At 63.9% G+C, this 115,343-nt stretch carries 100 protein-coding genes and 2 pseudogenes (2 of these 102 running past the window's edge); 46 read left to right on the top strand and 56 right to left on the bottom strand.

Annotated elements, in window-relative coordinates; all coding sequences use genetic code 11:
• Positions 1-371: the 5' portion of an acyl-CoA dehydrogenase family protein gene (locus JQT59_RS09945; protein WP_213575986.1), read on the bottom strand. 805 nt of this gene lie to the left of the window's left edge; 371 of the gene's 1,176 nt are visible here — the first part of the coding sequence; the start codon lies at positions 369-371; the stop codon falls past the left edge of the window.
• Between the two features lie 63 nt (positions 372-434).
• On the opposite strand from JQT59_RS09945, the gene JQT59_RS09940 reads away from it, so the two are divergent.
• Together JQT59_RS09940 and JQT59_RS09935 are read left to right on the top strand one after the other, a co-directional pair.
• Positions 435-887 carry an FAS1-like dehydratase domain-containing protein gene (locus tag JQT59_RS09940; protein ID WP_213575985.1) on the top strand — a complete coding sequence of 151 codons (453 nt, stop codon included), beginning with the start codon at positions 435-437 and terminating at the stop codon, positions 885-887.
• On the top strand, positions 884-1,300 hold the full coding sequence (locus tag JQT59_RS09935; protein ID WP_213575984.1) for a MaoC family dehydratase: 417 nt from the start codon (positions 884-886) through the stop codon (positions 1,298-1,300). The genes JQT59_RS09940 and JQT59_RS09935 overlap by 4 nt, the downstream gene beginning before the upstream one ends.
• 64 nt (positions 1,301-1,364) lie before the next feature.
• On the opposite strand, the gene JQT59_RS09930 is transcribed toward JQT59_RS09935, so the two are convergent.
• Positions 1,365-3,044 carry an AMP-binding protein gene (locus JQT59_RS09930; protein WP_213575983.1) on the bottom strand — a complete coding sequence of 560 codons (1,680 nt, stop codon included), beginning with the start codon at positions 3,042-3,044 and terminating at the stop codon, positions 1,365-1,367.
• A gap of 106 nt (positions 3,045-3,150) precedes the next feature.
• Positions 3,151-3,930, bottom strand: coding sequence for an enoyl-CoA hydratase/isomerase family protein (locus tag JQT59_RS09925; RefSeq protein WP_213575982.1), 780 nt, complete (start codon positions 3,928-3,930; stop codon positions 3,151-3,153).
• A 244-nt stretch (positions 3,931-4,174) separates the two neighbouring features.
• Between JQT59_RS09925 and JQT59_RS09920 the strand changes: the two genes are divergently transcribed.
• On the top strand, positions 4,175-5,299 hold the full coding sequence (locus JQT59_RS09920) for a LuxR C-terminal-related transcriptional regulator (protein WP_213575981.1): 1,125 nt from the start codon (positions 4,175-4,177) through the stop codon (positions 5,297-5,299).
• Positions 5,292-6,272, top strand: a complete 981-nt coding sequence (locus JQT59_RS09915; protein WP_502939809.1) for a response regulator transcription factor — start codon at positions 5,292-5,294, stop codon at positions 6,270-6,272. The genes JQT59_RS09920 and JQT59_RS09915 overlap by 8 nt, the downstream gene beginning before the upstream one ends.
• Positions 6,273-6,280: 8 nt before the next feature.
• Here the strand turns inward: JQT59_RS09915 and JQT59_RS09910 are convergent, their stop codons facing one another.
• Positions 6,281-6,601, bottom strand: a complete 321-nt coding sequence (locus JQT59_RS09910; protein WP_213575980.1) for a 2Fe-2S iron-sulfur cluster-binding protein — start codon at positions 6,599-6,601, stop codon at positions 6,281-6,283.
• Between the two features lie 340 nt (positions 6,602-6,941).
• On the opposite strand from JQT59_RS09910, the gene JQT59_RS09905 reads away from it, so the two are divergent.
• Genes JQT59_RS09905 through JQT59_RS09890 form a run of 4 tightly spaced genes read left to right on the top strand, consistent with a single transcriptional unit; the run spans position 6,942 to position 12,130 of the window.
• The gene (locus JQT59_RS09905) at positions 6,942-8,264 is read left to right on the top strand and encodes a cytochrome P450 (protein ID WP_213575979.1); all 1,323 of its coding nucleotides are present in this window, start codon (positions 6,942-6,944) and stop codon (positions 8,262-8,264) included.
• A gap of 4 nt (positions 8,265-8,268) precedes the next feature.
• Positions 8,269-9,492 carry an NAD(P)/FAD-dependent oxidoreductase gene (locus JQT59_RS09900; RefSeq protein ID WP_213575978.1) on the top strand — a complete coding sequence of 408 codons (1,224 nt, stop codon included), beginning with the start codon at positions 8,269-8,271 and terminating at the stop codon, positions 9,490-9,492.
• Positions 9,493-9,548: 56 nt separating this feature from the next.
• Positions 9,549-10,655 carry an NAD(P)-dependent alcohol dehydrogenase gene (locus tag JQT59_RS09895; RefSeq protein WP_213577598.1) on the top strand — a complete coding sequence of 369 codons (1,107 nt, stop codon included), beginning with the start codon at positions 9,549-9,551 and terminating at the stop codon, positions 10,653-10,655.
• 38 nt (positions 10,656-10,693) lie between these two features.
• The gene (locus JQT59_RS09890; RefSeq protein ID WP_213575977.1) at positions 10,694-12,130 is read left to right on the top strand and encodes an aldehyde dehydrogenase; all 1,437 of its coding nucleotides are present in this window, start codon (positions 10,694-10,696) and stop codon (positions 12,128-12,130) included.
• 643 nt (positions 12,131-12,773) lie between these two features.
• Here JQT59_RS09890 and JQT59_RS09885 read toward each other — a convergent pair.
• Positions 12,774-13,616: a hypothetical protein gene (locus JQT59_RS09885; RefSeq protein ID WP_213575976.1), complete on the bottom strand. Its 843-nt coding sequence runs from the start codon at positions 13,614-13,616 to the stop codon at positions 12,774-12,776.
• A gap of 263 nt (positions 13,617-13,879) precedes the next feature.
• Here JQT59_RS09885 and JQT59_RS09880 point away from each other — a divergent pair, with 263 nt between their 5' ends.
• The gene (locus JQT59_RS09880; protein ID WP_213575975.1) at positions 13,880-14,686 is read left to right on the top strand and encodes a crotonase/enoyl-CoA hydratase family protein; all 807 of its coding nucleotides are present in this window, start codon (positions 13,880-13,882) and stop codon (positions 14,684-14,686) included.
• Positions 14,687-14,741: 55 nt separating this feature from the next.
• On the opposite strand, the gene JQT59_RS09875 is transcribed toward JQT59_RS09880, so the two are convergent.
• The 18 genes from JQT59_RS09875 to JQT59_RS09790 form a co-directional block, all read right to left on the bottom strand.
• Positions 14,742-15,398: a TetR/AcrR family transcriptional regulator gene (locus tag JQT59_RS09875; protein WP_249354322.1), complete on the bottom strand. Its 657-nt coding sequence runs from the start codon at positions 15,396-15,398 to the stop codon at positions 14,742-14,744.
• Between the two features lie 172 nt (positions 15,399-15,570).
• Positions 15,571-16,605, bottom strand: coding sequence for an ABC transporter ATP-binding protein (locus JQT59_RS09870; RefSeq protein WP_213575974.1), 1,035 nt, complete (start codon positions 16,603-16,605; stop codon positions 15,571-15,573).
• A 71-nt stretch (positions 16,606-16,676) separates the two neighbouring features.
• Positions 16,677-17,657 carry an RDD family protein gene (locus JQT59_RS09865; protein ID WP_213575973.1) on the bottom strand — a complete coding sequence of 327 codons (981 nt, stop codon included), beginning with the start codon at positions 17,655-17,657 and terminating at the stop codon, positions 16,677-16,679.
• A complete protein-coding gene (locus JQT59_RS09860) occupies positions 17,654-18,448 on the bottom strand; it encodes an Rv1363c family protein (protein WP_213575972.1) in 795 nt (264 codons plus the stop codon). The genes JQT59_RS09865 and JQT59_RS09860 overlap by 4 nt, the downstream gene beginning before the upstream one ends.
• A 33-nt stretch (positions 18,449-18,481) precedes the next feature.
• Complete coding sequence (locus tag JQT59_RS09855; RefSeq protein ID WP_213575971.1) at positions 18,482-19,231, bottom strand: Rv1363c family protein; 750 nt, start codon at positions 19,229-19,231, stop codon at positions 18,482-18,484.
• Positions 19,228-19,905: an Rv1363c family protein gene (locus JQT59_RS09850; protein ID WP_213575970.1), complete on the bottom strand. Its 678-nt coding sequence runs from the start codon at positions 19,903-19,905 to the stop codon at positions 19,228-19,230. The genes JQT59_RS09855 and JQT59_RS09850 overlap by 4 nt, the downstream gene beginning before the upstream one ends.
• Positions 19,905-21,326: an MCE family protein gene (locus JQT59_RS09845; protein WP_213575969.1), complete on the bottom strand. Its 1,422-nt coding sequence runs from the start codon at positions 21,324-21,326 to the stop codon at positions 19,905-19,907. Before JQT59_RS09845 ends, JQT59_RS09850 begins: the two co-directional genes overlap by 1 nt.
• Positions 21,323-22,468 (bottom strand): MCE family protein, encoded by a 1,146-nt coding sequence (locus JQT59_RS09840; protein ID WP_213575968.1) that lies wholly within the window; start codon positions 22,466-22,468, stop codon positions 21,323-21,325. The genes JQT59_RS09845 and JQT59_RS09840 overlap by 4 nt, the downstream gene beginning before the upstream one ends.
• The gene (locus JQT59_RS09835) at positions 22,468-23,745 is read right to left on the bottom strand and encodes an MCE family protein (RefSeq protein ID WP_249354320.1); all 1,278 of its coding nucleotides are present in this window, start codon (positions 23,743-23,745) and stop codon (positions 22,468-22,470) included. Before JQT59_RS09835 ends, JQT59_RS09840 begins: the two co-directional genes overlap by 1 nt.
• Before the next feature lie 2 nt (positions 23,746-23,747).
• Positions 23,748-24,986: an MCE family protein gene (locus JQT59_RS09830; RefSeq protein ID WP_213575966.1), complete on the bottom strand. Its 1,239-nt coding sequence runs from the start codon at positions 24,984-24,986 to the stop codon at positions 23,748-23,750.
• Complete coding sequence (locus JQT59_RS09825; protein ID WP_213575965.1) at positions 24,983-26,005, bottom strand: MCE family protein; 1,023 nt, start codon at positions 26,003-26,005, stop codon at positions 24,983-24,985. Before JQT59_RS09825 ends, JQT59_RS09830 begins: the two co-directional genes overlap by 4 nt.
• Positions 26,005-27,198, bottom strand: a complete 1,194-nt coding sequence (locus tag JQT59_RS09820) for an MCE family protein (RefSeq protein ID WP_213575964.1) — start codon at positions 27,196-27,198, stop codon at positions 26,005-26,007. The genes JQT59_RS09825 and JQT59_RS09820 overlap by 1 nt, the downstream gene beginning before the upstream one ends.
• A 15-nt stretch (positions 27,199-27,213) precedes the next feature.
• Complete coding sequence (locus tag JQT59_RS09815; protein WP_213575963.1) at positions 27,214-28,068, bottom strand: MlaE family ABC transporter permease; 855 nt, start codon at positions 28,066-28,068, stop codon at positions 27,214-27,216.
• Positions 28,065-28,781 (bottom strand): MlaE family ABC transporter permease, encoded by a 717-nt coding sequence (locus JQT59_RS09810; protein WP_230990442.1) that lies wholly within the window; start codon positions 28,779-28,781, stop codon positions 28,065-28,067. The genes JQT59_RS09815 and JQT59_RS09810 overlap by 4 nt, the downstream gene beginning before the upstream one ends.
• 574 nt (positions 28,782-29,355) lie before the next feature.
• Positions 29,356-30,594 carry an acyl-CoA dehydrogenase family protein gene (locus JQT59_RS09805; RefSeq protein ID WP_213575961.1) on the bottom strand — a complete coding sequence of 413 codons (1,239 nt, stop codon included), beginning with the start codon at positions 30,592-30,594 and terminating at the stop codon, positions 29,356-29,358.
• A gap of 46 nt (positions 30,595-30,640) precedes the next feature.
• On the bottom strand, positions 30,641-31,054 hold the full coding sequence (locus tag JQT59_RS09800) for an SCP2 sterol-binding domain-containing protein (protein ID WP_005563683.1): 414 nt from the start codon (positions 31,052-31,054) through the stop codon (positions 30,641-30,643).
• A 453-nt stretch (positions 31,055-31,507) separates the two neighbouring features.
• A complete protein-coding gene (locus JQT59_RS09795) occupies positions 31,508-32,095 on the bottom strand; it encodes a hypothetical protein (protein ID WP_213575960.1) in 588 nt (195 codons plus the stop codon).
• A gap of 48 nt (positions 32,096-32,143) precedes the next feature.
• Positions 32,144-32,704: a flavin reductase family protein gene (locus JQT59_RS09790; RefSeq protein ID WP_213575959.1), complete on the bottom strand. Its 561-nt coding sequence runs from the start codon at positions 32,702-32,704 to the stop codon at positions 32,144-32,146.
• A 227-nt stretch (positions 32,705-32,931) separates the two neighbouring features.
• On the opposite strand from JQT59_RS09790, the gene JQT59_RS09785 reads away from it, so the two are divergent.
• The 8 genes from JQT59_RS09785 to JQT59_RS09750 are packed head-to-tail and all read left to right on the top strand — an operon-like array spanning position 32,932 to position 43,373.
• The gene (locus JQT59_RS09785) at positions 32,932-34,530 is read left to right on the top strand and encodes an acyl-CoA carboxylase subunit beta (RefSeq protein ID WP_213575958.1); all 1,599 of its coding nucleotides are present in this window, start codon (positions 32,932-32,934) and stop codon (positions 34,528-34,530) included.
• Between the two features lie 8 nt (positions 34,531-34,538).
• Entirely contained in the window at positions 34,539-36,542 is a 2,004-nt protein-coding gene (locus tag JQT59_RS09780) for an ATP-binding protein (protein WP_213575957.1), read from the top strand.
• On the top strand, positions 36,543-37,322 hold the full coding sequence (locus JQT59_RS09775; RefSeq protein ID WP_213575956.1) for an enoyl-CoA hydratase/isomerase family protein: 780 nt from the start codon (positions 36,543-36,545) through the stop codon (positions 37,320-37,322).
• Positions 37,322-38,143 carry a TIGR03084 family metal-binding protein gene (locus JQT59_RS09770; protein WP_213575955.1) on the top strand — a complete coding sequence of 274 codons (822 nt, stop codon included), beginning with the start codon at positions 37,322-37,324 and terminating at the stop codon, positions 38,141-38,143. The genes JQT59_RS09775 and JQT59_RS09770 overlap by 1 nt, the downstream gene beginning before the upstream one ends.
• Positions 38,140-39,936: an acyclic terpene utilization AtuA family protein gene (locus JQT59_RS09765; RefSeq protein WP_213575954.1), complete on the top strand. Its 1,797-nt coding sequence runs from the start codon at positions 38,140-38,142 to the stop codon at positions 39,934-39,936. Before JQT59_RS09770 ends, JQT59_RS09765 begins: the two co-directional genes overlap by 4 nt.
• A gap of 41 nt (positions 39,937-39,977) precedes the next feature.
• Positions 39,978-41,132: an acyl-CoA dehydrogenase family protein gene (locus JQT59_RS09760; RefSeq protein ID WP_213575953.1), complete on the top strand. Its 1,155-nt coding sequence runs from the start codon at positions 39,978-39,980 to the stop codon at positions 41,130-41,132.
• 29 nt (positions 41,133-41,161) lie between these two features.
• Positions 41,162-42,745: an AMP-binding protein gene (locus JQT59_RS09755; protein ID WP_213575952.1), complete on the top strand. Its 1,584-nt coding sequence runs from the start codon at positions 41,162-41,164 to the stop codon at positions 42,743-42,745.
• Positions 42,746-42,770: 25 nt separating this feature from the next.
• On the top strand, positions 42,771-43,373 hold the full coding sequence (locus JQT59_RS09750; protein WP_213577594.1) for a TetR/AcrR family transcriptional regulator: 603 nt from the start codon (positions 42,771-42,773) through the stop codon (positions 43,371-43,373).
• Positions 43,374-43,709: 336 nt separating this feature from the next.
• Here JQT59_RS09750 and JQT59_RS09745 read toward each other — a convergent pair whose 3' ends face one another.
• From JQT59_RS09745 to JQT59_RS09715, 7 genes are all read right to left on the bottom strand, one after another.
• The gene (locus JQT59_RS09745; protein ID WP_213575951.1) at positions 43,710-45,209 is read right to left on the bottom strand and encodes an aldehyde dehydrogenase family protein; all 1,500 of its coding nucleotides are present in this window, start codon (positions 45,207-45,209) and stop codon (positions 43,710-43,712) included.
• Between the two features lie 63 nt (positions 45,210-45,272).
• The gene (locus JQT59_RS09740) at positions 45,273-46,847 is read right to left on the bottom strand and encodes an AMP-binding protein (protein WP_213575950.1); all 1,575 of its coding nucleotides are present in this window, start codon (positions 46,845-46,847) and stop codon (positions 45,273-45,275) included.
• 2 nt (positions 46,848-46,849) lie between these two features.
• Positions 46,850-47,353 carry a ketosteroid isomerase-related protein gene (locus tag JQT59_RS09735; RefSeq protein ID WP_213575949.1) on the bottom strand — a complete coding sequence of 168 codons (504 nt, stop codon included), beginning with the start codon at positions 47,351-47,353 and terminating at the stop codon, positions 46,850-46,852.
• Between the two features lie 33 nt (positions 47,354-47,386).
• Positions 47,387-47,839 carry a ketosteroid isomerase-related protein gene (locus JQT59_RS09730; RefSeq protein WP_213575948.1) on the bottom strand — a complete coding sequence of 151 codons (453 nt, stop codon included), beginning with the start codon at positions 47,837-47,839 and terminating at the stop codon, positions 47,387-47,389.
• A 340-nt stretch (positions 47,840-48,179) separates the two neighbouring features.
• Entirely contained in the window at positions 48,180-49,376 is a 1,197-nt protein-coding gene (locus tag JQT59_RS09725; RefSeq protein ID WP_213575947.1) for a helix-turn-helix transcriptional regulator, read from the bottom strand.
• Positions 49,373-50,473 (bottom strand): LuxR C-terminal-related transcriptional regulator, encoded by a 1,101-nt coding sequence (locus JQT59_RS09720; protein WP_213575946.1) that lies wholly within the window; start codon positions 50,471-50,473, stop codon positions 49,373-49,375. Before JQT59_RS09720 ends, JQT59_RS09725 begins: the two co-directional genes overlap by 4 nt.
• 263 nt (positions 50,474-50,736) lie before the next feature.
• Complete coding sequence (locus JQT59_RS09715) at positions 50,737-51,915, bottom strand: TetR/AcrR family transcriptional regulator (protein ID WP_213575945.1); 1,179 nt, start codon at positions 51,913-51,915, stop codon at positions 50,737-50,739.
• A gap of 167 nt (positions 51,916-52,082) precedes the next feature.
• On the opposite strand from JQT59_RS09715, the gene JQT59_RS09710 reads away from it, so the two are divergent.
• Positions 52,083-53,036 carry an NAD(P)H-dependent flavin oxidoreductase gene (locus JQT59_RS09710; RefSeq protein WP_213575944.1) on the top strand — a complete coding sequence of 318 codons (954 nt, stop codon included), beginning with the start codon at positions 52,083-52,085 and terminating at the stop codon, positions 53,034-53,036.
• Here the strand turns inward: JQT59_RS09710 and JQT59_RS09705 are convergent.
• The 3 genes from JQT59_RS09705 to JQT59_RS09695 form a co-directional block, all read right to left on the bottom strand.
• Positions 53,029-53,655, bottom strand: coding sequence for a TetR/AcrR family transcriptional regulator (locus JQT59_RS09705; protein ID WP_213575943.1), 627 nt, complete (start codon positions 53,653-53,655; stop codon positions 53,029-53,031). The genes JQT59_RS09710 and JQT59_RS09705 overlap by 8 nt on opposite strands.
• Before the next feature lie 76 nt (positions 53,656-53,731).
• Positions 53,732-55,882: a 3-hydroxyacyl-CoA dehydrogenase NAD-binding domain-containing protein gene (locus tag JQT59_RS09700; protein ID WP_213575942.1), complete on the bottom strand. Its 2,151-nt coding sequence runs from the start codon at positions 55,880-55,882 to the stop codon at positions 53,732-53,734.
• Positions 55,883-55,899: 17 nt separating this feature from the next.
• Entirely contained in the window at positions 55,900-57,111 is a 1,212-nt protein-coding gene (locus JQT59_RS09695; protein WP_213575941.1) for an acetyl-CoA C-acetyltransferase, read from the bottom strand.
• A gap of 178 nt (positions 57,112-57,289) precedes the next feature.
• Here JQT59_RS09695 and JQT59_RS09690 point away from each other — a divergent pair, with 178 nt between their 5' ends.
• The 4 genes from JQT59_RS09690 to JQT59_RS09675 all read left to right on the top strand — a co-directional run bounded on the left by JQT59_RS09690 (position 57,290) and on the right by JQT59_RS09675 (position 64,134).
• Positions 57,290-58,336 carry an LLM class F420-dependent oxidoreductase gene (locus tag JQT59_RS09690; RefSeq protein WP_213575940.1) on the top strand — a complete coding sequence of 349 codons (1,047 nt, stop codon included), beginning with the start codon at positions 57,290-57,292 and terminating at the stop codon, positions 58,334-58,336.
• 258 nt (positions 58,337-58,594) lie between these two features.
• Positions 58,595-59,938, top strand: a complete 1,344-nt coding sequence (locus JQT59_RS09685; RefSeq protein ID WP_213575939.1) for a C40 family peptidase — start codon at positions 58,595-58,597, stop codon at positions 59,936-59,938.
• A 196-nt stretch (positions 59,939-60,134) separates the two neighbouring features.
• Positions 60,135-60,356 carry a hypothetical protein gene (locus JQT59_RS38340; protein ID WP_397517679.1) on the top strand — a complete coding sequence of 74 codons (222 nt, stop codon included), beginning with the start codon at positions 60,135-60,137 and terminating at the stop codon, positions 60,354-60,356.
• A 403-nt stretch (positions 60,357-60,759) separates the two neighbouring features.
• Positions 60,760-64,134 (top strand): serine/threonine-protein kinase, encoded by a 3,375-nt coding sequence (locus JQT59_RS09675; protein ID WP_213575938.1) that lies wholly within the window; start codon positions 60,760-60,762, stop codon positions 64,132-64,134.
• Positions 64,135-64,250: 116 nt separating this feature from the next.
• On the opposite strand, the gene JQT59_RS09670 is transcribed toward JQT59_RS09675, so the two are convergent.
• From JQT59_RS09670 to JQT59_RS09660, 3 genes are all read right to left on the bottom strand, one after another.
• Positions 64,251-64,622, bottom strand: a complete 372-nt coding sequence (locus JQT59_RS09670; RefSeq protein WP_213575937.1) for a DMT family transporter — start codon at positions 64,620-64,622, stop codon at positions 64,251-64,253.
• A gap of 5 nt (positions 64,623-64,627) precedes the next feature.
• Complete coding sequence (locus JQT59_RS09665; protein ID WP_213575936.1) at positions 64,628-64,942, bottom strand: DMT family transporter; 315 nt, start codon at positions 64,940-64,942, stop codon at positions 64,628-64,630.
• 163 nt (positions 64,943-65,105) lie between these two features.
• The gene (locus tag JQT59_RS09660; protein ID WP_349307004.1) at positions 65,106-66,197 is read right to left on the bottom strand and encodes an alpha/beta hydrolase; all 1,092 of its coding nucleotides are present in this window, start codon (positions 66,195-66,197) and stop codon (positions 65,106-65,108) included.
• A gap of 343 nt (positions 66,198-66,540) precedes the next feature.
• On the opposite strand from JQT59_RS09660, the gene JQT59_RS09655 reads away from it, so the two are divergent.
• The 3 genes from JQT59_RS09655 (at position 66,541) to JQT59_RS09645 (ending at position 67,893) form a co-directional block, all read left to right on the top strand.
• Positions 66,541-66,783, top strand: coding sequence for a DUF3263 domain-containing protein (locus JQT59_RS09655; protein ID WP_213575934.1), 243 nt, complete (start codon positions 66,541-66,543; stop codon positions 66,781-66,783).
• A 253-nt stretch (positions 66,784-67,036) separates the two neighbouring features.
• The gene (locus JQT59_RS09650) at positions 67,037-67,213 is read left to right on the top strand and encodes a hypothetical protein (protein ID WP_213575933.1); all 177 of its coding nucleotides are present in this window, start codon (positions 67,037-67,039) and stop codon (positions 67,211-67,213) included.
• A gap of 209 nt (positions 67,214-67,422) precedes the next feature.
• Entirely contained in the window at positions 67,423-67,893 is a 471-nt protein-coding gene (locus JQT59_RS09645) for an AMP-binding enzyme (RefSeq protein ID WP_249354317.1), read from the top strand.
• 359 nt (positions 67,894-68,252) lie between these two features.
• Here JQT59_RS09645 and JQT59_RS09640 read toward each other — a convergent pair whose 3' ends face one another.
• From JQT59_RS09640 to JQT59_RS09625, 4 genes are all read right to left on the bottom strand, one after another.
• A complete protein-coding gene (locus tag JQT59_RS09640) occupies positions 68,253-69,098 on the bottom strand; it encodes a PaaX family transcriptional regulator (protein WP_213575932.1) in 846 nt (281 codons plus the stop codon).
• Positions 69,099-69,110: 12 nt separating this feature from the next.
• Entirely contained in the window at positions 69,111-70,937 is a 1,827-nt protein-coding gene (locus JQT59_RS09635) for an AMP-binding protein (RefSeq protein ID WP_249354316.1), read from the bottom strand.
• Between the two features lie 76 nt (positions 70,938-71,013).
• On the bottom strand, positions 71,014-71,826 hold the full coding sequence (locus tag JQT59_RS09630; protein WP_213575931.1) for an SDR family NAD(P)-dependent oxidoreductase: 813 nt from the start codon (positions 71,824-71,826) through the stop codon (positions 71,014-71,016).
• Entirely contained in the window at positions 71,823-73,205 is a 1,383-nt protein-coding gene (locus JQT59_RS09625) for an MFS transporter (RefSeq protein ID WP_213575930.1), read from the bottom strand. Before JQT59_RS09625 ends, JQT59_RS09630 begins: the two co-directional genes overlap by 4 nt.
• Before the next feature lie 413 nt (positions 73,206-73,618).
• Between JQT59_RS09625 and JQT59_RS09620 the strand changes: the two genes are divergently transcribed.
• Genes JQT59_RS09620 through JQT59_RS09600 form a run of 5 tightly spaced genes read left to right on the top strand, consistent with a single transcriptional unit; the run spans position 73,619 to position 80,971 of the window.
• Positions 73,619-74,782, top strand: a complete 1,164-nt coding sequence (locus tag JQT59_RS09620) for a 2-hydroxyacyl-CoA dehydratase family protein (protein ID WP_213575929.1) — start codon at positions 73,619-73,621, stop codon at positions 74,780-74,782.
• A gap of 31 nt (positions 74,783-74,813) precedes the next feature.
• A complete protein-coding gene (locus JQT59_RS09615; RefSeq protein WP_213575928.1) occupies positions 74,814-76,139 on the top strand; it encodes a 2-hydroxyacyl-CoA dehydratase subunit D in 1,326 nt (441 codons plus the stop codon).
• A gap of 20 nt (positions 76,140-76,159) precedes the next feature.
• Positions 76,160-77,086: an acyl-CoA dehydratase activase gene (locus JQT59_RS09610; RefSeq protein ID WP_213575927.1), complete on the top strand. Its 927-nt coding sequence runs from the start codon at positions 76,160-76,162 to the stop codon at positions 77,084-77,086.
• Positions 77,087-77,120: 34 nt separating this feature from the next.
• Positions 77,121-79,286, top strand: a complete 2,166-nt coding sequence (locus JQT59_RS09605) for a molybdopterin-containing oxidoreductase family protein (protein ID WP_213575926.1) — start codon at positions 77,121-77,123, stop codon at positions 79,284-79,286.
• Positions 79,274-80,971: an FAD-dependent oxidoreductase gene (locus JQT59_RS09600; RefSeq protein ID WP_213575925.1), complete on the top strand. Its 1,698-nt coding sequence runs from the start codon at positions 79,274-79,276 to the stop codon at positions 80,969-80,971. The genes JQT59_RS09605 and JQT59_RS09600 overlap by 13 nt, the downstream gene beginning before the upstream one ends.
• An 80-nt stretch (positions 80,972-81,051) precedes the next feature.
• Here the strand turns inward: JQT59_RS09600 and JQT59_RS09595 are convergent, their stop codons facing one another.
• On the bottom strand, positions 81,052-81,843 hold the full coding sequence (locus tag JQT59_RS09595) for an SDR family NAD(P)-dependent oxidoreductase (RefSeq protein ID WP_213575924.1): 792 nt from the start codon (positions 81,841-81,843) through the stop codon (positions 81,052-81,054).
• A gap of 354 nt (positions 81,844-82,197) precedes the next feature.
• On the opposite strand from JQT59_RS09595, the gene JQT59_RS09590 reads away from it, so the two are divergent.
• The 7 genes from JQT59_RS09590 to JQT59_RS09560 all read left to right on the top strand — a co-directional run bounded on the left by JQT59_RS09590 (position 82,198) and on the right by JQT59_RS09560 (position 89,911).
• Entirely contained in the window at positions 82,198-83,826 is a 1,629-nt protein-coding gene (locus JQT59_RS09590) for an AMP-binding protein (RefSeq protein WP_213575923.1), read from the top strand.
• 69 nt (positions 83,827-83,895) lie between these two features.
• A complete protein-coding gene (locus tag JQT59_RS09585; protein ID WP_213575922.1) occupies positions 83,896-84,948 on the top strand; it encodes an NAD(P)H-dependent flavin oxidoreductase in 1,053 nt (350 codons plus the stop codon).
• A gap of 41 nt (positions 84,949-84,989) precedes the next feature.
• Positions 84,990-85,841 carry a PaaX family transcriptional regulator gene (locus JQT59_RS09580; RefSeq protein ID WP_249354313.1) on the top strand — a complete coding sequence of 284 codons (852 nt, stop codon included), beginning with the start codon at positions 84,990-84,992 and terminating at the stop codon, positions 85,839-85,841.
• Between the two features lie 135 nt (positions 85,842-85,976).
• Positions 85,977-87,149, top strand: coding sequence for a 2-hydroxyacyl-CoA dehydratase subunit D (locus tag JQT59_RS09575; RefSeq protein ID WP_213575921.1), 1,173 nt, complete (start codon positions 85,977-85,979; stop codon positions 87,147-87,149).
• Between the two features lie 91 nt (positions 87,150-87,240).
• On the top strand, positions 87,241-88,515 hold the full coding sequence (locus JQT59_RS09570) for a 2-hydroxyacyl-CoA dehydratase subunit D (RefSeq protein WP_397517689.1): 1,275 nt from the start codon (positions 87,241-87,243) through the stop codon (positions 88,513-88,515).
• Positions 88,515-89,450, top strand: a complete 936-nt coding sequence (locus JQT59_RS09565) for an acyl-CoA dehydratase activase (RefSeq protein ID WP_213575920.1) — start codon at positions 88,515-88,517, stop codon at positions 89,448-89,450. The genes JQT59_RS09570 and JQT59_RS09565 overlap by 1 nt, the downstream gene beginning before the upstream one ends.
• Positions 89,447-89,911: an SDR family NAD(P)-dependent oxidoreductase gene (locus JQT59_RS09560; protein WP_213575919.1), complete on the top strand. Its 465-nt coding sequence runs from the start codon at positions 89,447-89,449 to the stop codon at positions 89,909-89,911. Before JQT59_RS09565 ends, JQT59_RS09560 begins: the two co-directional genes overlap by 4 nt.
• Here JQT59_RS09560 and JQT59_RS09555 read toward each other — a convergent pair.
• From JQT59_RS09555 to JQT59_RS09545, 3 genes and pseudogenes are all read right to left on the bottom strand, one after another.
• Positions 89,908-90,045, bottom strand: coding sequence for a hypothetical protein (locus JQT59_RS09555; RefSeq protein WP_213578386.1), 138 nt, complete (start codon positions 90,043-90,045; stop codon positions 89,908-89,910). The genes JQT59_RS09560 and JQT59_RS09555 overlap by 4 nt on opposite strands.
• A 94-nt stretch (positions 90,046-90,139) precedes the next feature.
• Positions 90,140-90,301, bottom strand: a pseudogene (locus tag JQT59_RS09550) (succinyl-CoA--3-ketoacid-CoA transferase); the annotation flags it as partial.
• Positions 90,301-91,315 (bottom strand): annotated as a pseudogene (locus JQT59_RS09545) (serine/threonine-protein kinase); the annotation flags it as partial. The pseudogenes JQT59_RS09550 and JQT59_RS09545, both read right to left, overlap by 1 nt.
• A 282-nt stretch (positions 91,316-91,597) precedes the next feature.
• Here JQT59_RS09545 and JQT59_RS09540 point away from each other — a divergent pair.
• Positions 91,598-92,566: an NmrA family NAD(P)-binding protein gene (locus tag JQT59_RS09540; RefSeq protein WP_349307032.1), complete on the top strand. Its 969-nt coding sequence runs from the start codon at positions 91,598-91,600 to the stop codon at positions 92,564-92,566.
• Between the two features lie 532 nt (positions 92,567-93,098).
• Here the strand turns inward: JQT59_RS09540 and JQT59_RS09535 are convergent.
• A complete protein-coding gene (locus JQT59_RS09535; RefSeq protein ID WP_213575917.1) occupies positions 93,099-94,670 on the bottom strand; it encodes an MFS transporter in 1,572 nt (523 codons plus the stop codon).
• A gap of 164 nt (positions 94,671-94,834) precedes the next feature.
• On the bottom strand, positions 94,835-96,016 hold the full coding sequence (locus JQT59_RS09530) for an acetyl-CoA C-acetyltransferase (protein ID WP_213575916.1): 1,182 nt from the start codon (positions 96,014-96,016) through the stop codon (positions 94,835-94,837).
• 271 nt (positions 96,017-96,287) lie between these two features.
• Between JQT59_RS09530 and JQT59_RS09525 the strand changes: the two genes are divergently transcribed.
• Positions 96,288-97,571, top strand: coding sequence for an amidohydrolase family protein (locus tag JQT59_RS09525; protein WP_213575915.1), 1,284 nt, complete (start codon positions 96,288-96,290; stop codon positions 97,569-97,571).
• A gap of 1,381 nt (positions 97,572-98,952) precedes the next feature.
• On the opposite strand, the gene folE is transcribed toward JQT59_RS09525, so the two are convergent.
• Positions 98,953-99,570 carry a GTP cyclohydrolase I FolE gene (folE, locus tag JQT59_RS09520; RefSeq protein WP_213575914.1) on the bottom strand — a complete coding sequence of 206 codons (618 nt, stop codon included), beginning with the start codon at positions 99,568-99,570 and terminating at the stop codon, positions 98,953-98,955.
• A gap of 191 nt (positions 99,571-99,761) precedes the next feature.
• A complete protein-coding gene (locus JQT59_RS09515) occupies positions 99,762-100,277 on the bottom strand; it encodes a DoxX family protein (protein WP_213575913.1) in 516 nt (171 codons plus the stop codon).
• 267 nt (positions 100,278-100,544) lie between these two features.
• On the opposite strand from JQT59_RS09515, the gene JQT59_RS09510 reads away from it, so the two are divergent.
• Entirely contained in the window at positions 100,545-101,858 is a 1,314-nt protein-coding gene (locus JQT59_RS09510; protein ID WP_213575912.1) for a phenylacetate--CoA ligase family protein, read from the top strand.
• Positions 101,855-102,559, top strand: coding sequence for a hypothetical protein (locus tag JQT59_RS09505; RefSeq protein ID WP_213575911.1), 705 nt, complete (start codon positions 101,855-101,857; stop codon positions 102,557-102,559). Before JQT59_RS09510 ends, JQT59_RS09505 begins: the two co-directional genes overlap by 4 nt.
• A gap of 102 nt (positions 102,560-102,661) precedes the next feature.
• Here JQT59_RS09505 and JQT59_RS09500 read toward each other — a convergent pair whose 3' ends face one another.
• Positions 102,662-103,333, bottom strand: a complete 672-nt coding sequence (locus JQT59_RS09500; RefSeq protein WP_213575910.1) for a TetR/AcrR family transcriptional regulator C-terminal domain-containing protein — start codon at positions 103,331-103,333, stop codon at positions 102,662-102,664.
• Positions 103,334-103,423: 90 nt separating this feature from the next.
• On the opposite strand from JQT59_RS09500, the gene JQT59_RS09495 reads away from it, so the two are divergent.
• Positions 103,424-103,900 (top strand): PaaI family thioesterase, encoded by a 477-nt coding sequence (locus JQT59_RS09495; RefSeq protein WP_213575909.1) that lies wholly within the window; start codon positions 103,424-103,426, stop codon positions 103,898-103,900.
• 167 nt (positions 103,901-104,067) lie between these two features.
• Here JQT59_RS09495 and JQT59_RS09490 read toward each other — a convergent pair whose 3' ends face one another.
• The 6 genes from JQT59_RS09490 to JQT59_RS09465 form a co-directional block, all read right to left on the bottom strand.
• Positions 104,068-104,835, bottom strand: coding sequence for an SDR family NAD(P)-dependent oxidoreductase (locus tag JQT59_RS09490; RefSeq protein ID WP_213575908.1), 768 nt, complete (start codon positions 104,833-104,835; stop codon positions 104,068-104,070).
• A 56-nt stretch (positions 104,836-104,891) separates the two neighbouring features.
• A complete protein-coding gene (locus JQT59_RS09485; protein ID WP_213575907.1) occupies positions 104,892-106,439 on the bottom strand; it encodes an AMP-binding protein in 1,548 nt (515 codons plus the stop codon).
• Between the two features lie 61 nt (positions 106,440-106,500).
• The gene (locus JQT59_RS09480; protein ID WP_213575906.1) at positions 106,501-107,313 is read right to left on the bottom strand and encodes a VOC family protein; all 813 of its coding nucleotides are present in this window, start codon (positions 107,311-107,313) and stop codon (positions 106,501-106,503) included.
• Entirely contained in the window at positions 107,310-107,732 is a 423-nt protein-coding gene (locus JQT59_RS09475; protein WP_213575905.1) for a Zn-ribbon domain-containing OB-fold protein, read from the bottom strand. Before JQT59_RS09475 ends, JQT59_RS09480 begins: the two co-directional genes overlap by 4 nt.
• Entirely contained in the window at positions 107,729-108,256 is a 528-nt protein-coding gene (locus JQT59_RS09470; protein ID WP_213575904.1) for a MaoC family dehydratase, read from the bottom strand. Before JQT59_RS09470 ends, JQT59_RS09475 begins: the two co-directional genes overlap by 4 nt.
• Positions 108,256-109,401 carry a thiolase family protein gene (locus JQT59_RS09465; protein WP_213575903.1) on the bottom strand — a complete coding sequence of 382 codons (1,146 nt, stop codon included), beginning with the start codon at positions 109,399-109,401 and terminating at the stop codon, positions 108,256-108,258. The genes JQT59_RS09470 and JQT59_RS09465 overlap by 1 nt, the downstream gene beginning before the upstream one ends.
• A 133-nt stretch (positions 109,402-109,534) precedes the next feature.
• Between JQT59_RS09465 and JQT59_RS09460 the strand changes: the two genes are divergently transcribed.
• The 3 genes from JQT59_RS09460 to JQT59_RS09450 are packed head-to-tail and all read left to right on the top strand — an operon-like array spanning position 109,535 to position 112,082.
• A complete protein-coding gene (locus tag JQT59_RS09460) occupies positions 109,535-110,683 on the top strand; it encodes an acyl-CoA dehydrogenase family protein (protein WP_213575902.1) in 1,149 nt (382 codons plus the stop codon).
• Between the two features lie 43 nt (positions 110,684-110,726).
• Complete coding sequence (locus tag JQT59_RS09455) at positions 110,727-111,761, top strand: acyl-CoA dehydrogenase family protein (RefSeq protein ID WP_213575901.1); 1,035 nt, start codon at positions 110,727-110,729, stop codon at positions 111,759-111,761.
• Positions 111,762-111,803: 42 nt separating this feature from the next.
• On the top strand, positions 111,804-112,082 hold the full coding sequence (locus tag JQT59_RS09450) for a hypothetical protein (RefSeq protein ID WP_213575900.1): 279 nt from the start codon (positions 111,804-111,806) through the stop codon (positions 112,080-112,082).
• A 169-nt stretch (positions 112,083-112,251) separates the two neighbouring features.
• Here the strand turns inward: JQT59_RS09450 and JQT59_RS09445 are convergent, their stop codons facing one another.
• Positions 112,252-113,388 (bottom strand): amidohydrolase family protein, encoded by a 1,137-nt coding sequence (locus JQT59_RS09445; protein ID WP_213575899.1) that lies wholly within the window; start codon positions 113,386-113,388, stop codon positions 112,252-112,254.
• 617 nt (positions 113,389-114,005) lie between these two features.
• Between JQT59_RS09445 and JQT59_RS09440 the strand changes: the two genes are divergently transcribed.
• On the top strand, positions 114,006-115,343 hold the 5' portion of the coding sequence (locus JQT59_RS09440) for an FAD-dependent oxidoreductase (RefSeq protein ID WP_213575898.1). 234 nt of this gene lie beyond the right edge of the window; the window shows 1,338 of its 1,572 coding nt (coding positions 1-1,338); the start codon lies at positions 114,006-114,008; the stop codon falls past the right edge of the window.

The raw sequence follows: 115,343 nt of genomic DNA, 5'->3' as shown, positions 1-115,343 counted from the left end.
CAGATTTCCTCGCCGGTCAGGATGGGCCGGAGGAACCGTTCCTTCTGGGCGGGCGTCCCGAAATCGATGATGGTCGGGCCGGCGAAGTCCTCGCCGATGGTGTTGAGTCGCTCCGGCGCTCCCACCCGGTCCATTTCTTCGGTGAAGATGGCCTTGCGGATCGGGTCGGCGGCCTGACCGCCATATTCCTGCGGCCACGACATCCCGCCGTAGCCGGCGTCGAAGAGCAGTCGCTGCCATTGCTGCCAGAACGGCACCTTGTCGACCAAATCAACCGGTTCCGGCCATGGCAGCGTCGGGACAGCCTTCTCGGCCCACCCCCGGACTTCTGCACGGAATGTGGCCTCGTCTGGGGAATCAGCGAGCTCCATTGCACCCTCCTCGAAAATTTCTGGCTCAATGATACTATAGGTCAGTCCAAAAAGGAGGACTCGATGACAGATTCACACCCCCCTGGCGTCGTCGACCGCGTCGAGTACGACGTCGAACGCGGCAAGATTCGCGAGTTCACGCGCGCGACGTTCGTCACCGATCCCGTCCACACGGATCCGACCGCGGCGCGCGACGCCGGATTCGGCGATGTGCCCGCCACCCTCACACACACCGTCGTCGCCGGACACCAGCGCGACCAGCGCGCCTTCGTCGACGCACTGGGTTTGGCGCTCGAGCGCGTGGTGGTCGGCTCGGTCACGTGGACGTATCTGCGACCTCTCACCGCGGGCGACCACGTGGTCGGCACCCGCCGCGTGGTCGACGATGTGCAGCGTGAAGGCAAGCGCGGCGGCACCATGCGCCTCGTGACCCTGGAGACCGAGTACGTCGACGCCAATGGCGAGCCCGTGGTGCGGCTCGAAGAGGTTTTGATCGAACGAGGAGAACAGCGATGAGAACACCGGCCAAGGTTCGTGTCGGCGACGCCCCCGACACCCGAGTGATCGGCCCGGTAAGTCAGACGGACATCGTCCGGTTTGCCGGCGCTGGAGGCGATTTCAATCCGCTGCATCACGATCCCGAGTTCGTAGCCACGTCGGGGTTTCCGGGTGTCATCGCGATGGGTCAGATGCAGGCGGGAATCCTGGCAGGCTGGGTGTCCGACACGTTCGGCGTCGAGCACGTGCGCTCCTTCGGCGTGCGGTTCGTCGCCCCGGTCTTCCTCGGCGACACTCTGACCGTGGGCGGCACGGTGGCGGCGATCGTCGAGACGGACGAGGAGTTCCTCGCGACCCTCGACCTCGTTGCGTCCGGGGACAAGGGCCCCGTCGTCACCGGGTCTGCGACCGTGGTGGTGGCGGCGACCTGACCCACCCTGTTCACACCGCCGAAAGGGGGCGAAGCCGATCGGCTTCGCCCCCTTTCCCGTTCGGTCAGACGACAGCCCGGGCTTCCCGGTCGGCCGCGATCTTCTCCGCGATCTGCGCGCGCAGCAGGTGCTTCTGGATCTTGCCCGTCGCCGTCGTCGGCAGCGCTTCGACGAGCTCCAGCCGCTCCGGAACCTTCTGGATGGCCACTCCCTGCTCGAGCAGGTAGGTCTTGATCTTCTCCAGAGTGATGTCGCCGTATCCCGGTGCGGGAATTAGGTAGAGGCATACGGCCTCGCCGAGCCGTTCGTCGGGCATCGCGACCGCCGCGACACCGCGCACCGCGGGATGTGCCGCCAGGAGATCTTCGACCTGACGGACGCTGATGTTCATTCCACCGCGGATCACGATGTCCTTGGTGCGGCCGGTGACCCGCACATAGCCGTCCTCGTCCATCCGGCCGAGGTCGCCGGAGCGGGAGTGGCCGTCCGGCGTGAAGAGCTTGGCTGTCTCCTCGTCGTTGTGTAGGTAGGCGAGCATGTGCATGGCACCCTTGTAGGCAATGTCACCCTCCTCCCCTCGCGGAACCTCCTTGCCGTCCTCGTCGACGATCTTCACCGACTGCATCGGCAGCGGACGGCCGTCCGAGGTGATCGACCGCTGGGGATCATCGTCGACGGTGCACATGGTGGTGGTGACGTTCTCGGAGCGGCCGTACAGGCTGAGCACCTGCAGATTCGGGAACTGGTCGGCGGCCTTGGTGACGAAGCTCCCGGGAATCGGGGAGCCGGCGGCGACCCACAGCCGCATGCTGCCGATGTCGTGGACTGCCGGGTCGTAGGCATCCATGAGCATTTGCAGGAACGTCGTGGCGCTCACCGCGACGGTGCATCCACGTTCCTTGATCTGCTCCATCCCACGAACCGGTTCCCACACCTCGATGAGATGCGACGCCGCGCCGTGAATGAGTGGAAGGATGATGCTCGTGACCAGTCCGGTGGTATGGGTGATCGGCGAGGGGCCGAACTGGACGTCGTCGGGCGTGTAGGCGAACCCCTTGGCCAGCAGACGCGACCCACAGGCCATCGTGTTGAACGTGTGGATGCAACCCTTGGGCCGGGACGTCGTGCCACTGCTGTAGACGATGACGAACGGCTCGTCGGGTCCGACACCGGGACCGAGTTCGGCAGTCGCCTCCTCCGGGCTCACATCCACCGACAGTGACTCGAAAGACACTGATCCGTCCGGCAACTCGCCGTTACCGCGGACGACGGCGACATCTTCGAGCGAGTCGACGGCATCCAGGAGTTCGGTGTACATGCCGGCGTAGTCGAACTTCTTGAAATGCTGCGGCGTGATCGCCAGCCGGACCCCGGCATTATTCAAGATGTACTCGACGTCGGCGCGGCGGTAGATCGGCATGATCGGCACGAGGATGGCGCCCAGTCGAGACAACGCCACGGCGATGACTGCGAACTCGATCCAGTTCGGAACCTGCACCGACACACGGTCACCGGCGGTGATGCCGTGGCGCCGGAGGCCCACTGCCAGGCACAGAGCCTTGTCGCGCAATTGCCGGAAGGTGATGCCTCCGCGGGTGTCGTCGGTGAGGAAGATGCGGTCGCCCCGCTCGGCGACCTGAGCCTCGAGCAGGTCGAAGAACGTGTCACGGTGCCACTGCCCGGTGGCATAGAACTCTCGGATCTGTTCGTCCGAGTAGCGATCGGTGACCGATGCGAACGCCATGGGAAGCCTTCCTCTGAGCGCAGATGTGGAGAGGGTGTAACACCCTGTGTTGGTCCTCACAATATAATGGTCGGACCGAAAAGGCAACGGATTGCCGCTTACGCTCTTATCGCATCGCCCATACAGGAGAGCGCTTTTCGCGAAATGCAGTCACGCCCTCGACGATGTCCTCGGTCGTGAACGCGAGCGCGAGCTGGGATTGCAGCGCCGTGAGGGCGTCGGGCAAAGACATGTCGCGGGTGTTGTTGATCGCGTCCTTGCCGAGACGCATGAGGAGCGGCGACTTGCCCGCAAGCCGACGCGCCCATTCCTGCACTGCGGCGTCGAAATCACCGTCCGGAATCACCCGGTTGACGAGCCCCAATTCGAGCGCTTCCGCGGCGGTGATCGACTCGCCACACATCATCAGCTCGTTCGCCTTGAGCCGCCCGACATTCCGGTAGATCAAGGCGGAGATCATGAACGGGAAGACGCCGACATTGATTTCCGGGCATCCGAACGTGACCGACTCCTTGGCGAGCACGAAGTCGCAGGCCAGAGCGAGCCCGAACGCACCCGCCAGGACGTCCCCACCGGCCGCGCAGATCACCGGCTTCCCGAGGCCGCCGATGAGTTGATAGAGCCTCGGGAAGCGGTCCAGTCCGGCGTATTTGACGATCGTGGGGGTGTCGCTCGCGAACGCCTTCAGGTCACCACCCGCCGAGAAGATCTTCTCGTGCGACGAGGCCAGGACGACGACCCGGACGTCGTCGTCCCCACGGGCGCGCTCGAGCGCGGCCAGCAGCTCGTCGAGCAGATCGTCGGACAGCGCGTTGCGCGTCTCGGGCCGGTCGAGAGTGAGGACGGCGACATGCTCGTCGAGGTCGTATCGGACAGGCTGCCTCATCGTGCGAATCCTTCCACTTTGGTCGTACCATTCGACCCTAGTACTCGGTCACTACTGAAAACAAGAACCGGTGCGATTTTCCTGAAGTGGGTGACGAATTTGGACTGACCATATACATTGGTGAGGAGGCTCGCGGCGGCGATGAAACGCCCAGGTGACACCGATCTATACTGTGCTGCGTGTCACAGGGAGTGCGGCAGCGTCGTCGCCGTCCGTGCGGCAGCCGCGGCGCAAGGAGTAGTGAGTGGTCATTTCGACGAGTCCGTTCGAGCTTGCCCAGCAAGCAGTTGCCGAGTTGCATGAGCTACTGGGGAGCGAACCGAACCTCGTCCGCTTGGCGGACGGCGAGCCGGATCTGACAGTGATCCGCGCGTTCGCGGCCCGGAAACTGCGGGAAGGCCCCGAGTCAGCCGAGCTAGCTGTGCGCCTCGCGGAACTCGTGACACGACTCGACACCGCGAGCCGTGACGACATCGCTCGCCGGCTACACGTCCATACCGAGCAGTTCGAGGCGTTGCAGCAGGTGGTCCGCGCCATCGATGCCCGCGCCGACCACATCGCCCGGACAGTGACGCAGGAATTGTGCACGAGCCTGGGATACGGCAAGGCGATGTTCTCCGTGGTTCGCGGTTCCACCTGGTCTCCCATTGCGCTAGCGGTCAACCCCAGCCTGACCGAAGACTTCCACGAACTCGTCACGGCGATCGACGGCCGGGAGATCTCGCTGCGCGAGGCGCCCCGCGAGGCCGAACTGGTCCGCCGCCGTCGGCCGTATGCCGTAGACGGCGTGGACACCTACCGGCACACGTACCGCCCTCTTATCGACCTGTCACGTCCGGCGGGATACATTGCGGTCCCCATCGTCGTCGACTCACGCACGGTGGCAATGATTCACGTGGACCGCCAGAGCGACAGCCTGACCGACACCGATGTCCATATCGTCGGAGCGCTGGCAGGTGTCTGCGCGTCGGTGAGGGAACGCGCCGACCTGCGGCAACAAATCTCTGCGCGCAACGAGCACGTCGACGCCGAGATCCAACGCCTCACTCGCGCACTGCGACATCTCGAGCAGGCACCCGTCACGATGCCGGAACTGGGTACCAGCGAACCCCCCGCAGGCGCGCCGAGTACGGATGTCAATGCGCAAGCACCCGCCATCCCTCGCGCGCACACGCTGACGGCCCGCGAGCGTGAGGTGTTGACGCTGATGGCGACGGGCGCGACAAACGGCACCATCTCTCGGCGGCTGTGCATTTCCGACGGCACCGTCAAGTCCCATGTCCAGCGGATCTTCAAGAAACTCGGCGTCTCGACGCGAGCCGAGGTGGCAGCGCTGTGTGCCCATGCCAAGACGGTGAACGGTGGCTGACGTTCCCCGCTCCGCATCGCAACCCGGCGAGAACACTGCGGACGACGAACTCGATCGTGCCATCTCGGACATCCTCACCGAAATGCGCACAGCGAGTTCGGAGCACGCCGTCGAACTCGGCCGGCGTCTCGTCGACCTATTCGACCGCAGAAACACGCTCGCTTCGACGCGGACCGCCGAGATCGATGCAATCGCGAGGAGTATCGATCGCGCCGTGCACGCACTCGACGATGCCGCCTCGAGTGCGGAACTCATGCGGCGAGCGTGTGAACGCGTCGCCGAACTCTGCACCGCGGACAAGGTGGTCCTCTCCCGCCTCGATGGCGACCGGATCGTCCCCGTCACCTCGTTCAGTGCCGCCCCCGAGACAGCACCGTCGTTCCCCGCCGAGTTCGGTCTCCTGGCAGGCTCACCCGAAGAGCACGCCCTCGAGACGAACGCGGTCACGGTCGGATCCCACGTTCGCGCCGAGCTTCGAGAGGCGCTGGGCGTCAACGGATTCACCGTCGTCCCCGTCGTCGTCGACGGGATCGCTGCTGCGCTGCTCCACGTCGGTACATCACTCGACGGCGCGAGGCGCCACGCCCTGGGAGTGTTCGCCGAGGTGCTGGGCGGGTGTTTCGAGCGGGTCGGGCTCGAATCCCGCCGCGACCGCCAGGACGCCCTTCTCCGAGAAGGTGTCCAGCGGTGGACCGGCGACACGGACTTCGACGCGGTGACCACAGGTTCTCCCGACCTCGCGTCGGCCGGGACCGAGCAGGACGACGCCGATCGGCGACTGCTCGACCCGCTGACCGAACGCGAGGCGGACGTCGTGCGGCTGATTCTCACCGGCGCGTCGAACTCCACCATCGCCGCCGAACTGTTCATCACGGTCGATACGGTCAAGTCGCATGTGAAACACATCCTCCGCAAACTCGGCGCCACCAACCGCGCCGAATTGATCGCGAAGTATCAGTCCACCACCCGGTGACTCCGACGTCAGGCGTCCGAGGACGGGACGGTCACCGTGACGGTATCCACATCCGGCCTCAGCACGAGCTGGCACGCGAGGCGAGAACACGGCTGTACGCCGTCGAGGAACTCGAGCAGGTCTTGTTCCTCCAATGTCGGCTCCTCGAACGACCCGCAGGAGTTTTCATCGAGGTACACGTGACAGGTGGCGCACGAGCAGCTACCGCCGCATTCGGCGACGATGCCGGGAAGGTTGTTACGCACCGACCCGTCCATCACGCTCTGGCCTGCTGGAACGTCGACGGACGAGGTCGAGCCGTCGGGCAGCTGGTATACGACGGTGGGCATGGCAATCTCCTTCGGGGTGATCTGTGAACGTCTGTGCGGTCTCTCTCGCCGAGTGGGTTGCCGTCCCGGGATTCGGCCGCGTTCTGTACCAATTGTGTCGCGGGTCACTGAACCGCACGTCACCACTTCGACGTATTACCCCCCTCCAGTGGGGTGAAGTTCCGCGGCACGAGACCGCCACCAACTGCGTGACTCAGCACACATACCCCATTAGGTAGACAACTTTCCATCAATGGTGTGATGCCCCTCACTCTCGTGACTGACAGGCTGATGTCACTCCAGTCGGCGAGGGCGCCGCGACACCCGGCGCCGGAACTCACTGCACCACGAAGGGGAATTGATGAGCACCACAGAACAGGTCACGGAACTGATTCCGGACGCCGTCGCCCGTCAAATCGTTCTTCCCGAAGGACACCGGGACAACGACGCTTTGTTCGAGGCCTACCGCTGGTTGCGGGAGAACAATCCCCTCGGCCGCGCCGAGGTGGAGGGCTACGACCCCATCTGGCTGGTGAGTAAGCACGCCGACATCATGGAGATCGAGCGCCAGCCCGACATCTTCACCAGCGCTGGGGGTGAAGACAAGGGGTCCGTCAATCCGATCCTGGCGAACCAGGCCGGTGACGCGTTCACCAAGAGCATCAACAACGGCAGCCTCCGCATCCTCGAGACCCTCACCTACCTCGATCCTCCGGAGCACACCGCGATCAAGGACATCGCGCTGGACTGGTTCCGGCCGACCAACCTCGCCAAGTGGGAAACGGTTATCCGCGACCTGGCCAAGGCCGCCGTCGGCAGGCTCCTGGAGACGGATGGGCGGATCGATTTCGTCAAGGACTTCGCACTCCACTACCCCCTGCACGTCATCATGAGCCTGTTCGGGGTACCCGAATCGGACGAGCCTCGGATGATGGCGCTTACGCAAGAATTCTTCGGCACCGCCGATCCCGACGCCGTCCGTGAGGATGTCGAACCGCTCACCCCGGACGCCGCCGCGAAGCAGTGGGTGGCCACAATTCAGGACTTCTACGCCTACTTCGAGCGACTGCTGGAGGACCGTCGAGCCAACCCGCGTGACGATCTCGCGACGATCATCTCGGTGGCGCGCAACGAGAGTGGCGAGTACTACCCCAACGAAGTGGCGTACGGCTACTTCATCGCGATCGCCACCGCGGGACACGACACCACGTCGAGCACCCTCGCCGGCGGCATGCTCGAACTCGGCCGCAACCCCGACCTGCTGGCGAAGGCGAAAGCGGACCTGGCGCTCGCTCCACACATCGTCAACGAGTCGCTGCGCTGGGCATCGCCGGTCAAGCATTTCATGCGTCAGGCGACTCAGGACTACACGCTCCGCGGTCGCGACATCAAGAAGGGCGACCGATTCATGCTTCTCTACCAGTCGGGCAACCGTGACGCGGACGTCATCCCGGATCCCGACCGCTTCGATCCGACCCGCCGGCCCAACAAGCACATCGCGTTCGGCTACGGCCCGCACATGTGCATCGGGCAGCACCTGGCGAAGCTGGAACTCAAGATCATGTTCGAGGAGTTGCTCCCCCACATCGAGTCGCTGGAGCTGGTGGACGACACCAAGATGATCCAGACCAACTTCGTCGGCGGACTCAAGAACATGCCCGTCCAGATCCAGTTCACCAGGTAGCCTGATGTCGCACCCAACACCGACCGTGGTGATCGTCGGGGCCGGGCATGCCGGCGGCACACTCGCCGGCATGCTGCGGCAGCAGAAGTTCGACGGCCGCATCGTCCTGTGCGGGGACGAAACCCACCCGCCCTATCACCGCCCACCACTGTCGAAAAAGTACGCCGACGACGGGTTCGTCCAGTGGCTCAAACCGGAAGCGTTCTACGCCGACAACGCGATCGAGACGCTGCTGGGAGACTCGGTGGTGGGTATCGACCGGGACGCCCGAACCGCGACGACGGCGTCCGGCACAGTACTCGAGTACACGACACTCGTCCTCGCGACAGGCGCCGCGCCGCGAACCTTGACGTTGCCGGGGAGCGATCTCGAAGGAGTACTCAGTCTGCGCACGCTCGCCGACGCCACGCTGCTGCGCGACGCCGTCCACACCGGATCGGCACTCGCCATCATCGGCGGTGGTTACGTAGGGCTCGAAGTCGCAGCGTCGGCCCGGGCGCGCGGATGCGACGTCACGGTGATCGAACGGGAAGACAGGGTGCTGGCGCGGGTCGCCAGTCCCGAACTATCCAGCGTGCTCACCCAATTCCATCGAGACCGTGGAACTCGCATCATCACTGGCGCCGAGGTCCGCGAGATCTCAGGCACGGACGGACGGGTCGAGGGGGTCGCGCTGGGGGACGGAACCGAAATCCCCTGCGACATGGTTCTGGTGGGTGTCGGTGCGATCCCGAACGACGCGCTGGCCAGGGAATCGGGTATCGAATGCCTCGCGGGTATCGTCGTGGACGGTTCGGCACGCACCAGCGACCCGCACGTTCTTGCGATCGGGGACGTGACCTACCGACTGCACGACACCCTCGGCAAGATGGTGCGACTCGAAAGCATCCCCAGCGCAGTCGAACAGGCGAAGCAGGCGGCGGCGGTAATCATGGGTGGGCCCATGCCGCCGCACGAGGTACCGTGGTTCTGGTCGGACCAGTTCGACCTGAAAATGAAGATGGCAGGGATGGTCGGTCCCGACACGAGAGCTGTGCTGCGTGGCAACCCCTCCGAGTCCTCCTTCGCCCTCTTCCATCTGAACACCGACGGCATTCCGGTCGCCGTCGAGACCGTCAATGCCGCAGCTGAATTCATGGCGGGCAAAAAATTCATCGGCAACCGCACCAAGATCGACCCCGCCGCGCTCGCAGATCCCGTTATTTCTTTGCGGGAAGCCGTTCTCTGAGCATTTCGATTTCGGCCGGTCTCACGTGCCGGCCTTCAAGACATGGAGTAATGACGATGGAAGCATTCGCAGCAGTCGCGAGAGAACCGCGCACCGAGTTCACCCTCGAGCCGATCACCATCGAAGGCCCTCGCGCCGGTGAGGTACTCGTGGAGATCGAGGCGGTCGGTATCTGTCACACCGACCTCGCCGCCCGCGACGGGGCCCTGCCGACCGCACTGCCCGCCGTCCTCGGACACGAAGGATGCGGCATCGTCAGGGAAGTCGGTGACGGTGTCACCAAAGTCGCCCCGGGTGATCGGGTCGCCATCACCTTCAACAGTTGCGGTACCTGTCCGTCCTGCACCACCGGGGCGCCCTCGTACTGCCACCAGTTCATGCACCTCGCCTACGACGGCGTCCGCGACGACGGCACCGGACCGATCACCACCACCGACGGCGAGTCCCTGACCGGCCTGTTCTTCGGCCAGTCCTCCTTCGCCACCCACAGCATCGCGTTCGAACGCAACGTCGTGAAGGTCCCGGGCGACGTCCCCGCCGAACTCCTCGCACCCCTGGGCTGCGGTATCCAAACCGGCGCAGGTGCGGTGATGCGCTCACTGAACTGCCGACCCGGATCGGCCGTGCTCGTCGCCGGCGCCGGTTCCGTCGGCCTCGCCGCCGTGATGGGCGCTGTCGTCCGCGGCTGCGCGACCATCATCGCCGTCGAACCGCACCAGTCGAGGCGTGATCTCGCCCTCGAACTCGGCGCCACCCACGTCATCGACCCCACCGCCGGGCCGGTCGCCGAGCAGGTCCGGGCCATCATCCCCGCCGGGGTGGACTATGCCATCGACACCTCCGGCATCCCCGCCGTGATCGAATCCCTCGTCGGCGCCATGACCTTCCACGGCAAGATCGGTCTCATCGGCGTGCCCGCCGACCCGGAGTCGTCGGTGCCGCTGAACATCATCAACTCCCTCGCCATGGGGCTGACCATCACCGGAATCATCGAGGGCGACAGCGTCCCCGACGACTTCATCCCCGAACTGGTGGAGCTGTACAAGGCGGGCAGATTTCCCCTCGACAAACTCGTCACCACTTTCCCCTTCGCGAAGATCAACGACGCGATCGACGCCCAGCACCGCGGCGAGGTCCTCAAACCCGTCCTCGTGCACCACTGACCACCCACTCCGAACCCTCACTGACGAAGGACACCCAGATGACCATCGACTACCCCGATCTCTACATCCGCGGCGAATGGGCACGGCCGTCCGGCGATGCGACCATCTCGGTCATCTCCCCGACCACCGAGCAGCAGATCGGCTCCGTGCCGGAGGGCACCGACACCGACATCGACGACGCCGTCGAGGCCGCCCGCACCGCTCTCACCGACTGGGGGTCCCGGACCGCGGCCCAGCGCGCCGAGGTCCTCGGCCGCTTCGCCGACGAACTCGAATCCCGCGCCGAAGACACCGCGACCCGGGTGAGCAGCCAGAACGGCATGCCCATCACCCTCGCCCGCCAGTTCGAGGGCGGCTTCCCACCGCTCCTGCTGCGCTACTACGGCGAGATGGCCGCAAAACAGGAAGACGAGATCCGGCCCGGCATGCTCGGCGGATCCACCCTCGTCACCCGCTCCCCGATCGGCGTCGTCGGCGCCATCGTCCCCTGGAACGTGCCCCAGGCCATCACCTTCCTCAAACTCGCCCCCGCCCTCGCCGCCGGATGCACCGTCGTCCTCAAACCCTCCCCCGAGACCGTCCTCGACGCGTTCCTGATGGCCGAGGCCGCCATCGCCGCCGGCCTACCTGCCGGCGTACTCAACATCGTGCCCGGCGGCCGAGAACTCGGCGCCTACCTCGTCGCCCACCCCGGCATCGACAAGGTGTCCTTCACCGGCTCCACCGCCGCCGGCCGCGCCATCGGCCGCACCTGCGGCGAACTACTCCGCCCCGTCACCCTCGAACTCGGCGGCAAATCCGCCGCCGTCATCCTGGACGACGCCGACCTCGCAGCCAACCTCGAATCGTTTTACGCGGCAACACTGCTCAACAACGGGCAGATCTGCTGGCTCGGCACCCGCGTCCTCGCACCGCGCTCTCGCTACACCGAGATCGTCGACACCATCACCGACCTCGCCAGAGTCATCTCGGTCGGCGACCCCCTCTCCGACACCACCCAGATGGGACCACTCGTCTCCGCCCGACAACGCCATCGCGTCGAAAGCTACATCGACAAGGGCCGCGCCGACGGCGGACGCGTCACCACCGGCGGCCGCCGACCCGACAAACTCGACCACGGCTGGTTCGTCGAACCCACCGTCTTCGCCGACGTCGACACGGGCCACACCATCGCCCAGGAAGAAATCTTCGGCCCCGTCCTGTCCGTCATCCCCTACACCGACGAGACCGAAGCCATCACCATCGCCAACCACTCCGACTACGGACTCGGCGGCTCCGTCTGGACCGCCGACCCCGAACGCGGCGCCCAATTCGCCCGCCACATCGCCACCGGAACCGTCGGCATCAACGGCTACACCAACGACCCCACCGCCCCCTTCGGTGGCATCAAAAACAGCGGCCTCGGCCGCGAACTCGGACCCGAAGGCCTCGCGAGCTACCAGCAGCTCAAGAGCATCTATCTCGACGTGCGATAACCCCCGGCCGGTGCGGTCGTGCGACGCCTCGCACGGCCGCACCGGCTTTTCCAGGCAGTGAGCACCGGAGACGCCGAGACCATAGAAGAGCTCGCCATGCTCGATTTCGCCGTGAAGTGGGCACGCTTTGGGGGCGGGGGCGAACACATCATGCCCGAGTTCAGCGTCTTCCCTGCCGTGTTCACGGCCAGACCTTCTTTCCCATTTGGGGGGCGCGGCGATTTGGAATCTCACACTTGCCATGGAACGCAGCTCCATCATGACGGTGCTCCCGCCCGCGGATACCACGGCAGCGACAAGACGGTCCGCCGGTTCCTGCAACCGCGGCGGGATGCAGTGGGTTCGGCCGACACCACCGGACGCGCGGAGTGTCCGGCAGGTTATTTCGGCATAATAGGCAGTTTCATAGTCCTGTCGCCGCTGGCGGTGGTCGCTTCGAACCATGTCCCTGGACTCGAGATACGAGGTCACCGAGTGCCGGATCGGCGGGGTCGTAGATTAAATGGGTGGAGGTGATCGGAGTGACCATCAGGACACGCAGTGACGAGGAGAAGGTTGCCATCGCCCAAGCCCTTCGGCAGGAAAAGCTTGGTCGATTACCACTGTCGCGGCCGCTCCTCCGGGCGCAATGTGGCTCTCCCGCTCAAGCTGCCGTGACCGCGTCTGCCTTCCGAGCCGGCGCGCCATCCGGCTCGGGCGTAGCAAACGGCCGAGGAAGAAACTTACTCGCGCCGTTCACCGCCAGAGTGCACAGCATCATGGTGAGCAGGGTTGCTGCCCAGACTATTCCGCTCGAGAATTCGGACTCGTCGAGATGTAGCGCGATGATGATCGGTGCGCCGAGGCCGAAGTTCGCACCGAACATTGTGACGGGGAAGACCGCTAAGAGGCCGATGAGGCCCCACGCGGTGGACACCCGCCGCCAGAGCTGCACCGCCAGTACAGTAAACAGCACAACCTGGGTTCCCTCGAGTACGCCGATGACCAACGGATAGTTCCAGATCCGCAATTCGTACGGGCCGTAATAGGTATAGACATTCGTACCGGTACCGATGATCTCGAAGACGCACGAGGTGATGATCTCGGCAACCCAGATGAGGAAAAGGTGCTTGCGTCGCAGGCTCCCCTCGTACATGCGGCGGCCCGCGTAGAGGCAGGCGCTCGCGTACAAGATGATGTAGCCGCTATGTGACCAGTTCGGCTGAACGACGCCGAACGCAGTGAAGTGGGAGTACATCGCTCCCGGCTCTCCGTTATGGACGTCGTAGAACCAGAGGTCAAACGCTACATCGTAGAGCGGTTCAGCGAAGGCCGCGATACCGGCCGCCAGACACGCCAGCAGATAAAAGGGAGTCCGCTGCCGGACGCACATTCGGAAGGCAATGGCCAGCATAATGGCGACTATGACCCAACTCAGCCAGGTGAAAATACTCTGCCAGAGCATGTCGAGTTCATGCTGCATGACCTCGGATGGCATGCGCCCCATAGCTACTCCTAGTCCAACATCTTTACACGATCGCCATTCCGCGCCTGGTATGCCAACGGTCCCTCGAGGGTAGGTGCACAACGCGATGTCACACATCTCCCCAGGGGGGTAGGGGAATCGCACTTTGGGAGTAGGCGTCGGCCGCAGGGGAAAGGACCAATGCCGGGGTGACCTCGCCGGGAGGAGCGAGTATCAAGGGTCGAGGGACGAATCGTCTCGCGAGCGGTTTTCAAGTCGAGCAGTCCAGAGTTAGAGTCAACCACATGAGTGATAAGCGAATTCGTATCCGTATGGGCGACAGCGGTGTAGCGATTGTCACGATGGTCCGTGCCGACAAGCACAATGCGTTGGACAAGGCTATGTTCGAGGGGTTGCTCGAGGCCGCAGATCGCCTCGCTACAGATCGCACGGTGAGAGCTGTTGTGCTTCATGGCGAGGGGCGCAGCTTTTGTTCGGGTTTGGATATTTCGAGTTTTCTTGCTGATTCAGCGGGGGGCATCGACGCCCTGTTCGTCCGGGAGGATGGCCGGCTTGCCAATTTCGCCCAGCGCGCGGCGTATGACTGGTCGAGAGTTCCTGTGCCGGTGATCGCAGCGATCACAGGAAATTGCTTCGGTGGCGGTTTGCAGATCGCGCTCGGTGCCGACATCCGAATCGCTGCGCCCGATGCCCGGTTGTCCCTCATGGAGGTCAAGTGGGGACTGGTGCCGGACATGGCTATCACTCAGTCCCTACCTGGTGTTATGCGCGTCGATGTGGCGAAGGAACTCACTTTCACCGGACGTATCGTTTCGGGTCTGGAGGCGAGTTCGTTAGGGTTGGTTACTCGCACGGCGGATGACCCGCTCACTGCAGCACTCGAATTGGCGGATGACATCGCCGAGAAGTCGCCGGATGCGATCCGGGCGGCAAAGCGCCTCTACGATGAGACCTGGCGTGGCGGCGACACAGCGGGTGCGCTGGCCCTGGAGTCCAGGCTTCAATTGGGACTTCTGGGTACACCAAACCAGGTCGCCGCTGTCGCTGCGGGCGTCTCCGGGCGCGCCGCCTCGTTCATCGACCCGGAATGAATCACGTTCTATTGAAGCGTACTCCGCGCTTCGGGTGTACTGGAGGATCCCCGAACTAGCCGTCCACCCGATAGCCCACCGCGTTCAGTGCAATGGCGCCGTATTTCTGCGCGACGGCGTGGTGTTCGGGCGGACACTCGACGTACCAGCCTGCAATGGCATCACACATGTCGAGCAATGCCCTAGTGATGAGCACGGGATCCGCGACAGTGAATACCCCGCGCCTGCGCCCCTCTCGTACGATCCCGAGGAGCAGACGTTCGATCCCCGTTCGCACACGCTCGAAGCGGTCGCGATTCGGTGCGCTGAGAAACCGAATATCCGGCTTCAATGCCACCATCCGGGGGTTGGTGAGAGTTCCGAGGAGTATCGATTCGACCACATAGGTCAGTCGGACCTCCGGCTTGCCCCCGCCATCGTCCCGCGCGGCGTACGCGCGGGCGAGGACATCTTTGGTCGCACACTCGAGCAGTGCGGTAAAGATGCCTTCCTTGTTCCCGTGATGGTAGTACAGCGTGGGCATCGTCACGCCTGCGCGTTGAGAAATCTCCCGCACCGTCGTTCCGCGAAACCCGTTTTCGTAGAAGGCGTCCAGGGCTCCGTGGAGAATGGGTGACAATGCTGGTTGCGCCGCATATCGCCAATCCGGTTCGTCGAGCACCGCTGTTGCCTCGTCGACTACTGCTGACGGTACTCGGCGCCGTGAAGCCATTGGTCCTGCCTGGGTCGGTCGTCTGTCGATGTGGGTTCGCAGTTTTACAATGGAGGGAGGTGGCCTCTAAGGAGTAGCCATGCAATCGCGGTGACGAGGTTCTGGATCGGGTCAACCAGGTCGATGATCATGTGATCTCTCTTCTTCGTGAGTTTATCGGGGTTGGTCGGAGCTAGTCGACCGCGTACATCTCGTCCGTGATGACGGCCGGAAATTCTTCTGTGATCGAGGTTGATTCGAAGCTTTCCTGGATCGCGAGCTGGGCGCTGAAGGGCAGAGTGTCCATGATCTCGCGCACCCTTTCTTGCCTGCGGGCGACGGCTTGGCGGAATGGCATGCCGGGGGTGGCCTTCATCTGCGGGACGATGCCCTCGACGTCGTCGACACCGCCGGCGTGGTGACCCGCGTCGACCATGGCCTGCTCCGCGGCCATCTGTGCGTCGTCCTTCTCCTCGGACATGCCGATCGGGCCGATCATGGTGCCGTTGAGGAACTGCTTGACCACCGGCTCCTCGCTCGTGAGCAGCACCTCGCGGGGTCCGAACATCACCAGTTGGCGGCGGAAGAGCATGCCGATGTTGTCCGGCACCGTGCGGGCGAGGTTGATGTTGTGCGAGACGATCAGGATCGTCGCATCGATCTCGGCGTTGATATCGATCAACGTCTGGGAGATGTAGGTGGTGCGGACCGGGTCCAGGCCGGAGTCGGGCTCGTCGACAAGGATGATCTGCGGGTCCAGCACAAGGGCCCGGGCCAGGCCGGCGCGCTTGCGCATGCCTCCGGAGATTTCGCCGGGCAGTTTTGTCTCGGCGCCGATCAGTCCGGTCAGCTCGAGCTTTTCCATCACGATCGCGCGGATCTCGGACTCGCTCTTCTTGGTGTGCTCGCGCAGCGGGAAGGCCACATTGTCGTAGAGGTTCATCGACCCGAACAGGGCGCCGTCCTGGAACAGCACGCCGAACAGCTTCCGGATCTCGTAGAGCTCCTTGGTCGAGCACTCCAGGATGTCGGTACCGTCGATCACGATCGATCCTTGCTCCGGGCGGAGCAGACCGATCAGCGACTTCAGGAACACCGACTTACCGGTTCCCGACGGGCCGAGCAACGCGCTGACCTCGCCGGGCGGAAGCGTCAGCGACACGTCCTGCCAAATCTTCTGCGATCCGAAGGACTTCGTCAGATTGGTGACCGCTACCTCGACACCCATTGTTTTTCCTCACTCTCACGGCCTAGGGATTGGTGCTACGCAGCGGTGGCCACTATCCGCTGCAGTGTTTGTCAGAACAACGGCTCGAATCGGCTGATCAACCAGGTCTCGTCGACGCGGGTGAGTCCGATCCGAATTGCATTCTGTGACTGCGTCGTTTCGGGACTGCTTGCCGTCGTGGTGCTCTGATTGATGTAGACGAGAACCGATGCTTGGTCTGCGGACACCGATTCGACCGCAGAGCCTGCTGCGGACGCCTGCATCGTTACCTGCTTGTCTCTTGCCGTTGGCGCGACCACATCCTTCGCCAGCTTTGTGTATGTTTCGAGGAAGTCGCCGGTCAGCACGCCCCGTGCGGCGTCCAGATCCTGATCGACGGTGTCGGGCTTGTACGACAACAGCGCTACAGCGCCGTCGGAAGCAACCCGCGTCACGGATCCGTGCGCTGCCACGACTTCCTGGTCACCGGCGCGTTGGACGAAGAATTGGACCAGGACGAGGACGAGGAGTGCACCGAGCGGGATCATCGCTGCGGCCGTCAAGCCGAGTCGGCGCCCACGGCCGGCTGGTCCCCCGGTATCGGACGTCCTGACCACTGATCTGGCGATGTTGTCGGCGAATGTGCGCCGCTGTCCCCGATGGAGTGGCCAGAACCGTCCGATCAGGAACAAGATCCCGTCGACGGGCAGGCACGCTACCCGGATCGTTGCACGGACGATGCCGATCGGAGCTCCCGTAGTGACGGATACGGTGCGGAGGCCCTCGAGGTACTTGCCGGCAGTTCGCCCGGTGCGTCCCTGGCAGATGACGCTGTTGGCGACGATGAAGAGCCCGGACACGGCCACGATGCCCCAACACAGGACGGCCCATACCTGCCCCGCCAGAATGTGGGACAGCACCCCAGCAGTTGCCGCCGCGGCGAGGGCCGGGCACATGTCGACTGCCAGTGCCCGGGCGCGGCGCACAAGAGATGCTCCCTGCTCCCCCGCGCTGCCGCGGTTGGGTTCCGCGTTCTCTTCTTTCACCTGGGTATCGATGTTCAGTGTCGTCATTGGACGAATCCCACTTTCGACAATTTGAGTTGCCCGTCGACCTCGACAACGTCCACGCGCAGTTGGTACTCCTGTGGCTCGATCGTCGCTGTTATACCGGGATCACTGCCCGACGGCTGGGCCTGATCTTCAGCCGCTCCAGTGGCAGGGTCGGCGGAACCGGACCCGGCGAGCGGTATGTTGCCGTCCGCCGAAGCGGCCACCAGGACAGTGGTGCTGCCGTCGTCATTTCGTCGCTCGATGCCGCTTTCGACGGCGTGGCCGACGGTGACGTTGCCCGCTGCTTTCATGGTGTCGAGGACGGTCTGTTTGCGAGCATCGAAGTCGTCGTGCCACTGGCCGGCCGCGTTGTCGAGGATGCGTCGCACGTAGGCGTCGGGATCATCTTTGCTCGTCGAAATTAGCTGCACCACTGCGCCTTCGGCAAAATGCATCAGGGCCTGGTCCGCCGAATCGTGTTGTTCGACCGCACGGTGATCCCACCATGCCTTGACCCCGGAGGCGGATCCGGCGAGGGAGGTCACAACGAGGAACGCGACTGCGGCGCGGTAGGTCGTTGTACCCCGGCGCCCTCGCAACGCACCACTCCGGCGTGCCGGACGCTGCGGCTGCTCGTGGGCAGCCGGGTCCGGGGAATCGTCCCGCAGACGTGGTTCTGCCGCTTTCGCGGCGCGCTCGGCGGCAGCAAGTGCGGCCTCCGCGGCCGCGCGGGCTTCGATTGCGCGAGCGCGCAGGGTCGTGGTGTCGTCGTCGACCCGCGATCGTGACGTGTTGGTGGATGTCTTCGTCATCCCAGCCTCCTTGGACGTTTCAGCACGGGTATCTCACAGGGGCTCGAGTTGGGAGATGAGCCACTGATCGCCGGATGCCTCGAGCCGTACTCGTACACTGCTGAAGAGGTACGTCGGATCCGGTTTCGCGGCGCTGGCCGTGGTGCCGCGGAGGAAGACGAGTACCACCGCAGAGTCGGATTCTGCTGAAACCACCGACGTTCCGCTCGCTTCCCAATGCGTCTCGACCTGCCCTTGCTTCGCCTGCGCGATTATGGTCTCGGCGGTGAGAGTTGAGTACGAGTCCAAGAATTCGCCGGTCAGTTGGCTTTTGGCTCGGGCGACGTCGTCCTCGACGGTGGCTGCCTTGTAGGTCAGCACCCCCGCGGTCAGTTCACCGGCCTTCTCGGCGACAGCGGCCCGTGTTTGTTCGGTGCGTTCGCCGGGGACGGTGAGGTGCAGGTGTGCCACGGCGGCGAAGACCACCGCCGAAGAGGCCAGGAGCGCCACCACAACCAGGGTGCGCGTGCGCCGCCCTCTGATGGTGGCTGAGAGGGTGAACGCCTTTTCACTGCGGTAGGTCAGAGCGCCGATGGCGAGGACACCGACTGTGCCCGAAAGGATGAACCAGAGGGGGAACTCGAGAACAGCCCCGGTGGCCACGAGGACACTGAGTGCGACCGCGGTGAGTCCGCATCTGAGGAAGACGGCCTGCCGGGCGGTGGCCGGCTTCGATGCGGCCGCGGCGGGCGGTTCCTGTGTCGGTTCCGCTGCGACATTTCTGTTCTCGAGTTCACAGGTCATGGCACGACCTCCACTTTTGACAATTTGTAGGATCCGTCGACATCGACGATGCCGACTCGTAGACGCCAGGTTCGTGGCTCGTCCTTGGCGCCGGCGGCGTTGCTTACCTTCGACACCGCCGATACCAGGACGGTCGTGCTGCCGTCGTCGCTTCTGCCCTCGATGCCGGCACCGAGAATTTCGCCGCTCGACTCGGTCTTCGACTCGGCGATGGCTGAGACGAACTGATCTTTTGTGCCTTCGAATTCGGTGAGCCACGATCCGGTCGCGTCGTTGATGATCCGATCCGCGCCGGCCGCGGGATCCTGCGAGCTCGGGGAGATCAGGTTGAGGACTGACTGCCGGGCAGCGCCGAGCATGGCCAGATCCTGATCGCGGGCGTCCTGGCTGTCCTGGTGCGCGCGTGCGAGGGCGCCCGCGGTCACCAACAGGCCCACCAGGACGACCGCGAACAGCGCCGCGGCGAGGGTGTTCCATCGGCGGGCGCCTGGTCTGGGGCGCCGCGGATCGTGGCGAACGGCTGGTATGTCGCCGGTGTCGCCATCTTCCTGTGCGGCTGCCGCGGCTTCCGCTGCCTCGGCCGCTTCGACGGCTGCCTCGGCGGCCTGCCGTGCGTCGAGTGCGGCGCGGACGGCAGCGACAGCCGACACGGTGTCGGATTTACGTCGGAGCATCAGTGGCCTCCTGTCAGAATCGCCTGTACGGGCGACGTTTCACTGTGGAGAGATCCCGTGCGGCTGAGATCTGTTTGCGTGTATGTTCTGCCGTCGCTGCCCTGATACTGGCCGGACCGTGGGTTGTAGCTTGCCGTCCCGATCTGAGGGGCGGCCGGCTCTTGTGTGTGGGACGCGGGGGTGACCGAGTTGCCGGTGGTCGGTGTCGGGTCCCCCACCCAGGGATTGGTTCCCGACGAGGTGTACGGCTCGTCGCTCTTGCAGATCTCCACGGTGGGGGCGCGTTTGCCGGGGTTGTCCATGCACGGCAGGTTCCGTGCGCCGCGCACGGCGACCGACGAGTCCTGCGGCACCGCGCAGAAGATCGGGTCGGATGTGCGCGTCGGAGCGTCGACGGCAGAGCCGTCGCGTCGTTCGGACGCCGGGAGAAACCCGGTCGTGCAGGGCGGCGGTGCGTTCAGATTCAGGTTGAAGTCGAGGAATGCGCCGTTGGACGTTCCCTGATCGGGGACGTTGATCGTCTTGAGGGCGCTGACGCTGGCGGGCAGCAGGACCAGCAGCTGTTCCAGTGATTGATTGTAAGTGACCGCAACCTGACCGAGACTGGTCAGGTTGGCCGCCAGGAGTGGGGCGGTGGGGCGTAGTTGCTGGAAGAGTGCACTGGCCTCACTGGCCGCGGCGGGACTGGTTTCCAGGATGTGCCGGACGTGCTGGTCATTCGCTTCGGCCTGTTGGACGGTGCCCGCCAGGTTCGCCACCCACTCGCGGATCGCGGGGCTGCTGACCTTTTGGGAGTCCAGAAATGGTGCCGCGTCGTTGATCAACGTGGTGGTGGCGTCGGCGTCGGTGTAGGCCTGGTCCAATACACGGTCGGATCCGTTGAGGATCCGTTGCAGCGAGGGGCCGGATCCCTCGAACGCCGTGTGAGTCTCGTCGATCAGTGCGCTCAGCTGTTGCTGCGGGATCGATGTGAGGCTGGCGTTGAGGGTGTCGATCATCGGTCCGATGTCTTGCGGCACACTCGCTTGGCTCGCCGGGACGACCGCCCCATCCTCGAGGAACGGTCCCTCGAGCGAGCTGGGAACGAAGTCGAGGTACTGTTCGCCGATCGCGGACCTGCTGTGCACCTGGGCCTCGGCTGAGACCGGAATGCGGACCGAGCTATCGAGATTCAGCGTTGCACGTGCCCCGCCGGCGGTGGGGGTGACATCGGTGACGGTACCGATGGTCGACCCGCGATAGGTGACGTTCGCGCTGCTGTACAGCCCACCACTCGTCGGAAGTTCGACAGCGACCGAGTAGCGCCCGACGCCCACCAGCGCGGGCAACCGCATGTACACGACGCTCATCGTGATCAAGGCAATCACGGTGAGGACGGCGAAGATGATCAGCTGAATCTTGACGAATTTCGACAGAATCATCGGGTACCCCTCATCGCAACGTTGTCGAGTCCGGCCGTCAGCGGGTTCTTCGTCGAGACCGCCGGAATTCGACCCTCCGTACGACCAAGGGCGGTTTCGGCGTTCGTGAGCGACCCCTCGAGGGGTGTGCCCTGCAGCAATCCTCGGTCGAGGCGACCCATGGTGAGATCGACGGTGGCGGAGAGGTTACCGGCGTCACCTTTGAAGAACTTCGGAATGTTTTCCAGCGGCCACGGATACGTGGGGAGCAGACCCAATGCCTGGGTGAGGTCGGAACCGGAGTTGCCGAGCTCACGCAATACCGGCTCGAGCTCACGAACGTTACCCTGTACGTCTTGCGAGCTTGCCGTGACAACCCGGTTCGCCGAGTCGGCGAAGTTTCCGACGGAGGTCACTGTGTCGGTGAGCTTCCTCTGCTGTTCGTCGAGGATGGCGAGTGCGGGCGGGATCCGTTCGAGCGCGCCGGCCAGTACGGCGTTCTGCTGGTCGACGGTCGAGGCAAGGCGATCGAGGCCTTCGGCGGCGGTGATGATGTCGTCGCGCTGTTCGTTCAGACTGCCGCTGAACGTATCCGCTTGATTGAGAAGGTCGCGGACTTCTCCCTCGTGCCCGGACAACCCGGCGTTGAGTTCACCACTGATTTCTTGGATCTGTGCGAGGCCTCCACCGTTCAGCACTGTCGACACCGACGCCAGTGTCTGTTCCGTGGTCGGATAGGTGCTGGCGTTGTCGATCGGGATCGTGTCGCCGTCGCGGAGTTCGCCGGCGGGTGGTTCCGTCAATGGTGGTGCCAGTTCGATGTGCAACGAACCGAGCAAACTGGTCTGCCCCACCTTCGCTGTCGCGTTGCCGGGGAGTCGGACGTCGGGCTCGAGTGAGACCGTGACGACGGCGTGCCATCCGGCGAGGTGCACATCGTCGACGTTGCCGACCGTGACATCGCCGACGCGTACCCGACTGTTCCGCTGAATCGATGTCACATTCGGCATCTCGATCTTGACGGTGTACGAGCCGTCTTCGGAACCTGCGGTTCCCGGCAGCGGCAGGGAATTGGCGCCTTGCCAATCGCACCCCGACACCGTGAGGGTGAATCCGCCGACGAGTGCCACGATGGCACCCCGGGCGAGTTTGTTCTTGGCCATTATCGCCCACCTCCAGCGGGTGCCGGGATTCCGAGTAGCCCTGCCAGCCCGGCAAGTGCGCCGACGGGCTCGACAGCTGCGGGAGCAGGGACCGTACCGCGCAGCCAATCTTCGCTGTAGTCGATCTGCTCGGGTCTGACCTGTTTGCCGGCCACCGGATTGATTCCGACCGGCGGGTAATTCATCTGCACGAGCTGCAATACCGGTGCCAGCTGTTGGACACACAGTTTCGCCGCCTCGGCCGCACCCAGCTGACTTGCCGCCTGGATCGCACCGCAGATGAACTGCACCGGGTTCTGGAGCTGGGTGACAGCCAGCGCGCCGGTGAACGACCCGTGCGCGGGTTCGTAGATGTTGTAGAAGTTCTGGATCGCCGTCGGGCCGACGTGCAGGAGTTGCTCGATGTCGGGCCGGATCTCGTTCAAAGACGTTGTCACGGCGGCGAGGTCGCTCACCGATTTGCTGAGCCCGTCGCGGTTGTCTTTCACGAACTGACCCAGCCGGCTGGTCATCGCATCGATGTTCTGCAATGCGGTCGCCAGTTCTTGATCGGAGTTGTCGAGCACCGATGACACCGAGGCGACGTTCTGATTCAGCTCGACGATTTGATCGTCGCTGGCGGCGAGTGCGGTCATGAAGGCCTGGAGGTTGCGAACGGTGGCGAAAAGATCGTCGCGGCCGTCCGACATCGTCGACATGGCATCGGAGAGTTTGGTCAGTGTCGAGTTGATGTCATCACCCTTGCCGGTCAACGACTCGGCTGCCGTGTCCACGAAATCGCCGAGAGAGCCGGCCTTGTTGGCCTCGGTCGGGCCGATCGATTCGGCGAGATGTTGCAGCTGTTCCCGAAGGTCGTCCCATTCCACTGGCACCGCGGTGCGTTCGATCGGAATCTGTCCGCCGTCACTCAGTTCGGGGCCGCCGGTGTACGCGGGTGTCAGTTGGATCGCACGTGAGGAGATCAGGCTCTGTGACAGTACCGCCGCCTTGGCCTGCTGAGGGACCTTGTAGTCGGCGTCGTAGTGGAACCCCACCCGCATCCGCTCGCCGTCCGGATCGATTGAATCGATCACTCCGACGTCGACGCCGAGGATCTTGACCTTGTCCCCGACGTACAGACCGTTGGTGTTCTCGAAGTACGCGACCGCGGACCTCGTGGTGACGCGGTCGTACGCGCGCCACGCGAGCCCGAGTGTTCCGGCCACGAGTACGGCGACGATGGTCAGGATTGCGATTCGCCATCGGGTCGATCCGCGTGCCATCAAAGACGCGAACATGGTCATCCTCCCAATCCGGGTAGCGGCGGAAGTCCAGGCAGCTGCGGGAGTGGCGGCAGGCCAGGCAGTGCGGGCGGTCCGGGCTGGGCCGGAGCGGCTGCAGGAGCGGCGGGGACGCCGGGTTGGACGGGGCAGGTGCTCGGATCGGGAAGCGGCGTCGTGTGTCCCGGCGGAGTCAGCCCAGGGGCCGCGTTGTGTCCACATGTCACCGGGAACTGGTTTTGCCCGTTGAGCGTGCCAGGGTTGACGCCTTGCTCCCGGAATGCCGCGTCGATGAAGGGCTGCAGGAACTGGCCGGGAAGTAGATTCATGACGTACGCCTTGAAGAACGGGCCGGAGGCCACCGATTCACCGAGCGAGGTGATGTATTGGCTTGCCGGCAGGATCGCCTTCTTCACATCATCCTTACGTTCATTCAACAGTGCTGTCACACCGTTGAGTTGATCGAGTACTGGCCGGAGTTGGGCTTCGTTGTCATCGACCAGCGACGCCACCTGCGCGGTGACGGCGGAGAGGTTTACCAGAAGCGTGTCGATTGCCTGTCGGCGCTGATCGAGCGCGGTGAAGAGGGTGTTGCTGTCGAGGAGCAGCTTGTTGATCTGCTGGCTGCGGCCGCCGAGGACCTTGGTCAGTGACTCCGCGTTGTGGAACAGGTCCTTGACCATCTGATCGCGGGTGCCCACAGTGTCCGAGAGTCGGGAGACCCCGTCGAGCGCGGCACCCAGGTTCGGTGCGGTCTGATCGAGGGTTTGGCTCAGTGTGTCCAGTGCGTTGGTGACCTGGTCGGTGTCCAGGTTGCTCACGGTGGTCGTCAGGTCGCCGAGCGCATCGGTCAGGAGATAGGGGGTGGAGGTGCGCTCGAGCGGGATCGGTTGATCGGGTGAGAGCACCTTGTCCCCCTTCGGCGTGACCTGCAGGAACTTTCGTCCCAGCACGGTCAGTGTCTTGATCGATACCTCTGAGTCCACGCCCAGAGGCGGTCCGTCCACACTGAATGCGATCCGGACCTTGTCGCCGTCGAGGTCGATGTCCTCGACATCCCCGACGTGGACGCCGGAGAGGAACACCTTGTCGCCGGTCTCGAGCCCGCCTGTGTCACCGACGTATGCGGTGTAGGTCAACGACGAGCTCAGTGTGGAGGCGATACGGTCGAAGTTGACCGAGATCAGCACCAGGGCCGCGACCACCAGGACGCCGATCAGACCGGTGCGTACCGTGTTGGATTGCTGTGTTCGGCTCACTGTGCTGTACACCTTCCTGCCCGCTGCCCGATGATCGGAATGAGGGCGGGATTGCCATCAGGGCCATTGACTTTCAATGTGACATCGCAGAGGTAGAACGTGAAGAAGTCGCCGTAGAGTCCGAGTCGGGCGAGGCGGCCGTACGCATCGGGGAGCGCGCTGAGCGCCCAGTTGACGTAGTCCTTGTCCGCATTGATGTTGCCGGCGACTCGTCCGATCTCGGTGACGTCGTTCCTGATAGCCGGGCGGGCGTTCACCAGGAGGTCGGCGACGGAGGCGGACGCGTCGTTGACGCGGACGAGGGCATCACCGATCGGGTCGGACTGCTCGGAGAGTCCACTGATGACTTGCTGCAGCTTGTCGATACCTTCGTCGAACTGCTTGTTGTGTTCGTCGACGGTGCCGAGTACGCGGTTGAGGTTGTCGATCACCGAGCCGATCAGCTGATCGCGGTCGGCCAATGCGGAGGTCAGTTCGCCGGATTGTTTCAGGAAGTCCGATACCGTTCCACCCTGTCCCTGCAGAACATTCACCAGTGAGGTGGAGAGCTTGTTGACCTGGTCGGGGTCCAGCGCCTTGAACAGTGGCCGGAAACCGTTGATCAGGGCATCGAGATCCAGCGCGGCCATCGTGCGATCCGCCGGGATGGTCGAGTCCTCGGGCTGTGCGGTGTTGGACCCCGGGCTGTCGAGCAGTTCGAGGTAGTGGGCTCCGATGAGGTTCTCGTACCGCACGGCGAGCTTGGTGGACTCGGTGAACGGCACGGCCTTCGTGAGCGAGAACTCGACCAGGGCGGTGGCCTCGTCGACGATCTCGACCGACTTCACCTTCCCGACCTCGACGCCGGCGACCCGCACGAACTCATCCGACTTCAAACCGGATGCGTCCGCGAAGGCTGCCTTGTACGTGCGTTCGCTGCCGAACCGCACTTGCGAGAAGACCACGACGACCGCGGCAGTGAAGAGGACCATGATCACCGCGAAGAGCGCCAAGCGCGCAATGGTTCCAGTGATTTTCATTAGCGTGCAGGCCCTCCCACGATGTTTCCGAACAGATAGTCGACGAAGAACGGGGAACCCAGACGGGGGCTGGTCGCATCGGCGATCGAGGCGCCGGTGTCGGTGACCAGTACGGGCGACGGATACATGTCTTTGGTGATCATTGGATAGCATCCCGGTTGCCCGCCCGGCCCGCCGGAGGCCTCGACCTTCGGTAGGTTCTTTGGATAACGATAGGGGTCGTCACCGGGAAGGAACCCGACATCGAGGTCGAGAGAGTAGCCGGTATTGTCACCGAACGAGTTCGACAGGACGTCGCGGGTGTCGACCGATTGATTTAATAGACAAGTGATTTCGGGGCTGTACTTGGACAGAAGGCCTGTTGTCGGCAGCAGTAGCCGCATCGAATCGACCAGCCCGCGCTCGAGGTCATTGGTCAGCGCCGCGCCGTCGTTGCCGAAGTTCACCGCCGCGGTCAACGTCGAATCGAGCTGTTCCTCTCTCTCGACGACCGAATCCGACGTCGTGGAAGCGAATTTCAGCAGCTCCATCAAGGTCGGCGCGACATCCGCATAGGTGTTGACGACGGTGGACGTGTCGCGGAGGTCGTTCTGAAGCTGCGGCAGGACTGGGTTGAGTCTGGCGAGTACGGAATCGGCCTTGACCATGGTGTCGCCGAACTGCTCGCCGCGGCCGCGCAGACCCTCGGCGACCGCGCCGAGTGCCGAGTTCAGCTTCGCCGGGTCGACATGGTGCATCACCGACGTCAAGTTCTCGAAGACGGTGTTGATCTCCGTCGTAACGTTGCCCGACCGGACTTCACTTCCCGCGGCGAGGTGCCCCAGCCCTGAGGCGCTGGTCAGCGCGACATACTTGGCGCCGAATGCCGTCGTCGCCCTGATCTCGGCGGTAGTATCGGCCGATAGCAGGTCGAAGCGTGCCGAATCGATATCGAGGCTCAGTCGCGAGGTGCCGGCCACCTGCTGGACCTCCTTGACCCTGCCGATCTCGACACCATTGAGTTGGACCTTGGCCCCGGGTTCCATTACCAGGCCGGACCTGTCGGCGACGACCGTTAGCGGCACGGTTTCCTCGAAGGCCCCGCGAAAGGTCTGCATACACAGCACCAAGGCCGTGATGACGCCGACCAGCATCGCGGCACCGGCGACCCGCAGCGGTGGCTGTTTGTAGTGTGATTTCGTGCGTGTTCCCATCAGCGCGTCCCCCGTCTAACCGGCCAGGTTGAAATTGCCGGATGTTCCGTAAATGGCAAGTGAGGCAAACAGAACCACCATCACCACCGCGATCAGTGATGTGCGTACGGCCCGTCCGACCGCCTCGCCTACGCCGGCGGGGCCACCGGCGGCGTTGTAGCCGTAGTAGCAGTGGATCAGCATGACCACGGTGGCCATCAGTAAGGCCTCCAGGAAGGACCAGAACAGGTCGCTCGTCCGCAAAAACGTGAAGAAGTAGTGGTTGTAGACGCCGGCGGACTGGCCGTAGATCCCGGTGGTCGTCACCTGCGCAGCGAGGAACGACATGATGACGGCCATGGAGTACAGCGGGATGATGGCGACGATGCCGGCGATGGCCCTGGTCGAGACCAGGTAGGACATCGACCGGATGCCGGTCACTTCGAGTGCGTCGATTTCCTCGCTGATCCGCATCGCACCCAGCTGGGCGGTGGCGCCTGCACCGATGGTCGCTGCCAGCGCGATACCGGCGACCACAGGTGCCATGATCCGGACGTTGCAGAACGCTGCGAAGAAACCGGTCAGTGCCTCGACGCCGATGTTGCCCAGCGAGTTGAATCCCTGAATAGCGGCGAGGGTTCCGCCGGCGAAGGTCATGAATCCCACGATCGCCACGGTGCCGCCGATCACCGCCAAGGCCCCGGATCCCATGCCGATTTCGGCGATCAGCCGGAGGGTTTCGCGCGAGTATGTCTTCAGGGCGTGCGGAGTGAACCGGATGGTTCGCCAGAAGAAGACTGCCTGTTCACCGAGGGATTCGAGGAAGCGCAGCGGCGCCGCCGCGACCTTCGATGCTCGTCGTTTTCCAGTCAGGCTGTCGGTCACGGTCATCGCCCCGTTCCGTACTTCACGCCGATGGCGGTGACAATCACATTCACCGCGAACAAGGCCATGAAGGCGTACACGACCGTCTCGTTGACGGCGTCGCCGACGCTCTTCGGGCCGCCCTTCACCGTGAGCCCACGGTGGCACGCCACGAGACCCGCGATGAGTCCGAACAAGCACGCTTTGACCTCGGAGATGATGACCTCCGGCAAACCGGTGACGAAGGTCAGCGACGACACGTATGCGCCCGGGGTGACGTTCTGGAAGACGACGGAGAAGAAGAAGCCTCCGACGATGCCGATCGTGATCACCAGCCCGTTCAGGAGCAGCGCCACCAGGGTGGAGCCGAGAACTCGGGGTACCACCAGACGCTGGATCGGGTCGATGCCCAGTACTTTCATGGCGTCGATCTCCTCGCGGATCGTCCGGGCTCCGAGATCGGCGCAGATCGCGGTGGCTCCGGCACCGGCCACGACCAGAACGGTCACGAGCGGGCCGATCTGGGTCACCGCGCCGAGTGCAGCACCGGCACCGGACAGGTCGGCAGCGCCGAACTCGACCAGGAGGATGTTGAGCGTGAAGACCACCAGAACGGTGAACGGCACCGCGACAAGCAGGGTAGGCAGCAACGCGACGCGAACGATGAACCAGGACTGCAGAACGAACTCTCGCCACTGAAACGGGGGCCGGAACAGCGCACGGAATGTCGCCGCGCACATCTCGAAGAATGCGCCCAGGGGCCGCAGTGCCGATTCGGCCCAGCTCCGAGCCTTCCCGGGCTTGCGGACAGGCGCGTCACGGCCCGGTGCACGCAGATCTACCGCGAGCGGTGGGGAACCGGTCACCGGTTTCCTCCTCGTCAAATGGAAAATGAAGTGTGTCGAGCGACTGATCGGGCTACTCGGGCCCATCCACAACCAGATATGTTGTGCGCCGTATCACATTTGAATGGTAGGGCTACGTTAGAACACAACACAAGTAAATCGCGATTCACTTCCTCCGTTTGGGGGAGCAATCTCATCCCAAAGTGACAGGAAACTGGGTCAGAGTTCCCCCCGAGGGGGGAGGAGGGAAGGAAAAAGTGATCCGCAATGTACTTACCCATGGGACCTCCCGTAGCGGCGTATGGAACGGCCGACCTGCCCAGCGGCAAGGAGACAACCGCCGGCGACGCGTCTACAGGCCCCATCCGCCCCGCTGTCGCCGCGCGCGGATGGGGTCCTCGACGCGTACGCGAAAGCCCTCCGGCGTCCTGCTCAGGACAGGAAACCGGAGGGCTTTCGTGGAAGCCGATCAGTCGTTGAGCTGCTCGGGCTGTAGAAGATACTCGCCGATGTACGTGCGAGATTGGTCGGAGTTGAGCGGCTGGAACATCGAAGCCGCCGAATCGCGGTACAGGCGCTCGAAGATCGCTCCCTTACGGAACGACGACCCACCGACCATGCTCATGGCATGCCTGGTCATGTGCATGACGTTCTCGGCGACGAAGGTCTTGGCCAGGCCGATGTACGGGAAGCGGAGCTCCAACGGCCATTCGTCGTCCTTGCCGTCGAGGAGTTCCTGGCAGGTCTGGTAAAGGACCCTGCGCGAGATCTCCACGCGCGAGGCCATGTCGCCGATACCGTCGATGATGTGGCCGACGCCGGAGACCTTGGTGTCCTCTGCGACGATGGCACCGAAGGTGGCGCCGAGGGTCTTCTTTGACAGGGTGGCGCGAGATTCCTCGAGAACGCGGTACTGCATACCCAGGTAGATGCTCGCGAACATCAGTGACGCCCACTCGAGGACGCCGAACGCTCCGGAGCGCCACTCACAGATGAACCCGTCTTCCGGAACGTAGTAGCCCTCGAAGTGGATGGTTTGCGTACCGGTGGCATGCATACCGAGAGCGTCCCAGGTCTTTTCGATGCGGATGCCGTCACCTTGGCCGTTCTCGTCGACGTTGAAGTCGCCGATGAAGAAGCTCTCCGCGTTGACGCGCTCCTGGAAGTCCTCCGGGAGATTTCCCTCGGCGTCGGTGATCGTCGCGTTGGTGGTGATGATGTCCGCGGCCTCGCAGAGTGTTCCCCAGGTCTTCTTGCCGTAGAGCTTCCATCCGCCGTTGGGCTGGGGTATGGCCTTCATGTCGGCGAGGCCGCTGAATCCGGCGCGCTGCTCGGAGAAGGGGCCGAAGATGATCTCGCCGTCGGCGACGCGTCCGAGCCAGTACTTGTTCTGCTCTTCACTCATCAGGTTGCCGGCGATGCCGACCATGATGTAGTGCATGTTGTAGGCCAACGTGATTGCGGAGTCGCCCTTGGACAACTCACTGATGACCTTCGATGCCTGCAGCAGGTTGCCGCCGGGTCCGCCGAACGCCTTCGGCACAGGAAGGGATCCGAGTCCGGATTCTTTGAACGCCTTGATGGACGGGTAAGCGAACGTGTTTTCCGCGTCGTACTTGGGGCCGATCTCGCGGAAGAACTTGGAAAGCTCTTCCGCCTTCTCGAAGTAGGGCTGGAATTCTTCATCGGTCATGTCCTGCTCTAGCATGTGCACTCCAATTGCTCTGTCGTTTATGAGTTGTTCAAGCGTGGTGTCAGTCGATCAAGAGGTCTTCTCGGCCGTTTTCCTTCAGAAGCTGCTTGTAGACGTCGAACAGGCCGCCGGTGAGTGGGAGAAGCTTTAGCGCCACCGAGCGTTTGCCGTCGAGTTTGACCTTCCGCTGTGCCATCGCGAGGGTGAAGTTGAGTTTGCCTTGCCAGAACTTGTTGCTGTTGTCCGACGACATCCGCAACTGCACCGTGGACGCCATTCCCTCGGTCGCATCGCCCGTGGTGACCTTCTGTCCCGGGAAGTCGATGATCATTACCGCGTCCGGATCTGTCTGGATCAGCTTGATCACCAGACCGGTCCCCGCGGTCGCGTCGATGAAGGTCTTCTCCTTCGTGGCTCTGTCGAAAATTCCACCGATATAGGTGTAGACCTCGTCGGCGTTGGCGAATGTACTCATGTCGACCCTTCGGTTCCGGTGCTGGATGAACCAAGTGTGGCAGCGGTCACTCGGCGTCCACACCCCTCTGAAGAGGGATTTCACCCCCACGTTGGGGAGATAAGTCGGCGGCGCAGTTGGAGATGCCCGCACGGCCCTGGGGGCGCGCGTGCGCGCCGGCCACGATCTCGCCTCGACAACGAGTTGCCGAGATGAGTTATTTCGCAACAGTTTCAAGCGGAACGACAGTGAGACCGTCGGCGGCTTCGATTAGCAGGCCGGGGTCGACGGGTTCGCCGGATCCGGCTCGGGGGTGGCTAGCGGCGCAAGTGTGGGGTCGCCGGCGCGCCTCACCCGCGTCCGGCGTCCACGGGCCGTCGGGTGGGGCGGATGGCAGGCGCCCGCCTCCCTGTGGAAATACGGAAAGGCCGCGTCGTCATCGACGCGGCCTACGTGAGCGAGTTCCAGCAGGATCTACCGGAGGGTTGTTCGTGCCAGGGCTGCCCCTCTAGGGGGCGGGTAGACGCCTCGCAGCGTCAACCACGGCAGTGACTCGTTCACAACGTGGTCCAGCACTGAGGGTTCCGACATTGGCAGAAGGGTGACGCCGTCGACGACACCGACGACGTACAGATCCGCGATCAGGCTGGCGAGTCCGATGGGTGTGCCGATGTATTCCAAAGATTCGCTCGGTCGTGGGCCCGGCAGCATGCTGTCGAGCGTCATCAGTTCCTTGCGCGCGGTCCGGGCCTCCGGCGCGATGAGCACCGCAATATCGACGAGCACCGCGATATCGTCGGGATGGCCGCCCTTGGCCTGGATCTCCGATCGCAGCGTCGCGCGTTCTCGATGAGCTTGGGCCATGTCTGCCGCCTGTATCCGCACAATCGTCGCGTGGTCGCGCGGAAGACCGCCGTCGTCGTCCGTTCGGCGCAGGTCAACCCAGCGAGACTCTGGACGTCCGGTCCGAGGGTCGATGCTGAGTGCGGGGTGGTGGCCGTAGCCGTTGAGTTCCGCGGCGACCCTCAGGGCCGGTCGTGACGTTGTGTTCAGGCTTGTCATGGCGCATTTTCTCCAGTTGGGGTGCGGGGAGGCAGTGGCCGTGGCGTTCTACGACCCGAACGGTACGGCCCGGTGGTAGCGGCCTTCGTGATAAAGCAGTGGGGCCGCGTCCGAGGTTCCATCGGCGTCATCGATGTGGATTTCCTCGACCGCCCCGATGACCAAGGTGTGATCGCCTGCCTCGATCAGCTGGTGCACGCCGGTCCGCAACCAGCAGTGCGTGTCGCGCAGCAGGGGCTCGCCGGTGGACAATGTCACCCAGGCCGATTCGTCAGCGAACCGCTGATCGGCACTCGCGGAAAAGCGTTGCGCGAGGGGGAGTTGATGGTCTCCGACGAGATGGACGATCAACGATTGTGCCTGGTGTAGGGCACTGATGCTCGACGAGGTGTGGGCGATATTGAATGACACCAGTGGTGGGTTCAGTGACAGAGACGAGAACGAGGTCGCGGTGAACCCGACCGGTCCGTTCGCCGAGTCGAGGGTGATGATCGTGACGCCGGCGGGATGGCGACGAAGTGCCGTCCGGTAGAGATCGGCATCGATAGTGGTGGACGCTCCCGCCCTGTGGGCGGAGTTGTCGAGGGACTGGGACAACGGATTCTCCATTCAAGCGGGAAAGGTTCTCTGCAGCCGACGGCGATCTTCCTCGGCATTTAGTGAAGCCTGGTGTACATGAGCTGAGATTGCCGCTGCGTTACCGCCTACGATAGCGCCGAGTCGGGGTGATCTCAAGATGTAAGTGTACGACGATTCACTTTTGGGTTACTCTGGTCACAGCTTCGATGCTCGCCCTCGTCGGTGAGAGTCCCCAGATCTGAAAGAAAGGCGTACGGATGCCCGTACTCGACTCGGTGATCGACACGTCATCGGATACCTATCAGGAGAACCGCAGAGTGCAGCTCGCTGCGGTCGCCGCGCTGAATGAGCAACTCGACCTCGTCATCGCGGGTGGTGGCCAGCGGTACACCCAACGCCACCACGATCGCGGACGCCTACTCGTCCGTGAACGGATCGAACTCCTCATCGACCGCGATGCTCCGTTCATGGAGCTGTCACCGTTGGCGGCGTGGGGAACTCAGTTCAACGTCGGGGCGGCAATCGTGACAGGCGTCGGCGTCGTTTCCGGAGTCGAAACCATGATCATCGCCCACGACCCCACGGTGCGGGGCGGAACGATGAACCCCTTCACATTGAAGAAGAATCTGCGTGCGTTGGAGATCGCTCGCGTGAACCGGCTCCCAGTGGTCTACCTGGTGGAGTCCGGCGGTGCGGACCTGCCGACGCAATCAGAACTCTTTGTGTTCGCCGGCAAGATCTTCCACGATCTGAGTGAACTGTCGTCGATGGGAATTCCGACCATCGCGCTGGTCTTCGGCAACGCCACCGCCGGTGGCGCATACGTTCCCGGCATGTGCGACTACGCGGTGTTGGTCGACAAACAGGCCAAGGTGTTCCTGGGTGGGCCCCCGCTGGTGAAGATGGCCACCGGAGAGGACGCCAATGACGAGGACCTCGGGGGTGCGGACATGCACTCGCGTGTGTCCGGTGTGGCCGACCAGTTCGCCGTCGACGAGAACGACTGCATCAGAATCGGCCGCGACATCGTCAGCCACCTCAATTGGCGCAAGCTCGGACCAGCCCCGTCCGCGGCAGCCGACGACCCGCTGTACGACCCCGAGGAGCTCCTCGGTATCGCCTCCGGGGACCCACGGGTCCCGTTCGATCCCCGGGATGTCATTGCGCGCGTCGCCGACGGCTCGAGGTTCTCCGAGTACAAGCCGCGCTACGGGTCGAGCCTGGTGACCGGTTGGGCATCGATCCACGGATTTCCGGTCGGAATCCTCGCCAACCACCGCGGTGTCCTCTTCAGCGAAGAGGCCAAGAAGGCCACCGAATTCATTCTGTTGGCGAACCAGACCGACACCCCGCTGATTTTCCTGCACAACACCACCGGCTACATGGTCGGCACCGAATACGAGCAGGGCGGCATCATCAAGGACGGTTCCAAGATGATCAATGCGGTCACCAACAGCAAGGTTCCGCACATCACGATCAACGTCGGCGGTTCCTTCGGTGCCGGAAACTACGGAATGTCCGGCCGGGCATACGATCCCCGCTTCATGTTCACCTGGGCCAATGCCAAGCTCGCGGTGATGGGAGCCCAGCAACTCGCCGGTGTGATGTCGATTGTCGGCAAGACCGCCGCAGAGGCTGCGGGTCGTGAATTCGACGTGGAGGCCGATGCCGCACGCACCGCCGCCATCGAGCAACAGATCGAAGCCGAGTCACATCCCTTCTTCATCTCCGGACGCCTCTACGACGATGGCGTCATCGATCCACGTGACACCCGCGCGATCCTCGCGATCGCATTGTCTGCCGCCCATTCCAACCACATTGCCGGCCAGCGTGGCTACGGCGTCTTCAGAATGTGAGTACCGCAGTGTCAACGATCACCAAGCTGCTGATCGCCAACCGAGGCGAAATCGCGTCGCGCATCATCCGGACGGCGCGCGAAATGGACATCTCGACGGTGGCGCTCTATTCCGACGCCGATCGCGACTCTCCGTACGTCCTCGAGGCCGACGAATCCATCCACCTTCCCGGCACCACCCCCACCGACACCTACCTTCGGGTCGATCTGGTTATCGCGGCCGCACACCGAACCGGCGCGAACGCCATCCACCCCGGCTATGGGTTCCTCTCGGAGAACGAGGACTTCGCACGACGATGCAAGGACGAGGGCATCATCTTTGTCGGTCCCTCGCCCGAGGCGATCGCGGCGATGGGATCGAAGATCGAGGCCAAGCGCATCATGGCGGATGCAGGGGTCCCGGTGCTGCCGGGGATGGTGATCGAGAGCGAATCCGACGAAGATCCGGAGCGGCTGCGGTCGGCAGCAGACGACATCGGGTTGCCGGTCCTGGTCAAGGCCGCGTTCGGCGGCGGTGGCCGCGGAATGCGGATCGTCAACGACCGCGACGAGATCGTCGAAGCGGTCCGCAGCGCCCGCCGCGAGGCCCAGTCGGCGTTCGGCAACGGCACCGTCTTCCTGGAGAAGTTCGTCCAGTCGCCGCGGCACATCGAGGTGCAGATCTTCGGTGACAGCTTCGGCAACGTGGTTCACCTGGGCGAACGAGAGTGCTCCATCCAGCGTCGGTACCAGAAGATTGTCGAGGAGTCGCCCTCGACGGCGGTCGACCGGGAGTTGCGGGAAGAACTCGGCGCCGCCGCGGTCTCGGCGGGTAAGGCGCTCAATTACGAGGGTGCCGGCACCGTCGAATTCGTGATGGCACCTGATGGCGCGTTCTACTTCCTCGAGGTCAACACCCGACTTCAGGTGGAGCACCCGGTCACCGAGCTCGTCACCGGAACGGACCTGGTGCGAGGACAGCTCCTCGTTGCCGCCGGCCAGAAGCTGCCCCCCGAGATCGAATCACCGGAGTTCAACGGACACGCTGTCGAGGTTCGTCTTTACGCCGAGGACGTGCCGGCCGGATTCGTGCCGGTATCCGGGAAGCTGACCACCTTCGAGATCGCCGACCTTCCCGGCATCCGCGTCGACGCGGGATTCGCATCGGGGTCCACTGTCAGTACCTTCTACGATCCGATGCTGGCGAAGGTGATCGGATTTGGCCGTACCCGGGAAGAGGCCTGTGACCGGGTGGCCCGGGCCCTGGACGAATCACTCATCCACGGCGTGACCACCAACCGCGATCTGCTGATCGGAATTCTCCGTGAACCCGAGTTCCGCAACGGGCAGACCGACACCGGCTACCTCGACCGGCACTCGGTCGCCGATCTGACCGCCGGCCGCGTCAACGACGACGCCACCACCGCGACCCACGCGCTCGTCGCCGCACTTGCCGTTCAGTCCGAGCGCCGAGCAACGACGGCGACGCTGCCGGGACTTCCCTCCGGGTTCCGCACCGTTCGCAGCGCACCGCAGGCAGTGCTGTTCCGCGACGGCGACAACGACATCGAGATCGCATACGAGTTTCTCCGCGACCGGGTCAACGCGGCCGTCGACGGCCGCGACATCGAAGGCATCGAGCTCATCGAGACCTCCCCCACCCTGGTCGATGCGGTCATCGAGGGTGTGCGCCGCCGCTATTCGATCGTCCGCGATGGTGCCGCGCATTTCGTCAACAGCGCCCTCGGCGCCACCGAACTGCACGAGGTGGAACGATTCCCCGACCCGAGCGATGTGCAGGAATCCGGTTCCCTACTCGCGCCGATGCCCGGCTCAGTCGTACGGATCGAGGTCTCCGAGGGAGACGAAATCACGGCCGGCGCCGCCGTCGTCGTGCTCGAGGCCATGAAGATGGAGCACACGGTCAAGGCCCCCATCGACGGAGTGGTGACGAAGATTCCCGTCACCGTCGGCCAGCAGGTCGACTCCGGCACCGTGCTTGCCGTGGTGCACGACGGGCAGGAGGGCCCATAGATGACTGACGACACCTCCACCGCGGCGGTCACCTACGAGGTGCGCAATTCCGTCGCATGGCTCACGATCAACCGGCCTGATGCCCGCAACAGTCTCAACCGCGCGGTGCGGGAGGGCCTGTTCGCCGGCGTCCGGCGCTTCAACGACGACGAGTCCGCGAAGGTCCTCGTCCTCACCGGCAGCGGCGACAAGGCGTTCTGCGCCGGCGGCGATCTCAAGGAAATGAGCCAGGACCAACTCACCGTCCCGCCCGTGGACTTCGTTCCCCAGTTCGGCCGCAACATCCAAGTCGACAAGCCGACCATCGCGGCCGTCAACGGTGCCGCCTTCGCCGGTGGCTTCCTGCTGGCACAAACCTGCGACCTCTGTATCGCCTCGAGTACGGCCACCTTCGCCATTTCCGAGGTGAAGATCGGCCGCGGCTCACCCTGGGCGGCTCCGCTGCCGCTGATGGTGCCGCAACGGATCGCGATGGAAATCGTCCTCACCGGCGCCCCATTGACAGCGCAGCGCGCCTACGAGATCGGCTTCGTCAACCAGGTCGTCGAGCCCGACGAATTGACCGAAGCCACACAGAGGTTCGCGGAGTTGATCGCCGCCAATGCCCCTCTGTCTGTGGGTGCCGGGAAGAAGACCGCCAAGCTGACCGCCGAGTATGCACTATCGGCAGCGTTCGAGATGGCAGAAGAGATCTGGGAACCGGTCTACCTCAGCGACGACGCGCAGGAAGGAATGCTCGCCTTCAGCGAGAAGCGGCGTCCCTCCTGGAAGGGGCACTGATGGCACTGGACTACGAGGCTCTTCTCGATGACCTCGACGTCGAAACTGTCCGGCTGGTCCTCATTCTCCGTGGTCTCACACCGGATCAATGGGAGGTCGATACTCCCGCCGACGGCTGGGCCGTGCGCGATCAGGTCTCGCATTTGGCGTTTTTCGACGATGCCGCGAGAACCGCGGTGGAGGATCCGGAACGGTTCCGCGAAGAATCCGCCGCCCTGATCGCCGGCGGAATGGATTTTCCGGACCGGATCGCTCGTGACCTACGGACGATGTCCCACCGGGACCTGGAAGAGTGGTTCGTCCGCTCGCGAAACGCGTTGCTCGAGACGCTGCGACGAACCGATCCGAAGGCACGGATGCCCTGGTACGGACCCGATATGAGTGCCGCCTCCTCGGCCACCGCACGGTTGATGGAGACGTGGGCACACGGCCGGGATATCTACGATGCCCTCGGCCTACGACACCAGGCCAGTCCTGGTCTGCGCAGCATCGCACACCTGGGAGTGAGTACCTTCGCCTTCGCCCACCAGCTCAATGGGCTGCCCGTGCCAGACCATCCTGTCCGAGTGGTACTGCAAGCCCCGCACCCCGAGGCCAGTGTGTGGACGTGGGGACCCGCTGACGCCGAGAACTCCGTCGTTGGTTCGGCCGAGGACTTCGTCCTCGTCGTCACGCAACGACGCAACGTGGCCGACACCCGCCTCGTCGTCACCGGCCCCGTCGCCCACACCTGGATGGGCATCGCCCAAGCCTTCGCCGGGGCCCCCGGCCCCGGCCGACCCAGCCTCGCCACCCCGTCAACCACTGGAGGAACCCGATGAGAAAGTCTGACGGCCCGCGTCGGCCGATCCGTATCGGCAACGCATCGGGATTCTACGGCGACCGGCTCTCGGCCTTCCGCGATATGGTCGACGGCAGCCCGGTCGATGTGATCACCGGCGACTACCTGGCCGAACTGACCATGCTCATCCTCTGGAAGGCCCGCAAGAAGGACCCCGCCACCGGCTACGCGAAAACATTCCTCACCCAGGCCCGTCAATCACTCGCCGATTGCGCCGCCAAGGGAATCAAGATCGTCGTGAATGCGGGCGGCCTCAATCCTGCCGGTCTCGCCGACGAGGTCCGCAAGCTCATCGCCGATCAGGGGCTCGACCTGTCCGTCGCGCATCTCGAGGGCGATGACATCCGGCCCCGACTCGAATCACTGCTGGCCGACGGGCACGAATTCCGGCACCTCGACAAGGGCACCACGCTGGCAGAGGCCGGCGTGAGCCCGGTGTCGGCGAACGCGTACCTCGGTGGCTGGGGTATCGCCGCAGCACTGAACAACGGTGCCGACGTGGTGATCTGTCCACGCGTCACCGACGCAGCACTCGTTGTCGGCACCAGCGCGTGGTGGCACGGCTGGGGGCGCACCGACTTCGACGCCCTTGCCGGGGCGGTGGCAGCCGGACACATCATCGAGTGCGGCCCGCAAGCAACGGGGGGCAACTATTCACAAATCCGGGAAGTGCACGATCGTCGCTACCCGGGCTCCCCGATCGCCGAAATTGCGCACGACGGGAGCTTTGTCATCACCAAGGACCCCGGAACGGGAGGCCTGGTGTCCGTGGGAACCGTCACGGCCCAGTTGTTGTACGAGATCGATGGCCCCCTCTACCTGAACCCGGACGTCGCCGCGCACTTCGAGACCATCGAGATCACCCAAGAAGGGACCGACCGGGTCCGGGTGGCGGGAACCACGGGAAGCCCCCCGCCGCCCGACCTGAAGGTCGCGATGAACTACATCGGCGGCTTCCGCAACACGATGACCCTGGTCCTCACCGGACTCGACATCGAAGAAAAGGCCGCCTGGGCGGTCGACGAGCTGTTCGAGATCCTCGGCGGAAAAGAAAAGTTCGACGACGTCGACATTCAACTGCTCCGCTACGACATTCCCGACCCGCCCACCGCCGCCCAATCGACAGCGCACCTGCGGGTCACCGTCAAAGACGCCGATCGCGCCAAGGTCGACCGCGCCTTCTCCAACTCGGTCACCGAGATTGCCGTCGCCGGCTATGCCGGTTTCCACACCACCACCCCGCCGTCTTCGGCATCGGAATTCGGGGTTTACTGGCCCTCGCTCATCCCGGCCGACGAAATCGAACATGTGGTCTTCCACGGCGACGGAACCAAGGAAATCATCGACCACTGCCCGCGAACCCAAACGCCGGCAACGACACCGACTTCCGTACCGCCGACTCCGCACGACGACGTGGCTGACACGGTACCGACCACTCGTCTCCCACTGGGGTCCGTCGTGGCCGCTCGCTCCGGCGACAAGGGCGGCAAGGCAAATGTCGGTGTGTGGACCGACACCCCGCAGCGGTGGAACTGGCTGCGCCGGCACCTGACCGTCGCCAAGTTCGTCGAGCTGGTTCCCGAGGCGGCGTCCCTGCCCGTACACCGCTACGAGCTCCCGAACCTTCGGGCACTGAACTTCGTCATCGTCGGGTTCCTGGGCGACGGCGTGGCGTCCTCGACCCGCACGGACGCACAGGCCAAGAGTCTCGGTGAGTACCTGCGCGCCCGGCACACTGACATCCCGATGGCATTGCTCCCCGAGACCAACTGACGCCACCGGCGGCGACCGCCGCCCCCACCGGAGGAACCACCATGGAGTTCACCGAGTCCGACGAGCACGTCGCGATCCGCGAGGCGGTCGCCGACATCACCACAAAGTTCGGTCCCGACTACTACACCCGCCACGCATTAGCGCATGAGCCGACCACAGAACTATGGAAGGCGCTCGGTCACAGCGGATTCATAGGCATCAACCTCCCGGAAGAGTACGGCGGAGGCGGCGCCGGCATGACGGAGCTGGCTTTGGTCTGCGAGGAAACCGCCGCCCACGGCTGTCCGCTGCTGCTCCTACTCGTCTCCAGCGCCATCTCCGGGGAACTGATCGCCAAGTACGGCAGCGACGACCAACGTCAGCGATGGCTGCCGGGCATGGCGTCGGGCGAGACCAAAGTGGTCTTCGCGATCACCGAACCCGACGCAGGTTCGAATACGCACCAACTGTCCACCCACGCCGTTCGCGACGGCGAGGACTACCTCCTGAACGGCACGAAGTACTACATCTCGGGTGTCGATGAGGCGGAGGCGCTCGTGGTCGTCGCCCGTACCGGGCACGACGAGGCGACCGGCCGGGCACAGCTGTCATTGTTTCTGATCCCCACCGACGCCCCGGGGCTGATCAAGCACGCCCTCCCGGTCGGGGTCGCGCTGCCCGAAAAGCAGTTCACCCTGCACTTCGACGACGTACGTGTTCCGGCCGACAGCCTGCTGGGAGTCGAACACGAGGGTTTTTCCCAAGTCTTCGACGGCCTGAACCCCGAGCGGATCACCGGCGCCGCGATCTGTGTCGGAGTCGGCCGGTTCACCCTGGGCCGCGCGGCCGAGTACGCCCGGACACGCACGGTCTGGGGCCAGCCGATCGGGATGTATCAGGGACTGTCTCACCCGTTGGCCAAGGCGCAGATCGAGGTGCAGCTGGCCGCCCTGGCCACTGCGAAGGCCGCGTGGTTGTACGAGCACGGAAAACCCGCAGCCGAGGCATCGAACGTGGCGAAGTACGCCGCCGCCGAGGCCGCGGTCGCGGCGGCGGATGCCGCCATCCAGACGCACGGCGGCAACGGACTGAGCAATGACTACGGGCTTCTCCCGCAGTGGGGGCTTGCCCGGCTTCTCCGGATCGCCCCGGTGAGCCGCGAGATGATCCTCAACTACGTAGCCCAACACAGCCTGCAACTGCCCCGGTCCTACTGACAGCGCCCTCCCACGAATTGAGGAACACGATGTCCACCAGCGAAATCGGTTGCAACCTGATCCACCGGATCAACGTCGGTGACAGCCTCACCCGGGCGGCCTGGCGCAGACCCGAGGCACTGGCGTTGGTCGACGGGGACCGCCGATTCACCTACGGCGAGTTCAACAGCTGGGTCAACCGCGTGGCCCATGGCCTGCACCATCACGGTCTTCGCAGCGGCGACGCGCTCGCCCTCGCGTCCAGTAATCGCGCGGAGTTCCTCGTCACCTACTACGCCTGCGCGAAACTGGGACTCGTGTGCGTGCCGATCAACCTCGGCTGGGGTACAAACGAAATCTCCTATGTTATCGGCCATTCCGCGGCGAGAGCGGTCATCGCCGAGAACGAAATCCTGCCGCGAGTCCACGAGGCTCTCGCCGATACCGTCGATGCCGTTGACATCTTCCTCATCGACGGTGACGGCACCACAGGGAATCCCACCGTGACCGCCTTCGCGGACCTGTCCAACGGCTCACCGGATTCCGAACCCGAGCATGTAATCGCCGACCGCGCCCCGCTGTCATACCTGTACACCAGTGGAACCACCTCGTTCCCGAAAGGTGTGGTGGGAAACCACGCTGCGATTTACCTCGAATCGATGACCATGGCGCTCGAGGCGCAGTTCCGTGAGGACGATCGGTTCGTTGCAATGATGCCGATGTTTCACACTGCGCAACTCAACACCCACTGCACCGCGGCGATCATGGTCGGGGCCACGATTTTCATCGAACGACGCTTCGACGCTCGCCGACTGTTGGCGCTCATCGAGTCCGAACGGATCACCCAGATCTTCGCCCTCCCGATGATGTACGGCGAAATGCTCGAACATCCGGACATCGGCTCCCGCGATCTGTCCTCGCTTCGCCGCGCGCTGTACGCCATGGCACCCATGCCGCGGCATCTCATCGAACGCTGCATCGACGTCTTCGCCTGCGATTTCTACCTGCTGTTCGGCCAAACGGAGATGAGTCCGACGACCACACTGTTCCGGCCCGAACACCAATTGACCCACACCGGTGCCGTCGGAACGCCGGTGATCGGGGTGCAAGCGGCGATCATGGGAACGGACGGCCGGCTCCTGCCCGCGGGAGACGAGGGGGAGATCGTCTACCGAAGCCCGCACACCATGACCGAATATCTGGACAACCCCGAGGCCACCACCGAGGCCTTCGCCCACGGATGGTTCCATTCCGGCGACATCGGACGGTTCGATGAGGACGGCATCCTCTGGTTCAGTGACCGATTCAAGGACGTCATCAAGACCGGCGGCGAGAACGTCTCGTCCCTCGAAGTCGAGCGCGCCATCTATCAGGCCGATCCCCACATCGCGGAAGCAACTGTCGTCGGGCTCCCCCACCACCGATGGAGCGAGGCGATCACCGCGGTCGTGGTGCCGGCCTCCGGCACCACGGTCGACCCCGCGACACTGATCAGCACGATCAAGAAATTGATCGATCCGTACAAGACCCCCAAGTCGATCATCGTGGTCGATGCACTCCCCCGAACCTCGACTGGCAAGATCCAGAAGAACGTGGTTCGGGACAGGTTTGCCGAGCACTATGAAAGAAGGTGATACGACGATGGTGAAGAGTAGTGGGATGATCGACGACAGAACCGAGCCGGTACGAACGCGGGACCCAGCGCGCCGCTACAGGATTTTGGCCGCCGCGGCCGACCTGGTGGCGCGCAATGGCTTCAATGCTGTGTCGATGGCCGACATCGGTGCCGCGTCCGGGATCACCGGTTCAGCGATCTATCGGCACTTCGACAGCAAGTCCGCCGTCCTCGTCGAACTCTTCGACAGCGCGATAGACCGCCTGCTCGCAGACGCGGAGCGCACCCTGGACAGTGGAATAGGACTCGAACAGGCACTGCGTGAGCTGGTCGAAGGACAGATCGAATTCGTCGTCGGAAAACGTGAGGTCGCGCAGGTCTACCACAACGAAATCCACAACCTCCCCGAAGCCGACCGACGGCGCCTGCGGCGAAAGCAGCGGCTTTACATCGAGGAGTGGGTACACCTGGTCGACGAACTGCGCTCGGATCTCGATGACGGAGAGGCCCGGGCGGTCGTGCACGCCGCGATCGGGGCGATTCAGTCCAGCTTGTTCCACAGCGTCGGTTTACCGATCGACCGCCTCCGGCAGATTCTTGCCGATTCGGCACTCGCGGTCCTCGGAGTCAGTTCGACGACGACCTAGCACCGCACGAGTCCTGCGGCGGGCATCGGGATGACCATGCAGGATTCCTCCGATCGAACCGCCGCCGCTGTCTCCGACTCGACATCGTCCACCGCCTGCGCTTCGGACAAGCGTGGCGCACCGATACGAAAAGAGCCCCCCGATAGCGGCGATCGAACCCGTCGCCACAAGCTCGTCTTGTAGCACCATGATGATCGGCCCGCCGGCCCCGATTCTCACCTTTCGAAGAAGGTGGACGGGAAGACGACGAAGTTGCCGGGCAGTCCGGCTATGAGGCAGAACAGGCATCGGCCCCTGCACGATCCCGAGGGATGAATCGTGCAGGGGCCGTGTCTATCAAGCCGGGTCGATCACGATCGCGAAGGCACGCGCCTCCGGACCCGGAGAGCGATTCAACGAGATAAACTTCGCCTCGGTGTACTCGTCGAGAGCATGGGGACCGCCTTCACGGCCCAGACCACTCTGCTTGAATCCACCGAACGGGTAGGCGGGATGAATGACGTGCCAGTCATTGATCCACACCATGCCGGCATCGAGTTCGCGGGCGATCTCGATCGCCTGTTCCTCGTCGCCCCATACCCCGGCGGACAGTCCGTAATCGGTGTCGTTGGCGATCTTGATCGCCTCCTCGACCGAGTCGTAGGTGAGCACGACCAGGACCGGTCCGAACACCTCTTCACGTGCGATCCTGGCGTCGTTGGTCACACCGACGAAGATGGTCGGTTCGATCCAGTAGCCCTTGTCGAACCCGGGACCGGTGGGAACGCCGCCGCCGATCACGGCCTTGGCGCCCTCGGTTTCGGCGATCGCGAAGTAGTCGAGGATCCGCTGATGCTGGACCTTGGAGATGATCGGCCCGACTCCGGTCGCGGGGTCGAGCGGATCACCGACCTTCAGCGTGCGGGCCCGCTCGACCAGCCGCGAGACGATCTCGTCGCGTTTGCTCGAGGGAATCAGCAGTCGGGTGCCGGCTTCACAGGCCTGGCCGTTGTTGGCCAGGGCCGCGAACAGCGAGCCGTCGATCGCGGTGTCGAGGTCGGCGCTGTCGAGAATGATGTTCGGTCCCTTGCCGCCAAGTTCGAGAGTCACTCGCTTCACGGTGTCGGCCGACTGACGCAGGATGCTTTTGCCGACCACGGTGGAACCGGTGAAGGCCACCTTGCGCACGTCGGGGTGTCCGCTCAGGTGCGCGCCGGTGGGTTCTCCGTCGCCGGTCACCACGTTGAGCACGCCGGGCGGCAGTCCCGCCGCCTCGAACTCCTTCGCCAGCTCGAGTGCCACCAGGGGCGCATGCTCGTCGGGTTTGAGGACGACCGTGTTGCCCGCTGCGAGGGCAGGGGCAATCTTCCACACGATGACCAGCAGCGGAATGTTCCACGGCACGATCGCCGCCACCACACCCAGCGGCTCGCGCCGGACGAGGCCTTCGGCCGGCACCGGACCGATCTCGGGGCCCGCCGTCTCGAACTCGTACGTGGCGGCCTGGTCGGCCAGGTACTGCATCTGTGCGATCGACAGCCCGATATGCAGGGCCCCGGTGATCCGGATGGTGGCGCCGTTCTCCCGTGTCTGGAGGGCGGCGAGCTCATCGATACGGCCGCCGAGCCTGCCTGCGACATCGTTGAGCAGGGCAGCTCGTTGCGCGGGCGGGGTACGCCGCCAGGTGCCCTCTTCGTGCGCCGCTTTGGCCGCGGCGACGGCCTGGTCGACCTGCGCCACACCGCCCTTGGCGACGGTGGCGACGAGTTCTTCGGTTGCAGGGCTGCGAATTTCGTAGTTCTCGCCGGTATCAACCCATTCGCCGTTGATATAGAGCGAGTAGTGCGGGACGCTCATCGGCGTGCTCCTCTTTCTCTGGTGTGACTAGCGACAGCAGTGCGGTGTCGAACGTTTCGATGGTCAGCTGATCTGGCGGGCCCGCCCTTCCCAGAACGGGGCACGGATCGACTTCTTGTCGATCTTTCCGGCCGGATTGACCGGAAGGGTGTCGACGAATGCCACCGTTTTGGGCGCGTGGACGCTGCCCATCTCCCTTTTGACGTGATCGATCAGTTCCTGCTCGGTTGCCGTGACACCGCTCTTGAGGACGATGACCGCATGTACCGCTTCGCCCCACTTCTCGTGTGGGACTCCGATCACTGCAGTCTGCGCAACTGCGGCATGGCCGGCCAGGGCATCCTCAACCTGTCTCGGAAATACGTTGAACCCGCCGGTGACCACCAGGTCCTTCTTACGGTCCACGATGTAGAGGAACCCGTCCTCGTCGAGACGACCGATGTCGCCGGTGTGCACCCAGCCGTCCCGCAGCGCCTCGGCGTTGCGGGAGACGTCGACGTAGCTGAGCATCTGTCCCAGCTGCCGAGACACGATCTCCCCGGGTTCGCCGAGCGGCAACACCTGATCTGTTTCGTCCTGGATAGTCACGTCGACGTGGAACAGAGGGCGACCGGCCGAGGCGAGCCGCTTGATCCACACCTCGCTGTCCACGCGGTGCTCGTTCTTGCGCAGACAGGAGACGTACCCGGGTTCGGTCCCGGCATAGGCCTGGATGAAGATCGGGCCGAACACGTCCAGCGCCTGACGCAGGCGGTCGGGGGCGATGGGAGATCCCGCGTAGATCATCGTCCGCAGCGACGTCAGGTCGTGCGCTTCGCGGCGCGGATGGTCGAGCAACAGGTAGATGATGGTGGGTACGACGGCGGTGGCGGTCACCTTCTCCTGCTCGATGGTGCTCAGCAGTGTGTCCACGTCCAACCCGGGCAGCATCACGTTGGTGCCGCCCCGCAGGAACGTCGGCATGACGAAGATCTGCGTGTAGTGCGTCAATGGCGCACCGTGCGCGAAGACCTCACCCCAGGCGATGTCGCCGATCTCGAGACCCGCGGTGATGCTGTAATGGCCCCAGGTGAAGTGCGAGTTGACCACACCCTTGGGGTCCCCGGTGCTCCCCGAGGTGAACAGGACGTACGCCTCGTCGTGGACGTCGATCTCCACCTCGGGACGAACCGTCGGCTGCGAGCGGAAGAGTCCGTCGTAGCCGAACACTTCGCCGATCTCGGGGGGCGCCGAAGCCGGACTGCTCCCGATCCGGATCACGGTCTGCAGCTTCGGCAGGTCACCTCTGATCTCGGCGACGACTGCGTCGAACTGGGCGTGATAGATCAGCGTGGTGGCATCGGTCTGCGTGAGACTCGACCGGAATGCGTTGGCAGCATTGCGAGTAGGCATCTGTACCAACACCCCGCCAGCCGCCCAGATCCCATGCTGCGTGGGGATGAATTCCAAGCAGTTGGGCATCAGAAGACCGACGCGCTCGCCCTTCTGCAGCCCCAAAGAGACGAGTCCGTTCGCTACCTGGTTGCGCCAGTCGAGAAGCTCGCGATAGGTCACCCGACGATCACCATCGACGATCGCGACGTTGTCCTTGTAGTAGGTACATGCCCGATCGAGCACGTCCGGCAACGGCCCCCACATGGTCAGGATCCAACGAGAACGGACGGGTCGAATCCCTCGACCCAGTACTCCGGCGTCACGATCGGGATGCCGAGTTCCTGCAGCACAGGGGTGTCGTTCCAGTACGTCGTTTCACGGACGATCTGTCCGTCGCTGTCGAGCTGGTGCCAGGTGATGCCGCGGGTGGACAGCGTCTTACCCTCGGTCGGAACTCCGCGGTAAGTGGCGAGACCGGTGCCCGTCCAGTTCCACAGGATCACCACGGCCGGGTTTCCGGCGACGCCGGCCACCGGGAACGAGTCGGTGATCTCGAAGGAGTGCAGGCCGACACCGTTGGCCGTGTCGGTGTTCGCGTACGGGGCCAGCTTCGGCGCCAGCTCATCTTTGGTGATGGCTGTGTCGGTGACGTGGTCGGAATCGGCGTGGTCGTCGTAGACCAGGTCGTCGGCGTACAGGGCGACTGCCGCCCCGGTGTCGGTGGTCAATGCGGTGATCCAGCGCCGGGCGTGCTCTTCGTGCTTACTCATGGTGTTCGTAGCTTCCTTTCGCAGGGTTCGGTGTCAGACGAGGACAGCGGACTTGGTCACGCTGGACGGGTCGACGGGCTGTCCCAGGTCCGCCACCGCAGTCGCGACATCCCACAGGCTCGCTTCCCGGGTGATGAGGCCGGCTTCGTTGTAGATGTGGAAGGTGATTCCCCGCGCCCCGGGCACCTTCCCGTTGGTCGGGACTCCGACGAACGCGGTCGCCGTGGGCGCCTTCCAGGTCCACCGGTAGATCGCCGACTTCTCGTCGCCGACAACCTCGTCGATCCGAAAGTTGTTGATTCCGATGCCGTTTTCGGTGTCCTTGTTGGCGTACGGCGCGAAAACGCGGAGGAGCTCGTCCCTGTCGGTGATCTTCTGGCCGAGGATCGGATCCTCGAAGAGGAAGCCGTCGGCGTACAACGCCACGACCGCTTCAGGGCTTTCTCGGAAGGCCTTCAGCCACTTGACAGCAAAGGAATGACTCATGAATATCGCTCTCCTCGGTGGTTGTCATGGTCCCCGCGGATACTCGAATATCGATGTGCTCCGCTCACTTCAGGAACACCTTCACGGTATTGCGTAGGTCACACCGACGGCGACTTACTTGGGGAGGAAACCCACCCCTCAACAGGGGGATACTCCGACGAGGAGGCGCTGGGGATCGGGACCACGATCACCGAGCCGGCAGGTCCGGAATGCCGACACGGCTGCGAGCGGTCGTCAGTACCGAAACGGGCGCACCGGGAACATAGGTTGGCGCCGGAATAGAACCGCCGCCCGGCAGAGTGCCGGGCGGCGTGACGCTGATGAGATGGTGCCGAATCGACTACGCGATGCGGTTTCCGATCGACCAGGCAATGGCCTGTGAACGATTGGTCGCACCGAGCTTCCGCAGGATGTGCTTGACGTGCGATTTCACCGTCCCCTCTGTGATGACGAGGGACTCGGCGATGTCGTTGTTGGTCGCCCCCGCCGCCATCAATGTGAATACCTCTTGTTCGCGGGCGGTGAATTCGGCGAGCGGGACCAAGCTGGGGCGCGAGGCGAAGTCCGCCGACGGGTCGATTCCGGCAGGATCGGAGTCTGCCCGGCCGGCCGAGGCCATTCCCGATTCGCACAGCTCGTCCATCGTCGCCACGGTCGAGGAGAGGATTTCCCTGATTTGGTCGCGTTGACTCCGCAACCGCTCCATCAGCGACGTCCGCTCGTAGATGTAGCCGACCCCTTCGGTGAACGCCCACAGGACGTCGCGGTCGATCTCGTCGATCCGGCTCGGAACCGGGAAGTGGTCGGCATGAAGCAAACCGACAACGTTGTTGTCGAGAACTAGGGCGGAGACCACGTACGAGCGTGAGCGACCCGACTCGACGATGATCGGCCGGTATACCGGCGCGTTTTCCGTGTCGTAGACGATCGCCGGCCGATGATCAGTCAGCAGCCGCGCCTCAGGAGCCCGCTCGTCGAACGGTATCCCGCGATCGATCCAGTCGGTGAACCATGAGTCCGATTCATCGCCCTCGCCCAGGTACGCCTTCCACGGTTTCCATGTTCCCGCCTCGACTCGCGACAACACCACCCGCCGGAATCCGCAACGAACGGCCACGTCCTCACAGAGGCGGTCGAGGAGGTCGGAGGTGCTCGGGACGGTCCGCAACCGGTGGAGTCCCGCCGAGCACTCGGCCAGACGTTCGGTCCTGCGGCCCATTTCGTTCAGGTACAGATCCATCGCCACCTGCTGCAAGTCGAGCACAGTCTTGGTCAGCCGCTCCACCTTGGCAGTGTCGGCTCCCGCCGCCCGTCGCAGCTCGTCGACGCAGTGATGCGTCAGGACCGAGATCGCCTCTGCGGAATGGGCGGGACGCTCGTGCCGGATCCCGGGAAGAGTGGTCGAACCGACATCAGCGAAGATCTCGTCCCGGATGGCCTCCAGCCGAGTGATCAGCTCGATGTCTTTGCGTCGCCATCCCTGCAAGGATCCCCGTGCCGTCTGGTGCTGCGTCGTTGCGATCAATGCCTGTGTCATAGCGTCCGTCCCATCGAACGTTTCATCTTTCCGTATCGCGCGATGGCGCTGGCCCTGTTGGTGGCACCCAACTTGCGGAAGATGTGTTTCACGTGGGATTTCACCGTGCTCTCGGACACGGTCAGCTGGGCAGCGATTTCCGCGTTCGACGCGCCTTTCGACAGCAGTTCCACCACATCGACCTCGCGTGCGGTCAAGTGCCGTTCGGGCCGCCCTACGACCGCCACCTCCGACGATCCGCTCTGCGGCCGGGAAGGATCGACCACCGCCGGAGGCAACATCCCGATGGGGGCGTCGAGGGTCAGCGGGCCACCGTGCACGTCGTCGATCATCGCTTCCGTGGCGCTGAAGACCATACCGAGCCGGTCACGCTGCTCACGCAGTCGCTCGGTGAGCACCATCCGTTCGTAGATCGGTCCCAGCCCGTCGGCGAAGAACCGAACGATGTCACGGTCCGCGGACGTCAGCACCCGCCCGGAGATATTGGTGTCGGCATGAAGTAGGGCGACGACCGTACCGTCGACCACCACCGGCGCAACGACATAGCTTGTGGTCCTCGACAACCTGATGAGCGGACGATACGTCCGGGTTTCTGCCCCGGCATCGCTTACCAGCATTGGGATCCGGCGCCGTACGACATCGGCCTCGAGCGGTGACGCGCTCAAGGGGATCTCCAGATCGCTCAGATAGTTGCGCAGCGCGGCGGAGATGGCCTCGGAGACCAGGTGCAGGGTGTGCGGAATCCACATCGAACCCTGGATGCGAGAGACCAGAACCCGGTCGAATCTTCCTGCGGTACAGAGTTCTTCGGCCGAGCTACTGAAGAACTGGCCGGGCCCGGCCGCCGTCGAGCGCAGGCGGGCCAGCGAACCGAGCACTCGCTCGAGACCTTGCTGGGGAGTCAGGCAGGCCTGCTCGTAGAGGACGCCCTGCGCGTGGTGTAGCTCCTCGAGAATGGCGGACAAAGCAGTGGTCTCATCGATCGTGTCATCCGCGTTTCGGGTCTCGGCGGCCTCCATCCCCGCCATTTCTCGCATCGCGGCCGCCATCTCGCTCAGCCGGTGGGCGACGGACGGCGGGGCGGCGGAAGTATTCACTGTTCCTCCATCTCGGGGTGCGGGGCATCCATTGCCGCTATGTCGGCGACGTCCATCCTCGGGATGCTGCGGCACTACACCTGCCTTCAATTCACCACGTCGTGGCTGACGATTTACTTATGTCTGCCATTGTGGTGACCCGCATCACTATTGTCAACGCGGCGACTTTGAATACCCCCTCGTCAACGGGTATGCGCTGGAATCACGCAGGGTTGCAGTCGCGGCCGATAGTGAATTGCCCTTAACTATGGAGCCGGGGAGTGTCAGCCATACAATACGCGGCGGGCGGCCAGGCGGACACGTTCCTGCACGTTGGGCTTGCAGCGCAACCGTACCGTCCTGGATACATCGTTGACGATTGTCAGAGCAGCGTGAACCCGGAATCGCACCTCGGTGTCGTCGAGTTCGGGCCGGGTTGCTTTCAGGAGTTGGAACCACTGCCCGACGTAGTCGTGCTGCGCGCAGCGCACGGCGTGTCGTCGGGCGGGTGGAAGGCTGAGTACCTCGCAGGTCAGCACGGCCAGCAGGTCGTGGTGGATCATCGCGAACGCGATGTACGCATCGACCGCGGCGTCCAGAGCCTCCTGGGAGGTGTCCGCGGAGAACAGTGCCTGCGACAGCCCCAACTGGAGCGGTTCCGCGCCCCGGTCGATCACGGCGGCCAGGAGATCGGCCTTCGTATCGAAGTGTCGGTACACGCTGGCGCTGTGGACCTGCACAGCGGCTGCGATCTCGTCCATCGTGACTGCTTGGTATCCCTTCGCGCCGAACAGTCTGGTGGCCGCGCCCAGGAGTGCCTCGCGGCGCGATGCCGGCACCATGCCGCCCCGTCCGGGAAGATCGGCAGCCGGTTCAGCTGCACTGTCCAACGGCGCCGCGCTTACATCCACGGCCATAGTGGCGAGCAGGTGGATCAAACGGCCCGGCAGGATCTCGGTGCGGTGATAGCCCGGGCTGGTCAGCACCGCAAGAGTGCACCACGCCAGCAGTTCCGCGTCAGCGGCGCTCACCCCCGGCACGGAATGGCCGAGCACTGCGGAGAGACGCGACACCACATCATGCAATCGCGCGCGCAGGGCCGCCTGTTGCTCCGGCGGCAGGTGTCGAATCTCGCGATTCCACAGAACTCCGAGGTTACGTCGAGTGGCGGCTGTTTCCGCCAGACCGTGCAGCAGCACCGGGAGGTCATCGATTCCGTGCGAGATCAGCAGCTCACCCGCCTGGTCGAAGCTCTCGGCCACCGTGCAGGCGAGCAATTCCTGCTTACTCCGAAAATGCCGGTACAGGGCCCCGGCGGTGATCCCGACGGACGAGGCGATGTCCTCGGTACCCACATTGTGGTAGCCGCGTTCGGAGAACAGGATGCTCGCGGCGGTCAGGATCTGGGCCCTGCGGTTCCGTGGACGCGGAGTGCTCGTGAGCCGAGCTCGCCTCGGGCGCACTAGTTCGTCGATGCTCCTCACCCCCTTCGACGCATTCGATGTGGCTTGAGATTTACTTACTGGGGTTGTAGCTTGATTTTCAACCTAGCATGCGCCAACACCACTTTTTTGGCATTTACTTAGGCGCAAATACCCCTGCCTCTCGTGGTTCTCGCAAGGAGACTGCTGTGTCCATTTCCGAAGCGTTGGCGAATCGATTGACCGTTCCGTTGATCGCCGCCCCGATGACGGAGGTATCCGGCCCCGACCTGGTCATCGCGGCGTGCCGCGAAGGCGTCGTGGGGTCCTTGCCCACCCACAATGCGGCAACCACCGGCGAACTCGACCACTGGCTCACCCGCATCGAGACGGCCCTGAGCGAGGTCCCGAGGCCTGCCCCCTTTGCACCGAACCTCGTGGTGCACCGATCGAACCGGCGACTGCGCGAAGACCTCGCGTGCCTGGTAGATCACGGCGTAGAACTCGTCATCACCAGTGTCGGGTCCCCCGAGCCCGTTATTGCCCCACTGCGCGGGATCGGATGCCAGGTCTACGCCGACGTCGCGTCGTTGCAGCATGCGGAGCGGGCCATCGCACTGGGCGTGGACGGGTTGGTGCTCCTGACCGCGGGCGCCGGAGGCCAGACGGGCTGGGCAAACCCGTTTTCCTTCGTCCGCGCCGTCCGCGAGCGATTCAATGGCACTATCGTGCTGGCCGGCGGTATCAGTGACGGCGTGGCGTTGCACGCCGCCCAGGTTCTCGGCGCCGACCTCGGGTACATGGGAACGAAGTTCATCGCCACCGAAGAAAGTCAGGCCGACAGCGCCTATCGGCGGGCGCTGGTCGAGGCGAGCCTCGACGACGTCGTGCTCTCGACCCAGGTTGGGGGCATTCCGGCGAGCCTGCTCAAGTGCTGGGTCGATCGCCAGGCCGGAGACGCTGCCGCGCATCCCGCATCCGAGGGCTTCCGCCAGGACCGATTGCTCAGCAACCGCACGGCGTGGAGTGGTGGGCACAGCGTGTCCGGCGTGGACGCGGTCCTCTCGGTCGCCGCGCTCATCGAGAAGACCGCCCGGGAATACGAGGAATCCCGCGCCGGATCGGTGGTGCGGGATAACTCCTCCGTACAGCCCGTCACGTAAGCAGTTCTCGCGCCATCAGTTTCCACTCGCGCAGGTGCGGGTCGGTGGCGGGATCGCGCGGATCGAGCGCATAGGTCAGTGCGGCGCCCCGCATCGAGGTGTTGAGTTGTTCGCGTACCAATTCGTAGCGCGGGCGTGCGCACAACTCGCTGCCGAAGAACGCGTCGGTCGTTGCTCTCACGAGTTGGCCCAGCCGGCGCTCCTCCGGTAGCAGCGCTTCACGTAACTTGTCGTTGGCGCGGGAGGCGAGCCACAGTTCGGTCGCGGCCCAGAAATACGGCTGGTGGAAGGTGGGCCACATGATCTCGATCGCCCAGTCGATACGCTCTGTGGGGTCGTGTGGCCAATCTTCGCGATGCCGCATGTCCTCCATCCGCGCGGTCGCGAGATGCTGGACTGCGGCAACGAGCAGCGCTTCGCGGGAGGGAAATTGTTGTAAGAGACGGCCACGGGATACCCCCGCCTCGTGTTGAATCCGCAACGTGGTGGCGGCGGAGTAGCCGTCCCGGAACAACACCGCAACGGCGGCGTCGAGGATCTGCCTACGTGTGATCGCCCGCCGTTCTTGCTGGGTGCGCTTGACCGAGGCGTCACTGATCGACACCGACATCAGCTCCATCCGTTCGGAGAAAAGCCCTCAACGGGGTTGGCACCACTGCCCACAGTGGTGCCAACCCCGATCGTAAATGACGCCGCTACTCGTAGGTCTCTCCACGCTCGGCCTTGGCCACCAGTGAGGCGGGCGGCTCGAAGCGAGTGCCGTACCGGGCGGCAAGTACGCGGGCCCGCTCGACGAACGCCGCGATCCCACCCGGGTAGCCGTTGATGTACTGGAGGACGCCTCCGGTCCACGCAGGGAACCCGATACCGAGCAGGGATCCGACGTTGGCGTCGGCGACCGAAGTCAGGACCCCTTCGTCGAGGCAGCGCACCGTCTCGAGGGACTCCGCGAACAGCATCCGTTCCTTGAGATCGTCGAACGGGATCTCGGTGCTCCCCGACTGGAATGCCTCGCGCAGCCCCGGCCACAGGCCGACGCGGCTGCCCGACTCGTCGTACTCGTAGAAGCCGCCACCGGTCGACCGACCGCGACGATCGAGTTCCTCGACCAGCCGGTCGAGGACGGCCTCCGATCCGTGCTCGACCCAGACGGCGCCGTCCGCCTCGGCCGCCGCCCGGGCTTCCTGACGAATCTTCCGCGGCAGGGTCAACGTCAGCTCGTCGAGCAGCTGCAGCGGGGGTGCGGGATAGCCGGCCTGTGCCCCCGCTTGCTCGATGATCACCGGTTCGATTCCCTCGCCGACCGCGGCGGCGGCCTCGTCGAGGAATTTCGTAATCACGCGGCTGGTGAAGAAGCCGCGGCTGTCGTTGACCACGATCGGGGTCTTCTTGATCTGCTGTGCGAAGTCGAAAGCCTTCGCCAACGTTGCCGGCGAGGTGTGTGCGCCAACGATGATCTCGACCAACGGCATACGTTCGACCGGGGAGAAGAAGTGCACACCAATGAAGTCTTCCTTACGGTCGACGCCTTCGGCCAGCGTGGTGATCGGCAGCGTCGACGTATTCGAGCCCAGCACGGCGTCGGGGGCGACGACGTCCTGGATCGACTTGAAGACCGCCTGTTTGACCTCCACGCTCTCGAAGACCGCCTCGACGACAAAATCGACATTCGCGAAGTCGGCCGGATTGTCGGTCGGGGTGATGCGGGCGAGCAGCGCGGTGGACTTCTCCTCGGTCGTTGTTCCACGCGCGAGGGCCTTGGCCTCCAGTTTTTCGGCGTAGGCCTTCCCTTTTCGCGCCGACTCGATCGATACGTCCTGTAGCACGACGTCGATTCCCGCCTTGGCCGAGACATAGGCCACCGCGGCACCCATCATCCCGGCGCCGATCACGCCGACCCTCTGCGCCGCGAACCTGGGATGCCCCTCCGGCCGGCTTCCGCCGGCTTTGATGCTCTGCAGATCGAAAAACTGCGCCTTGATCATGTTCGTCGACACCTGACCGGTGACGAGACCGACAAAGTAGCGTGTCTCGATCTGCGCCGCCGTGTCGAGGTCGACCAACGCACCCTCGGCGGCGGCAGCGAGGATGGCCCGCGGCGCCTCGAGGGGCGCCCCCGCCACGGTCCGGCGCAGGTTCGCCGTCACCGCCGGATTGAGCGCGGTACCGCCGGGGATCCGGAACCCCTTCCGGTCCCACGGCTGTACACCGCCCTCGGGGTTGTCCTTGATCCACTTCTTGGCGGCGGGAACGAGTGCGTCGGCGCTGGCCACCAGGTCGTCGACGAGGCCGAGCGTCTTCGCGGCCGCGGGGCCGAAGGTCTTCCCGGTCAGCAGCAGGCTCGTCAGTGCCTTCTCGAGCCCCAACATCCGAACTGTCCGGGTGATTCCGCCGACACCGGGTAGCAGACCGAGCGTGACTTCGGGCAGTCCGAAGATCACCGATCTCGAATCGACCGCGATGCGGTGGTGGGTGGCCAGGGTGATCTCGAGGCCACCGCCGAGTGCTGCGCCGTTGACCGCCGCCACCACCGGACGGCCCAGGGTCTCGAGACGTCGGAACTGGGCCTTGATCCCATTCGCGAAGTCCGTGAACTTGACCGCGTCCTGCGCGGTGGCACGGACCAGGTCGTTGAGGTCACCGCCCGCGAAGAAGGTCCTCTTCGCCGACGTGATCACGACACCGGTGACAGATTCACGCTCGGCCTCGAGCCGGTCGAGTACGTTGCCCATGGACTCGACGTAGTGCGAATTCATGGTGTTTGCGGACTGGGCCGGATCGTCGAGGGTCAGCAGCACGATTCCGTCCGAATCCTGCGACCACGTGATGGTTGATGTTGCACTCATGTTGTTGCCGTTGCCTTTCAGACTCGCTCGATGATGGCCGCGATACCCATGCCGCCACCGACACACAGGTTGATCAATGCGCGCCGGTCGCCGCGCCGCTCCAACTCGTCGACCACCGTTCCGACGAGCATCGCGCCGGTCGCTCCCAAGGGGTGGCCCATGGCGATCGCGCCGCCGTTGACGTTGAGTTTCTCGTCCGGAATGGCCAGATCCTTCTGGAATTTCAGGACCACCGAGGCAAACGCCTCGTTCAGTTCGAACAAATCGATGTCATCGACGGTGAGTCCGGCGACATCGAGGGCCTTCAGAGCCACCGGGGTGGGGGCGGTGAGCATGATCGTGGGGTCGGCCCCGGTGACAGCGGTGGCGATAACCCGGGCTCGGGGTGTGAGGCCGAACTGTTTGCCGGCCTTCTCGTTGCCGATCAAGACCAGCGCCGCGCCGTCCACGATGCCGGAACTGTTACCGCCGTGATGGACGTGGTTGATCCGCTCCACCGACGTATACTTCTGCAGCGCAACAGCATCGAATCCACCCTGTTGACCGAGTGTCGCAAAGGAGGGCTTCAGTGAGGCCAGCGATTCCACGGTGGTGCCTGGGCGGCGGTGTTCGTCGTGATCGAGCAGCGGGACACCGTTGAAATCCTTGACCGGAACAACCGACTTGGCGAAGTATCCACCGGACCAGGCGGCCTCGGCGCGAGCCTGCGACCGCGCTGCGTAGGCATCGACGTCTTCGCGGCTGAAACCCTCGATCGTGGCGATCAGGTCCGCACCGATTCCCTGCGGGGCGAAGTGAAGATCGTATGCGGTGGTCGGGTCGTTGAAGAGGGCCCCTCCGTCACTGCCCAGCGGCACCCGCGACATGGACTCGACGCCACCGGCGATCACCAGGTTCTCGAAGCCCGACCGCACCTTCTGGGCGGCCAGATTCGTCGCCTCGAGGCCCGATGCGCAGAACCGGTTGATCTGCAGGCCGGCCACGGTCAGGGGCAGGCCCGCCACCAGTGCCGCGGCCCGGGCGATATCACCACCCTGTTCGCCCACCGGAGAGACGACACCCAGCACGATGTCGTCGACGTAGCTCGGGTCCAGGTCCGGAAACCGTGCGCACAGCTCGTCGATCAGGCCCACCACGAGGTCGATCGGTTTGACCGAATGCAGACTTCCGTTCTTGCCCTTACCGCGAGGCGTGCGAATGGCCTCGTATACAAATGCCTCTTCAGACAAGGCAACTCTCCTCGGATCGTGAACGAATCCCTCGGGACGCGGTATTCGAGATGCGCAGAACCCAGGGGACGAAGTGAAAAACCTGCGGTCGAACCACTGTCGCCGACCGTTCGCTCACGGTATCGTCGAACCAACATCCGGTCAACCCTGACTGGATGTTGGAATAGTGGGAGTTCGGATGCTGATCGACGGCAACATAGGCGGATCCATCGACGGGACGGCAGGGGCAAGCCTCCACGAGATACACGAGCAGATCGGACTCGCGGAACGGGCCGGCTTCGACGGGGTGTGGTCGACGGAAGTCAGTCGCGACCCCTTCTTACCGCTTCTGCTCGCCGCGGAGAACGCACCCCGACTCCACGTGGGCACCGCCATCGCAGTGGCATTTGCACGCAATCCCATGACGCTCGCCACGGTCGCCAACGACATGCAGTCCTTCAGCTCCGGCAGATTCACGCTCGGACTGGGATCACAGATCAAGCCGCACATCGAGCGCCGGTTCAGCATGCCGTGGTCCGCGCCGGCGCCGAGGATGCGGGAATTCGTCAATGCACTCCACGCCATTTGGGAGAGCTGGCAAAACCAGACAGCCCTCGACTTCCGCGGGGATTACTACAGCCACACCCTGATGACACCCATGTTCCGACCTCCGCGGAACGAATTCGGCCCTCCCCACGTAATGATCGCCGCCGTAGGCCCGCAGATGACGTCCGTCGCCGCCGAGGTCGCGGACGGGATGCTCGTCCACGGCTTCACTACCGAACGATATCTCCGGGAAGTGACCGTCCCGCAAATCAAATCCGCTCTCGCCAAGGCCGGAAAGACCTTCGAGAATTTCACTCTGTCCTATCCCGGACTCGTCGTCACCGGATCAGATGAACAGCAATTCGAGGAAGCGGCAACCGCCGTGCGTAAACAGATCGCCTTCTACGGGTCCACACCGGCGTACCGGGCGGTCCTCGACCTCCACGGTTGGGGCGACCTGCAGACCGAGCTACACCGGCTGTCCAAGCTCGACGACTGGGAGTCGATGACACGACTGATCGACGACACCGTCCTGCGCACCTTCGCGGTCGTCGGCGAGCCCGAGGCGGCCGCGGCCGAAATATCACGCCGCTTCAGCGACATCATCGACCGATTCACCCTATACACCCCCTATGGCCTCGACGCGGCGACCCGGAGCGCCGTGGTCTCCGGAGTGCACAATCGGCATACCACTCCCTGATCCGCGACGGTGGTGCTCGTCCGCCGTGATCGCGCAGGTGAGGTCGGCGACGCCATCGCCGACCGTTGGGTGCGCGAGGTCGATTCGACGAGCGCACGGCTCGGCTGCAGGCGAAAGTACCGGTACGACATCTTGGGAATCTCCCTAAAGGTGGACCCTTATCCCCAAATGGTGTGAGGAACATGGTCGCCCGGTCGGCGAGACTTGAATCACACTAAAGGATTTCACACGGTTGGGTCACAGTACGGGAGGAAGTAGATGTCGGTCGATCCTTCGGCGATCATCGTCGCAGTCGCCACAGCACTCGGCGGCGCGATACACGGATCGGAGGCCCCACCGGCCTTGAAAGACTATGGCACCCAACAGGTACAACAGATCACCGATGCCGCACCCGCGGTCGGGCAACAGGTCAACGACGCCGTCGAGCAGCTACCGCCCGAGGCGCAAGGCGCAGCACAGCAAGCACTCACCGATACCGCGGATGCAGTCCAGGACGCGATAGAAACGTACGCGCCACCACCTGAGAGCGCCTCTCCCCCACCCGACACCACCGGCGACACCACTGGCGAGATTCCTGCCACCGAGCCCGAATACGAATACGAATACGGCGGGGCAATCCCCGAATACGGTGACACCGCTGACCGATTCGACTCGACGCCGCGTGCCGTCTCGGAGATCTCCCACCTCCCCACCGTCTCCGACGCCTCCACCCCGGCAGCCTCACAGCTGGGCGCGATCGCAGTATTCGTCCCCTGGTTCCAGAAGGCAGGAAGTATCTGCGACGGCATCAAGGCTCCTGTCCTGGCGGCCTTGTACTCGGCGGAGAACAACTTCCTATACGGCGCCTCGGCGCCCGTGTCTCAGGACGGTGCCCGTGGTCCCGGCCAGTTCATGCCCGGCACCTGGGCAAAATACGGGCGCGACGCCGACGGCGACGGAAAGGCGGACGTCCTTGCTGTCGGCGACTCGGTCATGGCGTCCGGACATCTGCTCTGTGACATGTACGAGGAGATCGATTCGTGGAAGCAGGCCGGCATCGTCTCAGGTGACGTGCTGGACCTGACGCTCGCCGGATACAACGCCGGGGTGGGAGCGGTCCGCCGATCGGGCGGAATGCCCTCGGGACTCCCCGACTACGAGAATCAGACAAAGCCCTACGTGGCGAAGATCCGCGCGGCCGAATCCCGGTACGCGGCGATCCTCGATTCTGGGTCGGGCGACAGGGGAGGCGTCGGCAGCAGGATCGTCGAGGCTGCCCTACGTTATCTCGGCCTTCCTTACGTGTGGGGCGGCGGCAACGTGAACGGGCCCTCCGGCGGCGGTTTCGACTGTTCCGGACTCACCTCCTACGCCGTCCACGCCGCAACGACAGAGAATGTATCCCTACCTCGGACGTCGGAAACTCAGTGGAAGGTCGGTACCGAGATTCCCCTCGCCGACGCAAGACCCGGTGATCTGTTGTTCGGCAACTGGGGTCCAGCCGGTCCTGGGCACGTCGCGATCTACATCGGCGCCGGCAAAATGGTGCACGCGCCCACCACAGGCGACGTGGTCCGTGTCTCTCCCGTGTTCGACGGAATGAAAGCGCGGCGAGTGGTGTGAGACGGCACCCGGGGATCCGTCGACACGGGCTCGACCACCATCCTGAGTGCGCCCCGGCCGAACCGCGGAGCCAGCGAACATCGCCTAGGGTTACGAGGAGGGCACCAGCAGGGAGGCCTTGGCCCAGCGAGCGGGAATCGCAACGTCGTCTATCTACCACCATGTTTCAGGCACGACCGAACTGCTAGAGCGACCGTTGGAGCGGGCACTCCCCGCACACTTCGCCCTCCCCACCGAACGGCAGGTCAGCAGCGGCCGCCACATCAACCGCCTCAAGTACCTCGTCCGGCGCACCGCCGAGATCCTGGTCGCAGAACTGCCCTACGTCACCCTCCTGCTGCGCGTTCGTGGGAACACTCCCGTGGAACGCCGTGCCATCGCCCGTCGACGGGAATTCGTTCTCTTTGTGCGTGGGTGACCTCGTCGTCGTACCGCGGAGGAGGGAGACCTCCGGCCAGGCATCGATCCCGCGCTCACCGGCCGCCTTGTGTTCGGCATGATCAACTCGCTCATCGAGTGGCACCGGCGGCGATGGAGGATCAGCCGAGCGTCTCGCCGAGGCAGTCCTACGCCCGACCTTCGAGTGAATGCGGCGTCGGTAGGGGGTGACCAGATGGGATCTGCCGCCACCCCTGCTGTCCACTCGAATTTGGGAACAGCACCGAATCGCACTGGATTAAAATGGGAGTTGGATCACACTGGTTGGAGGTGCGCATGAACCGCTCGCGGGCGGACTTCGCCCCGAATGCCGAGGCCACAGTCGTGGAACATCCTCTGACCTGCCGCAATAAGGTAGAAGTACATAGAGGATTGAGCCACCGATGGACGAGTTCGATGAAGTCGACCTGCCGAATACTCAGCGCGATGTGAGCCGCGATATCGCCACAGAATTGGACACGGCCGGGCTCGAGAATGCGGAGGAGGTCGGGCGCGGAGGATTCGGGGTGGTCTATCGCTGCATCGAGCGTTCCCTCGGTCGGACTGTCGCCGTCAAAGTGCTGACCTCCGATGTCGGACCCGACGACCGCACCCGCTTCGTACGAGAACAACGCGCCATGGGCAAACTCTCCAGCCATCCTCACATCGTCCAAATTCTCCACGTCGGCGTCACCGCGAACGGCTCCCTCTTTCTCGTGATGCCCTACCACGAACACGGTTCTCTCCAAACCCTTCTTCGGCAAAAAGGCCCCTTCCCGTTGCCCACAGTGCTCGGGATCGGCGTGAAGCTGGCCGGGGCTCTGGCGGCCGCTCACCGCGAGGGCATCCTCCACCGTGACATCAAACCCGCCAACATCCTGATCACGGGATACGGCGAGCCGCAGCTGACCGACTTCGGCATCGCCCGGATCGGTGGCGATTTCGAAACATCCGCGGGCAGCATCGTCGGCACTCCCGCCTTCACCGCCCCTGAGGTGCTCAAGGGCCAAGCTCCTAGTCCCGCGTCCGATGTATACGGTCTCGGTGCGACGCTGTTCTGCCTGATGACTGGCCACGCCGCCTTCGAGCGCCGCACCCAGGAAGGGGTGGTCGCACAGTTCGTGCGGGTCACCAATCAACCGATCCCGGACCTGCGTGAGGACGGTATTCCCGACGACGTGTGCACCGCCATCGAACACGCCATGGCGGGCGATCCCGCCGATCGACCAGCCTCGGCCGACGCATTCGGAAACGAGCTTCGAACGGTCCAACTCCTGCACGGGCTGCAAATGGATGCGATGGCCATGCCCGCCGATCCATTCCGGGCCACATCGCCGCCGCCCGGAACGGGCGGCGCTCCCGCGTCGAAGACGTCGGCAGCAGTGCCCAACACCCCGCCCACCGCCGCCACCAAGTTCCGTCCCCCCACCTCGGCTCGGCCACTGGTCGAGCGCCGACGACTCCTCGAGACCCTCCGCGCCGGTGCTGGACGACGCTTGACAGTGATCCACGCCCCCGCAGGTTTCGGTAAGAGCACCCTGGCCTCCCAATGGCGCCACGCTCTCGTCGCCGACGGAATGCCCGTCGCCTGGCTCACCATCGACCGCGATGACAACAACGTCACCTGGTTTCTGTCCCACCTGGTGCAGGCGATCCACACCGCGCTGCCCACGATCGCGCCCGAACTGGAGCGCATCCTCGAAGACCACTACGAAGATGCCGCGCGATACGTGCTGCCCTCGTTGATCAACGACATCCACCACAGTGACCGCGCGATCGCCATTGTGATCGACGACTGGCACCGGGTTACCTCACCCGACACTGTGGCGGCAATGAACTTCCTACTCGAGAACGGATGTCATCACGTCCAGGTCATCGTCGCCACAAGATCCCAAACAGGTCTTCCGCTGAGCCTCATGCGGGTACGCGACGAACTCATCGAGATCGGGCCGACGGCAATACGTTTCGACGGCGCGGAATCCCGGGAATTCCTCGTCGACGTCAACGGACTCGCACTGGACGACGAAGAAGTGAGCAGCCTTCGAAGATCGACCGACGGGTGGGTCGCGGCGCTGCAACTGGCGTCCCTGTCGCTACGCGGCCGCAGCGATAGCTTGGACTTCATCGCGCATCTTTCCGGAGGCCACCATGCCATCCACGAATACCTGGTGGAGAACGTCCTGAGCACACTCGAGCCGCCGATCCTCGAGTTCCTCCTCGCAACAGCCATCACGGAGAAGACTTGCGGTGACCTCGCCGGCATGCTGACACACGTTCCATCCGGCCAAGAAATGCTCGAAGAAGTCGAACGGCGAGATCTGTTTCTTCAAAGCATCGATGACGACAGGGACTGGTTCCGCTACCACCACCTGTTCGCCGATCTCCTCCATCGCCGCCTCGAACGCCTCCATCCTGGCCGCCGTGAAGAACTCCACCGGATCGCGGCCCATTGGTTTGCCGACCACCACATGCTCAGCGAGGCCGTCGACAACGCTCTTGCCGCCGGCGACACCGACCATGCCCTTCGACTGGTCGAAGACGGCGGAATGACACTCATCGAGGACTCGCGGATGACAACCCTCCTCGGCCTGGTCGCGAAACTTCCTCCGAACCTTGCTGTTACAAGTGCCCGACTCCAATTGAACATCGCGTGGGCGAACATACTGATGCAGCGTCCACGACAGATGAGAGCTGCACTCGATCTCTTCGATGCCGCACTCACGAAGACCGAGGCAGACGAGGCTGCGGTTCACGCCCTTCGCGTCGAAGCCGCCGTCGTCCAAGCATCCGGAAAACTCTTCGCCGACGAGATCGCAGGGGTACAGGAACTCATCGCCGATTGCTTGCACCACCCCGATGCGGTGCGGCCCTTCCTCGCGTCGGGCGCCGGCAGCATCGCTTCCTTCGTCGCCCTCTACACATTCGACTTCGACGCAGCACGTCGTTGGCAGGACTGGGCAGCCGCGTATCACGCGCAAACGAGCGGGCCCTTCAGTGTCATGTACGGATACTGTCTGGCTGGCGCAGCGGCATACGAACAACTCGATATTCCCGCGGCCGAGAACTACTTCCGGTCCGCAGTGGTGATGACCGGGAAATCTGGGGTCCATGCCCATGCGGCACGACTCGCCGGAGCCCTGCTCGGAGCGCTTCTCTACGAGAAGGGACAGATTGCCGAAGCCGAACGGCTCTTGGACGAAAGCTACAAACTCGGTTCCGAGGGAGGCGGCCTCGTGGAATTCATGCTCGCCACCTACGGCACCGGATCACGGGTCAAAGCCTCACTCCGACATCATGAGGAGGCCGAACGTCGACTCGAGGAGGGCGCAAGGATTGCCGAATCGCTGCGGCTGCCACGTCTGGCCGCCCGGATGGTCAACGAAAGGATCCGCTCAGGTGCACCCGTCGACGAGGAGGTCCGCACCCGACTGATCGGCTTGAACGCGTACCGTCCGCAAGCAGACGGGATCGCCACCATCACATCCGAACTCGACGAAGACTCTTCGATCAGGCTTCTGCTCCGCGACGGTTCCTCCGACACCGTTGAGCACGCCTGTTCGCGGGCGAAGGAACTCGTACTCAGCATCGAAAAACAGGCCAGACCCCGGGCGCTCATCCGCGCGGAACTGCTGTTGGCGATGTGCTTGTCCGTCGCCGAGCGTTTCGCGGAAGCGCGCACCGTGCTGGCTCCGGTCGCAGCGAAATGCACGGAGCTCGGACTAACCCAGATACTGTTGGACGAGGACGCGCGCATCGCCAACCTACTGGCCTCGACCTGACAGCACACACGCAATCGTCCAACCGGAACCATCGACGAGAAAACCGCGCACGATCGGCATCCCTCCACGCGGGGAACGCTCGCGCCCACACAAGGCCACGCCCTGCGAGATTGAATTCAGTCGCACTCCACCGATTGTGGGGCGTCCACGGACACGGTAGTCCTGGAATGACGGTCCGCCTCCATGTTCAAAATGACGACACCGGCCATGATGCATATCAATCCAGCCACTCGTGCGACCGACACAGCATCGCCGAACAGCAGCACTCCCACCACCGCAACAGAGGCGGTGCCAATTGCCGACCACAACGCGTACGAGACACCAAGCGAGAGCGATCTGAGCGCCTTCGACAAGAAGAAGAACGAAAGGAGGTACCCGGCGAGGACCCCGACCGTCGGAGGCAGCCGCGTGAACCCTTCAGTCGAGTGAAGACCGGTTGTGGCAAATATTTCCACGACAACCGCACCCATGAGGTAAAACCAGCCCATGGCGCCTAACCTCCCAAGTTCATCGCGGCGATACCAATGACGGTCAGCGCCAGACCGGCTATCTTGACCCGCGAGATACGATCCCCGTGGAAGAGAGCACCGAGTGCGACCACCGCCGCCGTCCCCAGCGCTGACCACAGCGCGTACACCACGCCGATGTCAATGTGTCTGACCGCCTTCGCCAATAGAAAGAAGGCGCCTCCATATAGTGCCAACACCGCAGCAGATACTCGAACCCGGGTGAACTCGCGAGTGAGCGGAAGCATATTCGTAGCCGCGACTTCGAGAACAATCGCTACGAGAAGCAACAACCATGCCATGGAATCGATTCCAATCCGTCGTGAGATTCGGACCGTTCTCCGCACTGGTAGCTCCTGTGGCGGCGCCTGCTGAAATACCCGGTCACGTAGGCTTTTTCCTCAGGACCCTCTTAGTTTGCCATGGAGGTACATACCAGCTCGGTCGGCCGGCTTGCGATATGCGTTAGGCAATCTCGCGGACAGAGTCGAGGGGGGCAGGTGCCGAATCGCCGTTTCGAACGGTGGTCACCGCGCGAATGAACTCCGCGACATGCCCGATTGCCCTGCGTGCCTCGGGCAGGAAGTCTGCGGCCACGTGGAAGACGTGGAACTGACCATCCCAGATCTCGAGCGAGGCCGGGATCCCGGCGTCGGTGAGGCGGTCGAACATCAGCGACGCATCCGGGTACAGCATGTCTGTGGACCCAACCTGAAGTAGTACCGGCGGTAGCCCGCGTAGGTCTGCATCGACGGGAGACGGAGGAAGTTCCGACACGCCACGAGCACGGAGTTCCACCCGCGCGGTCAGGGCGGTCATCGCCACCAACGCCGAACTGGGAAGGATCGGACATCGCGCAGACGCGGGGTGCTGCAACTTGGCTGTTGGGTCCAGGTCGGTGAGCGGCGACAACGCGACCAGGCCGGCCGGCCGCGGCAGATCGAGGTCAGCAAGGGCGAGCGCCACCATGAACGCGAGATAACCACCAGCAGAATCACCAGCAATGACGATCTGCGCGGGGACAAACCCTCGTGCAAGCAACCAGCGATAGCCAGCGATCCCGTCGGCGACCGCGTCCCCGATCGTATGTGCAGGCATAAGTCGATAGTTAACACTGAGCACACTTGCCTCCGCCGACTGCGAAATCCGAGAGGCAAGTCGCCGGTGCGTATTGAGGCCACCGGTCAGGAACCCCCCGCCGTGAAGGTAGAGGACCACGCTGTGCAGGTCGGCGTTGTGCGCCTGGATCCAATCCGCGTCGCAATCTGTCAAGCGCACACGACGATGCCCGACGCCATCGAGCGGGGGTAACACGCGCGCGGCCTGGTCAACGACCCGCGCGGCCCAACGTGTGCTCGGAATACGCGCCCACACACCGAGCACAGGTTTGACCGTCACACGCAACGCGTGTGTCAGGAGTTTTGACTGAATGCTGTTGCCAGGAAGGAAGCTCGAACGTGGCACGAGATGCGATTCGGAGCCCACACAATGCGTGTGGTTTCCTCCCACACCGCCAACCGCGGCCCCGGGCTGTTCCACCGAGCTAACGGCTGACATCGGCACTCCAAACTTCCAGGGATGCACGGCCGGGATCTAAGGCGATAGCCCCAAAGCCGTACGAAGACGTCCTCTCAACTTATGGCTCAGATCACCCGACCGGACTCCCCCACAGGGGGAAAAACACCCCCCAAAAGGGGGATACTTCCTCCAAGGAGTTGCAGTTCGCTCCGCGCGCTGATGCACTGGAGCGAGATCGAAGGGGCTTGTGCACGCGGCAGAAATTTCAGATAACAATCCAAGTCTGGCGGCAACCTGACCGGTGCGGGCAGTCCCGGAACAACTCGGCCGTGAAGACACATCGCTCCATGCTTGTCCAGGTATGACGGTTGGAGGTAGTACCATGATCGAGGACCCTGTCATCGAAGACATGCGAATTATTGAGTTCGCACGCCGCTGGCTTCCCTACGGTGGTGGCACAACCGGAGACCTCTTGGTCGAGTTCGGCATGACTCCAGCCTGCTACATCGCGAGACTGGACAGCATCCTCGCACGACCGACGGACAACCAACTCGACCCCAACTTCCGCGAGGACCTCCGCCGTTTCGTATCTCTACGCGCGCTCACGACTCGCCCGACATCGTAGATGCAGAACCTCGAGCATCGGGATACTTGGAGGCGTGAACCTACGGGCGGCGTTGTCTTATCTTCGCGCGAGCGTGGTCACAGTCGGTGCTACTCACCCGCAGGGATGAATCGTCGTTTCATCTGGGGTATTTCAACCTGAATCCCGTAGCGTGGATCACACTGCGCTGCCTACGGTTCATCCGGACGTCATTCCGAGCCGATAAGCCGAGGAACCTCTGTGATCACCGCTGCAGATGTGGACTATCACCCATGTGAGCCATCAGCTCATACCTGGGCAGGCCATCGTCCTGGTCTTCTCTGTCCCGGAAGCGGGCATCCTCGGTAACGCCTACGTGCTGTCTCAGCCGAATGTCGGCGCCACCATTTCCTCGGGAAGTGATTGGTCCGAAGTGCCGGTGTGCGGGGTGTCAGCCAGCCGCGCAGAATGAGGACGACTCGCCTTTTTCCATACCTGCTCACACACCCTGCCGTGACTGCAAGGACTAAAAGACCTTCTGCCTGAACATCGAACCCCCGACCGCCCGGGCGCCACCTACGGTTGCGTCGACATGGGCGGCTGGGTCTGTGGTCAGTCCTAGTACGTCATGGTCCCGTACCCCGACTGGACCTGCTGAAATCCCCCGACCGCGACCAGCCGATGGGGAAGAGCCTCGACCTGACGATGCTCTCGACGTCTTCCCACCGGCTTCCACGGCTGCGTGACCGCCGGAGTCAAAGTCGGTTCTACCGTGTATATCGTCAGCGAACCATTAAGAACCTCTACCCACGCAAAATCGAAGAATTACTGTTCCAGCACCCGGACGTGGCCGACGTAATCGTAGTGGGCATCCCGGATGAGAAGTGGGGCGAGCAGGTCGGCGCCGTCATCCGACTCCACGAAGGTCGCGAGCGCCCGGCGCCCAATGCATTGAAAAGTTGGTGCCGTGAGCGTATCTCGGCTCACAAGGCTCCATCCCTGTGGTTCTTCACCGACCAGTTCCCGATGACACCGACCGGTAAGATCCAGAAGTTCAAGGTGTCTGAACAGATCAGCGCGGGTGAGCTGAGGTCGGCAGTCGAAACCGTGGTTTCCACTCCTGGTCACGTTGAACGTCCGCTTCCAGCGTAGGAGCCGCTGAACACCGGCGTCGGATTGATCAGGACTGAATAACACGAGGCGCACCGGCCGCACCATCCTCAGTAGTGCAGTGGTGTCAGGCGTGCGTCCTACTCGGGAATGACGTCACTGGGACGTCAGCGAGCTCGAGGCCGGCCGACGCGAGGGCAGGGTTCGGGGACGGTCGTCGACGTCGGAACCCGCACCGAACCGCCGCACTACTCGGATGGCATCCGTATCACATCGGTAGCTGCGACAATGCCCAACCGGATGTGGTCGCAACCGCAGCCCTACAACGTTGCGGCTGAAGTGACGACTTCTCTTCGTCGTGCGAACTAGTGCCCTCAAGAACTCATACGCGCCACTCGACGTCAGCGGGGTGCCGATTCTTCCACTACTTTGGCCCAGTGCTCATGGGCCTTCGCTTCCCACTGTTCGCGGCGTCGCTGAAACAGCACAGCACCGTCACGCCCGATCCATTCTGGCAGCAGTTCCTTGGGCAATTGTGGGTCGAGCCGCATGAACCTCTGTTGCAGACTTACCAACTCAATGTAGGCAAGTAGCAATTCATCATCGCCGCGCGGCTCGGATGCGCAGTCCTGGGTGAGCAGTGTTCGGTAGTTTCCGGCCAGGTCGGTCAGGTCCCAGGCTCGCTCGACGATCTCGTGATTGTCCAGCCCTCCGGGACGGAGATTGCCGGTGACAACGAGTGCATTTTCGGACAGACCGAGCGTCGAGACCAATTCTCCCAGTTCTCGCGCCCTGTCGACGTGCGGTGTCACCCAGACTCCCTGGGTGGGATTTCCCATTCCAAGCCAGGTCAGCCCCCCGTTGAGACGGTTGCGAACTGAGCTCTTGCGTTGCGACACCGTGATCGTCAGCATGAGCCATTCGCCGTCCCACGGAACCGGTCCGTCCAGAAATGCATGTGAGCGTCTGATGCCATCGGCGGCCAGCGCGCGACCGTGGTCGGCGAGATGCCAGCGCACCCCGCGGCCGATGCGTTCACGTTCGATCCACTTAGCTGACGCGGCACGTGAGAGTAATTGCCGTGCAGCGTGATCTTCGATTCCCATGCCGCCGAGTACCTTCATCAGCGCGGCGGTCCAGGCGCCCTCCTTGGAGTCGTAGAGGAACTCACCGATGACCGTCAACAGCATCGACCTCGCACTCGGCGGCGGCAGTGGCTGCTGAGCGAGTCGGTTGGACGCTATCAACGAATCCTCCTTTTATGTCGCAACGAATGTACCTACTTCGACCCTCGAGAAGAACTCGTAGGCCCCCAACTTGTCCTCCAACGACTCGATGTCGACGCTCGACGCCGACTCGGGCGCCAGTATCACGGTGACTTCACGGCGCAGACCGGTGTCATCGAGTGCGATATCACAGGCCACCGGTGCGCGGCTGGCGCTCGACACGACCTGAAGCACCTCGTCTTTCAGAGCACGCGCCCGCAGCGCGGGCTTCGATATCTTACCGACCGGAGTCAACGGCAGCCGATCGAGCACCGTGACATGAACCGGAGTAGCCGCTTTCTCTTGCACATGATCCCGGCAGAACTGCAACAGCTCGGCGGATTCGACGACATACCCTTCCTTGAGCTGAACATAAGCAACCGGCATCTCACCCTTCGCTGGGTCGGGCCGACCCACCGCAGCCACTACTTCGACCGCGGAATGCGAGCCCAGCGCCTCCTCGATATCGCGGGGATCTATGTTGTGACCCCCACGAATGATCAGATCTTTGCTGCGCCCGGACACCCAGACGAATCCGTCGCCGTCCACGGTGCCGAGGTCGCCCGTCCGACCCCACACGCCCCCGCCTGGCACACCGGTCACGAAGAAGCCGGCATCGAGCTGCGCATCGAGGTATCCACGAGTGACAGTCGGCCCACCGATCAGCAACTCTCCGTGCTCCCCCGGTTCGCAGTCGCGACTCCACCGGCCGTCGGTGTCGAGGACGACAGCGCGCACCCGCGATTGCGGCAAAGGCCGACCGGCCGAACCCACGCGCGGTTCGACACCGTCGTTCGGATGGCCGGTGATCGTGCCATGAAACTCTGTGCCTCCCCAACATTCGCGCAACCATATTCCGAACCGAGCGTGGAATGCCCGGATCAGGGAAGTGGAAACGGTGCTGCCGCCGACGTGGAAGTCGGTCAACGTCGTCGCGCCTTTCGGTGAGGTCGTCGCGTTCAATATTGCGAATGCCGTCGTCGGCGTGGCCATCGTCGAGGTCATGCGGTAACGCTCGACGATGGCCCAGAACTTCTCGACGACGTCCCGCGACCGGAAGCCGCCGGATGTCAATGTCAGCAGGGTCTGTCCGTAGACGACCGATCGCAGGGCGAGCGCGATACTTCCGCCGCAGTGAAAGTTCGGCATTCCGTGGCCTATTACGGTGTCTTCCTCGGAGCCCATCAGTGCTCCGACGTTCCAAGCAATGACGAGTTGGCCGCGTTGCGTCATGCGCACCAGCTTCGGCGCTCCCGTCGTTCCGCCGGTAGGCATGACCATTGCATCCCGTCTGGGGTCGTCCTCGACATCCACGTTGCGGCCGCAATGTTCGGTCAACGCTGCGTTGAACGTGCTGTGGTCACCGTCGACGAGTAGGACATCTTTCAGCGTCGGAGCACTCGCCATTACTGCGGCCGTGTCCACGCCGCGTTCCCGAAGGATTTCACCGGTCGTGACCAGAACGGTCGCGGCAGTGCGATTCAGGATGTTGACCAGCGAAGCAAGTTCCAGAAAGGGGTTCAACGGAACAGCGCTGCCGACCCGCTGTGCGCCCCAGGTGGCGAACAGTCCCTCGGGCAACATCGGCACCATCACGGCGACCACACTGGGCGCGCCCCCAGCACGCTCGAGGAACACCGATGCCGACGCTTCCACCGCCGCGAGTAGCTCGCGGTAGGTGACTTCTCGGGTGGGCCTCATGAAGTCCGGGGCCTCGAGGTGCACGATCGCGCTCTTGTGCGGGTGCCGACGAGCCGATTCTGCAATACACGCGTGGATCGTCGCGCCGGGGAGCAGGTCCTCGTGCCGCCGCTGTTCCACCTCGAGGATATCCCGCGGCGACCGGACCCGACGTCGCACTAATTGCCTACGCGCGCTCACCTCGGACAACCCCACCTCACACAACGGAGATACCACCGTTCACACTGATCACCTGTCCTGTGATTCTGCGCGAGAGAGGCGACGCGAGGAAGAGAATCGCGTTGGCCAGATCCTCAGGCTCGGTCAAACCCAGCTGCGCCTGTGACACGATCTTGTTGAAGATCTTCTGGCTGAACTCCGCATTCATGGCCCGATCGTACGAACCGGTGTTCACGATCAACGAAGGAGTCAGGACATTGACGCGGACGCCGTATCGCTTCGCTTCGACTGCCAACGTCTGCGAAAAGGTGACAATCGCTGCCATCGCCGCGCCGATACCTGTCTCTCCCGGGGTCGGGACCTTCGCTGCATCCGAGGCGATCGTGATGATGGAGCCGCGTCCGAGCCCGCGCATCACGGGCACTGCGGCCCTGCTCATCAGGATTGGACCGATCGCCTGCTGAACCAGAATGTCGATCAACTTCTCGGGCTCGATGTCGTGTAGCAACGTCGGTTGATATTGCGCAACAGTAGAATTGACGAGAATATCAACTTCGTCGAGATGCTCCTGTGCCTGCCGGACGACTTCATCCGCTGCGCCGGCCTCGTTGAGGTCCGCGGCTACGAACAACACGTCGCATTCGGGATTCGTCTTTGCGAGTCGAGCGAGTGCGTCCTTGCCACGAAGTTCGTTGCGGCCGACCACTACCTGTTTCTTCGCTCCGGCGTCGGCGAAGTATCGCGCCGTGGCGAGACCTACGCCGGACGTACCACCCGCAATGATGATCCCTGAGCCGGAGAAGTCGTATCCATCCTGTGCAGAGCGGTGCATATCGGATGCGTGGGTCATTGTACGTTACTCGTTTCCTTTGGCGATGATGGAAATACCGGCGTGGTGACCGGACCTTGCTGTGGAGCGTGGATCTTGACGATGTAGGCGGCACTGAACGCGCCCAGCGTGCACAGTGCGAGGCACACCGCGCTGATGGTCCAGACTCCACCGGTGGTGGGTTCGAGAGCCGTCGCTACCAGCGGTGCGAAGCCGGCGACCAGCGCTGCGAGCTGCATACCGAACGAGCCTGCCGTATAGCGAACCGCAGCGGGCAGACTCTCGACGACGAAGGCCGGGAAGATTCCGTTGACCACTGCGTGTCCCAACCCGGCAACGAGGATCAGCGAGACGAACACCAGAGCGAGGTTGCCGACACCGAGCATGGCGAAGTAGAAGAACAGGAGTACAGCCTCGCTGAGCAGGCCGAAGACGATGAGGCGACTTCTACTGACCCGATCGGAGAGTGCACCCCACACCGGGTTCATGAGGACGACGACCAGCGTCGCCGCGGAGACGACCCACAGCATGCTCGTTCGCGGGATGCCCGACTGGTTGACGGCGTAGCTGAGGCTGTAGACAGTGATGACGTACCAGATGGACATCATCCCGGCCATGATGAATGTAATACCGAGGATCGTCATAGGGTGCCTGGACAGCGCGTCACGAATCGGGTTGTGTTTGACCGCGGTCGCACTGGCGGACGCGACAGCACGGTCGGCCTGACTCTGCTTGAAGTCGGGTGTCTCGTCCAGCCCGCGGCGAATCAGCATGCCGACGAGAACGATGACCGCACTGAGTAGGAATGGAATCCGCCAGCCCCACGAATTGAACTGATCGTCCGGCATCAGAGTGACGAACGCGAAGACGATCGTCGCGAGGAGGGTACCGCCCTGAGCGCCGGCGGTGGAAAAACTGCCGTAGAAGCCACGCTTGTTCTTCGGGGCGTGTTCGACCGAGATCAAGACAGCCCCGCCCAGCTCACCGCCGACCGCGAGCCCCTGCAGGACCCGTAGGACGACCAGCAGGACGGGGGCGAACGAACCGATTGAGTCGTATGTCGGAAGTAGACCGATGCACACGGTCGCGGCGCCCATCACCGAGATCGTGAGTAGCACTGCGGTCCGGCGCCCATACTTGTCCCCGACGTAGCCGAACAGCAACCCGCCGAGTGGGCGAGCCACATATCCTGCGGCGAAGGTGGCGAAGGACAGCAGCAGTGCCACGTGGGTGCTGACATCACGGAAGAAGAGGTCGCCGAAGACGAGGGCTGCGGCGGTTCCATAGGCGACAAGGTCGTAGTACTCGATCGCCGATCCCGAGAAGGCAGCGAAAGAAGCGCGGCGGGATGTGGTTTTCGATGGTGGCGCGGCGTTGTCGAGAGGCGGGGACGAAGACATATCTTCTCCTGGAACTCATGGAAGAGGAAGAGTCGCGGCGGGATCGACCGCGGCATCGCTCGATGCAGTTCTGCGAATGGTACGACCATAAAGTGTGATTTGGATCTCGTCAAGAGGGTTCCCCGAACGGATGCAGGCGAAGTTGACTGTGCGCCACCGGCTTCCACAAATATGGCTCGGCAATCACACATCTCACGCACCTCTCATGACCTCGAGCCTTGATTTGAAGATTTACCAACCTCGCGCTGACCACAATACCTCCCTAGCTGCGACGTTGTACACTTTTTCGAACATCTAGTTGCAGTTTGTGCAAATTGGGTGCAAGATCGCTTCTGTCGGGTACGTCACAGCCGAAGAGACGTACCCGGGATCCTGCGCCATGCGCTACACGAGAGAAGGACGGGCGAGAAAACATGCCGTCGACGTTCACACAGGCAATGCTCATCATGAGTGCCGTAGCCGATAATCCGACCGACTACGTCGCACAGTGGAAAAGGCGGACCGGGAGAAAAGCGCTCGGGGTGTTTCCGATGAACTTCCCCTCCGAACTCGCGCACGCCGCAGGTGTACTTCCTGTGATCATCCAGGAAGATCGAGAGCCGATCACCGTCGGCCGAAACCTGTTGGGCGAGTTCAATTGTGGATACACTCGCAACGTCGCCGATCAAGCAGCACTCGGCCGCCTCGACGTCTACGACGCCTTCTTCCACGCGGACCACTGCATCCAGTTGCTGGGTGCAATCGATGTGGTGCGCGAGGACGAGTCGGACAAGCCGGTCTACTTCGGACAGTTGATGTCCTCAATGAGCGATGATTGGGCATTACCGCAGGTACTGGGGAAGATGGAAGACTTCCGCAGCGAGCTCGCGAAGTTCGCCGATCGTACGATCTCTGACGCGGATCTCGCGCGAAGCATCGACATCTATGATACCAATCGTCGCTTGATGCGGACAGTCTTCGAGAACAGACGCTCCGGCGATGCAGCGCTGACATCCGCCCAGCTGCAGGTTCTCGTCAAGTCCAGCATGATCATGGACAAGGAGGAGCACTCGGAATTGCTGAGCCAGGTAATAGCAAGCTTGAACTTCGTGCCCCGCAACGATCGAATCCGCGTTCACCTGTCCGGACACTTCTGCCACGCCCCGAAACCAGAACTGCTGGATCTCATCGAGGACTGCGGAGCCATCGTTGTCGATGACGACCTCTTCCACGGAACACGGTACGTATCAACGGATGTCGGAGCTACAGGCAACCCACTCGAAGCCCTCGCATCGGTGTACCTCCGGCGCAACACAGCTGTACCCTGCCCGACACTGGTGCAGCACGAAGTTGACTGGGATCGTTTCCTTGTCGATTCCGTCGACGCGAGCGGCGCGCAGGGTGTCATCGTTCTGATGGCGAAGTTTTGCGAACCGCACATGCTCTTCTACCCGGAGCTGCGGAAAGCACTGGAAGCTAGATCGATTCCGCTGTTGCTCATCGAAACCGAACACGAGGGTCTACCGATGGAATCCATCCGCACCCGGGTGGAAGCGCTGGTGGAGCGAATCAGACGCAAGCAACTGTCCACCGTTTAGCACCCACACCTACCCTTCGGAGGAACTTACTGTGTCAGCCCCCACGCTCGGCAATTCCAACAAGATCGTCATCCCGACCGCCACCAACATGGTGGGCGACTACTGGGAGAACCTGTTCACGGCGAAGGAACGCGGCAAGCAGGTGGTCTGGTACAACGGTTCAGCCGTGAACCCCATCTTCCAGGCCGCCGGACTCGAGTGGTGCCACGGCGAAGCGTTCTCGGCACGCCTGGCCGCACAACAGCTCGAGAAGCCGGCTCAGCTCGCCGGCGAGGAATACGGGTACATCGGCGAGTTGTGTTCCTACGCGAGAACACATCTCGGTTGCGCCGTACTCACCAAGCAGGCCAAGTCCGAGGATGAGAACGGCATCGTCGGACTCGTCGACCAACAGCAACTCGCCGCCCGCCTGCCTGCACCGGACTTCTTCGTCAACGCGTACGCCGGCTGCAGCACCGGCCAGCAGTGGGACGAAATTTCGTACCGCGTCTTCGGAAAACAGGTACCGATCTTCAACGTCTCCCTCCCCTTCCTGCCCAGCAACAAACCCGACGCAGGCTACCTTCGCGGTGAGGAGTGGGAGCAGGCATCACAATTTGTGGCCGATCAACTGCACAAGCTGATCGCCTTTCTCGAGGAAATGACAGGCCGGCCATTCGACTGGGATGCGCTACGGCAGAACATGTCCTACATCAAACGCGCCTCGGAACTACGTCGCGAGGCGATGGCGCTGTGCCGTGCCGCCCCGACACCGGCCACCTACTGGGACTGGATCGCCAGCATCGCGCACATCAACTTCATGCCCGCCGGACCGGAACTGGTCCAGTACTTCGCCGACGTCAAAACCGAAGTGCAGTACCGTCTCGACCACGCCATCCCCGGCGTCCGCAACGAGCGCTACCGTCTCTACTTCGACGGCATCATGAACTGGAACAAGCTCGGCTGGCTATCGCGCAAATTCGCCGACGCCGACGTCGCCGTGGTCTGCGGAAGGTACACGCACAATGCGTTCTGGCAGGAACCGCACCTGATCGACACGGACGATCCCATTCTCGGCATGGCGCAGCACTATTTGCTGTGCCCGACGAACCATGGCGTCAAGACGCTCAAGCACCTCACCAACCGCGATTGTGTCGACTACGGAATCGACGGAATCGTCTTCCACGCCTCGCGTACCTGCCGAGCATTCACCAACCCCCAGCACCTGCTCGCGAAGTCGGCGCAGAAAGAACTCGGAATTCCTTCGATGTTCTTCGAAGGTGACGTCGCCGACGCATCCTTCTACAAGGACGAGATCCTCGAAAGCCGTCTGGCCGCGATGCTCGAGGGCATCGACGTTCGCCGAAGCCGGGTCTGATCGACGTGACGGAATACTTCATGGGAGTCGACCTGGGATCGACGTCCGCCAAAGCCGTCGTCCTCGACGGGTCCGCAGCATTTCTGGGCGCGAGTGCCATTCAAATGGGCGCCGTGAGCCGAGCTGGAATGCGGCAGGCAATCGACGACGCTCTCGGCCGGGCCTCGGTGGCGCCGTCGCAGATCACGGCCACCATCAGCACCGGCTACGGTCGCAGACTCGTCCCCGGCATCGGGCGGACGTTCACCGAGATCACCTGTCATGCGCGCGGCGTAGCAGCACTGTGCCCCGGCGTCCGATTGATCGTCGATATCGGTGGGCAGGACAGCAAGGTCATTTCTGTGGACGAAGAGGGACTCGTCGAGGACTTCGCAATGAACGACCGATGTGCCAGCGGCACGGGGCGATTCTTCGAGGTACTGGCGAGGGCCATCGAGTGCGAGGTCGACGAGCTGGCCGACCTCGCCATGTCGGGTGACAAGAACCTGGAGGTCAGCAGCATGTGCGCAACCTTCGCCGAAACCGAGATCGTGTCGCTGCTCGCAAGCGGGTGCGAGCGGACGGACATCGCAGCCTCCGTTCACCGGGCGGTTTCCGCTCGGACGCTCGGTTTGATTGCTCAGGTGGGCAAGAAGACGCCGGTGGTCATGACCGGTGGGGTGGCGAAGAATGCCGCGGCCGTCCATTTCTTGAGCTCGGCACTGGGGGTGCGCGTGGATGTCCCGCCGGACCCGCAGATCACCGGCGCCTATGGTGCAGCTCTCCTCGCCCTCGAGACGCGCGGCACCGTGGCTTCGTCCCCGGACGTCGAGCTCTCGCTCACCGGCACGTCGGCCCACTCGTGCGGAGACTGCACCGGCTCGATCGAGCTACACATGCCGACGTACCAGCGTCATAACGCGGCCGCCCAGCCTGCTGAACAGACCGCAGCTACCCCAAACACCTGAACGATCGAGCTCTGTCCACAATGTACGGAGATCAATGAAGCACACGCGTAATTCATTCTGCCGGATCTGCATCAATCACTGTTCGATACGTGTGGACGTCGACGACGGAGTCGCGACCGCGGTCCACGGCAACAGCCGCAATCAGGTGTACGGCGGATACACCTGTGTCAAAGGACGATCACAGCACGAATTCCTCCGGCACGCCGATCGTCTCGTGCACTCGCTGGTGCGAACACCTGACGGCCATGTGCGTGTCCCGGTCGAGCAGGCTATGGACGAGATCGCCGCCAAACTTGCGGAGATACGCGATCGGTTCGGACCTCGCGCGATCGCCAGCTATGCAGGGACGATGGCGCACATCACCACGGCGCCGACTGCAGCACCAGTACACAACGCCTTGTTCGATGCCCTCGGCTCCGATATGAGGTTCGATCCGAACACCATCGACAAAGGTGGGAAACAGGTCGCGCAGTCCCTCCTCGGGTACTGGTCCGCGCCGTCCCAAGGATTCGACGCACCGGAGGCAATCCTGTTGATCGGGATCAACCCGATGGTTACCTGCACGGGCTTTCCAGCGGGCTCGCCCAAACGTTGGCTCCTGGACACCCTTGCCCGGGGGTGCAAGCTCATCGTCGTCGATCCGCGCCGGACCGATGTGGCACAACACGCCGATTGGTATCTGCAGGCGGCACCCGGGCACGACATCCCACTTCTCGCGGCCATGATCAGGATCGTCATCGACGAGGGCCTGTTCGACCGGGACTTCGTTGCCCGGCACGTGCGCGGCCTTCCGGAGTTGACCGCCGCGGTGCACCGGTTCGATCCCTACGAGGTGGCGCGGCGGGCGGGGATATCCAGTGCGGACCTCGTCGCCGCCGCCCGCTGCTACGCCACCGCGAAACGCGGCTACACCATGGCGGGAACCGGACCGAACATGGCGGGCGAAGGCACGCTGGTCGAGTACCTGGTGCTCGCCCTCGAGACCTTGTGCGGACGCTGGCTGCGCGCGGGCGAGACCGTGTCAGCCTCACCCACGTTGCTCCCGTCCTACGTTCCTGTCGCCCAGGCCACATCGCCGGATGCCGATTGGGCGTTGCCGGGCACGGTGCGGGTCCGCGGATTGCGTAAGACTCGGGCGGGGATGCCGACGGCAACGCTGCCGGAGGAGATTCTCACCCCGGGAGAGGGGCAGGTGCGTGCACTGATCAGCTGGGGAGGTAATCCGGCCGTAGCGTTCCCCGACCAGCGGCGGACTGTCGAGGCGCTCGAGTCCCTGGAATTGTTCGTCCAGCTCGACCCCTGGTATTCCGCCTCGGCCCGTGTGGCCGATTACGTGATCGCACCGACGATGCCGTTGGAGGCGCCGTCGACGACCGTGTTTCTCGATGCGCTCGCAGCGAGGGGAACGGGCTATGGAATCGGACAAGCCTACGCACAGTATTCGCCTGCCGTCGTCGAGCGCCCCGAGGGGTCCGATGTCATCGAAGAGTGGCGGTTCTTTCACGGGCTCATGAAACGACTCGGGTATCCGGTCGCGGTATCACCGTTCGGATGTCCGTCTTCTCCCCCTCGGCCGATCGACGGCGTCTCGACAACCGACGAACTCATCGACATCCTGTCCGAGGGTTCCGCGATTCCTCTCTCGGAGGTCAAATCCCATCCCGACGGAATGACCAGGACGACCCGCCTCCTACAGGTGCAACCAGGTGACCCAGACGTGCTCGATCGCCTCGACATAGGCAACGGCCTGATACTCGCCCAGTTGGCCGGACATGCCGGCGTTGTCGAGCTACCCCGGTCGGACCGGCCGTACCGTCTCCTGTGCCGACGACACCTCCACGTCTACAACTCCTCCTGCAACATCGATCGAACCCACCGCGGCGTCCCCTACAACCCCGCGTTCCTGCACCCCGACGACATGACCGAACTCGGTGTGTCCGACGGCGCGCTCGTTCGTATCAGCTCGGACCTGTCCTCCATCACCGCTGTGGCAATGAAAGATCCTGCACTACGAACCGGAATGGTGTCGATGGCGTTCGGCTACGGACCCTCTGGTGACACCGAGGGAGTATGGGCAGCCGGCAGCAGCCCCAGCCGCCTCGTGTCCATCTCCGAGAAGTTCGACCGGTACACCGGGCAGCCGCGAATGACGAACATTCCCGTCTCGATCGACAGAATCGACCCTCCATGCCACACGTGATCACCCAACAGTGCTGCAACGATGCGAGCTGTGTGAGCGTCTGCCCCGTCAACTGCATCCACCCGACTCCTGACGAGCCTGACTACGCACGCGCGGAAATGCTCTACATCGACCCTGCGACCTGCATCGACTGCGGTGCATGCACGGATGTCGACGTTTGCCCGGTGGACGCGATCGTCCCGGACTCGGCTCTCACACCCGAGACCATCCGATACGCGGACCTCAACGCGCGCTACTTCAATGAATCGACGCGCACGCAATACAAGCGCGAAAGAGTCGCGCGCGAGCGATCCGACCACAACCGGTCATCAGTAGGCCCGCTCCGCGTGGCCATCGTGGGGTCCGGGCCGAGCGCCTGCTACGCGGCGGACGAGTTGACGACCACACCAGGTCTCGACGTCGAGGTTCACATCTTCGACCGTCTACCCACGCCGTGGGGCCTGGTTCGCTACGGAGTTGCACCGGACCATCAACACACCAAGTCCGCGACACGGACATTCGAGCGCATGGCACGTCGGCCGGGGGTGTTCTTCCACCTCGGGGTAGAGATTGGCACGCACCTCACCCACGACGAACTCCTCGCCCACCATCATGCGGTGATCTACGCGGTAGGTGCGCCCGCCGACAAGCGACTGGACATTCCCGGAGAAGACCTGCCGGGCAGTGTGTCGGCAACCGATCTGGTCGGGTGGTACAACGGCCATCCAGATCACACAGACCACGCCTTCGACCTGTCCACCGAGCGGGCGGTGATACTGGGCAACGGGAATGTGGCGCTGGATATCGCACGCATCCTCACACGCGACGTCGCGGAATTGGCACGCACGGATATCGCCGGACACGCCCTGTCGGCGCTGGCCGACAGCGGCATCCGAGAGGTTGTCGTAGTAGGTCGTCGCGACCCGGCACACGCCGCGTACACGACACCCGAGTTGCTGGGGCTCGCCGGGTTGACGACCGAGGTCGAGCTGACCCTCGACTGTCCCGCGACGGAAGTCGACCCCACCGAGGATGACACCGATCAGACGGCCTGTTCACCGACGACCCTGAAGGCACTGGTTGCGGAAGAACTCGCGCTACGACGCGTCGGCGGTGCTCCACGCAGGATAGTGCTGCGCTATCTGGCGTCCCCAGTGGAGATCGTCGGCGGCGATCGCGTTCGAGGAATACGGTTGCGGCGCAATGAGATGATCGCTGAAGAAGACGGCCGTTCCGGCATCCGGCCCACGAAGACAACAGATGTGCTCGAATGCGGACTCGTCGTACGGTCGGTCGGCTACCGAGGCCGCCCGATGCCCGGCCTTCCCTTCGACATCGACCGCGGAATCATTCCGAACCACAACGGGAAGGTTGTGGATCCGGGTACAGGAGAAACTCGGACGGGTGTGTACGTGACGGGGTGGATCAAACGTGGTCCTTCCGGCGTCATCGGCACGAACAAGCACTGCTCGATCGAAACGGTCACGAGTCTTCTCGACGACCACGCGAACGGGCGACTCACAGCTCCAGCGGGCGGACGTCGCTCGCTGTTCGAGCTCGTGCGAGACCGAAGGCCGGACACGGTCGACTACGAAGGCTGGCAGCGAATCGACAAGTTCGAACAGACCGTAGGACAGCGTGAGGGACGCCCACGGGTCAAGATCGTCGATACCGATGGCATGCTTGTTCGGGCCCAATTTTCCTGACACTACGCCCTCACCGCCCCACCGCCCCTGGCTGCGATCGCGCCCCGCGGCAGGTGGGCGAGGGTGGGGTTCATGGTGTGTCAAAACGCGGAGATGCCGCCGTTGACACTGATCGTCTGACCGGTCAGGCGAGCTGCATCGGGGCCGCCGAGAAACACGATGAGGGATGCGAGATCCTCGGGCACAGCCACCCCAAGATGAGCTTGAGCTGACGCCTTCTCGAAAAGCGACTTGCTGAAGCCATCGCTGAGCACGTTGGCCGCTGTTGGCGTGCCATCGATCAATGAGGGAGTCACCGCGTTCACTCGCACACCATTGCGCTTGGCTTCGATCGCGGTAACCCGCGTAAACATTACGATCGCGGCCATCGCGGCCCCGAGGGCACTCTCGCCTGGCGTCGGCACCTTGGCCGCATCTGACGCGATGTTGACAATGCTTCCCCCTCCTTGTTGCTGCATCAGCGGCAACACTGTCCGGGTCACCAGCATCGGGGGTAGGGCCTGCCCCATCAGGATGCCCGCGATGTCGGCGACTGGAGTACGGTGCAGCAGCTCCGGCCGGTAGGACGTGGTTGTGGAGTTGACAAGAACGTCGACCGATCCCAACGCCCGGTGAGCCGCGGCGACCGAAGATTCCACTTGGCCGATGTCGGATGCATCGGTCGCGATGAAGGTTACGTCGACATCCGAACACCGGTCTCGGACCGTTCGCTCTGCGGCCTTCCCTCGCTCTTCGTTCCGACCGAGCAACACGATTCGGCGTACGCCTGCGGCGGCAAAGCCGAGAGCCGTCGCGAGGCCGACACCCGACGTCCCACCGGCGATCAGCACTCCCGAGTCTTCGTAGTGTCGGACTAGCGTGGATGAGGACATGCACTTACCTCCAGAGATGGCGCTACCGCACATTAGTTGACAGATATTGATGTGACGTGGACATTTATGTAGAGTATAGACACAACGCAACACATCTCCGGAAGGGCTTCAGGAGTTCGGAGGCCTGGTTGTTTTTGATAGATGATGAGGTAAACGTTTCACCCTGGCCGGCATCGCAGGCATCCACGGGCTGCCCGGTTCGCCGCTCTAGTCGTTTGACACTACTGGACGAATTCAGGTTTTCGATGTATTACTTCAGCGTGTGATAGAGGCAACAAGGTTTCGAGATGCCTCGTGTACCGCGTATCGAAACGACACTTCAACTCTCAAACGCTGAAGACAGGACTACGCACCATGCACCCAGAATTATCACTGTGGCCGTCGACTCCCAGCACCGGAGTTCGCGACATTACCCTCGGTGGGTTGCTTCGCGAGGCTGCAAGCACAGTTCCCGACCGCATCGCCCTCGTCGATGCCGTTCCGGACCCCAGCGAGCGGACCTCGTGGACCTACAGCGAACTGCTGGCCGAGGTCGAGTCGGTTGCCAAGGCACTGCTGACCAAGTGCGAGCCAGGAGATCGGATCGGTATCTGGGCGCCGAACAGTGCCGATTGGGTCATCCTGCAGCAGGCCGTCGCGATGGCGGGGATGGTCGTCGTCGCAGCGAATCCCGCTTACCGCGCCCACGAACTCGAGTACGTGCTCAAGCAGGCCGGTGCCGTTGCGCTGTTCTATCGCGACTCCTACAGAGGAGTCGACCTGCGATCGATCATCGACGAGATCCGGCCCAATCTTCCCGAGCTGCATACGATCGTCAGCACCAGCACGTGGCGGTCGTTCGTCGACGCCGCCGACAGCACGAAGGAATTGCCCGACGTAGACCCCATGGATCCCGTGCAGATCCAGTACACGTCGGGAACAACGGGCTTCCCGAAGGGTGCTCTACTGCATCACAAGGGCATCATCAACGAGGCCAACTTCGTGTTCGACCGCGCCGACATGGACGACGGCGGCGTGTGCATCAATGCGATGCCGATGTACCACATCGGCGGCGGCGCAGTCACCGAGTTGGGGACTTTCTCAAAGCGAGGCACCTACGTTGTACTCCCTGCATTCGATGCCGCGCAGACTCTGGAAATGGTCGAAACCTACAACGGCACGCACTCGCTGATGGTTCCCACGATGCTCATAGCACTGCTCGAACACCCAGATCTGGAGACGAGGGACATCTCCAGCCTGCGCACGGTACTGTCCGGAGCCGCAACCGTGCCCGAGAGCCTGATTCACCGAGTCATCGACCGCCTGAACTGCCGGTTCACGATCCTGTTCGGACAGACCGAGATGCACGGTGTGATCAGCCAGACTCGTGTCACGGACGATCCGGTCGATCAAGCAACCACTGTTGGTCAGCCGTTACCCGAACTCGAGGTGAAGATCGCGGAGCCGCTGACGGGTGAAGCACTGCCAATCGGTGAGCAGGGTGAAATCTGTTGCCGCGGCTACCAGAACATGCTCGGTTACTACGAGATGCCCGATGCCACTGCCGCAACCATCGACGCCGAGGGATGGCTGCACATGGGAGATCTCGGCACCATGGATGCCCGTGGCTTCATCAAGGTCACCGGACGCCTCACCGAGGTGATAATCCGCGGCGGCGTGAACCTGTATCCTCGCGAGATCGAGGAGCTACTGTTCCAGCATCCGTCGATCGCCGACGTCATCGTCGTGGGCGTGCCGGACGAGCGGTGGGGTGAGCAGGTGGGGGCGGTCATCCGACTCCACGACGGCCACGATCGCCCCGACCCTTCAGCGCTCAAAGCCTGGTGTCGCGAACGTATTTCGGCCCACAAGGCGCCTTCGCTCTGGTATTTCACCGATCAGTTCCCGATGACGCCGAGCGGCAAGATTCAGAAGTTCCGCCTGCGCGACCGAATCATCGCCGGCGACTTGGCGTCGGCACCTGAACGCGCGGACGTGAGTTGACTCGGCGAGGCGCTGACGCACCTTCTTTGTAGAACTACGAGCACCCCATTTCCCAGGCAGGAGCCCTATATGCATCCCATCACCAACCGGTATACGCGCCTGATCGGAATCGACCACCCGATCGTCCAGGAAGGACTCGGCCCGTTCCGGACTCCCAAGCTCGCGGCCGCTGTCTCCAACGCAGGCGGGTTGGGGACGGTCTCGATGCCCGGCATGCCTACCGACCTCGAGGCGGGCGCACGCACGTTCCGCGATCATATCGAGGAGTGCGCGTCCCTGACCAGCAATCCGTTCGCAGTTAACATTCCGGTCGGTGTCGACGGCAACGGCGTCGTACTGCCGTTCACCGACGTCTATATCCGCACGGTACTCGAGGCTCGGCGGTCAGATTCGGCACTGGCCGACCAGTTGACCGTCCTCACCACCTCGGCGGGATTCCCCGGCGACTACATCGGGCTGATCAAAGACGCCGGGATGATCCACCAGCACAAGGTGGGATCCACGAGGCAGGCGGTCAAGGCCGCAGACGCCGGCGTCGACGTCGTCATTGCTGCGGGATTCGAGATGGGCGGGCACGCACCGAGCAAGGCCGTTCACTCGTACGTATTGATTCCCAGCGTCACCGAAGTGGTCGACGTTCCGGTGCTGCTCACCGGTGGTGCTCGCGATGCCCGGGGCCTTGCATCCGCGCTGGCGATGGGTGCGGACGGTGTGGCGATGGGAACCCGGTTCATCGCCAGCACCGCGAACTCCGACTGGCATCCGGCGTATATCCAGGCGATTCTCGGCGCCGGAGAGGGTGACGACGTCGCCTTCGACGGTGTCTACGGACCGTGTCGAGGCCTGCGCAATGCTGCATCGAAGAAGCTCACGGATCACCAGGAGTCGGAGGGTGAGATCCTCGATACCGTCGAGCTCACACGGTGGAAGATCGAATCGATGCAGCGCGCTCAGACAGACGGGGACGTCACAGACGGCCTGGTCCTGACCGGCCAGGTGGCGTCCGCGATCAACGACATCATCGATATCGCCGAGTTCGTCCCTCGCATGGCGTCCGAGGCTGCCGATATCCTTCGCCGACTCGCATCTGCGTTGCCGACACCGATGCCGGCGCCGGTCTGAGCAGATTCCGGGGAGCGGTGGTTCGAGTGGTCGCAGATAGCATGTCGTCCGTGACCGAATCAATGTCGAAGCCGGCGGCGGGGGAGTCGACCTCGGTTGGCAGCGCGCGTTCCGCACTCATCTCGATTCTCGGCGAGTTCGTTGCTCCATACCGTCGACCGGTGCGGACGGCGGCGCTGCTCTATGCCCTCACCGGCCTGGGCTTCGGGGAGTCGGCCAGCAGGCAGGCAATCGCTCGCGCAGGTGCATCCGGTCTGATCACCGCCAAACGAGACGGTCGCGAAACGAAGTGGAGTCTCACCGAGCGGGGCCATCAGCTGTTCATCGAAGGTGTGAGGCGTGTGTTCCCGGACGCGTCCCAGGCCGGGCGATGGGATGGCCGGTGGCTCGTCGTCATCGCTCCTGTTCCCGAGTCGCACCGCGCGGTACGGAAGAAGCTGTATGCCGCGTTCCGGTGGGCAGGTTTCGGCAATCCCAGTCCCGGTGTGTGGGTCACTCCACACGTGGATCGACTGGCCGAAGCCACGAGGGTGATCGATTCCCTCGGATTGTCGCCGAACACCGTCTCCTTCATCGGGTCGCCCGCTGCCGCCGGCATCTCGGAGGACGAGTTGGTGCAGCGTTCGTGGGATCTCGAGAAGATCGCCCAGGATTACGACGACCTCCTGACCAGGTTCGCAGACAAGAAAGGTCTGTCGGGCGAGGCTGCACTGTTCGCCCACCTGGAGTTGGTGGACGCACTCCGGCAGACGCCCTACATGGATCCGCACCTGCCGGACGTCCTCCTGCCCGACTGGCCCGGTCTCGGGGCCGTAAAACGACTCCAGGATTTCCGCACCGAGTGGGCACCTGCAGCGCACGCGCACTGGCTGTCGATAGCGCGCCTCGACTGAACACCGACTCAACACGTTCGGGCATACGTCTGTCCAAATATAGTTTTACATTTCTAGACAGCACATATCCCAAAATGTATAGTTCTAGGCAGCGCCGTTGCGGTGCGTTTCACTTGAGGAAGTTGAAGGAGAACAGTGAGCGAACTCCACGCACCCTCGCTGGCCACGCTACGAACTGCCGCCGACGATCCGGTTTCGTACGCACAGAATTGGAAACACACACATCGACGACCCGTCATCGGCTCGTTCCCCATGAACTTTCCGTCGGAGATCGTGCATGCTGCAGGCGCCTTGCCGGTGATCATTCAAGAGAGCAAGACACCGATCACCGAGGGTCGCAGCATGCTCGCCGAGTTCTACTGCGGATACACCAGGAGCGTCGCCGACCAGGCTGCCATCGGCGAACTCGACGTGTTCGACGGATTCGTCGCTGCCGACCACTGCGTTCAACTTCTGGGCGCCGTCGATGCCATCCGCTATGCACGGCCCGAAAAGCCTGTGCACTTCGCGCAATTCACCAGCGCGATGGATGACGCATGGACCAAACCGCGCGTCGACAGTCGAATCGGCGAACTGAAGACCGAGATCGAAACCGTCGTCGGCACTGTCGTGACCGCCGAGGACCTCGCACACAGTATCGGGCTGTTCAATGCGAACCGTCGCCTGCTCCGCCGGTTCTACGACTTGCGCCGGTCAGGCCTGACACGCATCACTGCCGGCGAGATGCAACTTCTCGTCAAATCGAGCATGGTCATGGATATCGAGGAGCACACAGCCGTCCTCGAGACATTGCTCGATCGACTCGTGCTGCGCGATCAGGCACCGGATGACCTGGTACGGCTGCATCTCTCGGGCCATTTCTGCCACGCACCCAAACCTGAAATCCTCGACGTCATCGAGGAATCCGGCGGACTCGTCGTGGACGACGACCTATACACCGGCTACCGATACATCTCTACCGATGTCCCCGAAAGTGACGATCCACTGAAGGCGCTGTCGACGTGGTACATGCAGCGAAACATCAACGCACCATGCCCCACTCGCGTTACCAGCAAGGTCGACTGGGATACGTACCTACTGAATTCGCTCGCGGAGAGCCGGTCGGTCGGAGTCGTCGTGCTGATGGCCAAATTCTGCGAGCCGCACATGCTGTACTACCCGGAGTTACGCAAGGCGCTCGACGAGCACGATGTGCCATCGCTGTTGATCGAGACCGAGCACGAGGGCATTCCGGTGGAGACGTTGCGGACCAAGATGGAGACCTTCATCGAGCGCATCCGTCGTCATGCCGCACCCGTCCCTGCCTGATTCGTAACCACGTTCGAAGGAGTTCGTAGTGTCGATCGCAACGCCCCAAGACAAGACCAACCGATTGTCGAGCACTCGAGTCGGCGGAAAGATGACCGCCGATTACTGGGACAACATCTTCACCGCCAAGGAGCGTGGCAAGCACGTTGTCTGGTACAACGGTTCCGCCCTCAACCCCATCTTTCAGGCAGCGGGCCTCGAATGGTGCCACGGTGAGGCGTTCGCTGCCCGACTCGCCGCACAGCACCTCGAGGAGCCGGCCCAGGCTGCTGGTTCCGAGTACGGCTATATCGGTGAGCTCTGCTCGTATGCCCGCACTCATCTCGGGTGTGCCGTCTTGACGCAGAAGAACGTCAACGAACGCGAAAGCGGCGTCGTGGGCATGCTCGACCAACAGGAACTCGCAGCCAAACTTCCCGCACCAGACTTCTTCGTCAACGGATATGCAGGGTGCAGCACCGGTCAGCAATGGGACGCGATGACATATCGAGTCTTCGACCGAAAGCTCCCCATCTTCAACGTGTCGATTCCGATGCTGTGGGGCAACAAGCCTGACGCCGGATACATGCGTGGTGAAGAGTGGAACGAGGCCAGCACATACGTAGAAGGCCAGCTGCGGGAATTGGTCACATTCCTCGAGCAGCAAACCGGGCGACCGTTCGACTGGGATGCGCTGAGCGAGAGCATGTCCTACATCAAGAAGGCATCGCGACTGCGCCTCGAAGCGATGGAACTGTGCACGCTCGCCCCGACACCGGCGACGTATTGGGACTGGGTCGCCAGCATCGCACCCATCAACTTTCTCCCCGGTAATCAGGCACTCGTCGACTACTTCGCGGGTGTGAAAGCCGAGATCCAGCAGCGAATCGTCGACGGAGTCTCCGCCGTCGCAAATGAGCGGTACCGCGTGTACTTCGACGGCATAATGAACTGGAACAAACTCGGATTCCTCACCCGCAAGTTCGCCGAGTACGACGTCGCTGTCGTCGCCGGTCGTTACACGCATGAATCCTTTTGGCAGGAACCACAACTCATCGATGTCGACAATCCGCTGCGCGGGATGGGCCAACATTACCTGCTGTGCCCACTGAACCATGGGCTCAAGAATCTTCAGGAATTGCTGCTCGAGCGCCTCGACCAGTACTCCATCGACGGTATCGCCTTCCACTCGACTCGCACGTGCCGAGCAATGACGAATCCGCAGTCGATGCTGGCCAAAACAGCCGAACGGGAACGCGGGGTCAAGTCGTTCGTCTTCGAAGGCGACGTCGCGGACGCGTCGTTCTACAACGATGAGCTGTTCGACAGCCGCCTCGAGGCGATGTTGGAGGCCATCGACGTGCAGCGGATGAAGACGCTGGTCTGATGAACTGGTACGTGATGGGCGTCGACCTCGGCTCGACGACGGCCAAGGCCACCGTCGTCGACCAGGACGGTGGCTTGGTCGGCTCGAGCGTTGTCCAGATGGGTGCCGTCAGTAAAGATGCGGTGACACGCGCAATGAACCGGGCGCTGACGGCAGCAGATGTCACTCAGGACGACATCAGACGAACCATCAGCACAGGATACGGGCGCAAGCTCGTCCCAGGCGCCGACCGGTCGTTCACCGAGATCACCTGCCATGCGCGCGGAGCAGCCGCCCTGTACCCAGGGGTCAGATTGGTCATCGACATCGGCGGGCAGGACAGCAAAGTCATTGCGGTCGACGCCGACGGATTGGTGGATCGCTTCGCCATGAACGATCGGTGTGCAAGCGGGACCGGGCGCTTCTTCGATGTGCTCGCCCGCGCACTGGAAGTCGATGTCGAGGAGGTGGGCAATCTTGCGCTGGCGGGTGCCGACGGCCTGGAAGTCAGTAGCATGTGCGCCACCTTCGCCGAGACGGAAGTGATCTCCCTCCTCGCGCAGGGGCAAGCCAAGTCTGATATCGCCGCCTCGGTCCACAAAGCTGTTGCCGCGAGAACCCTCGGCTTGGTCGCCCAGGTCGGCAAGGCGACGCCGACCGTCATGACCGGCGGTGTCGCCCAGAATGCGGCAGCCAGGCATTACATCGAATTGGCATTGCGCCACCCTCTCGAACTGCTCGAGCAGCCACAGATCGCAGGGGCCTACGGCGCCGGCCTTCTGGCACGGGACGAGTACGCAGGATCGGTCGCCCCGACCGAATCGCGTGATAGCGCAGCCAAGCAACAGCTGGCCGCCCGGGCAGCCGGAATAGTCCCCCAATGCGCCGGTTGCGACGGAACCGCCGGTGACCACAGCCACGTCTCGATTCCGCTGACGGTGCGGACCACGACATGAGTCCCCTGCATGACTCCACGATCTTCATCGTGGGTGGTGACCGTGGACTCGGTTTGCTGGTTGCGCGTCGGCTCGTCGAGCTCGGTGCGCAGCGCATCGGTCTGATCGGCCGCGATGTCGAACAGGGTGAAATTGCGGCGAAAGGACTGTTCGAATCGGCGTCGGGTATTTGGGCGCTGTCCGGAGCCGGGAACCTGTCGTCGAACGAGGACGCATGTCGAGTGGTGACGGAACTCGTAGCGTCACTCGGCGACGCCGACATTCTCATCGACTGTCTGCCCGGCGATAATGCCGTCACTGATGTTGTGCTGCAATCCATGCATGCGCTCGGCAACGGAACCGTTGTGAACGTCGGTGGGACCCTCGAGTCCGATTCCGGCGGTGTTCGTGTCCGGTCCGTCGCCCTCGACGAGGATCTCGTCGTTGCAAACGAGGTGCTCGACCGGCTGCGACACAACTAGCTCCCTTCCATGTCGGAATGATTCGATTCCCCGGCATGCTGAGTCAGTTTGTCGAGGGACGCGGACAGTGCGGTGAATACATGCTCGGGGGTGTCGTGGGTGAAGGTCAGTGTGATCACTTGGCCCATCGGCATTTTGCGGTCCTTGTCTGGAGAAAGTGGGAGGAGGGAGATGCCCGGGATCGGCCTGACTCGGTCATCTCCCTCGGTTCGCGTCGGCGACCGTCGCCTAGGGCAGCGGCGCACCGGTCGCGGCACGAACCTGTTCTGAGGTGACATCGGGGGCGCATTCGCGCAGCGCCAGCCCGGTGTCGGTGATATCGAGGACCACCAGGTTGGTTTTGATGCGGTTGACCACGCCCTCGCCCGTGAGTGGCAGGGCGCATTCTTCGTGACAAGCCGGGATCCGGTGAGCAGGTTCTTCGTCTCGGTCAGCTCGTGTCGGCGGCCGATGAAGCTGCTCAGTTCCAGGGGCAGACGTCCCGTCGCGCCCAGCACGGAGGACGGTGGCGACACGTGTCCGCTGTGCGTGGACACATGCCGTCCGTTTCCCTGTGCATCGGGCTCCGCGCGCAGGGCCATCTCGTCGACCGGCAGACCGTGTTGCCGTTGCAGGGTGCGCAGTTCCTCCCCGAAATCGGCGGCGCTGGCGGGACGCTGGCCGGGAGTCCGGCACATCGCCCGGGCAATCGTGTCGGACACATCGTCCGGAATCCCGTGTTCCCGCAGATCGGGCACCTCATGGGTGGTGATCCGCAGGAACTGGGCTATCACCTGCTCCCCGCTGTGACGTTCGAAGGCGGCATGACCGGTCAGCGCACTGAACAGGGTCGCGCCCAGGCCGTAGACGTCGGCGGCCGGGCTCGGCGGATCACCACTGAGCACCTCCGGCGCGGTATACGTCGGCGACCCGGTGACCGCACCGGTGACGGTCTCGAATCCACCGCTGATGTGCGCGATTCCGAAATCCGACAACTCGGGTTCGCCGTAGTCTGAGAGCAGGATGTTCGCTGGTTTGACGTCGCGATGGAGGATGCCTGAGTCCGTGCGCCGTCTCGATCGCACCCGCCATCTTCACCCCGAGCCGCAGTGCCTCACTCAAAGTTAGCGGACCGTGGCGACGGATCCGGACCTCGAGGGAGTCCTGCGGGTGATACGGCTTCACGATGTAGGGACGCCCGCGGTCGCTGGCGCCGACTTGCAAAAGCCCACGATGTTCGGATGCCCGTTCGACGGTGAGGACCTTCACCGCCACCGTCCGGTCCAGGTCCGCCTGGGTGCACCGGTAGACGACCCCGAAACCGCCGCGCCCGATTTCCTGCGCCTCGTCGAAGCCGATGCGCGCCAGCTCCGCGGCGGGCGACGGCGGATAGCGTTGAGTATCGAGCGGATCACCTGCACCCATCGGACGGTCTGCTCACTCCGTCGCTCGAGTCCGTCGCTCGAGTCATGAGGCACTGGACCCGACGGCACAACCGGCGCCCATTCACCAGTGGACTCACCTTTCGATGGCGTCCTTTCGAGGATATCGCTGACAAAGATCGGGTGGGCAACCCTGGCCGGTGACCGGCGTGAGAGCCCCGAGCTATCGCCACCGGCCGTTGCGCCAACCCCAAAACTGTGGGTTACCTAAGCAATTTATTCTACGCCGTATAGTGGGTGTTTCAAAGCCTGAGGGCAGGGGTCGATCTCGGCAAAGTCGTCACGGAAGGAACGCTATGAGCGAGCGGAAACTATTCTTGTCCCCGGAGCCACCAGGATGCAGGGTGGTGCGATGATCGATACCCTCCTCGGTGTGGAAGCGCCGGTCAAGGTTCGGGCACTGGTACGAGATTCCTCGTCGCCGGCGGCTCAGGCGCTGGCCGAGCGGGAGGTGCAGCTCGTCGAAGGATCCTTCTTCGAAGGTCAGGCGATCCGCTCTGCGCTGGCCGGCGCCGACGGGGTGTTCTCGATGCAGATGCCGCCGAATCCTTCCGACCGGGAAGACCTCGAGAGTGAAGCTCGCGTCGCACGAATTCTGATGGATGCCGCCGCTGCCGCGGGCGTGGAGACGGTGGTCCATACCTCGGTGGCCCGGGCGGGTGACCACGAGCAGTTCACCGGATGGAGCGAAGGGCGATGGTGGGAGCCCTACTGGATCAATAAGGCCGCTGCCAATGACGCGGTGCGGGCGGCCGCGGTCGAGCATCGCGTGATCCTCGAGCCGGCAATGATGATGGAGAACCTCCTCCCTTCCGAGGAATTCATGTTCCCGGGACTGTCCCGCCGAGGCGAACTGGTGTCCGCAATGGACCCCGACACGCGGATGGACTACATCAGCGCCGCTGACGCCGGCCGTTTCGCTGCGGCCGCGTTCCTGGACTGCGCCCGATTCGCCGGCCATGAGATCGATCTGGCTTCCGATTCCCTGACCTTGGCCGAGGTTGCGGACACGATCGCCGGCGTCACCGGTGCGAGCATGCGGGCCCGCCATGCGAGCGCCGAGGAGGCCCTCGCCGCAGGGGCGTTCCACGGTGCGGTGTCGAGTCAACGGTGGCAGACCGACGAGGGGTACCAGGTCGACCTCCGCAAGGCCGCGAGCTGGGGCGTCGAGCCGTGCAGGTTCGCCGACCGGGCGACTGCGCATCGTTTCGACTTCGTGGTCGGAGCGGCATAGAACGCGACGATCCCTCCTTCGAGGCGCGTCATGGACCGTATTGCCGCTGCCGTGCGGGTGGGCTGGCGGACCGGTCGATCGTGCTCGCGCAGTGTCGGGGTCGGCCGCGCCGACAAATGCGGTCGGCCTTCGGGCGGTCCTGTCGGATTACTCGCTGAATCCGTCGTCGCGGCAACAGCACTGCGCGGGCCGATGGGCACTCGCCGTCCACGCGGTGGGCGGCCGCCTCCGCGGACGGGCTTCAGGCGGCAGCCAATGCGAGGAGGATCCCGACGGCCCCGGGCCGGTAGATCGACGGTCTCGGCGGTGCGGGGCGCTTGCAGCAAAGACTGTCCGAGGGGCAGGGTCGGCGCACGGTCCCGGGCCCGGGACCGTCTGTCGGACATCGGTGTAACACCTGGTGTATCAGGTCGGTGGTGGAGGATGAGGGGACCGCACCGGCAGCGCCGTGCAGACCCCCGGGTCGCTACCCGAACACGTCGGGGTGTTCAGCCGGGCGAAGTGTGGGGCCGTCCCAGGACGGGTGCGCGAGTTACCGGGCGGGTTCTCGTCGGGGTGCTCCCTCCATCGCCGCGCATGTCTCCTTCTCGGCCGATTCCCACACCTCCGCGGCGGGTGGCCCTTCCACGAGGAGGTCACCACGGGGGATGAACATGCCGATGCCGACAGCGAGCAATCCGGCAGCCGCGGCGATCCCGAAGACGGCCGCGTACGCGGCGGCCGTGGGGTACTCAACTCCCGCAATGTGCATCACCGATGCGGTTGTCAGAGCTGCGACGACCGCGCTGCACGTCGACGTACCGAGGGACCGGGCCAAGGTATTGAGGCTGTTCGCCGCGGCAGTTTCCGTGGTCGGGACCGCTCGCATGATCATCGCAGGAATCGCGCCGTAGGCGAATGCAGCGCCGACCGAGGTCACCGTTGCCGCCCCGATCACGACGACGAGGTGAGGTGGGGTGACGGCGCGGACGAGATTGGTGGCCATGAGGATCATGGTGCCGATCAGGAAGGTCCTTCGGGGACCACAACGGTGGGACAGGTAGGCGGTCACCGGGGAGAACGCCACCATCATCAGACCGGCGGGGAGCAGCGCGAGACCGCTGAGGGTCAACGACATCCCGTAGCCGTAACCGGTCTCGAGGGGGGCCTGGAAGATCTGGGCACTCACCATGAAGGACGTGAACATGGCAAACCCGACGAGGATCGAGGCGATGTTGGTCAGAAGTATCGGACGGCGTGCGGACACGCGTAGGTCCACCAGCGGCTGCCGAACTCCGGCCGCACGCCTTGTCGGGGTGAGCCGTAGTTCGTATCTACCCCACACCAGGAACAGCGCTGCCGCCCCGGCGAACAATCCGAGAACCGGTCCGCTCCCCCAGCCCCATCCGTTGCCCTGGGTGATGGCAAGCAGCAGGCACACCAATGCCGCGGCCAGCCCGAGGGCGCCGAGTAGATCGAACTTGCCGCCGGAACGGACCGGCGACTCGGGCACCACCGCCCAGATCGCGCCCATTCCGAGCACTCCGATCACCGCGGCACCACCGAAAAGCCAGTGCCAGCTCAGATGTTCGGCGACGACACCGGTCAAGGGCAACCCGATTGCCCCGCCTGCGCCCAGCGTGGAACTCATCAACGCGATCCCACCGGCCACCCGCCTCGGTGGGAGTTCATCGCGCATGATGCTGATGCCGAGTGGCACGGCTCCGACCGCCGCCCCCTGCAGGGCGCGCGCGATCAACACCGCGGCGAAGGTATCGAAAAGCGCGCCGAGAGCACTACCCGTCGCCATCACCGCGAGCGCGATCAACAACAGACGCCGCTTGCCGTACATGTCTCCGAGCCGACCGAGAACTGGCGCACAGACCGCGCCGGCGATGAGGTTGACCGTCACCAGCCACACGGCCCCGCCGGGTGTGGTGTGCAGCAGCCGAGGGAACTCCGGCAACAGTGGCATCACGATGGTTTGCATCAGCGAGACCGCGATGCCGCACGATGCCAGGGCGAGGACGACCAGTCTGCCGGACCCAGCACAGGCCGCGCGGGCCTTTCTCCGAGAAGGACGGGTGTGGAGAGAGGGACGTCGATCTACCGAATTCAATTCCATCAAGTACTTCTCTCCGCCGATACGGCACGGTGTTCAGGTCACGGTCGGACTTTCCGCGAGCTCGGCGGCAGACCCGGAGGAAGGCAGAGTCCGGCCCAGCACCGGCCAAGAGGGGGGAGCGCCGATGGTGAGGGCCGGCGGCCGCGGAGATTACGGGCCCGGCGCTACGGCACGCGCAGGATCAGGGCGTCGCCCTGTCCGCCACCACCGCAGAGGGCGACCGCACCGGTGCCACCACCGCGGCGCCGCAATTCGAGCGCGAGGTGCAGCGTGATCCGGGCGCCGGACATTCCGATGGGGTGCCCGAGTGCGATGGCGCCGCCGTTGACATTGACCAGGTCGGCGTCGACCCCGAGTTCACGGGTGGAGGCGATCCCAACCGCGGCGAACGCCTCGTTGATCTCGATCAGATCCAGCTCGACGGGTGAGATACCGGCTGCGCCACAGGCTTTGGCGATGGCACCGGACGGCTGGAACTGCAGACCCGAATCCGGCCCGGCGACCATGCCGTGCTCACCGATCTCCGCCAGCCACGTCAGTCCCTCGGCCTCGGCGCGCTCCTTGCTCATCACCACCACCGCGGCGGCGCCGTCGTTGATCGTCGACGCGTTGCCGGCCGTCACCGAGCCGCCGTCCCGGAAGGCGCCGCGCAGTCGCGCCAGGGTGTCGGCGGTGGTGTCGGGGCGGATGCCCTCGTCGCGGCGTAACCAGGTGCTCTCACCCTTACGCGCGGGGATCTCGACGCGGACGACCTCGTCGTCGAAGATCCCGCTGTCCCACGCCTTGGCTGCCAACTGGTGCGAGCGGGCCGCGAACGCGTCCTGGTCCTCGCGGGCGATGAGGTCCTTGTCGTTGCCGGCCTCGGTGAGCACGCCCATCGGCTGATCGGTGAACACGTCGTGCAGCCCGTCGAGGGCCATGTGGTCGACGAGGGTGACGTCGCCGTACTTGAAACCGCCCCGGGAACCGGGCAGCAGATGCGGTGCCTGGCTCATCGACTCCATCCCGCCGGCGACGATCACGTCGAACGCGCCGGACCGGATGAACTGGTCGGCGAGGATGATCGACTCCACACCCGACAGGCACACCTTGTTGATGTTCAGCGACGGCGTGCTCATCGGAATCCCGGCCTTCGCCGCGGCCTGACGGGCGGGCATCTGCCCGGCTCCAGCGGTCAGCACCTGCCCCATGATCACGTACTGCACGCGGTCGGGGGCGACACCGGCCTTGCCGAGCGCCGCCTCGATGGCTATGGCGCCGAGGTCGGCGCCGGAGAACCCGGAGAGGGAGCCCTGCAGGCGGCCGATCGGAGTGCGGGCGCCGGACACAATCACAGAAACGGGCATGCGGAGGCCTTTCACAAAGGTAGGCGTAGGTGTGAGTAGGTCGTGTGCCGGAGAACGGCGGAACAGGCACGGTACTGCTCAGGATAGACCAACGGTTATACGCAGTATAACTCTTCGGTGCAGCAAGAACTCCCTAAAGCTGCGTTTGAGGAGTTCGATAACCCGGCCTTGCGGGCGATCCATTCTATGGTGTACAAATGTGACCGAGGCCTCATTGACTGCGCAGAATCCCTGCGTCCGGCCGTTCGATTGGTTCGAGGAGAGGACTGCCATGACAGCAACAGCCGCCGCCGAAACCGGGCAGAAAAGCCTGAGCACTACGCCGTACATCCTGGTCAGCACCGACGGGCACGTCGGGCCCTCCCTGACCGGGCAGCTGCGCGAGTACTGCCCCGCCGAATACCTCGAGGAGTTCGACCGATACGCCGAAGCCAACGCCGGCCCCGTGGCGTTTGTCGGAACCAATGACATGCAGAGTGAGCGCAAGCAGAGCGAAGCTCAGCGCGAGGCGGTGCGACTCGCCTTCGAATGCCGCGGACAGCAAGATCCGCACGTGCGGATCAAGGACATGAACGCGGACGGGGTTGCCGCCGAGGTGATCTTCGCCGGTGGCCAGAACGACGAGGTCCTGCCGTTCCTGTCCCCGCTCGGCCTCAGCGTCGACGGGGTCGACGCCCAGCTCCAGCAGGTCGGCCAGCAGATCTACAACCGCTGGCTCGCCGACTTCGTCACCGTCGAGCCGGAACGGCATGTCGGCCTGGTCCACGTACCGATCTGGGATATCGACGAAGCGATCAAGGCGGTGCGGTGGGGACACGAGCACGGCCTGAAGGGTGTGAACTTCCCGGCACCGCGCCGCGGACTGACGGCCTACAACGACCCCGCCTACGACCCGTTCTGGCGTGTAGTCGAAGAACTCGACATGCCGCTCTGCGCCCACAGCGGCGGCGGTGAAACACCGCTCGGAATCACCGGTCCCGGCGGGATGGAACTGTTCCAGAGCGAGGCGCTCTGGCTCGGCCGACGCGCCATTCATCAGATGATCTTCGGCGGGGTCTTCGAACGCTTCCCCGGCTTGAAGCTGGTGTTCTGCGAGCAGCGCACCGCGTGGGTTCCGCAGACCATCGCCGATCTCGACTCGATCTACTACGGCGCGACTGCGACCCCGTTCGTCAAGAAGCTTGCGCCGCCGTCCGAGTACTACCGCCGCAACTGCTTCATCGGCGGCAGCTTCCTGGCACCGTTCGAGGCTGCGCAGCGTTACGAGGTCGGAGTCGACAACCTGATGTGGGGTACCGACTACCCGCACCAGGAAGGCACCTGGCCGAACACCGCTCTCGCGGTCCGGAATACGTTCCATTCGATTCCGGAGGACGAGACCCGCAAGATCCTCGGCGAGACCGCCGTCCGGGTGTTCAACTTCGACGCGGACAAGCTCCGCAAGATCTCCGACCGCATCGGCCCCCAGCCGGCTGACGTGGCGCGGCCGGTCCCCGCCTCGGAGCTTCCCGCCCACCGCGGCTTCGCCTTCCGTGAGCGGGGTCAGTACTCCTGACCGGAAGAGAAGGGCGGGCCATGCCGAGAGCATGGCCCGCCCTTCGTCCTCTCCCACTCTGTTTCTCGGTCGAGGCGCGACGAACCCTGTGTCCGACACCGTGATCGGAGCGGACAACGGCCGCCTGTCGAACCGCCCCCCGAGCGGTGCATCCCTGCAGCACAGACGAGCACTGAGACCGTAGCCCGTCGGCGTCGGCCGAATGGACGACGTCATAAAGGTACCTACAGATGAACACGGGTGCATACCCCGATCTGCTCGATTATCGACACGGGGCCGCCGCCGTCGCGAGTGGAGTACCGGCGGTGCAGGAGGCCGAACCGCTACGACGGCAACGACATCCATCGCGCGAGGCGGTTGGACGATAAGTGGATCCTCAGTAAACCTGGCAGTCAGATGAGAACGACAGGCGTCCCCGCGTAGCCCTCGCTGCAGCTTGGGACCTCCGGAATTCCCGAGGGCTTCAGTCACGGTAGAGGTGTGAAATCCGTGAACTCCCGCGAGTACCGTCAAATGCAGCGGCGTCGTGCGCGTGCCGCTTTGCTCGAGGCAAACCGCAAACGCCCCCATCATGGCATCGAGACGGAGCGCGTCATCGAGTTTGCCAGCAGGTGGGCGCCGTACAGGGGCGCGACCGAGGAGTTCCTCCTCGGTCGAGTTCGGAATGACTCGGTGTCGGTTCATCGAGCGATTGTGTGCAGGTCATCCCTGAGTCGAACTGCACCCAAGACGAAGTGAGCCGGTTGGCGAGCGCATATCCTGCCCGACAGGGAGTTCCCTCCCCCAATCTCTGAGCCCCGTCCACCTGTCCTTGGGCTACCCCAACCAGCTGACTGACAGGTCCCGAGGATCAGTGAGATGCCAAGAGTATGTGGACTCACTCCTCCTTGGAAAAATGTGGAACAGCCTTTAACGACAACGGCATCCGATTTTGCACTCCTCGGGGCTCCGCTTGGAGGAACCGCGCTGGAAGTCGTGCACAGGGTACTCCAGTGCATCGTGCGCGCGGGTGAGGTCGCAGTGACTGGATCTTGTAGTGGGCCACGCAAGGTCGTCACCGAATCGGGGGGTTGTTCTGGCCGCGTCGGCGGCGGCCCGCCGAACCCGTCCATCGCGACCACCGCGACGCGGTCCCGGAACTGGTGCTCTGCCGGACGAGCCAGGCCGTGACGTACCGCCGATGACGGGCCGGAACCAGATGGGGGCAACAATGCCGGCCGGTGCCCGTTCGAAGATCGGCGTCAGGTCCACGGCGACGGTGACATGGCCGTCTCCGCCCAGCGCCGCGGGTGTGAGCCCACCGGTGTAGGCAGGCCGATGCCGTCTGCTCGGCCGTTCCCCTGCTACTCCGGGAGCGCAGGAATTGCTCACATCGCCGCGGTCACTTGCGCAGGATCAAGCTCAGCGCCTCGGACCGCGAGGCTGCACTGGACTGCAGAAGCCCCCGGACCGCCGACGTCGTCGTCACCGCTCCCGGCTTGCGGATTCCGCGCATCGCCATACACAAGTGCTCGGCCTCGACCACCACGATCGCGCCCTGAGGGCTGAGTTTGCGCATCACGGCGTCGGCAATCTGGCTGGTGAGTCGCTCCTGCACCTGCGGTCGCTTCGCGTAGAGGTCGACGACCCGGGCGATCTTGGAGAGGCCAGTAACTCGGCCGGAGCTGCCCGGGATGTATCCGACGTGGGCCAGGCCGTGGAACGAGACCAGATGATGCTCACACATGGAGTACATCGGGATATCCCGGACGAGTACCAACTCACGGTGACTTTCGTCGAAGGTGGTGCTCAGAACATCGTCTGGATCGGTGTAGAGACCGGCGAACATTTCCCGATAGGAGCGAGCGACACGGGCGGGAGTGTCGATCAACCCGGGGCGGTCGGGATCTTCACCGACGGCCAGGAGCAGTTCTCGTACCGCCTTTTCGGCACGCGGTTGGTCGAACACTCGGTTCTTCACGAGCGTTCCGGATTCACGTGGGTGGTGATTCACCGACATACCGACTCCTTCGAGACGTCAACGAGAGAGCTCGCCGGGCAGGCAGTTGGACTGCCCCGCCGAACGGCGTACCCGGCCCGGATCCGCCATGCACCGGCGTCCAGGAGGTGAGATGTGCGAGGTCGCGCGAGACCGGAGCACGCGAGTGTCGTGTCCGGGCGACCCGTGCCCGCGGTACAGCGACAGTGGGATCAGCGCTGCTCCGCCGGAACGGGAGGGCGGAAGAACACTGCGATCTGTCCGACCCCCGCACCCAGACCGATGACCAGGGCGATCACCAGACCCCACCACTGAGCGATCTCGGAGCCGAGGCCGATCAGATGATCCACCGACAGCCTGCCGGAACCGGTGACAGCGACACTGAGCGCCACGCAGGCCAACACGAAGTTGTATTCCCACCCGTTACCCACGATGAAGAAGCCGCTGTCGCGATGCACCGTCCAGGCAGCAACCACCATCAGCGCGATCATCGCCGCGGCCGCCAGCGGGGTGAGAAATCCGAGGGCGAACAGTACGCCGGCGCCGATTTCGGTGAATGCCGCCAACGGTGCATGCAGCCGCCCCGGCCGCATCCCGATCGAATCGAACCAGCGGGCAGTTCCTGCCAGGCCACCCCCGCGGAAGATTTTCGCGTAGCCGTGCGCGGCGAGCGTCACCCCGACGGTGACTCTCAGGATCAACAGTCCTACGTCGATGGCAGTGGTCATGTGTTTCGTCCTCCCTGGGACCGGGCGCCGACAATGGCATTACTTCTATTATACAGCGTATACCCTACGGCAGCCGACGGTCGTGCATTTCTCACGTCCCACCCCAAGAACGCTTCTTCGACACGACAATCACTGACATCGAACGTGACTTGCGTCGCAGTCGACCCGCTACCTATGATCGTACAACGTACAAATTGGTTGTGACGACGGTCACCCTGCACAATGGGGAGCTCGAATGGAGCCCGGATTGAAGACAAGGCGGAGGCCATGACACCAGCATCGAGCTATCCAGACGGTGCGTTGGAGCCCGAGGTCGAATTCCTCTCTCGGGAGGAACTGGAGGCCTATCACGACGAGAAGCTTTCCGAACTGGCTCGCCAGGTATACGGCCGAGCTCCGCTCATCACTGAGATGTGGGATGCCGCGGGAATCACGCCCGCCGACATTCGAGGCCGGGCGGACTTTCAGGCCAAGGTGCCCTTTGTCACCAAGGACATGATCCGGGCGTACCGCAGCGAGCACCAGTTGCCGTTCGGCGGCCTCGAGTGCCGTGACCGGACAGCCTTGAACGGCGTGTTCACCTCGTCGGGCACGACAGGCGATGCAACGTTCTTCGCCGAGGAGTGGATCGACGGCTGGTCACCGCACTGGATCGGAGCCTCTCGCGCGCTGTACGCCGCGGGGATCCGTCCCGGGGACTACATTCTCACCGGAGCCAGCACCATGCGTGGCCCGAGCGCCCAGCAAGCGCAGCTGCTCGGTGCGGTCCCGATCTTCGTCGACGTGTACACCGACGGTTGGCCCAAGGTCATCGAGGTCATCGAGAAATACCGCCCGGCCTACATGACTTTGATCGGTCTGTCCGCGGTGTCGTTGCTCGACATCGGCCGCACGCGCGACATCAAGGAACTCTTCTCCTCCTTCAAGGCGGTCGGCTTCGCCGGCGAGCCCCTGGGAACAACGATGCGGGAGAAGTTCCGGGAGTGGGACATCACCCTGCTGACCTGGTCCACCGCCGGGGACGTGGCCCTGTGCTTCGAATGCCCTCAGCACGACGGCATGCACATGTGGGAGGACACCGGATTCTTCGAAGTTCTCGACGTGGAAACGGGAGAACCGGTGGCCGACGGGGGAATCGGTGAATTGGTCTCGACATCGCTGTGCAACTCGATTGCGCCGCTGGTGCGGTATCGAACCGAGGATCTGGTCCGCGTCACCCGCGAGCGGTGTGCGTGCGGCCGGACACACATGCGACAGTGGCCGTTGGGGCGTCTGGGAGATTTGATGATGGTGCGCGGGACACCGGTGACGGTCAGCGATATCTGGACGGCGGTCGAATCCGTGCCCGAGACCTCGGCGGGTGTGTTCCAGGTGGTGCGCACCGGCTCACAGATGGATGGGTTGACCGTTCGTGTCGGCTACTCGCCGGAGACCTCCTCCACTGTCCCCGACATGACCGACCGGGTCGGTAAGGCCCTGTGGTCCGCGCTGGGCATCGAGACCAACCTCGAGCTCATGCCGATCGACAGCATCCTCGCCACTTCGGCGACGGGAAAGATCCAGAGGGTGGTGAAGGCATGAACCTGCACGACACACTTGACGCCAATCTCGAACTCGAGCGGGGACCGCTCTGGGGGATCGGGTGGGCCGATCTCGCCGATGATCGGGTGGCTGCCCCGATCAGTTGGGCGGATCGTACCGCCGATCTCGAATGGGCCACCGCGATCTTCTCCGACTACGCGGTAGGCCCCGGGGATCATTGCCTGGTCGTGTCCGACGGCAGAAACTACTGGCCACGCCAGGTCGAGGGGGCCGTCACCGCGCTCGGCGGCTTCGTCGGCAACATCAACACCGCCTCATACGAAGTACGCCGGTTGAGCGTGTACCTGCGCTATCTGACGCCGAAGATCCTGGTCGGCCTGACCATCAAGCTTGCCGAGGCGATCGGGCAGGACGAGGCGCTGGTTGCGCTGATGCGCCAGGTTCCGTACGTATTCGCGTACCCGGACGCTGCCGCCGAGCTCCGACGAGTAGGGATCACCGCCCGGGCCTTCGGCCCGATCGGACCGGCCCTGGCGCTGCCGTGCCGGCACGGCGACGCCGCGCACGTCGACGGTACCCAGTTCACGGTGCGTCAGCACTCCGACGGGCGACATATCGTTGTGTCCACCGACCCTGGGCGGGAACTCCAGCTCACGGACGCGGTCGTCGCCGCGACCGGCCAGGTCCGTGATCGCTGCAGCTGCACCGGTTCCGGCCCGGTGGTCGATTTGGACAGCTGAGCGGACGGAGCGGGGCACCACCGACGACAACTGGTTGTGCCCCGCGCGTGCACGCCAGAGGCGCACAGAGTCGGTGGCGACGCCGTGCGGCGGTGGACGGAACTACATCTCCAAACCGTCGGCGGTGTTCTGCCGCCGCAGTTGTACCCGCAGGCCGTAGATGAGGGTTTCGATGCCGAACGTGTAGTAGTCACGACCGGTGAGCGTGCGGGTGACGGGCATCAACCGGGCAATGGTGTCGTCCACCTCGAGTGGGGTATCCGCCTCGGCCTTCGTCGGTCTCATGGTCTCCTCCTGCGCGATGGCCACCCGATAGCGGCCGAACAGGTAGGTGTGGATCGATGCGTAGCCTTTGACGACGCTGGCGGAGTCGAAGCCGGCATCCACCAGGATCTCCATGACGGCGTTCATCACTTCACGCTGGGTGATCATGATGCGACTCAACAGCACTTCGGCGATGCCCTTGTTGTGACGCAGCGCCGTTTCGACGCGGTCGATCAACAAGCGCAGCCGCTCATACCACTCCCCGGAATCCTTCTCCGGGATCTCGATGGTGCCCACGGCCCAGCGTGCGACCAGGTCCAGCAGTCCCTGCTTGTCGGCGACGTAGTAGTACGTCGCCATGGGCGTGACGTTCAACTTGCGTGAGAGCAGACGCATCGACAGGCCATCGACCCCGGATTCGCGGATGATCTCCAGCGCGGCATCGACGATCTGCTGTTCGCTCAGTCGTTCCGCCTTGCGTTTGCCTTGCCGCTCAGTGGTTTCGGTCACGTGCGCTCCGCCTGTCCGTCGAGATCTGCGATCATCATACTCTTCCCCTTATACACTGTACTAATCTATCGTTGTTGCGACAGGAACCCCATGAATTCTCAGAGATCCGGCCTGTGCGGTGGCTGCCGTTCCCGCGGGACATGCCAGATGGGCATCGCGGAGATCCGACTCGATCCCGACGGAACAGTCCGCGCGCCCGTACGGTTGAGCAGCGCCATGGAAGGCGGCCCGGGTGTCGCCCACGGCGGCTGGACCGCTGCGGTGTTCGACGAGGTGCTCGGGCAGGTGCCGCTCCAGTACAACGTTCTGTCGGTCACCAAGACTTTGACCATCAATTACCTCCGGCCGGTGCCGATCGAGCGGGACCTCGTCGTAGAGGCCACGATCGTCGCCCGTCAGGACGGTCGCTGGGAGTTGACCGGCCGGCTCGTCCTCGACGCCACCGGCGCGGACCTGGCCACGGCCTCGGGAATCTGGATCGAACGTGACCAGAGCCATTTCGACCGCCACCGACATTGGCTGCGGTCGCAAGACGCTTTAGCGGATCTCCCGGCGCAGTCCTTGTAGCGGGCGTTGATTCCCGGGGCACGATCGTCGCGTCGTGCCCTCCCCCATGCGACCCGGATACCGCCGCGGATGCCATGAGTATTCCGCGGCGGTATCGCCTTCGCCGCACACAGCTGCGCCGGCAAGAGCCACTTTCGTGGTCTTGCCGGCGCAGCCCGTGGTGGGTGTCAGTCGTTCGTCTTGAAGTCCGCCCGCGGGCGGACCCAGGACCCGGCGGTCGAGCCGCCGTCGACCGGCAGATCGATGCCGGTGATGTAGGCGCCCCGGTCGGAGGCCAGGAAAAGTGCTGCCTCGGCGATTTCCTCCGGGGTCCCGTAGCGCGCGATCGGGATCTGCGGCGGCGGGATCTCCTGATCGCTGCGGCGCAGCATCGGCGTGTCGATGGCTCCGGGCTGGATGGAGTTCACCCGGATGCCGAACACTCCGAACTCGATGGCGGCGGACTTGGTCAGCCCTCGCAGTCCCCATTTCGACGACCCGTACAGCGCCCGTCCGGCGACCCCGCTGAGCGCCGAACCGGATCCCACATTGATGATGGACCCGCCGCCGGCGCGCTGCATCGGTTCCAGGACCGCCCGCATGCCCAGATACGGTCCGACCAGATTCACTGCGAGGACGCGGTCGAACTCTTCGCGGGGGCTGTCTTCGATGAGCTTGTGGTGCACGATGGCGGCGCTCTGGACCAGGATGGTCGGGTCGCCGAAGGCGTCGATCGTCTGTCGGATCGTCTCGGCCCAGTCTTCTTCGCTCGAGACGTCGGTATGGACGTAGATCGCTGCGCCGGCGAGTTCGTCGACCAGGTTCTTGCCCAGATCGTCCTGGACGTCGGCGATGACAACCTTGGCGCCTTCGGCTGCGAACAGCCGCGCCTCCGCGGCGCCTTGACCTGAGGCACCGCCGGTGATCACGGCGACCTTGCCGTCCAAAATTCCCATTACGTCGACTCCTTTGAGGATATGAGGGGTGGTGCTGGTGAAAAAACTCGAGGGTGTCAGGCCGGGCTGCCGGGATAGCCGCCGCCGCCGTACTGCCGGTCCAGCGCGTCGTGGTCCTTGGCGCCGAAGCTGTTGCGCGGCAGCGGCTCACTGCGGAAGTGCACCGTCTTGGGCTTCTTGTACGAGGCGAGCTGGCTGCGGCAGTGCTCGATCACCTCAGCCTCGGTCAGGGACGCCGATGTGCTCACCACGACGGCGACGACGTTCTGTCCCCAGCGCGGGTCGGGGACACCGATCACCGCGGCCTCGGAGATCGCCGGGTGCAGCTCGAGGGCGCGTTCGACTTCGGCGGGGAAGATGTTCTCGGCCCCGGATTTGACCAGACGCCCCTTGGGTCCGACGAAGACGAGTACACCGTCGTCGTCGACGAATCCGAGATCGCCGGTGTGCCACCATCCACCGCGCCAGCGAATGTCGTTGACCTCGGGGCGGTTCCAGTATCCGAGGTGCACGTGCGGTCCGCGGACGGTGATTTCGCCGATCTGCCCGGGAGGACACACCGCGCCGTCGGCGTCGACGATGCGGGTGCGGTATCCGGGGGCCGGCCGGCCGCACATCCGGTAGCCGTCCGCTGCTCCGAGGGCCCCGTACGCCATCGAGCCGCCCACCTCGGTCTGGCCGTAGACTCGGCCCGAGGGGTTGGCGAACGGCGAGGGGTCACGGCGGACCCGCTCGGTCCAGCCGGGGACCTCGAGGTTGTCCTGGAAGGTGGAGAGGTCGAAGTCGGCGATGTTGGGCAGGACGGCGATCTTCTCGGCGGTCGGTTGCATGATGTAACCGCGGGTGATCCTGTGCCGGGAGATCAGCTGTGCCACCTGCTCGGGTTCGGCGTTGGGTGCCATGACCACCGTGCCGCCGTACATCAGGACCGGTATCAGGGTCTGCCACATCCCGATGTGGAACAGCGGTCCGGAACCGAGCAGCACGGTGTGCCGGTCGATGTCCTGCAGATCGGCCTGCAGGGTGGCGTGGGCGAGCAGATTGTCCGAGCAGAGCATCGAGCCGTTCGGATCTCCGTCCCAGGCCATGCCGTAGATGATCAGGACCGCGTCCCGGCCGGTGACGGCCGGGCGTGAGAGCACCATGGAGCCGCGTTCGAGCAGCTGCTCGTAGCTGCCGTCCTCGCTGCCGTCGTAGTCGTAGGCGATCTGTGTGCCCGGCAGCTCGCTGACGAAGCTCTTGGCGTCGACGGGTGGGTTCACCGATTGGACGAAGACGATCTTCGGGGCCAGGTCGGTGTAGATGAACTGCAATTCCCGGGTGCTCAGGCGCCAGTTCACCGGGCACAGGCTTGCGCCGAGCATGCTGGCCGCGGCCAGCGTTTCGAGGAGCCGGTGACAGTTCTGTCCCAGCCACAGCATCCGGTCACCGTGGCCGACGCCGTCGGCGGCGAGTTCGTTGGCCAGCAACTCCGCCCGCCGCAGGAACTCGGCATAGGTATAGCGGGTGTCCCCGCAAATGGTGGCCGTGTGGCGGGGATAGTGTTTTCCCAATTCGGCGGCCATGTCGCCGATCGTGTATTCGAACGCGTCTGGGTGCGTCATCTGCCGTTCTCCTCCATCCAGGCGGTGCTGCTCTGGCACGTAGGGCTTGTCTCAGGGTGGGTCATGCCTGAACGAATTCGATCCGGGTGCCGAGATTGAGTTCGGCCGGCAGCGCGAGCCGCGCCCCGCCGGCAGCCTCGACCACCGGGACCCCGCACGTGCGGGCCCACTGATGGACGGCGTCCAGATTGCGCACCGTGAAGTCGAGCGAGGCCATTTTCCCGCGCGAGGCGCCTTGGGGGGAAGGTGAAAGCAGCCGGAAGGTTTCCCCGGCGATCTGCACCTCGACGAAGTCCCGGCCGGATACGGTGCCTTCGTCGGTGACCTTGGCCGCGCACAGGCTGTGCAGCTGGGCGGCGACCTCGGCGGCCGGTGCGGTCACCTCGATCGAGATGGACCGCAAGCCGACGATCCCGAGGGGGCCGTCGGCCCAGCGGTCGGTGGACCAGCCCGTCTCGGCACGGGGGTCGCCGCGGAACTGGGCCGGCGACAGCTCGATCGAGAGGCCGCCGAGATCGGCCGGGTGGATCCACAAGTAGTGGGGAGCATCCGCGGCGGTGATCCGGAGCCCGTGGGCGAGAACGGCCTCGCGTGCCTGCTCGTAGTCGGCGACGGTGAACTCGATGGCGAACGCGCCGGGACCCTGCTTGGCGAGGTTGCGGCCGAGCACCGAGTCCGCGTGGTACGGCGCGAACAGCTCGATGCAGGTGTCACCGATGACGCCGAGGGTGTTCGTCGATGCGACGTCGGGGACGTGCATGAACAAGAAGAACTCGGTGTCGAACAAGCGCCGGTAATGTGCGACGGCAGTGTTGTGGTCGGCCACCAGCACGTTGAGGTGTCCGAGTCGGGTAGCTCCGATGTCTGTGCTCACTTGGACGAACATCCTTTCTTGGGCTGAAGTCGGAAGATCGGGATGATCCCGCTTCCGTCGCCTGCAGCGGTGAACGAAAGCTGCACGCGCGAACCGCATGTGACCGTCCCGAGGTCAGACCGATCGTCGACGTTGGCCAGCAGCGACCAACCGTCGTCCATGTCGATCACGGCCAGCACGTACGGGGTGGGAAAGTTTGGCCCGGGGGACCGGTGAACGACGCTGTACGAATACACGGTGCCGGTGTGCTTGCTGGGGATCCAGGTCAGCTCGGAGCCGATGCAGTGCGGGCACATGGGTTCGGGCGGGGAGATTCTCCGGTCGCAGTGACCGCAGTACTGAACCAGGAGTTCCCCGCGTTCGCATCCCCTCCAGAACGGAGCCGCGTAGTCGGATGTGTTCGTCTCTGTCGCAGTCATTTCCGGTGTCCTTCGTCGGTGTGCTCGGGGGCCGCGGCGATCAGCCGCACGGGCTCGTACTCCAACACCACCTGACCGTGCTGATTGCGCACCAGGTTCTTGGTGGTGACCACCCCGCGCCGGCCGCTCGATGCTTGGCGCGCAGAGGTGACGGTCCAGCAGACCTCGAGGGTGTCGCCTACGAAAACCGGTGCCATTACCGTGATCGTGGTGCCGAGGAATGCCATGCCGGTTCCGTGGATGACGTTCGTCAGCATCACCAGCCCCTCGGCCAGTGAGAAGGTCAGTGCTCCGGGGACCAGCCGCCCGCGGTAGCCCGCGGCCGCCGCACCCGTTGCGTCCATGAACAGTGGTTCGGTGAAACCCATGCCGACGAAGGTGGCGAGATCGTTCTCGGTCACCGTCCGGGTCGCGCTGGCGAAGGAGGATCCGACGGTCATCTCCGTCCAGTACAGTCCACGCGCGTACGGCGCCGGCCAGTCCGTCTCCGTGGCCGGGGTGTCGAGTGAGGTTGGGCTTGTCATCACATCCTCCCCAGGAGTGCGACTTCGAAGTGTTGGGCGGCCGAGCCGGAGTTGGTTGCCAGTGCGACCTCGAGATCGTCGAGCTGGCGTTCGCCGGCGTGTCCGCGCAATTGGATGACCGATTCGACGATTTTCAAAGTCATCTGCTGAATCATGTTCCAGGTGTAGGAGAGCAATCCACCGTCGAGATTGGTGGGGCAGGCGCCCTTCTTGGTCAGCGTGCCGCCTTCGATGAAGGCTCCGCCTTCACCTTCGGCGCACAGCCCCAGGACCTCGAACTGCCGGATCACCTCGAACGAGGTGGGGTCGTAGAGATTGAACAGGTCCACATCCTGGGGGGTCAGGCCGGCGGTGCCGAAGGCCCGGGCCACGGCGTCGGTTCCCACCTGTTGCAGATCCTCGTACCGCGGCAGCCCCGACCACTGGCCCTGCCGCATCTCGCTACTCATCCCGAGGAATCCGACGGGGGTGTGCTTGAGATCGCGGGCCCGCTCGGCGGTGGTCAGCACGACCGCGGCGCCGCCCTGGGCGACCAGACAAACATCGAGCAGGTGTAGCGGCGAGGCTACCATCCGGCTCGCCAGAACGTCTTCTACGGTGTATGGACCCTTGCCGTACATGACGGCCGCGGGGTTGCCGGAGCCGTGGTTGCGGATCGTGGCGGCGACGGTGGCCAACTGCTCGGGCGTGGTCCCGAATTCGAACATGTGCCGCTGGGCGACGTTGGCGAACATCGGTACCGTGTAAGCCCCGAACGGGTCCTGGAATTCCGAGGGCCGGCCGATCAGGCCGGGCGGGCGCGGGCCGGCAGTGCCGCCGCCGACCACCACCACGTCACACAGTCCGGCGGCGATGGCCGCAGCCGCCTTGGAAATCCCCCGGATACCGGCGGTGTCCTGCATGCCCTCGGCGGTATAACGCAAGGGAGAGCCGGTAAATCGGGCCCAGTGCTGGGAATCCTGATACTGCGGTCCGGGCACCGGCCAGTCCACGCCGACGCCGTCGACGTCCGCAAGGGTCAACCCCGCATCCTCCACCGCGCCGAGCACCGCCTCGACGGTGATGTCGAAATCGGTACGGTCGGGAATGCTCCGCGCCTGACGGGTGGCATACACCCCCGCAATTGCCACTTCTCGCTGCTTCACCGCGAGCCACCTTTCTGTCGCTGCCGTAGCGGCCCGATTGAGCGGATCAACCTGTGACCGTCGACACGCATTACTGTACGCTGTATAACTAGTGGTGACAAGAACGAACCTCGAAACAGAAAGGGTGGCGCTTATGACTGCGGTCTCCACCCCACCCGACGTCACGGCTACACCCCGGGCGCAGGTCGATCTCGATCAGCTGCGTCGGGAGGTGCAGACCTTCCTCACCGATGCGCGCGACCGCGGCCGCTTCACCCCGATGTGCGACGGCTGGCTCCGCGGGTTCGATCTCGCGTTCAGCCGTGAGCTGTCCGCTCGCGGATGGCTGGGGGTGACCTGGCCGGTCGAGTACGGCGGCCGGAACTGGCCCAATGCCGCGCGGTTCGTCATCACCGAGGAACTCCTGCGATTCGGCGCTCCCATCACTGCACACTGGATGGGTGACCGGCAGATCGGCCCTTCCTTGCTGCGCCACGGCACCGACGAGCAAAAGGCGCACTTCCTGCCACGCATCGCAGACTCGGAGATCACGTTCTGCATCGGCATGAGCGAGCCCGGATCCGGCTCGGATCTAGCGTCGGTGAGCACCCGCGCAGAACCGGTCGAGGGCGGCTGGTCGGTCACCGGCACCAAGGTGTGGACCAGTCACGCACACCGCGCCTCGCACGGCTACCTTCTCGCCCGCACTTCCCGAGAAGGTAGCCGCCATCAGGGATTGACCGAATTCGTCGTCGACATGAACTGGCCGGGAATCACCGTGACTCCCATCCTCGACATGTTGGGCGGACACCATTTCAATCAGGTCGTCTTCGACCAGGTCTTCGTCCCCGCGGATCGGGTGCTGGGCACCATGGGTGGGGCGTGGCGTCAGGTCACCGAGCAGCTCTCGTTCGAACGTGGCGGCCCCGAACGCCTGCTGACCACCTACCCGCTACTCGAGGCGATCGTCGCCGCGGTGACCGACAAGCCCCACCTGCACGGCGAGCTGGGTGAGGTCATCAGCCGGATGCGCACCCTACGACGCATGGCGCTGGCCCTGACCGATTCGCTCGATCGAGGTGAGGCACCGATCCAGCAGGCGGCGGCGCTGAAGATCATGGGCACCGAACTCGAGCAGCGCATCGTCGATTTCGCGATCCGGGCACTCGACGTCGAAGCCGATCCCGCCGGAAACGGCCCCGCGGCCCTGTTGGCGAGCGCCCTTGCCGCCAGCCCTGGTTTCACCATTCGCGGCGGCGCCACCGCAGTGCTGCTGTCGATCCTTGCCAAGGAACCCGCGTGACCGAGCAGTCGACGACATCCCTTAGCCCCCGAGGAGAACCCCGATGACAATCGAGACCGCAGCACTGCTGCGTTCGATGAGCGACGAGGTATACGCATCCCTGCGGCCTCAACTCGACGCCGACCCGACCGGCCTGGACATCCCGTGGGACACCGTCCGCGGCCTCGAATGGCCGCTGGTCGGTATCGACGAGCAATCCGGCGGTGCGGGAGGCGAATTCGACGACGTGCTCGCACTCGCCGAAGGCCTCGGACGCAACGCCGCCGCCCTTCCCCTCCTCGAGGCCCACGTGGCCGCCGTGACCGCTGCCGCCGGATCGCGCACGGACATCCTCACCCGCAGACTGGTGGTCGAAGCGGCGGCCCCGGGCGCCACCCTCGAGGTGGCCGAACGAGACGGTCACTTCGTCGTCTCCGGATCCATCCCCCGTGTTCCGTGGGCCCGGCACGCCGACGCCTTCCTCCTGCGCCTCCCGGACCGCAGGCCACGCTGGGTCGAGTGCGCCGCCGACGCCCCCGGCATCCGGATCCGGCGGGGGGAGAATTTCGCGGGTGAACCCCGCGACGAGGTGCACTTGGACGCCGTTACCGTCGACGCCGATCGCTCCTGGTACGGCGACGATCCGGTCCTGCCCTCGCTCGCGATGCTGCTGCGCAGCGCTGCCACCATCGGAGCGATGGAGGCAACCGTGTCATTGACCGCCAAATACGTCGCCGAACGCGAGCAGTTCGGCCGGCCCCTGCAGGCTCAGCAATCGGTCGCCCAGGAAGTGGCGCTGATGCGATGCCAGCTTTCCGCAGCCCGCTTTGCGCTGGATGCGGCGCGGCAGACGCCGACCACCGCCGCGACAGTTGCCACCCACGTCGACGTGGCCGCACTCGCCACCGTCCTGGCGCGCACCGCCCACGATCTGCATGGAGCGATGGGCGTTGCTCACGAATACGACTTGCACCGATACACCCGCAGGCTGTGGGCATGGGCAGAAGAAGGAATGCGACAGGACACCGCGCGCACCGCGGTGGGACTGCGCACCGTCACCCGCGGCATCGACCACCTATGGTCCGATCTGACCGCCTGAGTCCCGCCCATCCACACAATCGAACGAATTTATGGAGGAAAGATGACCACTCCGGACCCCCATGCCACTCCGACCCTGCTCGACGACGACGAGGACGTTTTCGGCACGCCCAGTTTCGAGATGCTGGTCCGCGACGGCGTTCCGATCGTCAGCGGCTCCTACTTCATCCATCCGCCCTTGCGTGCCAAGAGCGCCGACTGGGATCCCGGCCGCGCCGACCGGTTGGTCGTGCACGCCTCGGACGGCAGTATCTGGGCCGCCGAGGACGTGCCCCTGTCGGGCACCGTCACGGTCTGCCTGCAACCGATCAACGCACAGTAGTCACTCGCACGGCGTAAGCGGACGGTGCTCTCATGCCCGTCCGCTCAGCCATGTCCGCCTCACCCTTCCACGGGTGCAACACAGGTCCGCGGAATGCGAGCGCTGGCACGACAATTGCCCCCGGAGTCTTGGCGACTCCAGGGGCAATTGCGAAACAACTACTGCAAGATTAGAACTCGTCGTTGAGCCCCGCCGGCGGCTCACCGATGTGGGGGAACAGATCCAGGAACGCACCGACGGTGATGCGGTGACGCACCTTGTCATCGACGCCATCGAACAGTTCGTGCAGCGTCTTCTGAGTGTGGCCGTAGGTGCCTTCCAGATGTGGGTAGTCACTACCGAACATCACGTTCTGGTAACCCATCCCCGTCACGGCAGCAACAGCGGTGACGTCGTGCTGGAACGACACATACACCTGGCGGTAGATGTACTCCTTCGGCGGCATCGACAGCGTCGGCCGGACGAACATGCCGTGCTGGCGGTACCCCTCGTTCATGCGATCCCCGAGGAACGGCGCCCACGCCGCGCCACCCTCGGCAATGAGTACCTTCAGGTTCGGATGCCGGTCGAGGGCACCACCCGCGATCAGCTGGGTCGTGGCGCGCTGCCCACCATAAGTTGTTTCGACGTAATTCAATACCGCACCGCCCGGGCCGCGGAACACCGCCGTTTCCCCGTCGGTACCAATATGAATGGTCAGGATCAGGCCGGTCTCCTCCAGGGCGGCCCACAGCGGCTCCCAGTAGTCGTCGTTGTACAACGGCTTGCCCGGCGGCGGCACGGTCGGCAGGTAGACGGCGTAGAAGCCCTTGTCCTTGGCGCGGTATGCCTCTTTCACCGCATCGTTGATGTCGAGCAGGGGAAGCATTGCCGTCGCCACGAGACGCCGTGGGTCGACATTCTGAATCTCATCGAGCGCCCAGTCGTTGAGCGCCTTCGAGCCCTCGGCTACCAGGACCGGGTCCTTGATCGCCCCGGCCCACATGCCGAGTGAGGGAAAGACGATCTCGCCCCAGATTCCCTCCTGGTCGAGATCTTTGAGGCGTTCGCGAGTGTTGCCCGAGCCTGGCGGTCGGTGGGCGAGAGTTGCAATGGTCTCCCCCTTGAACTCCCCGTCCTTCAGCGGCTTGGGAAGGGCACGGACAATCACCTCCCCATCGATGTACACCGTCTCCTTGCTGCCATCGGGATCCTTGACCGATCGCGGCATGCGCTCGGCCAGCGCCGGCGGGAGGATCTGCTGGAACAGATCCGCCGGTTCCAGGAAGTGGGAATCACCGGAATTCGCCCAAATCTTCGTCGCCATGTAGGCCTCCTTTGTCCTTCCGAAGATGGTCCAACTAGAAAGAACTATACACCGTATAGTTCTTGCGTGGAAGGAAGGCCGCCTCGACCCCACGAAGCAGTCGGCCTCTTACGGACAGGAACCCGAGAAACTCCAGGGGAAAGCTCGGCGTACCCCGCCGCTGCATTCGCCGCAAGTGCGCCACATCCCCGGACACGAGTGCGCTGGTCCACAGTCCCCTCCCTGGGCGGGCAACTGGTACAGCGGCCGACCGACATTCGGCTCTGCCAGCATGCCCCGAAAGCAATCAGCGTGCCGACGCCATAGGGGTTGACATGCCAAGACCAGGTCCAGCGCCGATGCATCGCCGCCGAACCGCAGTACGGCGGGATATAGTCGTCACACAGCGTACCTATACACCATACAATCCTGGTGATATCGTCGCTGGGCGTCACGTCGGGCGATCACGGCGCCGCCGTAAGTCTTCCGTTGCACACGCGATTCGCCCGTATGGCAGATCGCGATCACCCGGGACCGGAGTTTGGGCCAACACCGCCCGCCGGCTCGTCGACGGTGTGGCGCGTGCATCTCGACTTTCCCGCCTGACTTCCCTTCTCACGTTCAGAAAGGGCCGAACCGTGCCGACACAGGATGTAGCCCTCCCCGAGGGATCGACGTCGATATGTGACGTCTTGGTACTTGGCGCCGGAGGTTCCGGATTAGCGGCGGCCGTGGCCGCCGCTCAGTCCGGGGCCCGCGTCATCGTGCTCGAGAAGGCGGCGACATTCGGTGGTAGTACCGCAATGGCGGTCGGAGCGTTCGCCGCACCCATGACCTCGTTGCAGCGCAAAGCCGGAATCGCCGACTCGGTCGAGGAATTCATATCGGATCTCGAGCACACCAACGGAGCGTTCGAAGAGCGCGAGAACCACGAACTGCGTCGGTTGTTCGCATTCAACGCCGCCTCGACCCTCGATTGGCTGATCGGCCTAGGCGTCAGATTCCTCGGGCCCTTCCCCGAACCCCCGCACCGTCATCCACGGACTCATCTGGTACTTCCCAATTCCAAAAGCTACACGGCGACGCTCCGAGCTACCGCTCGACGCCTGTCCGTCCGGATAGTGTTGAGCTCTCCGGCCGGCGAACTGCTGCGCAACTCCACCGGAGCAGTCATCGGAGCCAGGTCCGCTGACGGAACCTACCTGGCGAGCCGGGGGGTGGTCATTGCTACCGGTGACTTCTCCGCGTCTGCCGACCTGTTGCGGTCCGGAATCGGAGAGGCGGCCAGCAGGGTCTCACCGGTCAACCCGGGCAATACCGGAGACGGACACCTGCTCGGACAATCGGCTGGTGGTCAACTCGTCCAGATGGATACCGCTTTCGAGACCCTGCGCTACGCTCCCCGAACTCGTCCCGACGTACTCAAAGCAATGCCGGCGCATCCAGCCTTCGCACGCTTGGCTGCACCAGTCGCCAACCACCTGCCCCGCCCTCTGTTCGACTTCTTCACCAAGGGCGCGATGATCAGCTGGCTGGCACCATCTCCCGCGATGTACACGGCCGGCGCCATCCACGTGTCGTCATCCGGTACAAGGGTCGCCAACGAAGAATCGACCAGTGAACTTGCCCGCGGAGTAGCCGCACACGGGAACCGATCCTTCATGCTCTTCGAATCCGGTGTCGCAGCGGCGTTCAGCCGCGGCGGTGATCCCATCGCCGCCTTCCCCGGAGTGGCCCAGGCATACCTTGAAGACGTCCGCCGGTTCCGGCCGGATCTCCTCACCGAGGCGCCGACCCTGCAGGAACTGGCCACGGAACTTCGCGTGCCTGCGTCAGCCTTGATCACCACGGTGACCCGATGGAACGACTCGATCGACACCGGAACCGACACCGACTACGGCCGCGAACATTTCGGTGCAGGAATCCGGCAGGGACCGTTCTTTGCATTGGGGCCGCTGCAAGCAGTCGTGACCCTC

The sequence above is a fragment of the Rhodococcus sp. USK13 genome (assembly GCF_018343855.1).
Lineage (GTDB): Bacteria > Actinomycetota > Actinomycetes > Mycobacteriales > Mycobacteriaceae > Rhodococcus_F > Rhodococcus_F oxybenzonivorans.
The sequence above is the reverse complement of the archived record's forward strand: the minus strand, read 5'-3'. Positions and strand labels throughout refer to the sequence as shown.

Excerpts from the sequence above, each read along its gene's own strand:
- JQT59_RS09700 (WP_213575942.1), bottom strand. The coding sequence starts at position 55,882 with ATGAGTGCAACATCAACCATCACGTGGTCGCAGGATTCGGACGGAATC.
- JQT59_RS09660 (WP_349307004.1), bottom strand. The coding sequence starts at position 66,197 with ATGTCAGCCGTTAGCTCGGTGGAACAGCCCGGGGCCGCGGTTGGCGGT.
- JQT59_RS09510 (WP_213575912.1), top strand. The coding sequence starts at position 100,545 with ATGACACCAGCATCGAGCTATCCAGACGGTGCGTTGGAGCCCGAGGTC.
- JQT59_RS09685 (WP_213575939.1), top strand. The coding sequence starts at position 58,595 with ATGTCGGTCGATCCTTCGGCGATCATCGTCGCAGTCGCCACAGCACTC.
- JQT59_RS09785 (WP_213575958.1), top strand. The coding sequence starts at position 32,932 with ATGCCCGTACTCGACTCGGTGATCGACACGTCATCGGATACCTATCAG.
- JQT59_RS09910 (WP_213575980.1), bottom strand. The coding sequence starts at position 6,601 with ATGCCCACCGTCGTATACCAGCTGCCCGACGGCTCGACCTCGTCCGTC.
- JQT59_RS09565 (WP_213575920.1), top strand. The coding sequence starts at position 88,515 with ATGAACTGGTACGTGATGGGCGTCGACCTCGGCTCGACGACGGCCAAG.
- JQT59_RS09755 (WP_213575952.1), top strand. The coding sequence starts at position 41,162 with ATGTCCACCAGCGAAATCGGTTGCAACCTGATCCACCGGATCAACGTC.
- JQT59_RS09595 (WP_213575924.1), bottom strand. The coding sequence starts at position 81,843 with ATGTCCTCATCCACGCTAGTCCGACACTACGAAGACTCGGGAGTGCTG.
- JQT59_RS09560 (WP_213575919.1), top strand. The coding sequence starts at position 89,447 with ATGAGTCCCCTGCATGACTCCACGATCTTCATCGTGGGTGGTGACCGT.
- JQT59_RS09625 (WP_213575930.1), bottom strand. The coding sequence starts at position 73,205 with ATGTCTTCGTCCCCGCCTCTCGACAACGCCGCGCCACCATCGAAAACC.
- JQT59_RS09620 (WP_213575929.1), top strand. The coding sequence starts at position 73,619 with ATGCCGTCGACGTTCACACAGGCAATGCTCATCATGAGTGCCGTAGCC.
- JQT59_RS09815 (WP_213575963.1), bottom strand. The coding sequence starts at position 28,068 with ATGACCGTGACCGACAGCCTGACTGGAAAACGACGAGCATCGAAGGTC.
- JQT59_RS09940 (WP_213575985.1), top strand. The coding sequence starts at position 435 with ATGACAGATTCACACCCCCCTGGCGTCGTCGACCGCGTCGAGTACGAC.
- JQT59_RS09885 (WP_213575976.1), bottom strand. The coding sequence starts at position 13,616 with ATGGGGCGCATGCCATCCGAGGTCATGCAGCATGAACTCGACATGCTC.
- JQT59_RS09890 (WP_213575977.1), top strand. The coding sequence starts at position 10,694 with ATGACCATCGACTACCCCGATCTCTACATCCGCGGCGAATGGGCACGG.
- JQT59_RS09730 (WP_213575948.1), bottom strand. The coding sequence starts at position 47,839 with ATGAGTCATTCCTTTGCTGTCAAGTGGCTGAAGGCCTTCCGAGAAAGC.
- JQT59_RS09870 (WP_213575974.1), bottom strand. The coding sequence starts at position 16,605 with ATGGGTGTCGAGGTAGCGGTCACCAATCTGACGAAGTCCTTCGGATCG.
- JQT59_RS09835 (WP_249354320.1), bottom strand. The coding sequence starts at position 23,745 with ATGTTCGCGTCTTTGATGGCACGCGGATCGACCCGATGGCGAATCGCA.
- JQT59_RS09535 (WP_213575917.1), bottom strand. The coding sequence starts at position 94,670 with ATGGAATTGAATTCGGTAGATCGACGTCCCTCTCTCCACACCCGTCCT.
- JQT59_RS09750 (WP_213577594.1), top strand. The coding sequence starts at position 42,771 with ATGATCGACGACAGAACCGAGCCGGTACGAACGCGGGACCCAGCGCGC.
- JQT59_RS09845 (WP_213575969.1), bottom strand. The coding sequence starts at position 21,326 with ATGATTCTGTCGAAATTCGTCAAGATTCAGCTGATCATCTTCGCCGTC.
- JQT59_RS09450 (WP_213575900.1), top strand. The coding sequence starts at position 111,804 with ATGACCACTCCGGACCCCCATGCCACTCCGACCCTGCTCGACGACGAC.
- JQT59_RS09590 (WP_213575923.1), top strand. The coding sequence starts at position 82,198 with ATGCACCCAGAATTATCACTGTGGCCGTCGACTCCCAGCACCGGAGTT.
- JQT59_RS09570 (WP_397517689.1), top strand. The coding sequence starts at position 87,241 with ATGACCGCCGATTACTGGGACAACATCTTCACCGCCAAGGAGCGTGGC.
- JQT59_RS09930 (WP_213575983.1), bottom strand. The coding sequence starts at position 3,044 with ATGGCGTTCGCATCGGTCACCGATCGCTACTCGGACGAACAGATCCGA.
- JQT59_RS09810 (WP_230990442.1), bottom strand. The coding sequence starts at position 28,781 with ATGTGCGCGGCGACATTCCGTGCGCTGTTCCGGCCCCCGTTTCAGTGG.
- JQT59_RS09765 (WP_213575954.1), top strand. The coding sequence starts at position 38,140 with ATGAGAAAGTCTGACGGCCCGCGTCGGCCGATCCGTATCGGCAACGCA.
- JQT59_RS09855 (WP_213575971.1), bottom strand. The coding sequence starts at position 19,231 with ATGACCTGTGAACTCGAGAACAGAAATGTCGCAGCGGAACCGACACAG.
- JQT59_RS09860 (WP_213575972.1), bottom strand. The coding sequence starts at position 18,448 with ATGACGAAGACATCCACCAACACGTCACGATCGCGGGTCGACGACGAC.
- JQT59_RS09645 (WP_249354317.1), top strand. The coding sequence starts at position 67,423 with ATGGGGAAGAGCCTCGACCTGACGATGCTCTCGACGTCTTCCCACCGG.
- JQT59_RS09665 (WP_213575936.1), bottom strand. The coding sequence starts at position 64,942 with ATGGCATGGTTGTTGCTTCTCGTAGCGATTGTTCTCGAAGTCGCGGCT.
- JQT59_RS09460 (WP_213575902.1), top strand. The coding sequence starts at position 109,535 with ATGACTGCGGTCTCCACCCCACCCGACGTCACGGCTACACCCCGGGCG.
- JQT59_RS09525 (WP_213575915.1), top strand. The coding sequence starts at position 96,288 with ATGACAGCAACAGCCGCCGCCGAAACCGGGCAGAAAAGCCTGAGCACT.
- JQT59_RS09735 (WP_213575949.1), bottom strand. The coding sequence starts at position 47,353 with ATGAGTAAGCACGAAGAGCACGCCCGGCGCTGGATCACCGCATTGACC.
- JQT59_RS09505 (WP_213575911.1), top strand. The coding sequence starts at position 101,855 with ATGAACCTGCACGACACACTTGACGCCAATCTCGAACTCGAGCGGGGA.
- JQT59_RS09605 (WP_213575926.1), top strand. The coding sequence starts at position 77,121 with ATGAAGCACACGCGTAATTCATTCTGCCGGATCTGCATCAATCACTGT.
- JQT59_RS09880 (WP_213575975.1), top strand. The coding sequence starts at position 13,880 with ATGAGTGATAAGCGAATTCGTATCCGTATGGGCGACAGCGGTGTAGCG.
- JQT59_RS09610 (WP_213575927.1), top strand. The coding sequence starts at position 76,160 with ATGGGAGTCGACCTGGGATCGACGTCCGCCAAAGCCGTCGTCCTCGAC.
- JQT59_RS09900 (WP_213575978.1), top strand. The coding sequence starts at position 8,269 with ATGTCGCACCCAACACCGACCGTGGTGATCGTCGGGGCCGGGCATGCC.
- JQT59_RS09935 (WP_213575984.1), top strand. The coding sequence starts at position 884 with ATGAGAACACCGGCCAAGGTTCGTGTCGGCGACGCCCCCGACACCCGA.
- JQT59_RS09655 (WP_213575934.1), top strand. The coding sequence starts at position 66,541 with ATGATCGAGGACCCTGTCATCGAAGACATGCGAATTATTGAGTTCGCA.
- JQT59_RS09670 (WP_213575937.1), bottom strand. The coding sequence starts at position 64,622 with ATGGGCTGGTTTTACCTCATGGGTGCGGTTGTCGTGGAAATATTTGCC.
- JQT59_RS09600 (WP_213575925.1), top strand. The coding sequence starts at position 79,274 with ATGCCACACGTGATCACCCAACAGTGCTGCAACGATGCGAGCTGTGTG.
- JQT59_RS09690 (WP_213575940.1), top strand. The coding sequence starts at position 57,290 with ATGCTGATCGACGGCAACATAGGCGGATCCATCGACGGGACGGCAGGG.
- JQT59_RS09925 (WP_213575982.1), bottom strand. The coding sequence starts at position 3,930 with ATGAGGCAGCCTGTCCGATACGACCTCGACGAGCATGTCGCCGTCCTC.
- JQT59_RS09745 (WP_213575951.1), bottom strand. The coding sequence starts at position 45,209 with ATGAGCGTCCCGCACTACTCGCTCTATATCAACGGCGAATGGGTTGAT.
- JQT59_RS09820 (WP_213575964.1), bottom strand. The coding sequence starts at position 27,198 with ATGGGAACACGCACGAAATCACACTACAAACAGCCACCGCTGCGGGTC.
- JQT59_RS09905 (WP_213575979.1), top strand. The coding sequence starts at position 6,942 with ATGAGCACCACAGAACAGGTCACGGAACTGATTCCGGACGCCGTCGCC.
- JQT59_RS09725 (WP_213575947.1), bottom strand. The coding sequence starts at position 49,376 with ATGACACAGGCATTGATCGCAACGACGCAGCACCAGACGGCACGGGGA.
- JQT59_RS09895 (WP_213577598.1), top strand. The coding sequence starts at position 9,549 with ATGGAAGCATTCGCAGCAGTCGCGAGAGAACCGCGCACCGAGTTCACC.
- JQT59_RS09630 (WP_213575931.1), bottom strand. The coding sequence starts at position 71,826 with ATGACCCACGCATCCGATATGCACCGCTCTGCACAGGATGGATACGAC.
- JQT59_RS09825 (WP_213575965.1), bottom strand. The coding sequence starts at position 26,005 with ATGAAAATCACTGGAACCATTGCGCGCTTGGCGCTCTTCGCGGTGATC.
- JQT59_RS09585 (WP_213575922.1), top strand. The coding sequence starts at position 83,896 with ATGCATCCCATCACCAACCGGTATACGCGCCTGATCGGAATCGACCAC.
- JQT59_RS09795 (WP_213575960.1), bottom strand. The coding sequence starts at position 32,095 with ATGACAAGCCTGAACACAACGTCACGACCGGCCCTGAGGGTCGCCGCG.
- folE (WP_213575914.1), bottom strand. The coding sequence starts at position 99,570 with ATGTCGGTGAATCACCACCCACGTGAATCCGGAACGCTCGTGAAGAAC.
- JQT59_RS09875 (WP_249354322.1), bottom strand. The coding sequence starts at position 15,398 with ATGGCTTCACGGCGCCGAGTACCGTCAGCAGTAGTCGACGAGGCAACA.
- JQT59_RS09580 (WP_249354313.1), top strand. The coding sequence starts at position 84,990 with ATGTCGTCCGTGACCGAATCAATGTCGAAGCCGGCGGCGGGGGAGTCG.
- JQT59_RS09850 (WP_213575970.1), bottom strand. The coding sequence starts at position 19,905 with ATGCTCCGACGTAAATCCGACACCGTGTCGGCTGTCGCTGCCGTCCGC.
- JQT59_RS09530 (WP_213575916.1), bottom strand. The coding sequence starts at position 96,016 with ATGCCCGTTTCTGTGATTGTGTCCGGCGCCCGCACTCCGATCGGCCGC.
- JQT59_RS09475 (WP_213575905.1), bottom strand. The coding sequence starts at position 107,732 with ATGACTGCGACAGAGACGAACACATCCGACTACGCGGCTCCGTTCTGG.
- JQT59_RS09515 (WP_213575913.1), bottom strand. The coding sequence starts at position 100,277 with ATGACCACTGCCATCGACGTAGGACTGTTGATCCTGAGAGTCACCGTC.
- JQT59_RS09485 (WP_213575907.1), bottom strand. The coding sequence starts at position 106,439 with ATGACGCACCCAGACGCGTTCGAATACACGATCGGCGACATGGCCGCC.
- JQT59_RS09490 (WP_213575908.1), bottom strand. The coding sequence starts at position 104,835 with ATGGGAATTTTGGACGGCAAGGTCGCCGTGATCACCGGCGGTGCCTCA.
- JQT59_RS09800 (WP_005563683.1), bottom strand. The coding sequence starts at position 31,054 with ATGAGTACATTCGCCAACGCCGACGAGGTCTACACCTATATCGGTGGA.
- JQT59_RS09705 (WP_213575943.1), bottom strand. The coding sequence starts at position 53,655 with ATGGAGCTGATGTCGGTGTCGATCAGTGACGCCTCGGTCAAGCGCACC.
- JQT59_RS09555 (WP_213578386.1), bottom strand. The coding sequence starts at position 90,045 with ATGCCGATGGGCCAAGTGATCACACTGACCTTCACCCACGACACCCCC.
- JQT59_RS09770 (WP_213575955.1), top strand. The coding sequence starts at position 37,322 with ATGGCACTGGACTACGAGGCTCTTCTCGATGACCTCGACGTCGAAACT.
- JQT59_RS09790 (WP_213575959.1), bottom strand. The coding sequence starts at position 32,704 with ATGGAGAATCCGTTGTCCCAGTCCCTCGACAACTCCGCCCACAGGGCG.
- JQT59_RS09740 (WP_213575950.1), bottom strand. The coding sequence starts at position 46,847 with ATGTGGGGGCCGTTGCCGGACGTGCTCGATCGGGCATGTACCTACTAC.
- JQT59_RS09840 (WP_213575968.1), bottom strand. The coding sequence starts at position 22,468 with ATGGCCAAGAACAAACTCGCCCGGGGTGCCATCGTGGCACTCGTCGGC.
- JQT59_RS09775 (WP_213575956.1), top strand. The coding sequence starts at position 36,543 with ATGACTGACGACACCTCCACCGCGGCGGTCACCTACGAGGTGCGCAAT.
- JQT59_RS09805 (WP_213575961.1), bottom strand. The coding sequence starts at position 30,594 with ATGCTAGAGCAGGACATGACCGATGAAGAATTCCAGCCCTACTTCGAG.
- JQT59_RS09470 (WP_213575904.1), bottom strand. The coding sequence starts at position 108,256 with ATGACAAGCCCAACCTCACTCGACACCCCGGCCACGGAGACGGACTGG.
- JQT59_RS09760 (WP_213575953.1), top strand. The coding sequence starts at position 39,978 with ATGGAGTTCACCGAGTCCGACGAGCACGTCGCGATCCGCGAGGCGGTC.
- JQT59_RS09865 (WP_213575973.1), bottom strand. The coding sequence starts at position 17,657 with ATGACGACACTGAACATCGATACCCAGGTGAAAGAAGAGAACGCGGAA.
- JQT59_RS09675 (WP_213575938.1), top strand. The coding sequence starts at position 60,760 with ATGGACGAGTTCGATGAAGTCGACCTGCCGAATACTCAGCGCGATGTG.
- JQT59_RS09455 (WP_213575901.1), top strand. The coding sequence starts at position 110,727 with ATGACAATCGAGACCGCAGCACTGCTGCGTTCGATGAGCGACGAGGTA.
- JQT59_RS09495 (WP_213575909.1), top strand. The coding sequence starts at position 103,424 with ATGAATTCTCAGAGATCCGGCCTGTGCGGTGGCTGCCGTTCCCGCGGG.
- JQT59_RS09445 (WP_213575899.1), bottom strand. The coding sequence starts at position 113,388 with ATGGCGACGAAGATTTGGGCGAATTCCGGTGATTCCCACTTCCTGGAA.